A 114,515-nucleotide genomic window follows, 5' to 3' on the forward strand; every position below is an offset into this window, starting at 1 on the left:
CCCGGCGACGGGCACGCGGCGCCGGAGCAGCCGGCTCCTCCGCAACCGGAGCGGCCGGAGCGGCCGGAGCAGCAGCCTCCACGACGACCTCGGCGGCAGCCGGAGCCTCAGGGGCGGCCACGGCGCGGGTGGCCCGGCGACGGGCACGCGGCGCCGGAGCAGCCGGCTCCTCCGCAACCGGAGCGGCCGGAGCGGCCGGAGCAGCAGCCTCCACGACGACCTCGGCGGCGGCCGGGGTCTCCGGAGCAGCCACGGCGCGGGTGGCCCGGCGACGGGCACGCGGCGCCGGAGCAGCCGGCTCCTCGGCAACCGGAGCGGCGGGGGCAGCAGCCTCCACGACGGCCTCGGCGGCAGCCGGAGCCTCAGGAGCAGCCACGGCGCGGGTCGCACGACGGCGGGCACGCGGCGCCGGAGCAGCCGGCTCCTCGGCAACCGGAGCGGCAGGGGCAGCAGCCTCCACGACGGCCTCGGCGGCGGCCGGGGTCTCAGGGGCGGCCACGGCGCGGGTCGCGCGGCGGCGGGTACGGGCCGGGGCGGCGGCCGGAGCGGCCTCCTCGGCGGCGGGGGCGGCCGGAGCGGCCTCGGCCTCGGTCACCGCTGCGGGTGCGACGGCCGTCGCACCGGGCGGTCCGGCGGGTCGCGACGCGGCACGGCGACGCCTGCGCGGAGGCAGGTTGTCGCTCGGGCTGCCGCTGTCGGCGCCACCGGTGGTGTTGTTGGTTTCGTTGTTGAGCATGCGGGCGGTTCTCCCGTCACGCTCCCGGGCGCCGCGGCTGACTTCCGGTCCGGCACGGTTCCGCGCGATCAGCGCGGACCCGGCCTCCGGGGCGCGGTCGCCACACGGGAGCTCTAGTCCATGGCCGCCGGTTCCGTACGTCTTGTCCGTACGGCCTGGCGGAAGTCTTCAGGTCAGTGCGCGGCCCGACCCAGGTGGCTCCGAGTGCCAGGGCTGCGCGACGACGACGTTCCCTACGCGGCGGGACCTTCCGGCGCCTTCGCGTCGGCTGCTACGGCGGCCGTGGGTAGGGCGGCCGTGACAACCTCGCGGTCGGGCGCGAGCGGGTCGGTCACCGTGCCGGACTCCTCGTCGAAGAGCCCCTGCGCCAGCCTGGTCACCGCTGCGGGGACCGGCGGCGCCAGGTCGGCCACAGCTTGGAGACCGGACAGGACGTCGTCGGGTCGAACGGCAGGTGTCAGATGCCGAACAACCAGCCGCAGTATCGCACAGGCATTGTCCGGCGTCCTATCAGCCGGCGCGGGAACCGCTTCGAGGCTGACCACGGCGGACCGGGTGTCGAAGGTGCGGATGCCGTTCTTGGTGCGGCGCTGCACCTCCACCGCCTCGGCGGCGAGGAAGGCCTCGACCGCCCGCTGGGCGTCGGCGCTCTCCACGCCCTCCAGTCGCAGCTCCCACACGGAAGCGGTCAGCCGGTCGGCGAGCCCGGAGGTACGGGCCTCGACCGCCTCGGTGATGTCGAGCCCGGCCGGCATCGACTCGTCGAGCAGCTCGCGGAGCTTCTCCGGGTCTCGGGGCTCCGCGAGGGCGATCTCCAGGTACTCGGCCTCGCTGCCGGTGCCGGTCGGCGCGGCGTTCGCGTACGACACGCGGGGGTGCGGGGTGAAGCCGGCCGAGTACGCCATGGGCACCTCGGCGCGGCGCAGGGCCCGCTCGAACGCGCGCTGGAAGTCTCGGTGGCTGGTGAACCGGAGGCGGCCGCGCTTGGTGTAGCGCAGTCGGATGCGCTGCACCACCGGTGCGGGGGGCGGGCCTTCGGGCTGTCGCTTGCCCAGTGGTTCTTCTCCTTGTGCGGGGCTCCGCGGCTCGCGCGTCGCCCTGAGGTCTGGTGAGCCGGCGGGCCACGCCGTGCCCTCCGGCTCATCCCTGCTTGTGCAGGGAGCGCTCGGGGGCGGGCGGGTTGCTCTCGGCTGTCGTACTACCCAGAGTACGCGCCTGTGACCTCGCCGGTTCCCGGCCGGGCCCCCCGAACAGCGCCCTTCGCACCTCGGCCCGGACCTCGCGGACGGTGCTGCGGACGATGCGCCACACGTCGCGTACGACATGTCCGACAGGTGTCAGCACGTGCCGGTACACCTGCGCCGCGGGCCATCCGACGAGCACCCACCCGGCCAGCCGGACTGCGCGCCACACGGCCCGCACGATCCGCCCGGCGACGTGCCAGGCCCAGACGAGCACCTGCCCGAGCGGCACGAGCACGTACCGCCACAGCCCCAGCCCGACGGGCCGCAGCACGTACCGGTAGGCGACGGCCCCGGTCCACGCCAGTGCCCGCCCGACCGGGGTGAGCACGTACTGGTAGACCACCGCGCCGACCCACGCCAGCCCGCGCCCGGCCCAGGCCAGCGCCTCACCGAGCGGACGCAGGAGGTACGCGTACAGGAACCGCCCGAGGGGAGCGACGAGGTACGCGTACACGGGCTGGACCAGATACCGCCACAACCCGACCCAGGGCCAGACGAACACCAGCTTGAGCAGCACCGTCAGCACCCGGCCGATGCCGCGCAGCACGGGCTGGAGGACGTACACGGAGAAGGGCCCCAGCACATGCCGCTGAGCGGCCCGCCCGAACGCGGCGAGCAGATCCCAAACCACCCGTACGGGCAGTACGACGATCAGCGCCACGATCTTGACGGGCACCCGGATGACGCCCACGAGGCAGCCCTCGCCACCATCCGCGGGTTGCCGCTTGTCGAGTTCCATACCCCTGAGGACACCCAAAACCCCCCGACCGTTGCGGCGGGGGGTCAGGTCGGGCGTGTGTTACTTCACCACCGTCAGGGGGAGGAGCTTCTTGCCCGTGGGGCCGATCTGGATGTGGGTGTCCATCTGCGGGCAGACGCCGCAGTCGAAGCACGGGGTCCAGCGGCAGTCGTCGACCTCGGTCTCGTCGAGGGCGTCCTGCCAGTCCTCCCAGAGCCAGTCCTTGTCGAGACCGGAGTCCAGGTGGTCCCAGGGCAGGACCTCCTCGTACGTGCGCTCGCGCGTGGTGTACCAGGCGACATCCACCCCGTAGGCCGGCAGCGTCTTCTCCGCGGCCTCCATCCAGCGGTCGTACGAGAAGTGCTCGCGCCAGCCGTCGAAACGGCCGCCCGACTCGTACACGGCGCGGATGACGTCGCCGATGCGGCGGTCGCCGCGCGAGAGGAGGCCCTCGACGATGCCCGGCTTGCCGTCGTGGTAGCGGAAGCCGATCGAGCGGCCGTACTTCTTGTCGCCGCGGATCTTGTCGCGCAGCTTCGTCAGGCGCGCGTCCGTCTCCTCGGCCGACAGCTGCGGCGCCCACTGGAAGGGGGTGTGCGGCTTCGGCACGAATCCGCCGATCGACACCGTGCAGCGGATGTCGTTCTGGCCGGAGACCTCGCGGCCCTTGGCGATGACGTTGACCGCCATGTCGCCGATCTGGAGCACGTCCTCGTCGGTCTCGGTCGGCAGGCCGCACATGAAGTACAGCTTCACCTGGCGCCAGCCGTTGCCGTACGCGGTGGCCACCGTCCGGATCAGGTCCTCTTCCGAGACCATCTTGTTGATGACCTTGCGCATGCGCTCGGAGCCGCCCTCGGGGGCGAAGGTCAGACCGGAGCGGCGCCCGTTGCGGGTCAGCTCGTTCGCCAGGTCCACGTTGAACGCGTCCACGCGGGTCGACGGCAGGGACAGGCCCACCTTGTCGTCCGTGTAGCGGTCCGCGAGGCCCTTGGCGATCTCGGCGATCTCGGTGTGGTCCGCGGAGGACAGCGAGAGGAGGCCGACCTCCTCGAAGCCCGTCGCCTTGAGGCCCTTCTCCACCATCTCGCCGATGCCGGTGATGCTTCGCTCCCGCACGGGGCGCGTGATCATGCCGGCCTGGCAGAAACGGCAGCCGCGGGTGCAGCCGCGGAAGATCTCGACGGACATCCGCTCGTGGACGGTCTCGGCGAGCGGGACCAGCGGCTGCTTCGGGTACGGCCACTCGTCGAGGTCCATGACCGTGTGCTTGGACACGCGGTACGGGACGCCCGACTTGTTCGGCGCGACGCGCGCGATGCGCCCGTCGGGCAGGTAGTCGACGTCGTAGAAGCCCGGCACGTAGACCTGGCCGGTCTTGGCCAGGCGGAAGAGGACCTCTTCGCGCCCGCCCGGACGGCCCTCGGCCTTCCACGTGCGGATGATCTCGGTCATGTCGAGGACGGCCTGCTCGCCGTCGCCGATGACCGCGCAGTCGATGAATTCCGCGATCGGCTCGGGGTTGAAGGCCGCGTGGCCGCCCGCGAGGACGATGGGGTGGTCGACCGTACGGTTCCTGGCCTCCAGCGGGATGCCCGCCAGGTCCAGCGCCGTGAGCATGTTCGTGTAGCCCAGCTCCGTGGAGAAGGACAGGCCGAACACGTCGAAGGCGCCCACGGGGCGGTGGCTGTCCACGGTGAACTGCGGCACCTTGTGCTCGCGCATCAGTTCTTCGAGGTCCGGCCACACGCTGTAGGTGCGCTCCGCGAGCACGCCCTCGCGCTCGTTCAGCACCTCGTAGAGGATCATGACGCCCTGGTTGGGCAGCCCGACCTCGTACGCGTCCGGGTACATGAGCGCCCAGCGGACGTCACACGAATCCCACGGCTTGACGGTGGAGTTGAGTTCACCGCCGACGTACTGGATGGGCTTCTGCACATGCGGGAGCAGAGCTTCGAGCTGTGGGAAGACCGACTCGGACATCACGCGACTTTCGTGAAGCTGGCAGGGGGCGACTCTCAAGCGTAACCCGAGGCGCAGCCGCCTCCTGCCGCCATGATCGCCGCCTAGGAGCCGAGCTCCGCCCGGAGCGCGGGGTAAGCGGCTTGCCCCCATACGTCCGGAAGCTCCCGCTCACCCTGTGCGGCCAGGGCTTCCTCACGGGCGTAGAGCACTCCCCAGGTGAAAGCGGACTCCCCGGCTCCGGCCGCCTGGACGCCGATGCCGCGCAGGGCCTCGCGGGCGACGACGCTGTCCTGGTGGTCACCGAGCAGGCTCTGGACCGATTTCATGGCCTTGGCCAGCTGTTTTGCCGGTTTGCCGAGCTCGGGGGTGGCCGCCTCCGCCGCGTAGCGGGCGCGTTTGGCGGCCTTGCGGGCCTCATGGAGGGCCAGGTCGCGGGGTTCGCCCGGATCCAGGTCGAGGGCGCCGGCGACCCGGGTGGCGAGCCGTTCGTAGTCCTTGAGGACGGCCTTGGGCAGGGCCTGGGCGGCCGGCTTGGCCGCGCCGGGGAGCAGGGGCGGGTCTGCCAGCAGCGCGTCGAGGGCGTCGAGCAGGGCCGCGTACCGCTTGGCGTCGAGCGCGGCGAGCGCGTGGCGCCGGGTCGCCGAGCGGCGGGCGTTGTTCCACGTCCGCAGGCGGCCGCGGACGGGCCCGACCACGAGGGTGCGGGGGAGCTCGGTGACGTGGGTCTGGATGCGGTCGAAGAGGACTTCCTGGTCCCGGTCGAGACCGAGCTCGGCGGCCAGCCAGCGGAGCTCCTCGCCGAGCGGGTCGGTGGCGGCGCGGTCGAGGACCTTGCGGTACGTCTTGAAGGCGCTGCGCATCCGGCGGCAGGCGATCCGCATCTGGTGGACGGAGTCGGGCAGGCCGCGCCGGACGGCGGGGTCCTGGGCGACGAGCGCGTCGCGCTGTTCGCCCAGGTACGAGAGGACCAGCGCGCCCGCGGTGCCCTCGGCGGCGGCGGGCCCGGGCCGGGCCGGCGGCTCGGTGCCCGTCTCGGTGAGGGCGCGGGCGAGTTTGGAGGGGGCGTCGGAGACCTTGAGCCCGGCTTTGCGGAACTTCTTCTCGACGGCGTCGAGGAGCGCGGGGTCGACGCCGTCGGCGAGTTCGACCTCGACCTCGGTCCAGGCCGCGGCGGCCTCGTCCCGTTCGGCGCGGACGGCGTCGGTGGAGAGCTCCGCGAGGAGGGCGCCCTCGGCGTCGAGGAGGTGGGTCAAGCGGCGTGAGGAGACCAGCCGGACCTGCGGTTCCAGGGCGAGGTCGCGGACGCGGGAGCGGACGAGGGCGGCGAGGGCGCGCGGGACGGTGTCGCTGAGGGGGGCGGTGACCTCGTCGCGCACGCCCGGGGAGACGGGCAGTTTGAGGTGCCAGCCGGCGTCCGCGCCGCCGGTGCGCCGCCGCAGGGTGAGGCCGTCTGCGGCGAGCCGCTGGTCGGGGGTGTCGTAATAGACCGCGTCGAGGTCGACGGTGCCCTGGTCGGCGACGGCCGCGATCGCGGCCGTGCCGGTCAGGTCCGGGACTCCGCGGCGCGCGGCCTTGCTCGTCGTGAACTCGAATTTGCGCTCGATCTCGCGTTTCGTGTCCGCCATGCATCGAACTTAGTCCTGAACGGATCACCACGGCAGGGTGAACGGGGGAATCGACGGCGGAACCGGCCGAAGATCGGCCCCGCTAGGCCGACATCGGCCGTTGCACCCTGATCGATTGCAGCAGTCCGACCGCCACCCACACCGCGAACATGGAGGAGCCTCCGTAGGAGACGAACGGCAGCGGGAGCCCCGCCACCGGCATGATCCCGAGGGTCATCCCGATGTTCTCGAAGGCCTGGAAGGCGAACCAGGCGATGATCCCGGCGCACACGATCGTCCCGTACAGCTCGGTGGTCTCCCGGGCGATCATGCAGGCTCGCCAGAGGATGATGCCGAGCAGGACCAGGATCAGCCCGGCGCCGAGGAAGCCCAGCTCCTCCCCCGCCACCGTGAAGACGAAGTCGGTCTGCTGCTCGGGCACGAACTGGCCGGTGGTCTGCGAGCCCTTGAAGAGCCCGGAGCCGGTCAGTCCGCCGGAGCCGATCGCGATCCGCGCCTGGTTGGTGTTGTAGCCGACGCCGGCGGGGTCGAGTTCGGGGTTGGCGAACGCCGCGAAGCGGTTGATCTGGTACTCGTCGAGCACGCCGAGCTGCCAGATCAGGATGGCCCCGGCCGCGCCGGAGGCCATCAGCCCCACCACCCAGCGGTTGGAGGCGCCGGAGGCGAGCAGGACGCCGAGCACGATGACGACCATGACCATGACGGAGCCGAGGTCGGGCATCAGCATGACGATGCCCATCGGCGCGGCGGCCAGGCACAGCGCCTTGACCACGGTGCGGTGATCGGGGTGGACGAGGTCGCCCGCGTCCACCCGGGTGGCCAGCAGCATGGCCATGACCAGGATGATCGTGATCTTCACGAACTCCGAGGGCTGGAGCGAGAACCCGCCGCCGATCACGATCCACGCGTGGGCGCCGTTGATGGTGGCGCCGAGCGGGGTGAGCACGGCGAGGATCAGCACCAGGGAGAGCCCGTACAGGACCGGCACGGCGCCGCGCAGGGTGCGGTGGCCGAGCCAGACGGTGCCGATCATCAGCACGAGGCCGATGCCGGTGTTCAGGGCGTGCCGGACCAGGAAGTAGTACGGGTCGCCCTGGTTGAGCTGGGTGCGGTTGCGGGTCGCCGACCACACCAGCAGGGCGCCGATGAAGGACAGGGCGAGCGCCGAGAGGAGAATCGGCCAGTCGAGCCGGCGCAGCACCGAGTCGCGCGAGGTCAGCTTGGCCATCGCGCCGCGCTCGGGCGCGTACCGGGATACGGAGAACTTGTTCGCGGTCTGCATCGGGGTCTCAGTCCTGCCGCGTGGCGGGCGGGGCGGGGGGACCGGCGAGCGCGGGGGGCGCCAGTTCCTCCGGGGACGGGGGCACGTACGGCTTGATGTCGGGGGCGTCGATGGAGCCGTCGGGCCCGATGGTGGGGAGCTTCGCCTCCGGCTTGAGCAGGAAGGCCTTTTCGGTGTCCTGCTTGCCGGCCATGGTCAGACCGTAGATGGCGTTGTAGATGTTGCGGACGGCGGGGCCGGAGGCACCCGAACCGGTACCGCCCTGGGAGATCGTCATCACGATCGTGAAGTCCTCGGTGTACGTGGCGAACCACGAGGTGGTCTGCTTGCCGTAGACCTCGGCGGTGCCGGTCTTGGCGTGCATGGGGATCTGCTTCTGCGGCCAGCCGCCGAAGCGCCAGGCGGCGGTGCCGCGGGTGGCGACGCCCTCCAGGGCGGCGTTGATCTTGCGGCGGGTGGTCTCGGTCATGGGCAGCTTGCCGTGGGACTGCGGCGGGATCGGCTCGACGTGCTTGCCGTCGGCGCTGATGACCGCCTTGCCGATGGTCGGGTTCCACATGGTGCCGCCGTTGGAGATGGCCGCGTAGATGGTCGCCATCTGGATCGGGGTGACCAGGGTGTCGCCCTGTCCGATGGAGTAGTTGATGGCGTCACCGGCGCGCATGAGGTTGCCTTCGAGGCAGTTCTCGTACGAGAGCAGCTCGACGTAGGTGCCGCCCTTCTTCCCGGTCTTGCACCACATGTCCTTGTTGGCCTTCCAGAACCTCTGCTTCCACCCCCGGTCGGGGACCCGGCCCTTCTCCTCGCCCGGCAGGTCCACGTTCGTCTCGGCACCGAGGCCGAACTGGTGGGCGGTCTTGTAGAAGATCTCGGCCGGGGGCTTCTTCGGGTGGAGCCCGCCGTCCTTGATCCACTGCTGGTGGCCGAGGGCGTAGAACACGGTGTCGCAGGAGACTTCGAGGGCCCGGCCCAGCGTGATGGAGCCGTGGCCCTGGGACTCGAAGTTCTTGAAGACCTGGCCGCCGATGGCGTACGAGCTCGGGCAGGGGTACTCCCCGTCGAAGTCGTATCCGGCGTTGACCGCGGCCGCGGTCGGGATGACCTTGAAGATGGAGCCCGGGGCGGCCTGGCCCTGGATCGCCCGGTTCATCAGCGGGACGTTGGCCTCCTTGGCGGTCAGCTTGGCGTAGTCCTTGCCGGAGATCCCGCCCACCCAGACGTTCGGGTCGTACGTGGGCATGGAGGCCATGGCCACGACCCGGCCCGTCTTCGACTCCAGGACGACCACGGCGCCGGCGTCGGCCTTGTACGGGACTCCGGTGTTGCGGTCGATCTGCTTGCGGGCCTCGACCATGGCCGCGTTCAGCTCGAATTCGGCGACGCCCTGGACGCGGGCGTCGATGCTGGTCACGAGGTGGGCGCCGGCCACCGTCGGGTCGTTCTTGGCCTGGCCCATGACCCGGCCGAGGTTGTCGACCTCGTAGCGGGTGACGCCGGACTTGCCGCGCAGGGTCCTGTCGTACGTGCGCTCCAGGCCGAAGCGGCCGACCTGGTCGGAGCGCAGCAGCGGCGAGTTGGTGTTCTTGGCCTTCTGGATCTCGTCGTCGGTGACCGGGGAGAGGTAGCCGAGCACCTGGCCCGTGTTGGCGCCGCCGGGCGCGGGGTAGCGGCGTACGGCGGTGGGCTCGGCGGTGATGCCGGGGTACTCCTCGGGGCGCTCGCGGATCTGCAGGGCCTGCTGGGTGGTGGCCTCGGTGGTGACCGGGATCGGCTGGTAGGGGGAGCCGTTCCAGCAGGGCTTGGGGGTCTGGGAGTCGCAGATGCGGACCTTGTTCATGACGTCCTGCGGCTTCATGTCCAGGACGCCCGAGAGCCGGGTCAGGACGCCCTTGCCCTTGTCCTTCATCTTCATCAGCGCCGTGCGGCTGGCGGAGACGACCAGGCGGGTCTCGTTGTCCGCGATCGGGACCCCGCGGGCGTCCAGGATCGAGCCGCGGACGGCCGGCTGTACGACCTGCTGGACGTGGTTGCTCTTGGCCTCGTGGTAGTACTCGGCGCCGTTGCGGACCTGGAGGTACCACAGGCGCCCGCCGAGGGTGAGGAGGAAGGAGAGGACGAGCACCTGCATGATCACGAGTCTGATCCGCACGCGGGAGGTACGGCCGGTCTCGGGGGCGTTGGTCACGGGAGCTCCTCCCTCACAGCTTCTTGACGCTCTTCACACTCTTGATCGCCTTGACGCCCTTTATCCGGCCGGCCTTGTTGGCGCGGCCGCGCGCGAGCCCGCGCCGCAGGCCGCCGCGCTGGCTGCCGATGCGCAGGCCGGTGCCGCCGGCGAGCCAGCCGGAGGACACGTCGGCGGTCTTGGCCGGGCCGCCGTTCGCCTCGACGGCCATCGGGTCGTTCTCTGCGCGCCGGGCCAGCGCCATGATGAACGGCACGGTGAACGGGGCGAGCAGCAGGTCGTAGAGGGTCGCGGTGAACAGCAGCCCGGTGAGCCCGACGTGGCGGGCGGCCGTGTCGCCGACGAGGGCGCCCACCCCGGCGTAGAGCAGGGTGGAGCCGATCGCGGTGGCGACGACGGTCAGCATCGGGCCCCAGGCGGAGCGGAACCGCCCGGAGTCGGGGCGGGCCAGCCCGGCGGCGTACCCGATGACGCAGAGCACGAGCGCGTACCGCCCGGCGGCGTGGTCGGCGGGCGGGGCCAGGTCGGCGAGGAGTCCGGCGGCGAAGCCGATGAGCGCGCCGCTGAGGTGCCCGTACACGAGGGCGAGGGCGACGACGGTGAGCAGGACGAGGTCGGGTACGGCGCCGGGCAGTTGCAGCCGGCCCAGGACGGAGACCTGGACGACGAGGGCGACCACGACGAGCGTGGCCGAGAGCAGGATCCGGTTGAAGCGCATGACGGTCAGCTCCTACTCGTCGGCCGGCTTGCCGGACACCCCGGCGGACGGGGACGGGGTGACCGTGACCGTGACCGTCGGGGTGGGCTTCACCTCGGGCTTGGGGGGCAGTACGGCGTCGCGCGGGTCCTCGCGCGGCGGCATGACGACGACGCCGACGATGTCCAGGCGCGAGAAGCCGACGAAGGGGCGGACCCAGATGGTGCGGGTCAGGTCGCCGCGCGAGGGGTCGACCTTGACGACCTCGCCGATCGGGACGCCGGGCACGAACGGCTTGTTGCCGCGGGAGCCGAAGGTGACGAGCCGGTCGCCGGGGCCGACCTTGGCCTTGCCGTTGAGCATCTGGACGGACAGGGCGCGGTCGCCCTGTCCGGTGGCGAAGCCGAGCTCGCCGGTCTTCTCCAGGCGGGTGCCCACGGTGAAGTCGGGGTCGTTGGCGAGGACGACCGTGGCGGTGTCGGGGCCCACGGTGGCGACCCGGCCGACGAGTCCCTCCCCGTTGAGCACGGTCATGTCCCGCTCGATACCGTCCTTGCTGCCTGCGTCGATGGTGACGGTCCAGGAGAAGCCCTGGGCCGCTCCTATGGCGATGACCTCGGCGCCCTTGATGCCGTACTGTCCGGCGCCGGCCCGCTTGAGCATCTCGTCGAGCTCGTGGATCCGGCTGCGGGTCTGGTCGTCGCTGCCCAGCTTCGCCTTCAGGGCGGCGTTCTCGCGCTCCAGCGTGGCGATGCGGTTGTGGCGTTCGCCGGAGTCCCGTACGGCCCCTATGGCGTTGGCGACGGGGTCGACCGCGGTCGCGACGCTCTTCTCGACCGGGCCGAAGACCGCTGCGGCGGCCTGCCGGGCGCCGTCGACCGGAGACTCCTCGCCTGCCCTGATGTCCACCGTGATCAATGCGAACGCGATGGCGATCAGGAGCACCAGGAGCAGCCGGCTTTCTCGTGTGTCCCTCACGTGCGGCGGCCGTGCCTTCCTCGTCGGAAACTTCTTGGTCTGTATATCAACGATCCGCCGCACGGGCGCGGCAGCACCCGTACGGCGGATCCTTGTGTTCCGCATGGCCCCCGGAGGGGGGTCTGTATCAGCGCCGGGGCTGGGCGTCCAGAACCTGCTGGAGCGCCTCGAACTCCTCCACGCACTTGCCGGAGCCGAGGGCGACGGAGTCGAGCGGGTCCTCGGCGATGTGGATCGGCATGCCCGTCTCGCGGCGCAGCCGCTCGTCGAGCCCGCGCAGCAGGGCGCCGCCGCCGGTGAGCACGATGCCGCGGTCCATGATGTCGCCGGAGAGCTCGGGCGGGCACTTGTCGAGGGTCGTCTTGACCGCGTCGACAATGGCGTTGACCGGCTCCTCGATGGCCTTGCGGACCTCGGCGGCGGAGATCACGACCGTCTTCGGGAGGCCGGAGACCAGGTCCCGGCCGCGGATCTCGGTGTGCTCGTCCTTGTCGAGGTCGTACGCCGACCCGATGGTGATCTTGATCTGCTCGGCGGTGCGCTCGCCGAGGAGGAGCGAGTACTCCTTCTTGATGTGCTGGATGATCGCGTTGTCGAGCTCGTCGCCGGCCACCCGGATGGACTGCGCCGTGACGATTCCGCCGAGGGAGATGACGGCGACCTCGGTGGTGCCGCCGCCGATGTCCACGACCATGTTGCCGGTGGCCTCGTGGACGGGCAGGCCCGAGCCGATGGCGGCGGCCATGGGCTCCTCGATGATGTGCACCTGGCGGGCGCCGGCCTGCGTGGACGCCTCGATGACGGCGCGGCGCTCCACTCCGGTGATACCGGAGGGGACGCAGACCACGACGCGCGGACGGGCCAGGTAGCGGCGCTTGTGGATCTTGAGGATGAAGTACCGGAGCATACGCTCGGTGATCTCGAAGTCGGCGATCACGCCGTCCTTGAGGGGCCGTACGGCGACGATGTTGCCGGGCGTCCGGCCGATCATCTTCTTCGCCTCGGAGCCGACCGCCAGAATGCCGCCGGTGTTCGTGTTGATGGCGACCACGGACGGCTCGTTCAGGACGATCCCCCGGCCCCTCACGTACACCAGCGTGTTGGCGGTCCCGAGGTCGATCGCCATGTCACGGCCGATGAACGACATGTTGTTCCCCTTGTTCCCCATGAGGAGCGTCTGGCCTTCCAGTTGATAGCGGCTGCTGTCAGGTCGGCGAGGTGGGTGTGTGGGTGGAGGCCCCATCGTAGTGCCGCAAGTATGAACACCGCGCGACGGGACTCCGGCAATCCCGCCGGAACGGAAACCCGCCCCTAGTGGTGACGACGTGTCCTGCACATGCGTTCCCGCTCGCGCACTGTAATACCGAAGGGCGACCGAAATTACTTCGGTCGCCCCAGGTCATGAGCGCTATTCGGCTGATGTTGCGTCAGGAAGGACTCATCAGAGGGTGGGGAAGAACAGCTTCAGCTCGCGCTCGGCGGACTCCTCGGAGTCCGAGGCGTGGATCAGGTTCTCCCGGGTGATGGTGCCGAAATCCCCCCGGATGGAGCCGGGCGCCGCGGCGATCGGGTCAGTGGGTCCGGCCAACTGGCGGACACCCTCGATCACACGTTCCCCTTCCGCCACGAGGACCACGACCGGGCCGCTCGCCATGAAGCCCATGAGGGGCTCGTAGAAGGGCTTGCCCTTGTGCTCGCCGTAGTGCGCCTCAAGGGTCTCCTGGTCCAGCGTGCGCAGCTCCAGTGCGGGAACGGTCCAGCCGGCCTTCCGCTCGATGCGGCCGATGATCTCGCCGATCAGGCCTCGACGGACGGCGTCGGGCTTGAGGATGACGAGCGTGCGCTGGGTCATGTTGCGGCTCCTTGCGGCATACGGGTGCGGTCCGACGAGGCTACAGGGAGTCAGCGGGGCCCTTGCGCGGAGCCCCGGGCCCCGGGCGGCCGGGGCATCCGGGGCCGCGCGGCCTCAGGCCTGGGCCTCGTTCTGGGCCGCCCAGCGGGCCTTGACCGCGTCGATCTTGGCGCCGTAGTGCACCGAGCACCACCACAGACCCGCGAACACCGCGCCGAGGAAGAACATCATCGGGACGACGAATCCGCTCAGGATCAGCCCGATCTGCAGCGCCCAGCCGATCTGGACCGCGCCCGGACGCGACAGCATCCCGCACAGCAGCACCGACAGCAGCATGGCGATCCCGCAGACCGTCCACACCGTGGCCTGGGTCAGATCCGGGTTCTTCATGGCCACCAGCCCCGCGAAACCGATCACGAAGAACTCGCCGATCAGCGTCGAAGCACACAGCGTGCGCATCCCTCAGCCCCTCTTCAGCAGCAGGCGGGCCTCGCCCACCGTGATCACGGAACCGGTCACCAGGACGCCGGCCCCTCCGTACTCGGCCTCTTCCTCCGCAAGGGTGATCGCCGCCTCCAGGGCGTCGTCCAGCCGCGGCTCCACCTGTACCCGGTCCGGCCCGAAGACCTCGACCGCCACGGCCGCCAGAGCGTCCGCGGACAGCGCCCGGTGGCTGGAGTTCTCCGTGACGACGATCTCCGCGAAGATCGGCTCGAAGGCCTCCAGGACCCCCTTGACGTCCTTGCCCTCGCTCGCGGCCATGACCCCGATCAGCCGGCTGAAGCCGAAGGCCTCGGTCACCGCCTCCGCGGTGACCGACGCGCCCGCCGGGTTGTGCGCCGCGTCCAGGACCACCGTCGGGCTGCGCCGTACGACCTCCATCCGGCCCGGCGAGGTCACCGAGGCGAAGGCCCTGCGCACGGTCTCCAGGTCCAGCTCCCGCGACTGCTGCGCGCCGACCCCGAAGAAGGCCTCGACCGCCGCCAGCGCCACCGCCGCGTTGTGCGCCATGTGGGCTCCGTACAGCGGCAGGAAGATGCCGTCGTACTCGCCGCCCACGCCGCGCAGCGTCAGCATCTGCCCGCCGACCGCCACCTCGCGCGAGACGACGCCGAACTCCATGCCCTCGCGGGCCACCGTCGCGTCGACCTCGACGGCCTTCTTCAGCAGCACCTGCGCCGCGTCCACCGGCTGCTGCGCCAGGATCACGGTGGCGTCCTGCTTGATGACGCCGCCCTTCTCCTGGGCGATGTCGCCGGGCGTCGCGCCGAGCCGGTCCGTGTGGTCCAGGCTGATCGGGGTGACCACCGCGACCGCGCCGTCGATCACGTTGGTCGCGTCCCAGGTGCCGCCCATGCCGACCTCGACGACGGCCGCGTCGACCGGGGCGTCCGCGAAGGCCGCGTACGCCATGCCGGTGAGCACCTCGAAGAAGGACAGCCGGAACTCCTCGGAGGAGTCGACCATCTCCACGTACGGCTTGATGTCGTAGTACGTCTCGATGAAGCGCTCGGCGCTGATCGGGGCCCCGTCGAGGCTGATCCGCTCGGTGACCGACTGCACGTGCGGGCTGGTGTAGCGGCCGGTGCGCAGCTCGAAGGCGTTCAGCAGGGCCTCGATCATGCGGGCGGTGCTGGTCTTGCCGTTGGTGCCGGTCACGTGGATGGAGGGGTACGCGTTCTGCGGTTCGCCCAGGACGTCCATCAGCGCGGCGATCCGCGTGACGGACGGCTCCAGCTTGGTCTCGCCCCAGCGGGTGGAGAGCTCCTGCTCCACCTCCTGCAGTGCCCGCGCCACCTCCGGGTCGAGGGGCTTCGACGGTACCGGGTCCCCCTGGGGCGGTCCGGCCTGGGCCCGCAGGGTGCGGCTGCCGGCCTCGATCACCGCCAGGTCGGGGTCGCGGTCGGACTCTTCGGCCACGATCCGTTCGAAGACCTCCGTGGTCTCGTCGCGGTCGTCGGGTCCGTTGCTCTCGGGCTGCTGCTCACTCACGGGCCCAGTCTACGGACGGGGGGCCCGGGGACTTTCGACCCGGCCGTTTCAGGACGTTCGGCGGCCGTTGCGACCGGATCGTTATGCAAGCCTTGCGGGCAGGAGATAGGGGAACAAATGCCGCAGGCCAGCACCAACAAGTCCGCTTCCAGCCGCGACATAGGGATCGACCTGGGGACCGCGAACACCCTGGTCTACGCCCGGGGGCACGGCATCGTCCTCAATGAGCCGTCCGTGGTCGCCGTGAAGGCGGGCACCACCACGGCCCTGGCCGTGGGGACCGAGGCCAAGGAGACCATCGGCCGCACCCCCGGCTCCATCACCGCGATCCGCCCCCTGAAGGACGGGGTCATCTGCGACTACGAGGCCGCCGAGGAAATGATCCGGCACTTCGTCCGCAAGGCCGTGCCGGGGCGCCGGCCGCGCACCCGGATGGTGATCTGCGTGCCCTCCGGGGTGACTCCCGTCGAGCGGCAGGCCATCGTCCACGCCTCGAAGCGGGCCGGGGCAAAGGCCGTCCACCTGATCGAGGAGCCGATGGCGGCGGCGATCGGCGCGGGCCTTCCGGTGGCCGAGCCGCGCGGCTCGATGGTGGTGGACATCGGCGGCGGCACCACCGAGGTCGCCGTCATCTCGCTCGGCGGGATCGTCACCTCCCGGTCGCTGCGGGTCGGCGGGGACCGGCTGGACGGCGCGATCATGGACTACGTGCGCAAGGAGCACGGGCTGCTCATCGGGGAGCGCACCGCCGAGGACGTCAAGGTCGGCATCGGATCGGCCTGGCCGGTGCCGGACCGGCCGGAGCTGGAGACCCGGACCTTCACGGTGCGCGGGCGGGAGCGGGTCGGCGGCATGCCGAAGACGCTCTCGCTGGGGGCGACGGACGTACGGGCCGCCCTCGACGAGCCGGTCGAGGCGATCATCGCCGCGGTGCGCACCACCCTGGAGGAGTGCCCGCCCGAGCTGTCGGGCGATGTGATGGAGCACGGCATCGTGCTGACCGGCGGCGGGGCCCTGCTGCCGGGGCTGGACCTGCGGATGGCCTCCGCGACGGGGATCCCGGTCTTCGTGGCCGACGCCCCGCTGGACTGCGTGGCGCTGGGCTCGGGCAGATGCGTGGAGGACCTGGACACGCTGAACAGCCTGCTGGTCCCGGCGAAGGCCTGAGGCCGGCCGGACCTCGGTCAACCCCGCGGGAGGGTGGCCACGACCGTGTACGAGTCCTCCGTGCGCGTCGCCGTCAGGGATCCGCCCAGGCTGCGCACGCGCTCGGACATGCTCGCCGTGCCCGATCCCGCCGATACGGGGGCCCGCACCGGCGTCCGGACGGGCAGGCCGTTGCGGACCGCGATCCGCAGCTGCGGGCCGTCCGCCTCGATGGACACGTGGATGGTCTCGCCGCAGGCGTGCTTGGCCGCGTTGGTCAGGCATTCCTGCACCACCCGGTAGACCGCTGCCTGCCGCAGCGGCGACAGCCCGTGCACCTGCGGATCCAGGGCCAGCCGTACGGGCGAACCGGCCCGTCCGCTCTCCTCCGCGAGGGCCGGCAGCCCGTCCACCCCCGGGGTCGAGGCCCGCTCCCCGCGCTGCACGATGATCTCGTTGAGCACCAGGTGGGCCCGGCGCGCGGTGTCGGCGAGCTCCTCGAAGTCCTTCGCGTACGCCGTCTCCCGCGACCGCGTCGACAGCACCTCGGAGCGCACCGTCAGCAGGGTCAGCTCGCGGCCGACGAAGTCGTGGACGTCGCGGGCGACCGAGTTGCGCTCCTGCTGGACGGCCTGGAGCACGGCCGACTCGGCGCGCCGGGCGGCCAGCTCGCGCACCAGATCGTGCCGGTAGGCGGCGATGCCGACGGCCGAGGCCAGCACCCCGATCGGCACGACGAGGCCGAGGAACGCGCTGAGCGTCCGGGCGTGCGGTTCCGGCCAGCCCGGCACGCAGAAGACGATCAGCGCGAAGGCGATGTACCCCAGGGTGGCCAGGACGGCGGGCCGCCGCCCCCGGTAGCGGCCGACCGAGTAGAGCGCGAACTGGATCAGCGTCAGCTCGTGCAGCCAGCCGATGAAGAGCAGCGCGATGAGGTACGAGACCCAGGGCGCCCGGCGTCGCACCACCAGGCCGGAGCACCCGGCGGCGAGTACGACGGCGGCCATCGGACCGCTGAGCGAGTTGTCCGCGGCGGCCAGACCGGGCAGGTCCAGCGCCATCAGCGCCAGGCAGCTGACTGCGGTGAGCACGTCAAGCGCCCGGGGTGACCCGGCCCAGCTCGCGGCGAGCCGGCGGCCGGCGGCCGCGGCCCGGTGGAGCGCCGAGGCGACGGGCGGGACGTACATGCCTTCCATCATCCGTGCTCGGCGAGGGCTACCGGATCAGCCAACCCGGCCGAAAACGTGATGTGCGACACTCCGGACAACTCGGGACACATACCCGAACGCGATCCGGAGCGCCGCTCAGGACGTGGCCCGTCAGGGCGCGGGATCAGTGCCCGGGCCCGCGTAGTCCGAGCCGAAGCAGGACCGGATCTCGCGCTCGGTGTCCGGGCGTCCCGCGAAGTTGAGCCGGGACTCCTCCTCCTTGGGGGCGGCCTTGGGATCGGAGTCGAAGTACACCGACCACCAGTAGACGCCGGCCATCTTCCGCTCCTGGACGACCTGACAGACCGCCTTGTACCAGTTGGCCTGCACCGCGGGGTTCACCTTGCGCTTCGTGTAGAAGTCGCCGGGTGCGTGGAAGGCGCCGTCCATGGCGCTGATGCCCGCCTCGGCGAACACGATTCGCGGCAGCGGGCCCTTGGCCTTCTTGTTCAGCCAGGTGTTCCAGCCGTCGACGAGCTGGTCCACGGGTGCGTCGTCGGCGACCTTGACGGGGAAGTACGCGTCGACGCCGAGCCGCTTGACGGGCACGTCGATGTGGCCGCCCACGTAGTTGTCCCAGTTCGCGTCGTAGGACACCTCGCCCTTGAACCGCTTCTCGGCCGCCGCCATCAGGCCCTTCCAGCCCGGGTGGCCCTCCATCGAGTTCAGCTCCGTGCCGATCACGAAGGTCGCCGCCTGCTGCCGCTGGGCCGCGTCGAGGTACGGGCCGAGCAGGGCCTCGTACGAATCGAACCAGGCCTCCTTGTCGGTCGGCTTGATGTTGCCGCGCCAGCCCTCCGGCGGGACGAGCGACGCCTCGTCCAGGGTCGGGCGGACGGTGGTGCGCAGTCCCGCTTCGTGGAAGACGCGCAGAACCGTGTCGAGGTGCTCGGGCGTCGGGGTGCTGCGGCCCGCCGCGAGCTTCGTCGAAGTGCGGCCCTCCGTGTAGAAGGGGAACGAGACCGCGACCGCGTTGGCCTTCAGTCCGACGAGGTAGTCGGCCTGCTCCCGTGCCTTCTTCTCGACGTACGCGTCGCTGTGCTCCTTCTTGTCCTCCCAGAAGACTTGGACGCCCCACTCGGGCATGCCGGTCTTCCAGGGCCTGTCCACCTTCAGCGCGGGCGCGGCGGGCTTGGCCGGCTCGGCCGCGTCGCCTCCCCCGCCGGCGAGGACGGTGCCGTCGCCGCCCTTCGAGGGGGTGGAGTCGTGCAGGACCAGGATCGGCTTGACGGAGCCCGACCTCCAGCGCAGCGGGTGGTCGCCGAGGACGAACGGCAGGCCGAGGACCAGGGAGGTCACGGTCACCGGGAGGATCGCGAGCAGCGGGACCTTGGAGCGCTTCGTCTTCCCGGCCGGGTCCTTCCGGTTCTCGTCGTTCTTCTCGTTCTTCTCGTTCTTCTCGTTCTTCTCGTTCTTCACGAGGGGCTCTCGGTTTCTCATGCGGGCTTGGCGATGACGACGAACTTGTTCTCCTCGCGCTTGATGAACTTGATCAGCCCGCGCAGGCCGCCGAGTCCTTCCAGCACGGAGAACAGCGGGATGAGGCCGAGCACGGCGAACGGCTCCCACCAGCGGCGCTTGCCGTTCGCCGAGACCAGGGCGTTGAGCCGCAGCCCCTCCCAGTACGTCCAGATGACGTACGCGAAGCTGAGCGACCACATGATCACGACGGACTGGGTCACGGGCGAGGTGTTGAAGTCACCGATGAACCAGGCCACGAGGAGCACGGTCGCGACGTGCTGGAGCGGGCCGAGGACCCAGCTGACCATGCACAGCATCAGGAACCAGCGGTACCGGAACGGCACCGTGCGGTTGAAGCAGAGGGCCACCAGCCCCCACGCCCAGCGCTCACGCTGCTTGATGAAGTCCCTGGTGGTGGCCGGGGAGGCGCCGTAGCAGCGGCCGTTGAACCAGTCGCTGCGGCCGGGGTACTTGCGGCAGAACGTCAGCGCCAGCTGGGCGTCCTCGACGATGGCCTTCGGGCCGAAGTCCCAGCCGATCGTCGCCTCGATGGAGGCGCGGAGCAGCAGCAGTTCGCCGTGCACGCCGGCGACGGGGGTGCCGAGACCGGTGAAGGCGCGGAACCGGGCTATGTCGTCGGCGGGGCGGACCGCGTCGGCGAGCCAGGTGAAGCGGTTCACGGCGTTCTCGCGCGGGTACGCGAGGATCCCCTGCGCCATGTGCTTGCCCTCGTCGCCCTCCCGTCGCTGGCGGTTGATGAACTGGGCCATGGACGCGGCGGTGTCGGGGCCGACCCCGGTGTCGTCGTCCATGTGCAGCACCCAGACGTCGTCGAGGGTCTCGCCCTCGTCGATCCGCAGCTCGTGCGCGTAGTGGTTCGCGCGGGCCTTGAACCGCGTCCCGTTCGCCGTCTCGTACACCTTCGGCACGGTGACCACGCGGATCAGGGAGTTCATCGCGGCCAGGTCGTCGATCCGCTCGGCCGCCTCGCAGCCCTCCTCCGTGAGCACGTCGACCCGCATGAGCGGGAAGTACGGGGGAAGGTGTTCCACGTAGCTGAGGACCGAGCGCTCCAGGGCCGGGTACGTGTCGTGGCGGCCGATGGTCGGCACGAGCACGATGAGGAAGTCCTCCTCCACCGGCGCCGGCGGGACCATCTCGTGCGCCTTGCGCAGCCGGCGGCGGATCAGCAGGACGCCCTGGAAGCCCACCATGACGCCGATGGCGGGCAGCGACCAGATGACCGACAGCGTCCAGCCCAGCGGCGTCGGGTTCGGCTCGAACACCCACAGGCCGAAGCTGACGAGGGCCAGGAAGGGCAGCAGGAAGGCCAGCACGCTGGGCTTCCAGTCGGCATGGCGCTGCACCATTTTCGCATCGCGACGGGATGTCGTCACGACCTCTTGTACGGGGGCCAGGGTCATGGGAAGGGTCCTTCGGGGTTCCTACTGCTGTTGTGGCGGCGACTGTTGGGGCTGCTGAGGCTGCTGGGGCCAGGCGGGCTGACCGCCGTACGGGCCGGGCCCGTAGCCGGGCTGAGGCTGCTGGGGCTGTGGCTGGGCGTAGCCCGTCTGCGGCACCTGGGACTGTGGCCCGGGCTGCGCCTGGTAGGACGGCGGCCCGAACCCGTGGGACGGCTGCGGCGGTTGAGGGGCCGGCGAAAACGGCTGCGGCTGCGGCTGCGCCTGCTGGGCGGCCGCCCGCTGGGCCTGCTCGTGCGCCTGCCGGGCCTCGTGCGCCTGCTGGGTCCAGGGGTTCACCGGCGGCTGCCAGGGTTCGTACGCCGCGAAGTCCCGCAGCAGCAGCACGATGAGGGCACCGGTCACGAGGACTCCGACGGCGAAGGTCGCCAGCTTCAACCCGCCCTGGAGGGTCGAGGTGAAGTAGTCGGTCTGCTTCTCGTCGAACAGCGCGCCCGTCAGGCTGCGCATCCGGTTGTAGCCCTCGATGGCGGCGCCGCCGATGATGATGCCCCGGCCGAGGGTGTTGCCGCGGAGCACGAGAAGGCCGCCCGCCACGTAGACGACACCCCAGTTGAGGTTGAACGTCTCGGCGGCTCCCGAGCCGTCGCCTATGCCGTAGTAGACGATGCCCTGCAGGAAGTCGACGACGCCGACCTGCCAGAAACAGTTGTACAGGGCCCAGAGGAGCAGGATCCCGGCCCATCCCATCGCCACGAAGGCGGCCACGCGGTGGGCACGTGGCGTAAGCGCGCTCAACTTCACTCCTCTTCGAAAGTTCCGTCGTGCAAGGAGAGCCATTGCACGCCCGCGGGGCCGGATTCACGGCCGCCGGTGATCGTCTTGGGGTCGTTGTAGGTCTGCTGCACGTCCGCCGGGGGGTTCTTCGCGGTGAGCCCGTCGCCCCACACGGTCCACAGCACCCAGGGGGCCTGGTCGAGCGTCGTGCGCTGCGCCGCGCCCAGCGGCACGTGGAAGGACTCCGCGAGGATCCGCGGCTTTCCGTAGTCCTTGAGGCCGCGGTGCCATGTCGACGTCCAGGCACCGTTGTCGAAGGGCTGGTCCGGCGTTCCGCTGTAGTCGTCGACTCCGACGACGTCCACGTACTCGTCGCCGGGGTAGAAGTCCCACGGATCGCTGCCGTGGATGCCGTCCCAGGCCGTGGGGGCCCAGACGAAGATCAGGTTGTGCAGTCCGCGGGAGCCCACCAGGTAGTGGTAGAGCAACTCCCACAGGGCCGTGTACTGCTGGGGCCTCAGCCCCGCCCACCAGAAGCTCTGCTCCCCGCCGAGCGAGTTCATCTCGTGGTACGGGCGCAGCAGTACGGGGACGTCGTACGCGGCCAGATAGCCGAGGTGGTCCGCGAGGAAGGACAGGTCGAGCAGGAGCGCGGCGTGCTCGGCGGTGCCGGGGGAGAGTACCCGGTCGATCCAGCCGGGGTCCTTCGCGGAGGGCGCGTTGCGGCGCAGCGTCTGGTCGTAGCTCTTGACGGGGCTGCCCGGCCACGGCTGGTGGAACGACATGCCGACCAGGCCGGCGGGCGCTCCCCCATTGGTCGGCAGGACCGTCTTGGTGCCGTTCCAGAGGCGTTCGGTGCCGGTCGGGTTGTACGAGCCGTCGTCCTTGCGGGGCAGCCCGTGCCAGACGCCCATGGCGAGGTCGACGACGTCGTTCGTGTAGGTCCAGAACTCGCGGCGGGCGGGCCAGGCGGCGCGCGAGTAGTCCCGCGCCTCGCCCACGCCCCAGTTCTCCTGCTGGTAGCCCGGGCCCAGGTCCAGTTCGAGGAAGGCCGGCAGCTTCCCGGTGATGTCCTGGGGCTTGCGGTAGTAGTAGCCGGGAGGTTTGGGACCGCTGTGGTCGCCGTACTCCGGGTTGTACCGCTCGTTGTGAACCTCGGCGTGCTGGCCCATGAGGGTGCCGCGGCGCCGGCCGGCGCGGGCGTCCGCCTCCAGCCCGGCCAGTAGCCGGTACACGGCCCTGGCCGCCTTGGAGGCCTTGGGATCCCGCGCCACCAGGTCCTTCTGGAGGCCGGTGGCGGGCGCACGCGAGGTGCTGAAGGCCGCCACTCCGGCGAGGGCGCCGCCCGTGGCCACGGTGGCAGCCGCTCCCAGGAGGAGATTGCGGCGCTTCAGGTCGCGGCTTAACACCTCGCGACCTGGCACGTCACGACCCAACACTCCGAGACCCCCCTCGGTCGACAGCAGGCCGGCAATTGCCCCTGCGCCCCTGCCGGTTGCACGCAACCCTTGGGGCCGGTGTCACCCTACGCGTCGGCCCCCGGGCGATGCGCCCGGGGGCCGATGGTTCACCGTATGTACGTGTGGTTCACCGTTTGTACGTGTTACGCGGCGGGCAGCGTGTCCAGTTGGGCCTGAATCCGGGCGATGTCCGCCTCGGCCTTGGCCAGCCGGCCCTTGATCTTGTCCACGACGTTGTCGGGGGCCTTGGCCAGGAAGGCCTCGTTCCCGAGCTTCGCCTCGGCCTGCTGCTTCTCCTTCTCCGCGGCCGCGAGGTCCTTGGAGAGGCGCTTGCGCTCGGCGGCCACGTCGATCGTGCCCGACAGGTCGAGCGCGACCGTGGCGCCGGCGACCGGCAGGGTGGCGGTGGCGGTGAAGCCCTCGCCCTCCGGCTGGAGGCGGAGCAGCTGGCGCACGGCCGCCTCGTGCGCGGCGAGCGCCGTACCGGTCAGGTCCAGGCGGGCCGGGACCTTCTGGCCGTCCTGGAGTCCCTGCTCCTTGCGGAACCGGCGGACCTCGGTGACGACGGCCTGGACGCTCTCGATCTCGGCCTCGGCGGCCTCGTCGCGGAAGCCGCTGTCCTTGGGCCACTCGGCGATGACCAGCGACTCACGCCCGGTCAGCGTGGTCCACAGGGTCTCGGTGACGAACGGGACCACCGGGTGCAGCAGGCGCAGCATGACGTCGATGACCTCGCCCAGCACCCGGCCGGAGACCTTGGCCTGCTCGCCGCCCGCGAAGAACGTCGTCTTCGACAGCTCGACGTACCAGTCGAAGACCTCGTCCCACGCGAAGTGGTAGAGCGCCTCGCTGAGCTTCGAGAACTGGAAGTCCTCGTAGTACGCGTCGACCTGCGCGACCGTCTTGTTGAGGCGGGACAGGATCCAGCGGTCGGTCGCCGACAGCTGCTCGACCGGGGGCAGGTCGCCCTCGATCGTGGCGCCGTTCATCAGCGCGAAGCGCGTGGCGTTCCAGATCTTGTTGGCGAACTTGCTGGAGGCCTGGACCCAGTCCTCGCCGATCGGCACGTCGGTGCCCGGGTTGGCGCCCTTGGCCAGGGTGAAGCGGACGGCGTCGGAGCCGTACTTGTCCATCCAGTCCAGCGGGTCGACGACGTTGCCGAAGGACTTCGACATCTTCTTGCCGCGCTCGTCGCGGACCAGGCCGGTCAGCGCGATGGTCTTGAACGGCGCCTCGCCGTCCATGGCGTACAGGCCGAACATCATCATCCGGGCGACCCAGAAGAAGATGATGTCGTGGCCGGTGACCAGGACGTCGGTGGAGTAGAACTTCGCCAGGTCCGGGGTCTTCTCAGGCCAGCCGAGCGTGGAGAACGGCCACAGGCCGGAGGAGAACCAGGTGTCGAGGACGTCGGTGTCCTGGTGCCAGCCCTCGCCGGTGGGCGCCTCGTCGTCCGGGCCGACGCAGACGATCTCGCCGTCCGGGCCGTACCAGACCGGGATCCGGTGGCCCCACCACAGCTGGCGCGAGATGCACCAGTCGTTGAGGTTGTCGACCCAGTCGAAGTAGCGCTTCTCCATCTCCTTCGGGTGGATCGTGACCCGGTCGTCGCGGACCGCGTCACCGGCGGCCTTGGCGAGGGTCTCGACCTTGACCCACCACTGCAGCGACAGGCGCGGCTCGACGGTGGTGGAGCAGCGGGAGCAGTGCCCGACGGAGTGCAGGTACGGGCGCTTCTCGGCGACGATCCGGCCCTGCTCGCGCAGCGCCCCGACGACCGCGGACCGGGCCTCGAAACGGTCCAGGCCGAGGAAGGGGCCGTGGACGGTGATGACGCCGCGCTCGTCCATGATCGTCATGTTCGGCAGGCCGTGGCGCTGCCCGATGGCGAAGTCGTTCGGGTCGTGGGCGGGCGTCACCTTGACGCAACCGGTGCCGAACTCGGGGTCGACGTGCGTGTCCGCGACCACCGGGATGGAGCGGTCGGTGAGCGGCAGCTTGATGAGCTTGCCGACGAGGTGCTTGTAGCGCTCGTCGTCCGGGTGGACGGCGATGGCCGTGTCACCGAGCATCGTCTCGGCGCGCGTGGTGGCGACGACGAGGGTGTCCTCGCCCTCGCCGTACTTGATCGAGACGAGCTCGCCCGCGTCCTCCTGGTACTCCACCTCGATGTCGGAGATGGCCGTGAGGCAGCGGGGGCACCAGTTGATGATGCGCTCGGCGCGGTAGATCAGCTCGTCGTCGTAGAGCTTCTTGAAGATCGTCTGGACGGCGCGGGAAAGCCCCTCGTCCATGGTGAAGCGCTCGCGCGACCAGTCGACGCCGTCGCCGAGGCGGCGCATCTGGCCGAGGATCTTGCCGCCGTACTCTTCCTTCCACTGCCAGACGCGCTCGACGAACTCCTCGCGGCCCAGGTCGTGGCGGGACTTGCCCTCCTCGGCGAGCTGCTGCTCGACCTTGTTCTGGGTGGCGATGCCGGCGTGGTCCATGCCGGGCAGCCACAGCGACTCGTAGCCCTGCATCCGCTTGCGGCGGGTCAGGGCGTCCATGAGCGTGTGCTGGAAGGCGTGCCCCAGATGCAGGGAGCCGGTGACGTTCGGCGGCGGGATGACGATGGTGTACGCGGGCTTCTCGCTCGCGGGATCCGCCGTGAAGTACCCACGCTCTACCCAGCGCTCGTAGAGCTTCCCCTCTACCTCGGCCGGAGCATACGCGGTCGGCAGTTCGGAGTTGGGGCTGCTGGGTGTCTGCGTGTTCTCGGTCACGAGACACAGTTTAGAGCCGTAACAGTCCAGTCATGAAACCGGTAATCAGGGGCCCCGGCGCCTTGCCGGAGTTCTGCCTCCGCCAGGATGTCTGAAACGCATAAGGATTCCTGAAGGGGGACGCGGGCATGAGTTACAACCAGCCGGGACCGTACGGGGCCCAGCCGCCGCAGCAGCCGGGACCGTACGGAGGCCAGCCGCCGCAGCCGGGTCCGTACGGGCAGCCCGCCCCGCAGCCCGGCTACGGATACCCGCAGCAGCCCCCGCCGCCGGGCGTCCCCCCGCAGGGCTACCCCCAGCAGCCCCAGCAGCCCCAGCCGGGCTACGGCTACCAGCAGCCGGGCATGCCCCCGCAGCAGCAGCCGTACGGGATGCAGCAGCCCCCGAAGAAGTCCAAGGCCGGCGTGATCATCGCCGTGGTCGTAGCGGTGGCGGTCATCGCCGGCGGCGGCTGGTACTTCACGAAGGGCGGCGGCGCCTCGGGCTCGGTGGCCGCAGACACCAAGGGCTACAAGCTGGCCTACCCGGCCTCGGTCGACAGCTACGTGAAGAACGAACAGGCGGTCGGCACCGCGAACGGCGACGCGCCCCTGACGGGCGAGCAGAAGACCAAGGCCGAGGCCATCGGCATCAAGGACGCCCACCAGGCGACCCAGCAGTACCTGAGCGGTATCAAGGGCAAGGCCAAGCAGATGACCGCGAGCGGCTTCTGGGGCCAGATCGACGATCCGGAGCGGGCCCTCGACGCCTACTTCGGCACGATCGGCGCGCCCAACCCGGAGACCGACAAGCTGGGCCTGAAGTACGAAAAGGTCGGCTCCCCCAAGGCGTTCACGCCGGACGGGTTCAAGGGCGCCGTCATGAAGTGCGTCGAGGTCAAGATGACGACCACGAAGACCACCAAGCCCGGGGAGCCCAGCTCGCTCGTGGTCCCCACCTGTGCCTGGAGCGACCACTCCACCCTGGCCGCGGTCAACCACATGGACCAAACCACAATCCTGACCGGCGGCAGCCAGGGCACCCTGGAGGACGTCTCCAAGCTGGCGGCCAAGCTCTACAACACCTCACGGACCAAGGCCTGATCGGGCTGGCGGCCGGTGCGGGCACTCGTCCCGCACCGGGCCGACCTATACCACTCTCAGCCCGCCAGGCCACACGCCTCCTGCGCGTGATCGCCTCGAACCCCGATGTTCAGCAGCTGCCCCAAACAGCTGCCAAAGGCGATGGCCGAAAACTCGGACCCGGTCTTGCAGGCAGCCTCTATCTTCGGGCCGACGTTGTAGCCTTGCTCGTGCAGGTAGTACTGGCAGTCGCCCTGATCCGCCGAGGCAGGCGTAGCCGCCATGAGCGGGAGGGCCGCTGCGGCGAACGTCGCGGCCATAACGCCGACTGCACGCTTCTTCATCTTCATGTCTCGTTCCCCTTGACTAAGGCTGGTCAGGCAAAGTCGATCAAGAAGTCATCCGCCACACCAGGCCACGCGGGCCGCTTGTCCGATAATCGGTCAAGAGAGTCCTGAAGGCGAGGAGGGGCGCCCCGGATGTCCGGGGCGCCCCTCCTTGTACGTCGTGTCGGCTACGCCGACTTCTCCTGCGGGCCCTGGTCCTTCGGGACGATGCGGGGGACCAGCGTCGGGTTCACGTTCGAGCGGACGACGTCCGCGCTGATGACCACTCGGGCCACGTCCTTGCGGGACGGGACCTCGTACATCACCGACATCAGGACCTCTTCCATGATGGCGCGCAGACCGCGCGCGCCCGTCTGGCGGAGGATCGCCTGGTCCGCGATGGCCTCCAGCGCCTCGCGCTCGAAGTCCAGCTCCACGCCGTCGAGTTCGAACAGCCGCTGGTACTGCTTCACCAGCGCGTTCCGCGGCTCCACCAGGATCTGCAGCAGCGCCTCGCGGTCCAGGTTGTGCACCGAGGTGATGACGGGCAGACGGCCGATGAACTCCGGGATCATCCCGAACTTCACCAGGTCCTCCGGCATGACCTCCTGGAACTGGTCGCTCGCCTCGATCTCGCGCTTCGAGCGGATCGTCGCCCCGAAGCCGATGCCCTTGGCGCCGGCCCGCGACTCGATGATCTTCTCCAGGCCTGCGAAGGCACCGCCCACGATGAACAGCACGTTCGTCGTGTCGATCTGGATGAACTCCTGGTGCGGGTGCTTGCGGCCGCCCTGCGGCGGGACCGACGCCGTCGTGCCCTCCAGGATCTTCAGCAGGGCCTGCTGCACGCCCTCGCCGCTCACGTCGCGCGTGATCGACGGGTTCTCGCTCTTGCGGGCGACCTTGTCGATCTCGTCGATGTAGATGATCCCGGTCTCGGCCTTCTTGACGTCGTAGTCGGCCGCCTGGATCAGCTTGAGCAGGATGTTCTCGACGTCCTCGCCCACGTACCCGGCCTCCGTCAGCGCCGTAGCGTCGGCGATGGCGAACGGGACGTTGAGCATGCGCGCGAGCGTCTGGGCCAGCAGCGTCTTGCCGGAGCCCGTCGGGCCCAGCAGCAGGATGTTGGACTTCGCGAGCTCGATCGCGTCGTCCCGGCCCTGCGCGCCGCCGTTCTCGCCGGCCTGGACGCGCTTGTAGTGGTTGTACACCGCCACCGAGAGGGCCTTCTTCGCCGGCTCCTGGCCGACGACGTAGCTCTCCAGGAACTCGTAGATCTCACGAGGCTTGGGGAGTTCCTCCCACCGGACCTCGGAGGTCTCGGCGAGCTCCTCCTCGATGATCTCGTTGCAGAGGTCGATGCACTCGTCGCAGATGTACACACCGGGTCCTGCGATGAGCTTCTTCACCTGCTTCTGGCTCTTTCCGCAGAACGAGCACTTGAGCAGGTCGCCGCCGTCACCGATGCGTGCCACGAGGTGCTTCCCCTTCGCCTGGGAGACGCTTGGTTCAGCGCTCCTGGTGCCTCATATCCGACGGTACCTTGCCGGGGGCCCCGTACGGGGCCCCCTTGACGTGGTTCACATCGCCGAATGTGACGACGTGCCCACGCCAACTGGCGGCAAGGATCAGTGGGAGTTCTTGCGGGTCGAGACGATCTGGTCGATCAGGCCGTACGCGAGCGCGTCCTCGGCCGTCAGGATCTTGTCGCGCTCGATGTCCTCGCGGATCTTCTCGATCGGCGTGGTCGAGTGCTTGGCCAGCATGGTCTCCAGCTGGTCGCGCATGCGCAGGATCTCCCTGGCCGCGATCTCCAGGTCGGAGAGCTGCTCGCGGCCGGTGCCGCCGGACGGCTGGTGGATCAGCACGCGGGCGTTCGGCAGCGCCATGCGCTTGCCGGGGGTGCCGGCGGCCAGCAGGACGGCCGCGGCGGAGGCCGCCTGGCCCATGCAGACCGTCTGGATGTCCGGCTTCACGAACTGCATCGTGTCGTAGATGGCCGTCAGTGCGGTGAAGGAGCCGCCGGGGCTGTTGATGTAGATCGAGATGTCGCGGTCCGGGTCCATCGACTCCAGGCACAGCAGCTGCGCCATGACGTCATTGGCGGAGGCGTCGTCGATCTGCACGCCGAGGAAGATCACGCGCTCCTCGAAGAGCTTCGCGTACGGGTCGTACTCGCGCACGCCCTGCGAGGTGCGCTCGACGAAGCGCGGGACGACGTAGCGGTTGTCCACCGGCGCGCCGGTGTAGAGGCCGCTCGCGGGAGAGAGGTTGTTCATGTGCATCTGGGTGTTCACCATCCTGGTGGCGTTCTGCGGGCTGGGGCTTGCCGGGTGCGGGCGGGCGTACGGGCCCTCGTACGAGGTCCCGTACGCCGGGGCCGGGATCAGGCCCCGGTGCCGCCGCCGCCCGGGACCAGCGACGCGGCGGAGATGATCTCGTCGATGAGGCCGTACTCCTTGGCCTCCTCCGCGGTGAACCAGCGGTCGCGGTCGCCGTCGCGGATGATCGCCTCCACGGTCTGGCCGGAGTGGTGCGCGGTGATCTCGGCCATGCGCTGCTTCGTGCGCAGCAGGTACTCGGCCTGGATCTTGATGTCCGAGGCGGTGCCACCGATGCCGGCGGAACCCTGGTGCATCAGGATGTCGGTGTTCGGGAGCGCGAAGCGCTTGCCCGTGGCGCCGCCGGTGAGCAGGAACTGGCCCATCGAGGCCGCCATGCCCATGCCGATGGTGACGACGTCGTTCGGGATGTACTGCATGGTGTCGTAGACCGCCATGCCCGCCGTCACCGAGCCGCCCGGGCTGTTGATGTACAGGTAGATGTCCTTCTCCGGCTCCGCGGCCAGGAGGAGGAGCTGCGCCGTGATCTTGTTCGCGATGTCGTCGTCGACCTGCTGGCCGAGGAAGATGATGCGCTCGCCGAGCAGCCGGTTGTAGACATGGTCGCCGAGGCCGCCACCGATGGACGGCTCACCCGCGGCGTAAGGCTTCAGATTCGTCACGTATCCACCTGCTCGTCTCCGACGGCCACTTGCCGTCTCAGCGTCTCGTTCTGGGGCGCGGACCGGTTGGGGCGGCGGTGGCCGCCGGCGTCCAGGTACTCCCGTGCCCTCGTATTCATGGACCCTAACGCGCAGGTCGGACAACGCCATCCCGCTTCCCGAACTGTTCGCTCGGAGCGCAAGGTCCGCGGGTGCTCCGAGACGTGCTCCAAGAGGTGCGGAAAGGCCCGCACACGGCTGTGTACGGGCCTTTCCCGATGCTGCTCAGCGGGTGCCGCGCAGGGCGGCACCCAGGGTGTTACTTGGCCTCGTCGGCGTCACCCTCGACAGCGGCCTCGACAGCGGCCTCGACGGTCTCGGCGGCCGTCTCGACCTCGTCCTCGTCGTCGGAGAGGTCCACGACCTCACCGTTGGTGTCGACGACCTTGGCGGCCTCGACGACGACCGCGAGGGCCTTGCCGCGGGCGACCTCGCCGACGAGCATCGGCACCTGGCCACCCTCGACGACGGCCTGGGCGAACTGGTCGGGGGACATGCCGGAGGAGGCCGCACGGCGCATGAGGTGCTCGGTGAGCTCCTCCTGGTCGACGCCCAGCTTCTCCTTGTTGACCAGCGCGTCCAGGACGAACTGGGTCTTGATGCCCTTGACCGCCTGCTCCTTGGTCTCGGCGTCGAACTCCTCGACCGTCTTGCCCTGGAACTCCAGGTACTTCTCGATGGTGAGGCCCATCTGGCCGAGCTGGTGGTGCTCCAGGTTGTGCTTGCGGGTGTTGACCTCGTCCTCGAGCAGCTTCTCGGGGATCGGCACCTCGACGAGCTCCAGCAGCTTCTCCAGGACGCGCTCCTGGGCCTGCGTGGCCTGGTCGTACTGCTTCATGTTCTCGAGGCGCTTGCGGCTGTCCGCCTTGAGGTCCTCAAGGGTGTCGAACTCGCTCGCCATCTGCGCGAACTCGTCGTCCAGCTCCGGGAGCTCCTTGGCGGAGACCTTGGTGACCTTGACGGTGACCTCGGCGTCCTTGCCCTCGGCGGAGCCGCCCTTCAGCTGGGAGGTGAAGGTGGCCTCGCCACCGGCCTCCAGGCCCTTGACGGCCTCGTCGATGCCTTCGAGGAGCTCGCCCGAGCCGATGGTGTACGCGACGTCGGAGGCGACGCCGTCGGGCAGCACCTCGCCGTCGACCTTGGCCTCCAGGTCGATGGTGACGACGTCACCCTCGGCGGCGGCGCGCTCGACGTCGTTCGTGGACGCGAAGCGGCCGCGCAGCTGCTCGACCGACTTCTCGATGTCCTCGTCGGAGACCTCGACCGCGTCGACCTCGACCTCGATGCCGGAGTAGTCCGGGATCTCGATCTCGGGGCGGACGTCGACCTCGGCGGTGAAGGCCAGCAGCTCGCCGTCCTTCAGCTCCGTGATGTCGACCTCGGGCTGGCCCAGCGGGTTCAGGTCGGCCTCGTTGACCGCCTCGGTGTAGAACTTCGGGAGGGCGTCGTTGACGGCCTCCTCCAGCACCGCACCGCGACCGAAGCGCTGGTCGATGACCCGGGCGGGGATCTTGCCCTTACGGAAGCCCTTCACCGTGACCTGCTGGTTGATCTTCTTGTACGCCGCGTCGAGGCTGTCCTTGAGCTCCTCGAAGGGCACCTCAACAGTGAGCCGAACCCGAGTCGGGTTCAGGGTCTCCACGGCGCTCTTCACGGTTCGGTCTCCTTGTGGCTGACTGCTTGGGGTCTGCGTCCCCGCTGCGATTCAGCGGTTCGGCGGATTCGGCCCGGTACATCAGACACACGGGCACGCAGCTTGCATAGTAACCGCAAGCGGCAATCAGCCCACAACGCGATCTTGTGATGGCGGTGGTGGTGGTCGGGGTGGCCGGATTCGAACCGACGACCTTCCGCTCCCAAAGCGGACGCGCTACCAAGCTGCGCCACACCCCGTCGGTGCGACACGTAGGGTACATGGCCGGAGACCCTCTGATGCGCGGGGTTTTGAGCGAACGTTTCCGGACGCCCCACCGCGCCCCGCCAATGGGGTGTGCACTCCCCCGGCCCGACCCGCTAGGATGCTGTCCGTGCCGCGGCCCCCGGACCTGCGGCGCACGCGTTGCGGGCGTAGCTCAATGGTAGAGCCCTAGTCTTCCAAACTAGCTACGCGGGTTCGATTCCCGTCGCCCGCTCTGAAGCACTAAGGGCCAGGTCAGAGGATGTTTCCTCCGGCCTGGCCCTTTGGCGTTGCGAGCTGGCGGGCTCAGTAGTGGACCGAGGCGCAGGTGACCGTGGTTTTTCCGTCGGCCGTCTTGACTATGTACTTGGCCCCGCTCAGGCCGCCGAGGTCGAACCTTCCCGACTTGTCGATGGGGACCGAGCCCGAGGTGGAGCCGGAGTAGGTCACCGTCGTGCCGGCGGGGAAGCCCTCGCCCCACACGTGGTACTTGCCGGCCGAGTCCACCTCGACGTTGCACTTCGCGGCTGCGGGGGCTGCGGCGTGTGCGGCCACTGCGGGGCCCAGCGCGAGGGCGGGGGCCACCAAGAGAGTGAGTACTGCGAGACGACGTGTTCGGTTCATCATTCAACCTGCCTTGGGCGCTGATGGCGCGGCCGGTGAGGCGTCACGGCTCCGATACGCGGCTTACATCGTATCGTCCGGTTTGTCCCGCGGCATCTCGCGGATGGTCTTGACTGCGGCGGGGGCAGGTTGTGTACTCCCCGCATGTCCGGGGCGGGCGGGGCGCGAGAGTACGTCGAGACGCGACTGAGGGAGTACCAGCAGTGGTACGACCGCAAGGCCGTGCGGAGCAAGGCGGTCCATTTACGGATGCGGACCCTGGCCGTCGTCGGCGGGGCGCTCGTGCCCGTGCTGGTCAACCTCGACGTGCCGTTCGCCCGGGTCACCGCCACCGTGCTCAGCCTGCTCGTGGTCGTTTCCGTGTCCCTCGAGAGCGTGTACCGGTACCGGGAGCAGTGGAAGAACTACCGGTCGACCGAGCAGTTGCTGGGGCACGAGCGGATCTACTTCGAGACCGGGGTCGGCCCGTACGCCGGGCTGACCGAGGGCGATGCGTTCACGCTGCTCGTGTCGCGGGTGGAGAAGGCGATCGCCAACGAGAACTCGGCCACCCTCAACGTCATGACGCTGGGCAGCCAAGTGAACTCGGACCTGGAGTACCGGCGGGCTCCCGGCACTCCTTGAGCGGTCCCGGCTAGAGCTTGATTCCCGCGATCGTGTCCGCGAGGGAGTTGAGGAAGCGGTTGACGTCCGGTGCGATGGAGCTGGACGCCAGGAAGAAGCCGAAGAGGACCGCGACGATCGCGGGGCCGGCCTTCATGTGGTTGCCGCGGATCAGCACCACCAGGATGACCGCCAACAGAACCACCACTGACAGCGAAATGGCCACTACTGATCACACCTTCGGTCGTCCCCTGGTCGGCCTGGGGCACACGGCCACGCGCACCCCCACATGGACCATCCTCCCACCAACGGGCCCCGGCTATCCGTCCCGAGGCGAATCAGCGTCGGCGCTTTCCCGCCAACCGGCCATGCGGCGGGCATATTTCGGACGTGGGGCCCGGGTCATGGCGCGGTGAGACCGAGGAGGGAGCGGACATACGCGTACTTCGCGGACAGCCGTTCCCGGGTGGGGCCGTCCAGTACGGAGAGCCGCACGGGGTCCGCGTTGTGCGCCAGATCCGCCTCCTTGACCAGGAGGGCGCCCGGGGTGGCGAGGATCCGGGCCGCGTACTCCTCCACCGGCTCGCCGGCGCGCTTGGTGACCGCCAGCACCATGTCCTTGACCGACCGGGGCAGGGCGGCGGCATCCAGCCACTCCCGGCTGAGCGCATCGTCCTCGACGGCGTCGTGCAGCCAGGCCGCCGCCTGCTGCTCCGGGCTGCCGCCGCGGGCGCGCACTCCCTCGGCGACGGCCGCGAGGTGCTCGGCGTACGGCCGGCCGGCCTTGTCGGTCTGGCCCTCGTGCGCGGAGCGCGCCAGTGCCTCGACCTCCATCAGGGTCAGCGGTCGCTGCTGCCGTTGCGTCATACCGTCCCCTTCGCCGCCGTACGGAGGGCCTGCGCGGCCCGGCGTACATCCGCCTGCGTCGTACGCCAGTTGGAGAACGCCGCGCGCAGGCCGGGGGTTCCCGCGTAGACGGTCGGGGTGACGAAGACCTCCCCCTGCGCCGCCTCGCGCAGGGCCGCCAGGCGGGCCGGGGTGGGGTCGTCGGCAAGGGTGAAGCAGACGACGTTCAGGCGGACCGGGGCGAGGAGCCGGAAGGCCGGGTCCTGCTCCAGCGCGGCGCCCAGGGCCCGGGCGCAGGCGATGTCGCGCTCGACGATCTCGCGGTGCCCTTCTCGGCCGTACGCGCGGAGGGTGAACCAGGCGGCGAGGGCGCGCAGCCGGTGCGAGTTCTCGGGGGTGAGGTGGACGAGGTCGGGGTGGTCGCCGAGGGGGCCGAGGTAGGCGGCGGCGTTCTGGAAGACGCGGGCCTGGAGGTCTTGGCGGCGGGTGAACTGGACGGCGCTGTCGTAGGGGACGTTCAGCCACTTGTGCAGGTCGACGCAGACGGAGTCGGAGGCGTCGAGGCCGTCGACGAGGTGGGCGTGGTCCGGGGAGAGCGCGGCGAAGGCGCCGAAGGCGGCGTCGGTGTGGAGCCAGAACGCGTGGCGTTCGCGGAGGGCGGCGATGGCGCGGAGGTCGTCGAAGTCCACGGTGTTGACGGTGCCGGCGTTGGCGACGACGACGGCCGGGCCGGGGGTGTCGGCGAGGGCCCGGTCGAGGGCGGCGGGGTCGACGGCCTCACGGCCGGGGAGGGTGGGGACGGGGACGAGGGAGCTCCGGCCGAGGCCGAGGACGGAGAGGGCCTTGGCGATGGAGGAGTGCGGGGCACCGGACAGGACGCGGACCGGGCCGAGCGCTGCCGCGCCGTCCTCGGAGGGGGAGACGCCGAGGCGTTCGCCGAGCCACTCGCGGGCGATGGCGAGGCCGGTGGTGTTGGACATGGTGGCGCCGCTGACGAAGGTTCCGGTGTGGGCGTCGGTGAGGCCGAAGAGGTCGCGGAGCCAGGTGACGGTCTCGCGTTCGAGGTCTTGGCCGGCGCCGTCCATGGCGGAGTTGGAGTTCTGGTCGTGGACGGCGGTCAGCCAGTCGCCCGCGAGGGCGGCGGGGGTGGCGCCGCCGGTGACGAAGCCGAGGTATCGGGGGCCGGCGGAGGCCGACAGCCGGGGCGCCCAGCGCTCCGCGAAGGCGGTGAGGGCCGATTCCGCCCCGGCGGCGTGCGTCGGGAGGGGCTCGGGCGCGCGAGGGGGCCCGGCGGGCGGTACGACGGGACGGGCGTCCAGGGCTTCGAGGGTGTCGGCGGCGGCGCGGCGGGTGGCCTCCAGGAGCTCGGGGAGGCGGGCGAGGCCGGTGGCGAGCGTGTGGTCCATGGGGGCACGGTAGGGACCCGCCGGGCCCGGCGGACCGGCCAATCGGGGGTGATTGGCCGGGGTCGCGGGATGCCGTGGGTGCTGCGCCGCTGCGCGAGCGGCCCCGGTCCGGCTGCGCCGGGGCTCCTGGGGCTCCGCCCCGGATCCCGCGCCTCGAACGCCGGCGGGGCTGGAGTGGGCCGGAGTCGGGTGGGTACTGGTGCGGCGCCGCTGCGCGAGCGCCCCCTGGCTGCGCCCGGGCTTTCGGGGCTCCGCCCCGGATCCCGCGCCTCGAACGCCGGCGGGGCTGGATTCGGCCGGTGCGGGGTGGGGGGTACCGGGCGGTGTGGGGCGGGAGTTGGGCGGCGTAGGGTCTGGGGATGACTCGGTGGGTGGTGGGGGTTGCTGTCGGGGCGGTTGTGGCGGGGGTGCTGGTGGGGTGCGATGTGCCGCCTGCGCCTGCTGCTGCGCCGGGGCCCAGTGGGGTGCGGTCCCCCGTGCCCTCCGTGGTCCCCTCCGCGCCCACGGCGAAGGCTGCCGCGTGTCCTGAGGGTGGGGTACGGCTGCTCGAAGGGGCCGGGGACGCCGCCATGGGGCTGCGCGTCGCCGACATTCAGCTGGTGAACTGCGGGACGCAGCCCTACGTACTCGACGGCTATCCGGAGATCCGGTTGCTGGACAGGAAGCGGGCACCGGTCGAGGTGGCCGTCGTGCACGGAGCGGACGGGATCACCAGCGCCCCGACCGGCGTGGAGGGTGTCCCGCAGAAGGTGGAGCTCCAACCCGGCCAGGCGGCCGCCGTCGCCATGGTGTGGCGGAACCTGGTGACCGACTCCACGGTGCCCGCCGCCGAGGGGTGGGTGCTGGACGTGACCCCGCGCGCCGGTGCGCCCCGGGTGGAGCTGGAGCTGCGCCATTCCGTCGATCTCGGGAACACCGGGAAGCTCGGGATCAGCCCCTGGAAGGCGGCGGCCCGGTGATCATCTGGCTCAACGGGCCCTTCGGGGGCGGGAAGACGCAGACCGCGTACGCACTGCACCGGCGGCTGCCCGGCAGCGTCGTGTGCGATCCGGAGCACGTCGGGTTCGGGCTGCACCGCATGATGCCGCCGGCGCTGCGCGGGGACTTCCAGGACCTGCCGGCGTGGCGGCAGGGCGTGTTCGAGGTGCTGGAGCTGGCCGCGCGGCGGCATGCGGGGCCCGTCCTCGTGCCGATGACCGTGACGAAGCCGCGGTACTTCGCCGAGACGGTGGGGCGGCTGCGCGAAGCGGGGCACGACGTACGGCACTTCGCGCTGCTGGCCGAGCGGGCGACCGTACTGCGCCGGCTCAGTGAGCGCGGGCTCGGGCGCGGGCTGAAGCGGGAGAGCTTCGCGGTGGCCCGGCTCGACGGATGTCTGGAGGCACTGCGCGGACCGGAGTTCGCCGACCACCTGATCACCGACCATCTCACGGTGTCCCAGGTGGCGGGCCGGATCGCGGCCATGACCGGGCTGCGGGCCGCCCCGGACACCGACGGCCCGCTCCGGGCAAGGCTGCGGCGCGCGCTCGTCGGTGTCCGGCACATCCGGTTCGATTAGACACCCCCTAAAGCGAGTACGTCCCCCGGCGGAGGCTCCAGCGGGCCGGGAGGGCGGTGGCCGCCAGGCCCAGGGTCAGGGCCGCCGCCGCGAAGGAGGCGTACAGCATCGGCGGGATGTGCGGGGGCGCCCCCGTGACCGCCTTGGTCAGGGGGAACAGCGTGGCCAGGGCGATCGCGCTGCCCAGGGTGACGCCCGCCCCGCCGATCAGGAGGGCCTCCCAGCGGAGCATCCGCAGCACCTGGCGCCGGGTCGAGCCGACCAGGCGCAGCATCCGCAGCTCGCGGCGGCGGTCGAGGACGGTCATCACCAGGGTGTTGGCGGCGGCGACGGCCGCGAAGCCGCCGAGGACGGCCGCCATGACGGTGTTGGCCCAGGCGTTGACCTCGCGGTCCGTGTTCTGGGCGGTGGTCCACTCCGAGGTGGACATCGCGGACCCCGGGCCCGCCGGGACCGGTCCGCGGATCAGCAGTTCGGTGGCGCGCCCGGCGGTGGTGTGGCCGGTCAGGTCGGCCGCCGGGAGGGTGACCTGGCCGAGGCCGAGACCCCGGGTGTAGACGGCCACGATCTCGGGGTTCGCCGGGACCCCGTCGGGGAGGCGGAGTTCGACGCGGTCGCCGACCCCGAGGCGCGCGGACTGCGCGAGGCTGCGGTCCACGGCGACCGTGCCGGGGCGCAGAGCGGCGAGGCTGCCCTCGCGTACGCCCAGGTCCTGGACGGTGGTGACGTCGCCCGCTACGCCCTGTGCCGAGGCGGACTGGAGCCGCTGCTCGGGGCCCGTGCCGAACATCGCGAGGACGGAGGTGCGGGTGACCGCGACTCCCCCGCGGAGATCGGCGGGCGGGTCGGTGATCACGTGGTCGGCGAGCAGTCCGGCCTCCTGCTGCTGCCGGACGGCCTGTTCCTCACTGGTGTGCAGGAAGACCAGGGTCGAGGAGAAGGCCATGGCGAGCACGATCGGGGTGATCGCGGAGGCGAGCCGGCGGGCGTGGGCCCGGGAGTTGGCGGCGGCGAGCGAGCCGGACGCCCCGCCGGCGCGCAGCGGGAAGCCGAGTACGGCGGCGCAGGCGCGGGCGATCAGTGGGCCGAGCAGGGCCACGGCGAGCATGAAGAGCATGACCACGCCGAGCGCGGCGTTGGCGGCGTCCTCCCCGCCGGAGGTGGCGGCCAGGCCCGCGCAGGCGACCCCGCCGGCCAGGGCGGCGATGCCCAGCGGCGTACGGATCCACCCCGGCCGGAGGCGTTCCACGGCGGCCGCGGCCAGCGCCTGGCCGGGCCGGATCCGGGCGGGCCGGCGGGCGGCGGCCCAGCCCGCGAGCAGGGCGGTGACGAGGCCGGTGCCGGCGGCCGAGACGAGCGGGATCCAGGAGACGGTGAGCTCGACCCCGCCCGGGATCGCGCCCTTGGCCTGGAGCTGCCCGAACCACCAGGCGGCGAGGCCGATGCCGGGTACGCAGCCCAGCACACCCGCGGCGGGCGCGACGAGCAGGGCTTCGGTGGCGACGATGCGGCGGATCTGCCGCGGGGTGGCTCCGACGGCGCGCAGCAGGGCGAACTCGCGGGAGCGCTGCCCGACGGAGAGCGCGACCGTGCCGGCGGCGGTGAAGACGGCGACGAGGGTGGCGGTGCCGCCGAAGGAGCCACCGAGGCCGGTCAGCAGTTCCTTGGCGCCCGCGAGCCGCGGGTCCACGGCGCGGGCGGCGCCGGTCAGCACCTGGGCGCGGCCGTCGACGGCGGCGCGGACGCGCTCCGGGTCGGCGTCGAACAGGACGACGGCGTCGAGTGCGCCGGGGTGCCCGGACAGGGCGCGGGCCTCGGCGTCGGAGAACCAGACTCCGGTGCCTCCGGCCTGTCCCACGACCCGGAATTCGCGCTTCCCGACCGGGGTGTCGAGTGACACCCGATCGCCCTCGATCCCCGTACCCGTGCCCAGTACGACCTCCCCCGGAGCCCCCGGCGCCCGGCCGGCCGCGAGCGCCGCGCCCGTGAAGGCCGACGCGCCCCAGCCCGAGGCCTCCACGGCGGAGCCCGCATCGCCCCGTACCGGGAACACCACGTCGGGGACGGCCCGGCCGAGCGGGGCCAGGCGCTCCAGCAGGGCGGCGTCGACCCTGGCCCGCTCCGGGACCCGTACCGCCTCCTCGTAGGCGCCTTCGCCGCTGCCCACCTGCCGGCGGATCTGCTGGTCGGCGGCCACGACGACGGGGGCTTGGGCGTACCGGGTCGGCGGGAGGCCCGCCCGGGCTCCGCTCTCCAGCAGGATCCCGCAGGCGGAGACGATGGCGACGGTCATGAGCAGGGCGACGAAGGTGCCGGCGAAGGCGGCGGGCCGGAAACGCACCGCCGCCCGGGCCAGGCCGTTGGGACGGAGCAGCATCAGGCGGCCGCTCCCGCGTACGCGGCGGCGGGGGCGGGGGCACGGGCGGTGAGGGCGGTCATCCGGGCGGCGATGGTCGCGGCGGAGCTCTGCGACAGCCGGTCGGCGATCAGGCCGTCGGCGAGGAAGAGCACCTGGTCGGCGGCGGCCGCGGCGGCCGGGTCGTGGGTGACCATGACGATGGTGGCGCCGAGGGAGTCCACGGCGGACCGGAGCAGTCCGAGGACCTCGGCGGCGGTGGTGGTGTCGAGGGCGCCGGTGGGTTCGTCGGCGAAGACGACGTCGGGCCGGGTGACCAGTGCCCGCGCGATGGCGACGCGCTGCTGCTGGCCGCCGGAGAGCTCGGCGGGGCGGCGGCGGCCCTTGCCTTCGAGGCCGACGCGGGCGAGCAGGTCGGCGGCCCGGTCCCGGTCCTGGCGCCCGCCGGCGAGCCGCATCGGTAGCAGCACGTTCTGCTCCACGGTGAGGGAGGGCAGCAGGTTGAAGGCCTGGAAGACGAAGCCGAGGCGGCTGCGGCGCAGTTCGGTGAGCTCGTTCTCGTTCATGCCGGTGATCTCGGTGCCGCCGAGGCGGACGGAGCCCGCGGTGGGGACGTCCAGCCCGGCCGCGCACTGGAGGAAGGTGGACTTGCCGGAGCCGGAGGGCCCCATCACGGCGGTGTAGCTGCCGCGCGGCAGGCTGAGGTCGATCCCGCGCAGCGCGTGCACGGTGGCGGCCCCCCGCCCGTACTCGCGCCGCACGCCGCGCAGCTCTACGGCGGCCGTACCGTCGTACGCCGCCTGCGCGCTCTCGCGCTGCCGCCTGCTCCGCCGGAGCCCCATGGTGTGCCGCCTTCCGTACCCGTCGGTGATCGTGGTCCCGACGCTACGGACGGGGGGACGGGTGCGGACATGGCGGAGCCAGGCGGATCGTTGGTGGGGAAAACCCCCGTACGAAGGTCAGGGCGAGCGGCGGATGAGCAGCAGGGCGCGGTCGTCGTTGACGTCCTTGGCGACCTTTTCGATCAGGTGCCAGGCCGCGCCCTCCCACCCGGCGGCGACGTAGCGGTCGGCCTCGCCGGTGAGGCGGTCGATGCCCTCGCTGATGTCGCGGTCGGCGGTCTCGACCAGCCCGTCCGTGAAGAGCATGAGGACGTCGCCGCGGCGCAGGTTGCCGCGGGCGGGTTCGAACTCGGCGCCGTCGTACACGCCGAGCAGCGGGCCCTCGCCGGACCGCTCCTCCCAGCGGCCGGTGCCCGCGGAGAGCTGGAGGGCGGGCAGGTGGCCGGCGGAGAGGAGCTCGTAGTCGCCGGTCTCCAGGTCCAGGACGAGGTGGATGGAGGTGGCGAAGCCCTCGTCCCAGTCCTGGCGGAGCAGGTAGCCGTTGGCGGCGGGCAGGAAGCCGTGCGGGGGCAGGGCGCCGAGCAGGCCGCCGAACGCACCGGACAGCAGCAGGGCGCGGGAGCCGGCCTCCATGCCCTTGCCGGAGACGTCGGTCAGGACGATCTCCAGGGTCCGGCCGCCGTTCGTACGGGCGGCGACGACGAAGTCGCCGGAGAAGGACTGGCCGCCGGCCGGGCGCAGGGCCATCTCGCGGTGCCAGCCGCGCGGCAGGGCGGGCAGCTTGCTCTGGACCCGGATGCGTTCGCGCAGGTCGAAGAGCATGGTGCCGCCGCGCCGCCAGGGCACGCCGACGCGGCTGCGGAACTGTGCGATGACCAGTCCGAAGAATCCGCAGGCGGCCACGACCAGGACGGTGCCGGGGGTGACCCGGGCGGGGCCCTGGGTGTACGGCCCGAGGACCAGCGCCTCCACGATGAGGGCGGCGGCGGAGGCCGCGTACAGCGCGAGCAGGCTCGCGGGGCGCAGCAGCAGGCCGCCCGCGACGATCGGCAGGACGAGGGCGGCGGGCGAGAACCAGACGGGCAGCATGAGCGTGCCGCAGGCGATGGCGGGCACGGTCAGGAGCAGCCCGGCGAAGGCGAGCCAGTCGGAGGCGTCGCCGCGGAAGTAGTCGACGGCGGATTTGCGCAGGGCGGTGCGGGCCCGGTGCGACAGCATGCGCGTCCGGGCCATGAGCGTTTCCATGCGTGCTCCGGCCATTGCTTCGGGACCCTATCCATCCTGGCTGTGCGCGCGCAGGGGGACCCCCGGACCTGGGGCCCATCGGCAGCCGAAAAGGCTTCGACTGGGACGGAATGCCTTGATAGGGATGGCCGTATGGCTCTTGAGATGCGCGTATTGCAAGCCAATGAGTGGGATGTCTGGTATGACCATCTGGAACTGGCGTTCGGTGGCGTGCCCGACTCCCCCGCGGAGCGGAAACTCTACAAGTCACTGACCGAGACGGATCGTTCGCTCGGGGTCTGGGACGGCGAGACCTGTGTGGGCTCGGCCGGGGCGTTCACCTTCCGCCTCTCGGTGCCGGGCGGTGCGCTGGTTCCGGCCGCCGGGGTCACGACGGTGGGCGTCTCCCCCACCCACCGCCGGCGCGGGGTGCTGACCTCCATGATGCGCCGCCAATTGGACGACATCCGGGCGGGTGGCGAACCGATCGCCGTGCTGACGGCCTCGGATCCGGCGATCTACGGGCGTTTCGGTTACGGCACCGCGACGTACGCAATGGCCGTGGACATCGACACGACGCGGGTACGGCTGTCCGTGCCGCCGGGGACGGACGACGTACGGCTGCGGCTCGTCGACCCGGAGAAGGCGCTCGCCGACTGCGAGCGGGTGTACGCCGGGCTGGTCGCGGGACGCCCCGGGATGCCGGCCCGGCAGCCGGGCTGGGAGCGGCAGGGCCTGCTGGACCCGCCGGCCATGCGGGACGGCGCGTCGCCGCTGAAGTGCGTGGTCGCGGAGGCTCCGGACGGCGAGGTCGTCGGGTACGCGCGCTACCGGGTCAAGCCCGACTGGGACCAGAGCGGTTCGGCCGGCAAGGTCAGCGTCCTGCAGGTGGAGGCGCTGGAGCCGGCGGCGTACGCGGCGCTGTGGCGGTACTTCTTCGGCATCGACCTGACCTGGCGGGTGCAGGCGTACGGGCGGCCCGTGGACGATCCGGTACTGCACCTGGTCAGTGACATCCGACGGGTCCAGGCCCGGCAGCGCGACGCCCTGCACGTACGGCTGGTGGACCTGCCCGCGGCGCTCCGAGCGCGGGCGTACGGGACCGGGCTGGACGTGGTCATGCAGGTCGAGGACGCGTTCTGCCCGTGGAACGAGGGCCGCTGGCGCCTGACGGCCGAGGCCGGGGGCCCGGTCGCCTGTACCCGCTCGGACGCGCCGGCGGACCTGGAGCTGTCGGTACGCGAGCTGGGCTCGGCGTACCTCGGCGGGATCACCCTGACCTCGCTGGCGGCGGCCGGCCGGGTGCGCGAGCTGCGCCCGGGGGCCCTGGCTGCGGCCTCGCGGGCCTTCGGCGCCGATGTGGCGCCCTGGCTCCCGCACGGGTTCTAGGGAGACCCCCCAGGGCGTCACCGGGTCTGACAGGAGGGGCACCAGAAGAGGTTGCGCGCCGCCAGGTCGGCGGTGCGGACCTCGGTCCCGCAGATGTGGCAGGGCATGTTCGCCCTGCGGTAGACGTACACCTCGCCGCCGTGGTCGTCCACGCGCGGCGGGCGGCCCATGGCCTCGGGCAGGTGCTCGTCGCGGACGGTGTCGATCCGGTTGTTCCGTACGCCCTCGCGCATCAGCGCCGCCAGGTCCGCCCACATGGCGTCCCACTCGCCGCGCACGAGGTCCTTGCCGAGCCGGTACGGGTCGATGCCGTGCCGGAAGAGGACCTCGGCGCGGTAGACGTTGCCGACGCCCGCGATCACCTTCTGGTCCATGAGCAGGGCGGCGACGGTGGTGCGGGAGCGGGAGATCCGCTGCCAGGCGCGGTCCGGATCGTCGGCCGGGCGCAGCGGGTCGGGGCCGAGCCGCTCGTGTATCGCCTTCTTCTCGGCTTCGCCGATCAGTGCGCAGGCGGTGGGGCCGCGCAGGTCGGCCCAGTGCTCCGGGTTGAGCAGCCGCAGCCGGACCGTGTCCGTGGCCGGGGGCGCCGGGGCGGGGCCGAAGCCGAGCTTGCCGAACAGGCCCAGGTGGATGTGGATCCAGGCATCGCCGAGTTCCAGGAACAGGTGCTTGCCGTGCGCCTCGGCACTCTCCAGGTCCCGCCCGTCGAGCAGGGCGGCGCTCTCGGCGAAGCGGCCCTGCGGGCTGCTCACCCGGACCGGCTGCCCGGCGAAGCGCTCGGTGTGGTCCTGGGCGAGGCGGTGGATCGTATGCCCCTCGGGCACTGCACTGCTCCTACCTCTGGAAACGGCCGTGCCGCCGGGCCGGAGGCCTCGGCGGCACGGTGAAGCGGAAGATCAGCCCTGCGGGTGGTGGGCCGGGATCGGGGGGAGCTCGCCGGTCTGCTCGTACGCGGAGAGCATGTCGATGCGGCGGGTGTGGCGCTCCTCGCCGGAGTACGGGGTCGCCAGGAAGGCCTCGATGAAGGCGACGGCCTCGTCCTGCGTGTGCATGCGGCCGCCGACGGAGATCACGTTGGCGTTGTTGTGCTCACGGCCGAGCTTCGCGGTCTCGACGCTCCAGGCCAGGATGGCGCGGACGCCCTTGACCTTGTTCGCGGCGATCTGCTCGCCGTTGCCGGAGCCGCCGATGACGATGCCGAGGCCGTCGGCGTCGGCGGCGGTCTTCTCCGCGGCGCGCAGGCAGAACGGCGGGTAGTCGTCCACCGCGTCGTAGATGTGGGGCCCGCAGTCGACGGGCTCGTGGCCGTTGTTCTTGAGCCAGTCCACCAGGTGGTTCTTGAGCTCAAAGCCGGCATGGTCGGATCCGAGGTACACGCGCATGGGACGAGTGTGGCACGAGCGTGCCGGAAGGCCCGCAGAGGGTGTCGCGTAAGTCACTTCTAAAGCTCAAGTAAACCCAAAGAGCGCAGATGGGACAGGGGGGACCAAGGTCCTGGACGTTCGTCCCTAAGCAACGATCCGGATTGGGGTCTTCCGCCCTGCGTTCATCTCAGGTTTGAATGCCGGGGCTCGCAACCCGAGAACCTAAGGATCCGTCCATGAGCTCCACGACGACCCTTCAGAAGGAAGGCAACCCCACCGGAAACAACGGTGACGGTCAGCCCTCCGACGGTCTGAAGGCCGGTCTCAAGAACCGCCACCTGTCCATGATCGCCATTGGCGGCGTCATTGGCGCCGGCCTGTTCGTCGGCTCCGGCGGCGGTATCGCCAAGGCCGGCCCCGCCATCCTGATCTCGTACCTCCTCGTCGGCGCGCTGGTCGTCTTCGTGATGCGGATGCTCGGCGAGATGGCCGCCGCCAGCCCGAACTCGGGCTCCTTCTCCGCGTACGCCGACCGCGCGCTCGGCCGCTGGGCCGGCTTCTCCATCGGCTGGCTGTACTGGTTCTTCTGGGTCGTCGTGCTCGCCGTGGAGGCGACCGCCGGTGCGAAGATCCTCGAGGGCTGGGTCCCGGCCGTCCCGCAGTGGGGCTGGGCCCTGATCGTGATGGTGGTCCTGACGATCACCAACCTCGGCTCCGTCTCCTCCTACGGCGAGTTCGAGTTCTGGTTCGCCGGCATCAAGGTCGTCGCCATCGGCGCCTTCGTGATCGTCGGCATGCTCGCCGTCTTCGGCGTGCTGCCGGGTTCGGACAACCCGGGCGCGGGCTTCGCCCACCTCACCGACGCCGGCGGGTTCATGCCCAACGGCTGGGGCTCCATCCTCACCGGTGTGCTGATGGTCGTCTTCTCCTTCATGGGCAGCGAGATCGTCACCCTGGCCGCCGGCGAGTCCGAGGACCCGCGCCGCGCGGTCACCAAGGCCACCAACTCGGTGATCTGGCGCATCGGCATCTTCTACCTGGGCTCGATCTTCATCGTCCTCACCCTGCTGCCGTGGAACGACAAGTCGATCGTCGACAAGGGCTCGTACGTCGCCGCCCTGGACTCCATCGGCATCGCGCACGCCGGCCAGATCATGAACGTGATCGTCCTGACCGCCGTGCTGTCCTGCCTGAACTCGGGCATGTACACGGCCTCCCGCATGGCGTTCTCGCTGGGCGAGCGCGGTGACGCGCCCAAGATCTTCGCCAAGGTCAACAAGAGGGGCGTGCCCACGGCCGCCATCCTGGGCTCCGTGGTCTTCGGCTTCGCCGCCGTCTACTTCAACTACACCTCTCCGGACACCGTCTTCAGCTTCCTGCTGAACTCCTCGGGTGCGATCGCGCTCTTCGTGTGGCTGGTGATCTGCCTGACGCAGCTGCGGATGCGCAAGATCCTGGTGCGCGAGGCGCCGGACAAGCTGACGGTCAAGATGTGGCTCTTCCCGTACCTGACGTGGGCCACCGCCGCGATGATCACCTTCGTCCTGGGCTACATGGTCTACGACAAGGACAACCGCGAGACGGTCATGCTGTCGCTGCTGGTCGCCGCCGTCGTGCTGGTCATCGGCGTGGTGCGCGACGTGCGCCGCAAGGCCGCCGAGCGCGTCTAGGCACGTATGCGGTTGCACGGCAGCCCCGGACCACCAGGTGTGGTCCGGGGCTGCCGTGTTTGCGCTGCGGCCGGTCGGCTACTTGCGGCCGACCAGCTTCCACGTGGCGGGCAGCAGGCCCATCGCCAGCGCGGCCTTGAGCGCGTCGCCGATCAGGAACGGGGTCAGCCCCGCCGCGACGGCCGCGCCGAAGGACATCCCGGTGGACAGCGCCAGGTACGGCACGCCCACGGCGTAGATCAGGGCCGAGCCCAGCGCCATCGCGCCCGCCGTACGGAGGACCGAGCGGTCGGCGCCGCGGCGGGCCAGCGCGCCCACGACGGTGGCGGCGAGGAGCATGCCGAGCACGTAGCCGAACGAGGCACCGCCCGCGCCGGAGGTGCCGCCCGCGAACCACGGCACGCCCGCCATGCCGACGAGGGCGTACAGGGCGAGCGAGAGGAAGCCGCGGCGGGCGCCGAACGCGGTACCGACCAGCAGGGCCGCGAAGGTCTGGCCGGTGACCGGGACCGGGGAGCCGGGGACGGGCACGGCGATCTGCGCGGCGAGGCCGGTGAGCGCGGCTCCGCCGGCGACGAGCGCGATGTCGCGGACGCGGCTCGCGGGCAGCAGGTCGGCCAGGACGGCGCCGGGGCGGAAGGAGACGGAAGCAGTGCTCATCGGAGGCTCCGCGGGGTGAGGGTGACGGGACGATCACCGACGCTAGTGCGCGGCCGGGCGCCGCCCCACCTCCGGCCGGGACAAAGCCCTGCTCACCGGTTTGGTGGGGAGTGCACAAAGAGGCGGGTTCACACCTGAGGTGGAGTGATCCGCGTCACGAGCCAGATTCAGACACCACGTCCGTTTTGCGCGGATGGGCGCCGTCCGGTGAGACTGTAGGGTCCCGCCAATCCGAATGCGGAGCCCCCACCGCCGCTGCCGAGCACGAGAGTACGAGCATCCACTCATGCGCGACCGCTTGCCCACCACCCCTCCCACAGGACCGACCAGGCCCAACCCTCTCGGCGGGCCCGAGTTTCCCGTGGAACCCCTCAGCCACAGCCTCAAGCAGCGCCACCTGACCATGCTGGGCCTCGGCGGCGTGATCGGCGCCGGGCTGTTCGTCGGCTCCGGCGCCGGCATCGGCATCGCCGGCCCCGCGATCATCTGCTCGTACCTGCTCGCGGGCGCCCTCGCCATGCTGGTGATGCGCGCGCTCGGCGAGATGTCGGCGGCGATGCCCGCCTCCGGCTCGTTCTCCGTGTACGCGGAGAAGGCGCTGGGGCGCTGGGCCGGGTTCTCGGCGGGCTGGCTCTACTGGTTCCTGCTGGTCGTGGTGCTGGCGGTGGAGGCCACCGGCGCGGCGAAGATCGCGAACAGCTGGCTCCCCTCGGTCGACCAGTGGGTCTGGGTGCTGATCTTCATGGTGGTCTTCACCGTGAGCAACCTGGCCGCCGTGAAGAACTTCGGCGAGTTCGAGTTCTGGTTCGCGGCCCTCAAGGTCGGCGCGATCGTCCTCTTCCTGATCCTCGGCACCCTCGCGATCTTCGGCCTGCTGCCCGACACGGATCCCATCGGCATGGCCAACCTGACCGGCCAGGGCGGGTTCTTCCCCGAGGGCTTCGGCGGGGTGGTCGCCGGCATGCTCGCGGTCATCTTCGCCTTCGGCGGCCTGGAGGTCGTCACCATCGCGGCCGCCGAGTCCGACGACCCGGCCAAGTCCGTGGCCCGCGCGGTGCGCAGCGCCGTGTGGCGCATCCTCTTCTTCTACGTCGGCTCGATGGTGGTCATCGTGACCCTGCTGCCGTGGCACTCGCTGGAGCCGGGGCAGAGTCCGTACGTCGCCGTCCTGGACTCCATCGGGATCCCGGGGGCCGGCCAGATCATGAACATCGTGGTGTTCGTGGCGCTGCTGTCGGCGCTCAACGCCAACCTGTACGGCTCCTCGCGCATGGTGTTCTCGCTGGCCGAGCGCGGCGATGCGCCCAAGGCGCTGCTGAAGGTGTCGGGCGGCGGGGTGCCGCGGCGGGCCGTGTTCGCCTCGGTGACCTTCGGGTTCGTGTCGGTGGTGCTGAACCTGCTGTGGCCGGACACGGTCTTCCTCTACATGCTCAACGCGGTCGGCGCGGTGCTGCTGTTCGTGTGGGCGCTGATCGCGGTCTCGGAGCTGAAGCTGCGGCGGATACTGGAGCGGGAGATGCCGGAGCGCCTGACGCTGCGGATGTGGTGCTTCCCGTACCTGACATGGGTGGCGCTGCTCGGCATGGCGGCGGTGCTGGTGCTGATGCTGTTCGACGACTCGGCCCGGCCGCAGCTGCTGTGGTCCTCGGGTGCGGCCGCGGCGGTCCTCGTGGTGGCGTGGGTGCGCGAGCTCAGGGCGCGCCGGGCTGTCTGACGCCTGCACGAACCGGCCCGCTGTCCGGATATTGGACAGAGAATGTTCGATAATCGGACAGTGGGCACTATGACCCCATGAGTCAGAGCACCATCACACCCCCCGAACAGCAGCACGGCACGGCAGCGCCGGCCGACGGCGGATCCCCCCTCGGCAACGGCCTCAAGCAGCGCCACCTTTCGATGATCGCCCTCGGCGGGGTCATCGGCGCCGGCCTCTTCGTGGGCTCCGGCGCCGGCATCGCCGCCGCGGGTCCCTCGATCGTGATCGCGTACGCCGTGTCCGGTCTGCTCGTGATGTTCGTGATGCGGATGCTCGGCGAGATGTCCGCCGCGAACCCCGCCTCCGGCTCGTTCTCCGTGCACGCGGACCGGGCGATCGGCCCGTGGGCCGGGTTCACGGCCGGCTGGATGTTCTGGACCCTGCTGTGCGTGGGCGTGGCCATCGAGGCGATCGGCGCGGCGCACATCATGACCGGCTGGTTCCCCGGCACCCCGTCCTGGATGTGGGTGCTGGCCTTCATGGCGCTGTTCTGCGGCTCCAACCTGGCCGCCGTCTCCAACTTCGGCGAGTTCGAGTTCTGGTTCGCCGCCCTCAAGATCGGTGCGATCGCGCTCTTCCTGGGTCTGGGCGTGCTGGCCGTCCTGGGCCTGCTGCCCGGCACCTCCTCCCCCGGCACCGCCAACCTGCTGCACGACGGCGGGTTCCTGCCCAACGGCATGGACGGCCTGCTGGTCGGACTGCTCGCCTCGGTCGTCGCGTACGGCGGCCTGGAGACGGTGACCATCGCGGCCGCCGAGTCGGAGAACCCCGTCAAGGGCGTGGCCCGGGCCGTGAAGACCACCATGTGGCGGATCGCGATCGTCTACGTCGGCTCCATGCTGGTCATCGTCACTCTGCTGCCGTGGAACGACCCGGCGGTGACCGAGGACGGCCCGTACGCGGCCGCCCTGGACCACCTGGGGATCCCGGCCGCCGGCGAGATCATGAACGCGGTCATCCTGATCGCCCTGCTGTCGGCGATGAACGCCAACATCTACGGTTCCTCGCGCATGGCCTACTCGCTCGTCTCCCGCGGCCAGGGTCCGAAGGCGCTGGGCAAGGTCAGCGGCCGGGTGCCGCGCCGCGCGGTGCTCGCCTCCTGCGGGTTCGGCTTCGTCACCGTGCTGCTGTCGTACTGGTACCCGGACACCCTGTTCGCCTGGCTGCTGAACATGGTCGGCGGGGTCATCCTCGTCGTCTGGGGGTTCATCGCCGTCTCGCAGTTCGCGCTCCGGCGCCGGCTGGAGCGGGAGGCTCCGGACAAGCTGGTCGTGAAGATGTGGGGCTTCCCGTACCTGACCTGGGTGGCGCTGGCCGGTGTGGCCGGGGTCCTGGTCCTGATGGTTCTGGACCAGGACACCCGGGTCCAGGTGGTCTTCACCGGCGGCCTCACCGCCGCCCTGGCGGCGACCGGCTACGTGATGCAGCGCCGGGCGGCGACCGCCCGCTGAGACATGCCCCGTCCCCGGTGGGCCCCGTGCGTTCGCACGGGGCCCACCCGCGTTTTACAGGGGTGACCCTTACGTGATCACTGGAATAGATGCTGCTAGCGTGCAGTTGCGCATTGATTGCAATAAGCAGTTGGCACGCTGAGGGGACCGGATAACACGCATGGCCATCTACACGCTTCCTGAGCTTCCGTACGACTACGCGGCGCTGGAGCCGGTGATCAACCCGCAGATCATCGAGCTGCACCACGACAAGCACCACGCGGCCTACGTCGCCGGCGCCAACACCACGCTGGAACAGCTGGCGGAGGCGCGCGACAAGGAGAACTGGGGCGCGCTCAACGGCCTGGAGAAGAGCCTGGCCTTCCACCTCTCCGGCCACATCCTGCACAGCATCTACTGGCACAACATGGCCAGCCCGAAGACCGGCGAGGGCGGCGGCGAGCCCACCGCCGCGGACGGCGTCGGAGAGCTCGCGGACGCGATCGCCGAGTCCTTCGGCTCCTTCGCGAAGTTCAAGAAGCAGCTGACCTTCGCGTCCTCCGCGACGCAAGGCTCCGGATGGGGCGTGCTCGCGTACGAGCCGATCAGCGGCCGTCTGATCGTCGAGCAGGTCTACGACCACCAGGGCAACGTCGGCCAGGCCTCGGTTCCGATCCTGGTCTTCGACGCCTGGGAGCACGCCTTCTACCTGCAGTACAAGAACCAGAAGGTGGACTTCATCGAGGCCATGTGGAACGTCGTCAACTGGCAGGACGTGGCCGGGCGCTACGCCGACGCCAAGGCCAACACCCCGCTGCTGATCCCCGTCAAGGGCTGATCACAGCTCCACCGAGCCCTCCCCCAGCCTTCGGCCGGGAGGTGCCCCCAGCCTCGTGATCGTCTTCTCAGCCTTCGCGTGTGGGGGTGTTCAACGGAAGACCCCCGCAAGGACGTGACTTGCGGGGGTCTTCCGTGTGTTCGACAGCAGGCCTACTCGAAGGACGGGCCCTTGGTGCGGGTGCGCTTGATCTCGTAGAAGCCGGGGGTGGAGGCGACCAGCAGGGTGCCGTCCCACAGCCGGGCGGCGGACTCGCCGCGCGGGGTCGGGGTGACGACCGGACCGAAGAAGGCCACCTCGTCGCCCTCGGCGCCGGGCACGGAGATCACCGGGGTGCCGACCTCCTGGCCGACGCGCTCGATGCCGTCGTTGTGGGAGTCGCGCAGCACCTGGTCGTACTCGTCGGAGTCGGCGTAGGCGAGCAGCTCGGCCGGCAGGCCGACCTCCTCCAGCGCCTCGGCGATGACCTCGCGGGTCGCGCCCTTGTCCTCGTTGTGGATCCGGGTGCCGAGCGCGGTGTAGAGCTTGCCGGTGATCTCCTCACCGTGCTTCTGCTGGGCCGCGATGACGACGCGGACCGGCGCCCAGCCCTTGGGGCCGAGCAGCTCGCGGTAGCGCTCGGGCAGCTCGTCGAGCTTGTTCTCGTTGAGGACGGCGAGGCTCATCACGTGCCAGCGCACCTCGACGTCGCGGACCTTCTCGACCTCCAGCATCCAGCGGGACGTCATCCAGGCCCAGGGGCAGAGCGGGTCGAACCAGAAGTCGACCGGGGTCTTCTCGCGCACCTGGGTGTCGGCCATGTCTCTCCTAGAGTCGCGTGTGCATCACTGGTCGTGATTCCCCCTCGCCAACCAGGCCGGGCCCGCCCGCATTCCCCCGTGCGAGGATTCCGTCAGGTATCGCGATCACGCACGAAGGAGTGCACGTGCCCGGAGAGAATCTGTCCCGTGACGAGGCCCGCGAGCGGGCCGAGCTGCTGTCCGTCGACGGGTACGAGGTGGTCCTCGACCTGAGGTCCGCCGTGGACGAGGCCGAACCGGCCGACGGTCCCCGGACCTTCCGCTCGGTGACCACGATCCGCTTCCGGGCCGCGGCCCCCGGCTCGGCCACCTTCGCCGACCTCGTCGCCCCGTCGGTGAACTCCGTCACCCTCAACGGGCGGGAGCTGGACCCGGCCGCCGTCTTCGACGGGGCGCGGATCGCGCTGGCCGATCTGGCCGCCGAGAACGTCCTGGTGGTGGACGCGAACTGCGCGTACAGCCGGACGGGCGAGGGAATGCACCGCTTCGTCGACCCGGAGGACGGCGAGGTCTACCTCTACACGCAGTACGAGCCGGCCGACGCCCGCCGCGTGTACGCGAACTTCGAGCAGCCCGACCTGAAGGCCCCGTACCGCTTCGAGGTGACCGCGCCGGAGGGCTGGCACGTCTGGAGCAACGGCGCCGAGGAGTCCCGCGAGGGCCAGACCCGGCGCTTCGCCGAGACCGCGCCGATCTCCACGTACATCACGTGCGTGGTGGCGGGCCCGTACCACTACGTGACGGACACCTACACGCGCGGGGACCTGACGATCCCGCTGGGCGCGATGTGCCGCAAGGGGCTGGCGAAGCACTTCGACGCGGACGACGTCTTCCTCGTCACCAAGCAGGGCTTCGACTTCTTCCACGAGCACTTCGACTACCCGTACCCCTTCGGGAAGTACGACCAGGCCTTCGTGCCCGAGTACAACCTGGGCGCGATGGAGAACCCGGGGATGGTGACCTTCCGCGAGGAGTACATCTTCCGCGGCAAGGTGACGCGGGCCGCCTACGAGCGCCGCTGCAACACGATCCTGCACGAGATGGCCCACATGTGGTTCGGCGACCTCGTCACCATGAAGTGGTGGGACGACCTGTGGCTGAAGGAGTCCTTCGCGGACTTCATGGGCTCCTTCTCGCAGGTGGAGGCGACCCGCTTCGACCAGGCGTGGGTGACCTTCGCCAACAACCGCAAGGCGTGGGCGTACCGGGCCGACCAGCTCCCCTCCACGCACCCGATCACGGCCGACATCCGTGACCTGGAGGACGCGAAGCTCAACTTCGACGGCATCACGTACGCCAAGGGCGCGGCGGTGCTCAAGCAGCTCGTCGCGTACGTGGGCCGGGACGCGTTCCTGGAGGGCGCGCGGCGCTACTTCAAGGCCAACGCGTACGGGAACACCACGCTGGACAATCTGCTGTCGGTGCTCGGCGAGGTCTCCGGGCGGGACATGGCCGAGTGGTCGCGGGCCTGGCTCCAGACGGCCGGCGTGAACGTGCTGACGCCGGTGGTGACGTACGACGCGGGCGGCCGGGTGACCGAGCTGTCGGTGGTCCAGGAGGGCGACGAGCTGCGCCCCCACCGGGTGGCGGTCGGCCTGTACCGGCTGGAGGACGGCGCGCTGGTCCGTTACGCGCAGGCCGAGGCGGACGTGGCCGGCGCCTCGACGGTCGTGGCGAAGCTGGCCGGGCAGGAGCGGCCCGACCTGGTACTGGTCAACGACGACGACCTCACGTACTGCAAGATGCGCTTCGACGAGGGCTCGCTGGCGACGCTGCGCCAGCGGCTCGGGAGCGTGGCGGACCCGCTGGCGCGGGCGCTGTGCTGGTCGGCGCTGTGGAACCTGACGCGTGACGGGCTGATGCCGGCGCGCGACTTCATCTCGATGGTGCTGGCCCACGCCGGCCGCGAGAGCGACGTCGGCGTGCTCCAGATGCTGCACTCGCAGGTGCTGGCCGCGGTCACGCACTACGCGGCGGCCGGCTGGCGCGAACAGGGCGGCCGGGTGCTGTCGGCGGTCGCGCTGCAGGAGCTGCGGCTGGCGGAGCCGGGCTCGGAGCACCAGCTGACCTGGGCCCGCTTCTTCGCGGCGGGCGCGGCGACGGAGGGCGACTTCCAGCTGCTGCTGGGGCTGCTGGAGGGTTCGGCGCGGATCGACGGGCTGGACGTGGACCAGGAGCTGCGGTGGGACTTCCTGCTGCCGCTGGCCGCGCACGGCGCGGTGGACGAGGCCGTGCTGACGGCGGAACTGGCGCGCGACGACACGGCGTCGGGCAAGCGGCACCAGGTGCGGTGCCTCGCGGCGCGGCCGTCCGAGGCGGTCAAGGACCAGGCGTGGGCGGCGGTCGTCGAGTCCGACGCCCTGTCGAACGCGCTGGTGGAGGCGACGATCGCGGGCATGCAGCAGCCTTCGCAGCGGGCCCTGCTGGCGCCCTACGCGGGGCGCTACTTCGAGGTGATCGAGCGGATCTGGGCGGACCGGTCGATCCAGATCGGCATGCACGTGGTGAAGGGGATGTACCCCTCGCTGGAGGACTCGGAGCCGACGCTGGCCGCCACGGACGCCTGGCTCGCCGCGCACGCCGATGCCGCTCCGGCGCTGCGCCGCCTGGTGCTGGAGGCCCGTGACGACCTGGCGCGGGCGCTGCGGGCGCAGGCCTGCGACGCGGCCTCCGCCGCGGGTTCGGCCGCGGGTTCGGCCGCGGGTTCGGCCGCGGTCTAGCGAACGCGTCGGCCGGGCCGGGCCGCCTTGGCGGACCGGCCCGGCCGAGGGATGCGAACGGCGCTATCGGCTTTCGAACGGCCGTACTTTAGTGCGGTCTTGTCCGGTTTTGTCGACGGGTGCGTAACAGGGGTTAGCAGGGCCGGGGCGGGTGGGAATCTCCGCCGCATGAACCACGACGCACCCCTCCCCCTCGCCCACCTCACCGGCAGCCGCCCCCGCATCATGAGCCTCGCCCAGCTCCGCGAGCACGGCGTCAGCGCCTCCGAAGCCGCCGAGCGGCCCTGGCAGGAGATCCTGCCGGGGGTGTTCCTCCTCCACCCCGGCGCCGCGACCAGCGAGGAGCGCCTGCACGCCGCCCTGCTGTACGCGGGCCGCCGCAGCGGCGAGGCCATGGTCACCGGGCTCGCGGCCCTCGCGCTGTACCGGTTCGCCTCCGCGCCCGCGCTGCTCGCCCTCACGCAGATCGACGTGCTGGTGCCCCACACCCGCCGGCTCCGCTCCGTCGGCACCGTCCGGATCGTGCGGACGCACACCCCGCCCCGCCCGCAGCAGGTGACCGGGCTGCCCGTCGCCCCCGTGGCCCGGGCGCTGGCCGACGCGGTCTCCCAGCTCTCCGACGCCGGCACCGTACGCCGCCTGCTCAGCGAGGCCGTCCGCGGCGGGCACTGCGAACCAGCGGCCGTCGTACGGGAGTTGACGGTGGCCCGACTGCTGAATCGCTCCCACGTCGTGGACGCCGTCGAGTCCCTGCTCGCGGAGGGCCGGGCCATCGCCGAGGACCGGCTGTACCAGCTCGTACGGGGCCACGAGCTCCCCGAGCCGGTCTGGAACGTGGACCTGCGCCTGCCCGGCGGCCCGCACCTCGGCGGGGTCGACGCGTACTGGCCCGACCAGGCCGTCGCCGTGGAGATCGACACCCGCGCGCCCCGGCAGGGCGAGGACGAGCAGTTCTCGGAGGCCGTCCGCAAGCGGGAGACCCTGGAGCGGCTCGGGGTGACCGTCCTGCACATCACCCCGCGCAAGCTGCGCGACTGGCCCGAGCAGCAGGCCGCGGTGGTCCGGACCGCGCTGACGGCGTCCGCCGACCGCGAACCGGCCGCATACCTGGTCGTCCTGCCCAGGTGAGGGAGCCGGCCGACGCCGGCCGGTCCCGTACGCCCGTCTGACGGAGCATCACGCGCGCACGCGCGTGCGCTGAGACGCCCGAAGTTGTCACACCCGATCTGAGACCGCACACCGCCTCACCCTCGCGACGAGGTCGGGAAGTCGACAAAGCAACTCTTCAACCCCTGTGATTCGTGTGAGTACGCCCCGGTACGGCCTCGATGGCATATGACCCGACCTGGCGAGAGTCCGCCATGTCAGGTCTCGGTCAATGACAAGCCTCCCCAAAGAGCGGTCGGTTGCGCAAAGCTGACCGGTCATCCGGCACCGAAATCCGGACCGTATCTTTCACTTATCCAGGGATGCTGATGACCCTCGAATCCCCCAGCTCCATATCCGGGGCCAGACGCGTCGCGCGCGTCGCGGCCGCGGCCGGCCTGGTCGCCGCGCTGGCGACCGCGGGCGCGATGCCCGTGTTCGCGGCGAACGGCCCCGCCGGCACCCCGGGCACGAACCCGGCCGTCAAGTCCGCCGACGAGAAGATCGGCTCGGCGGACGCCGAGCTGCTCCAGCAGGCCAAGGCCAAGGGTGACGCGACCGTCACCGTCATGGTGGCCACCGCCCCCGGCCAGACCAAGCAGGTCGCCGACCAGCTCGGTGCGGTCCAGGGCGCCTCGGTCGGGCAGACGAACGACAAGCTCGGCTATGTGCGGGCCACGCTGCCGACCGCCAAGGCCGAAGCCGCGCTGAAGGCGGCCGCGAAGCTGTCCTCGGTGCACGCCCTGGACCTCAAGCACGAGATCCAGCTCTCGGACCCGCGTCCCGACGCGGGCAAGGATTCGGGGACGGTGGGGAAGACCGCCTCCGAGACCTACCCGGGGCCGGACAAGAACACCCCCGCGAAGAACCCGTACAACCCGTCCTTCGAGACGGGCGCGGTGGACTTCGTCGCCAAGAACCCCCAGGCCGACGGCCGCGGCGTGACCATCGGCATCCTGGACTCGGGCGTCGACCTCGGCCACCCGGCGCTCCAGAAGACCACCACCGGTGAGCGCAAGATCGTCGACTGGGTCACCGCGACCGACCCGATCACCGACAACGACGCCACCTGGCGCGCGCAGATCACCCCGGTGACGGCCGCGGGCGGCACCTTCTCCGCGGGCGGCCAGAGCTGGAAGGCTCCGGAGGGCTCGTACCAGTGGAGCCGGTTCAGCGAGTCGATCACCGCCACCGGTGACGCGAAGGGCGACGTCAACCGGGACGGGGACACCACCGACCGGTTCGGCATGCTCTACGACGCCGCCGCCGGCACCGTCCGCGTCGACACCGACCAGGACGGCGACTTCACGAACAACGAGCCGATGAAGCCGTACAAGGACGGCTACCAGATCGGCTACTTCGGCACGGACAACCCGGCGACCGACGTCGCCGAGCGGATCCCGTTCGTGATCCAGATCCGCAAGGACGTCCCGATGGACCCGCTGGGCGGGGACTGGGTCGGCAAGAAGGCCGACTTCGTCAACATCGGCGTCATCGAGTCCGAGCACGGCACGCACGTCGCCGGCATCACCGCCGCCAACAGCCTCTTCGGCGGCAAGATGAACGGCGAGGCGCCCGGCGCGAAGATCGTCTCCTCGCGCGCCTGCTCCTGGTCCGGCGGCTGCACCAACGTCGCGCTGACCGAGGGCATGATCGACCTCGTCGTCAACCGCGGTGTGGACATCGTCAACATGTCCATCGGCGGCCTGCCGGCGCTGAACGACGGCAACAACGCCCGCTCCGAGCTCTACAAGAACCTCATCGACACCTACGGTGTCCAGCTCGTCATCTCGGCGGGCAACGAGGGCCCCGGTGTCAACACCATCGGCGACCCCGGTCTCGCGGACAAGGTCATCTCCGTGGGTGCCGCGGTCTCCAAGGAGACCTGGGCCGCGAACTACGGCTCCGGCGTGACCAAGAAGTACGACATGTTCCCGTTCTCCTCGCGCGGTCCGCGTGAGGACGGCGGCTTCACGCCGACCATCACCGCCCCCGGCGCTGCCATCAACACCACGCAGACCTGGCTGCCCGGCTCCCCGGTGAAGGAGGCCGGCTACAACCTGCCGGCCGGCTACTCGATGCTGCAGGGCACCTCGATGTCCTCGCCGCAGGCCACGGGCGCCAGCGCCCTGCTGCTCTCGGCCGCCAAGCAGCAGCACATGACGGTCACCCCGGCGAGCCTGCGCGTGGCGCTCACCAGCACCGCGAAGAAGATCGACGACGTCCCGGCGCACGCCCAGGGCGCGGGCCTCATCAACATCGTCGACGCGTGGGAGTCCCTCCAGCGCGACGCCAAGGCCAACGAGTTCACCGTCAAGGCTCCGGTCGACACCGCGCTCGACCAGTTCCTGAAGACCCCGGGCTTCGGCACCGGCCTCTACGACCGCGAGGGCGGCCTCAAGGTCGGCCAGAAGAAGGTCTACGACGTCGTCGTCACCCGCACCACGGGCGTCAAGTACGGCACCCGGCACAACCTGAGCTGGCGCAACAACGACGGCACGTTCAAGGTCATCGGCGACTACGACTACGTCACGCTGCCGCTGAACAAGCCGGTCACCATCAAGGTCGAGGCCAAGCCCAAGACGGCCGGCGTGCACAGCGGCATCCTGCAGCTGGACGACGAGACCACCGAGGGCATCGACAAGCAGATCCTGACCACGGTCGTCGCCTCCACCGCGCTGGCGAAGCCGTCGTTCACGATGTCGGACACCTCCTCGGTGCAGCGCAACAGCCACAAGTCGTACTTCGTGACCGTCCCGCAGGGCGCGAAGTCCCTTGAGGTCGCCCTCGGCGGTCTCAAGCCGGGCAGCCAGACGCGCTTCATCTCGATCCACCCGTACGGTGTGGGCGTCGAGGACAGCGCGACCACCCAGTGCTACCCGAACTACGACAACCCGGCGAACGCCTGCCGCCCCGACCTGCGCTCGTACGCGAACCCGCAGCCGGGCGTCTGGGAGATCGAGGTCGAGTCGCGCCGTACGTCGCCGCTGCTCGACAACCCGTTCAAGCTGGACGTCAGCGTCCTGGGCGCGGCCTTCGACCCGGCGGTCAAGGTCCTGCCCGAGGTGAAGCAGGGCACCCCGGCCCCGGTCCAGTGGACCGTCAAGAACGACGCCGCGGCGATCAGCGGCGGCAAGCTCCAGGGCGGCCCGCTCGGCTCCGCGAAGGTCGCCAAGCCGACCATCGCGAACGGCGAGAGCCAGACGAGCACCGTCACCATCGGTGAGGGCGTCTCCCGCCTGGACGTGGCCATCGGCGGTGTCTCCGACACCGGTGCCGACCTCGACCTCACCGTCCTCAAGGACGGCGTGAAGGTCGGCTCCTCCGCCGACGGCGACTCCGACGAGGCCGTGACCCTGCTCAACCCGGCCGCCGGTACCTACACCATCCAGGTGGACGGCTACGCCGTTCCGTCCGGGTCCACCACGTACGACTACCGCGACGTGTACTTCTCGTCCGCCCTGGGCGCCGTCCAGGTCGACGAGGCCGCCGCGGTGAACCTCGCCAACGGCGCCTCGGCGTCCGTCACGGCGAACGTCCTCGCCGCCGCTCCGGCCCCCGAGGGCCGTCAGTTCTTCGGCGAGGTCAAGCTGCTCAACGCCCGCGGCACCGCCGCCGGCACCGGCAGCGTCCAGATCGAGAAGGTCCTCCCGTAACGGGTGACCGGCTGATCGCATGACGGAGGGGCGGGCGCCCGGATCGGGCGCCCGCCCCTTCGCCGTTCCCCCGCGGGACCGCCCGCCGGCTACTTGCCCAGCGAGCTCAGGTCCTGGGCGTACGTGCCGACCGCGTGGGCGATGACGTCCAGGTTGGTGTCGAAGGCCTTCAGGTCCAGGTTCTTCAGGGTGTCGCCCGCCCCGTGGTAGTTCGGGTCGTACGGTGCCCCCGCCGTGCCGCCGTACCGCTTGGCCTGCTCGGCGGTCTTGATGCCCTCGGCGCCGGTGAACGTACCGCCGGCCGGGATGCCGTTCGCGATGAACGGGCCGTAGTCCGAGCGGCCGTCGAAGTCGCTGCCCTCGTGCGGCTTGTGCTTCTTGTCGAGGAAGCCGTTGATGAGCGCCTCGATCTGCGCCGAGCCGGCCGGACCGGCGCCTTCGCCGGTCTTGTCCGAGTCGTCGCCGTCGTAGACGAACTGCACCGGGTTCGGCGAGGCGATCATGTCGAAGTTCAGGTAGAGCGCGATGTCCTTCTTCTGCTTGTCCGACAGCTGCGCCACGTAGTGCTCGGAGCCCAGCAGGCCGAGTTCCTCGGCCGACCACCAGGCGAAGCGGACCTTGTTCGCGGGACCCTTGCCCTTCTTGTTGGCCCCCTCGTCCGCGAGCTTGAGCGCCACCTCCAGCAGGCCGGCCGAGCCGGAGCCGTTGTCGTTGATGCCCGGGCCCTCGGGGACCGAGTCCAGGTGCGAGCCGACGGTGACGACGCGCTCGGAGCGGCCGCCCCTGGTCTCGGCGACCACGTTGCGGGTGGTCTTCTTCACGTGCTCCTGGTCCAGGTCCAGGCGTACGGTCACCTCGCCCCCGGCGGCGGCCGCGGCCAGCGCCTCGCCGTCGGCGAGGGTCAGCCCGGCGCTCGGGATGATCCCCTCGGCGGGCGAGGAGAACCCGCCCCGGACCGGGGTGGTGCCGCTGTGGTTGTAGACGATCACACCGAGGGCGCCGGCCGCGGCGGCGGCCCTCTGCTTCTCCACGAAGGTGCAGGAGCCACGCTTGACCAGGGCGATCTTCCCGGTGAACGTGCCGCTCGCGTAGTCGTCGGCCGTGCAGCCGGGGGTTTCGTCGACCCGGGCGAGGGCGAGCGGGGCGACGAGGCCGCCGGCCGGGGTGGACTTGGTGAAGGTGAAGGCGGCGGTGGCCAGCTCGCGCGGCGCGCCGTCGACGCCGGCGAGGACCGTGGTCTTCTCCGTCTTCGTGTGCGCCTCGTAGATGTCGAAGTCCTGGTAGGAGACGTCGTACCCGGCCTTCTTCAGGGTGTCGTGGACGTAGGCGGCGGAAGCCGCGTGGCCCGGGGTGCCCGCGGCGCGGTTGCCGCCGTTGGCGTCGGCGATCTGCTGGAACCTCGCCAGGTGGCGGTAGGCCCCGCGGGCGGTGACCTCCTCGACCAGTTCCTTGGCCAGCCTGCCCTCGCGCGGGTGGGCGGCCGCCGGGGTGGAGGTCAGCAGGACGGGTGCGGCGACGGCGGCGGCCGCGAGGGCGGCGAGGGCCGGTATGGACCGGCGGCGGTGGCGGATGGCGCGCACGGTGGTTCTCCCCGAGTTCGATATGCGGAATGCCCGTCCGTCGATCGGACGCGACAGACCGGACGGTAACCGGCCTCCACCTGGCAAAACGGGCTCTGGGCGGGGGTGCAACACAGCCGCCACGAACGTGTCACGAGGGTTCACATTCGGGACACCGTCCGTTCCTCGGACAATGGATTGGACAAGCCTCGTGGGGTCGAACGCATGATGGCTTCACGCGCCCGCGTCGTACGCACCAATAAGGAGTCACCGTGAGGGTCGGAATCGTCGGAGCCACCGGACAGGTCGGCGGAGTCATGCGCGGCATCCTCGCCGAGCGCAAGTTCCCGGTGGACGAGCTGCGGCTGTTCGCCTCGGCCCGTTCCGCGGGCTCGACCCTCGAATGGGAGGGCCGGGAGATCACCATCGAGGACGCCTCCACGGCCGACTACTCCGGCCTGGACATCGTCCTGTTCTCCGCGGGCGGCTCGACCTCCAAGGCCCTCGCCGAGAAGGTCGCCTCCCAGGGCGCGGTCGTGATCGACAACTCCTCCGCCTGGCGCCGCGACCCCGACGTGCCGCTCGTCGTCTCCGAGGTCAACCCGCACGCGATCAAGAACCGCCCCAAGGGCATCATCGCCAACCCGAACTGCACCACCATGGCCGCGATGCCGGTGCTGCGCCCGCTGCACGACGAGGCCGGCCTGACGGCGATGGTCGCCACCACCTACCAGGCCGTCTCCGGCTCGGGCCTGGCCGGTGTGGCCGAGCTCAAGGGCCAGGCCTGCGCGGTCTCCGAGACCGCCGACCAGCTGACCTTCGACGGCGGCGCGGTGGACTTCCCCGAGCCCGCCGTCTACAAGCGCCCGATCGCGTACAACGTGGTCCCGCTCGCGGGCAACCTCGTCGACGACGGCTCCTTCGAGACCGACGAGGAGCAGAAGCTCCGCAACGAGTCCCGCAAGATCCTGGAGATCCCGGAGCTCAAGGTCTCCGGCACCTGCGTGCGCGTGCCGGTCTTCTCCGGCCACTCCCTCCAGGTCAACGCCCGCTTCGCGAACCCGATCAGCGTGGAGCGCGCGTACGAGCTGCTGAAGGACGCTCCGGGCGTCGAGCTCTCGGAGATCCCGACCCCCCTGCAGGCGGCGGGCAAGGACGCCTCGTACGTGGGCCGTATCCGCCTCGACGAGACGGCCGAGAACGGCCTCGCGCTGTTCCTCTCGAACGACAACCTCCGCAAGGGCGCGGCCCTGAACGCGGTGCAGATCGCCGAGCTGGTCGCGGAGGAGCTCCGCGGCTGATCCCGCATGCGACCGAGGGGCGGCACCTGTGTCGGTGCCGCCCCTCTGGCGTGCCTAGAGCGCCAACTGCTGGCGCAGCGCCCGGTCGATCTCCTTGAGTGCCTGCGCGGGCACTGCGCCGATCCGCTGCCCGAATCGGGAGAGATCCAGCGCGCGGATCTGCTCGCAGTGGGCCTTCGAGTCCCGGTCCAGACCGCATTCCGCAGCGGACAGGTAGACCTGGAACGAACGGACGTGCGTAATGTTCGAAGTCACCGGCACCACGGCCAGGACACCACGGCCGGCACGGTCCGCCATCCGATTGGCGGCGTCGTTCGTCACCAGAACTGCAGGCCGTGTCTTGTTCGCCTCGCTGCCGACGGCCGGCTCCAGGTCGACCAGGTAGAGGTCACCGCGCCTCATCGACAATCCCGTCCCCCGCCGTGCGGTCCCACAGTGCCGCGTCCTCGCTCTCGTACCACTCGTCCCAGGCGGCGAGGTACTCCTTCTCCAGGGCGGACTCGCGCAACAGCTGGATCGCAGCCTGTATGACAGCGGATCTGGATTCGGCCTCGGTCTCGGCGGCGTACTGATCGACGAAGGTGACATCCTCCTGCGGCAGGCTCACACTGATCTTCATACCCGCGATGCTACCGAGACTGCTACCCGGGCCGCCACCGCTCTGTGTTCGCCCGTGGATTACTCACGGGCGCCTGGTCGGCCCCACGTGGAAGGATGGCCCGGCAACGTCACCATCAAAGGAGATGACCGCGTGCCTGGCACGAATCTCACCCGTGAAGAGGCTCAGCAGCGGGCGAAGCTGCTCACCGTCGACTCGTACGAGGTCGAAGTCGATCTCAGCGGTGCGCAGGAGGGCGGCATGTACTCGTCCGTGACCACCGTGCGGTTCCAGTCGGCCGAGGCCGGCGCCGAGACCTTCATCGACCTGGTCGCCCCGGCCGTGCACGAGGTCGTCCTGAACGGCAAGTCGCTGGACGTGGCCGAGGTCTTCCGGGACTCGCGCATCGCGCTGACGCACCTCGCGGCCGGCGCCAACGAGCTCCGCGTCGTCGCGGACTGCGCCTACACCAACACGGGCGAGGGCCTGCACCGCTTCGTCGACCCGGTCGACCAGCAGGCCTACCTGTACACCCAGTTCGAGGTGCCGGACGCGCGCCGCGTGTTCGCCAGCTTCGAGCAGCCCGACCTGAAGGCGACGTTCCAGTTCACCGTGAAGGCCCCCGAGGGCTGGACGGTCATCTCGAACTCCCCCACGCCGGATGCCGCGGACGTCAAGGACAACGTCTGGCGCTTCGAGCCGACGCCGCGCATCTCGACGTACATCACGGCCCTGATCGCCGGCCCGTACCACTCGGTGCACAGCTCGTACGAGGGCCCCGGCGGCCAGTCGGTGCCGCTCGGCATCTACTGCCGGCCGTCGCTCGCCGAGTTCCTGGACGCCGACGCGATCTTCGACGTCACGCGCCAGGGCTTCGACTGGTTCCAGGAGAAGTTCGCGTACGACTACCCGTTCGCCAAGTACGACCAGCTCTTCGTCCCCGAGTTCAACGCGGGCGCGATGGAGAACGCGGGCGCGGTCACCATCCGCGACCAGTACGTCTTCCGCTCGAAGGTGACGGACGCGGCGTACGAGGGCCGCGCCGAGACGATCCTGCACGAGCTCGCGCACATGTGGTTCGGCGACCTGGTCACCATGGAGTGGTGGAACGACCTGTGGCTGAACGAGTCGTTCGCGACGTACACCTCCGTCGCCTGCCAGGCCTCCGCCGAGGGCACGAAGTGGCCGCAGGCGTGGACGACCTTCGCCAACTCGATGAAGACCTGGGCGTACCGGCAGGACCAGCTGCCGTCCACGCACCCGATCATGGCCGACATCCGTGACCTGGACGACGTCCTGGTCAACTTCGACGGCATCACCTACGCCAAGGGCGCCTCGGTGCTCAAGCAGCTCGTCGCCTACGTGGGCACGGACGCCTTCTTCCAGGGCGTGCAGGCGTACTTCAAGGCGCACGCGTTCGGGAACACGCGCCTGTCCGACCTGCTGGGCGCCCTGGAGAACACCTCGGGCCGCGATCTGACCGCCTGGTCGAAGGCGTGGCTGGAGACGGCCGGCATCAACGTCCTGCGCCCCCGCATCGAGACGGCGGCGGACGGCACCATCACCGCGTTCACGGTCAGCCAGGAGGCTCCGGCACTGCCCGCGGGTGCGAAGGGCGAGCCGACGCTGCGTCCGCACCGCATCGCGATCGGCCTGTACGACCTGGACGGCGGCAAGCTCGTCCGTACGGACCGCATCGAGCTGGACATCGACGGCGGGCTGACCGAGGTTCCGGAGCTGGTCGGCCGGGCCCGGCCGGCCGTCGTGCTGCTGAACGACGACGACCTGTCGTACGCCAAGGTCCGCCTGGACGAGGTCTCGCTGGAGAACGTCACCGCGCACCTCGGCGACTTCACCGAGTCGCTGCCGCGGGCGCTGTGCTGGGCCTCGGCCTGGGACATGACCCGCGACGGCGAGCTGGCGACGCGCGACTACCTCGCCCTGGTCCTGTCGGGCATCGGCAAGGAGTCGGACATCGGCGTCGTCCAGTCGCTGCACCGGCAGGTGAAGCTGGCCGTCGACCTGTACGCCGACCCGGCGTGGCGTGAGCAGGGCCTGGCGGTCTGGACCGAGGCCGCGCTGGAGCACCTGCGCGGCGCCGAGCCGGGCAGCGACCACCAGCTGGCGTGGGCGCGCGCGTTCGCGGCGACGGCCCGCACCGAGGGGCAGCTGACGTACCTGTCCGCGCTGCTGGACGGTGCGGCGGAGATCGAGGGCCTGGTCGTGGACACCGAGCTGCGGTGGGCGTTCCTGGAGCGCCTCGTCGCGACGGGTGTCCTGGACGAGCCGGCCATCGCGGCGGAGCTGGAGCGCGACCGTACGGCGGCGGGCGAGCGCCACGCGGCCACGGCGCGGGCCGCGCGCCCGACGGCGGAGGCCAAGGCCGAGGCGTGGGCCTCGCTGGTGGAGTCCGCCGACCTGCCCAACGCGGTGCAGGACGCGGTGATCGGCGGCTTCGTCCAGACCGACCAGCGCGAGCTGCTGGCCCCGTACACCGAGAAGTTCTTCGCGGTGATCAAGGGGATCTGGGAGAACCGCAGCCACGAGATCGCCCAGCAGATCGCGGTGGGCCTGTACCCGTCGCTCCAGGTCTCCCCGGAGACCCTGGCGGCGACGGACGCCTGGCTGGCCTCGGCGGAGCCGAACGCGGCCCTGCGCCGCCTGGTCTCGGAGTCCCGCTCGGGCGTGGACCGCGCCCTGAAGGCCCAGTCCGCGGACGCGGCGTCGGCTTCCTGAGCCGCCCCGCAGCCCGACCGTCCGGTGCCCCGGTCCCCGCTCCCGCGGGGCCGGGGCACCGGCGTTCGGTCACGGGGTCCGATGTGCGGTGGCGGTCACGGGGTGCGCTGCGCGGCCACGGCGCGCAGGGCGGCCAGGACCCTGGACACGGCCGGTGCGCCCTCGCCGCCGCGGCGGGTGGCCGCCAGGACGTGGCGGGTGGGGCGGTCGCGGGCCAGGACCCGCACCGCCACTCCCGAGGCGCGGCTCGACACCATGCGGGGGACCAGGGCCACGCCCATCCCGGCCTCGACCATGGCCAGGATCGCGGTCCAGCCGGATGCCGAGTGCGCCTGTTCCGGGACGAAGCCGGCCGCCTCGCAGGCGTTGCGGGCGATCTCCTGCCAGGGGCCGCTGCCTCCGTAGATCCACGGATCGCCGGACAGGTCCGCCAGCCGCAGGGCCGGGGCCGCCGCCAGCCGGTGGTCCGGCGGCAGTGCCACGTCGAGGGGGTCCTCCAGCAGCGTGATGCGGGTGAACCGCGGGTCCCGGGCGGTCGGGGCGTGCGCCGCCAGCGAGAGGGCCAGGTCGACGGCGCCGGCCGCCAGCAGCTCGTACGACTGCGCCGCCTCGGTCTCCCGCACCCGTACCTCCACCCCCGGGTGGCTGCGGCGCAGCGCCGCCACCGCCGGGACCACCAGCACGGGCACGGCCGTGGAGAAGGCCCCGATCCGGACCTCCCCCGCGTCCCCGGACAGGTACCCGGCCAGCTCGGCGTCCGCCCGCTCCAGCTGCGCGAACACCGCCTCCGCGTGCCTCAGTACGAGGTGCGCCGCGTCCGTGAGCCGGACCCGGCGCCCCTGTGCCTCCAGCAGCGGCACCCCCAACTGCCGTGCGAGATTGGTCAGCTGCTGCGAAACGGCCGAGGGCGTCATGTGCAGCGCCTCGGCCGTCGCGGTCACGGTCCCCCGGTCGGCCAGGGTCCGCAGGATCCGCAGCTTCTTGATGTCCCACTCGGTCATGGGACCGAACCTACCGGCGGGCCCCCAGGCTCACGCCGCCGAGGATCAGCGCCATGCAGAGCAGCTCCGCCGGGCCCGTCCGCTCGCCCAGGAGCAGGAGGCCGAGGCCGGCGACGCAGACCGGCTGGAGGTAGTAGACGACTCCCGCCCGGGCGGCGCCGATGAGCGAGATGGCCTTGTTCCAGGCGAAGAAGGCGACCGCGGAGGACATGACGCCGACGTAGAGCAGCATGCCGCCGGTGCCCGCGGTGAGCTCGAAGCCGCCCTGGACGGTGACGGACACGGCGTACGCGGGGGCCAGCATCAGCGCGCCGAGCACGAAGGTGGTGATCAGGAAGGCCGGTCCGCCGAGCTCGGCGGGCTTGCGCTTGAGCAGCGCGCTGTACGTGGCGAACGACAGGGCGGCGGCGAGCATCCACAGGTCGCCGGCCCCGAAGTCGAAGCCGAGCGAGCCGTCCCCGACGAGCAGCAGCACCCCGAACGCTGCGAGCAGCAGCCCGAGGGTCCGCCGGACGCCGAGCCGTTCGCCGCCGAGGCGGGCGTACAGCGCCATGACGACCGGCGAGGCGGCCATGATCATGCCCATGTTGGAGGCGGAGGTGGTCAGTCCGGCCTGGTGCACGAGCGTGTTGTACAGGGCGACGCCGAACAGCGAGGCGAGGGCGATGAACCCGAGGTGGCGGCGGATCAGCGCCCGCTGCCGCCAGGCCTGGCGGGCCGCGAAGGGGGCGACGGCGAGGGCGGCGATGATCCAGCGCCAGAACACCGCCTGGACGGGCGGGACGGTGTCGGCCATCCCCCGGGTGGCGACGAAGCTGCCGGACCAGACGACCGTCGCGACCAGGGCGAGGAGGAGGCCGATTCGGGCGGACCCCGTCGCCGCCCGGCCGCCGGGCCCGGCCTCGGGCTGGTGCTGCGTACCGGTACGGACCCTGTCCATGACGGCCACGGTGTGTCTCCCCCTCGGGTGCTGGTCTGATCTGGTCTCGCTTGAAGTGGCTCTACCGTCGCACCGGGCCATCCGTCAGGTCCATCGAAATGTTCCGATCATTCTGTTCAGTAGAACTGAACGGTCCGGCCTTCGTCCCGGCGGCGAACAGCTGGCCCGCGACCGTGGCCCCGAAGGCGATCGCCATGCCCAGCAGCTGTACGGGCGACAGGGCCTGGCCGAGGGCCGCCCAGCCGATGACCGCCGCGGTGAGCGGCGAGAGCGGGCCGAGGAGGGTGACCGAGGTGGCGGTGAGCCGGCCGATCCCGCGGAACCAGAGCCAGTACGCGATACCGGTGTTGATCAGCATCATGTAGCCGTACCCGAGGAAGGCATTGCCGTCGAGCGCGGGCGGGGCCCCCTCGACCAGGGCCGCGACGGGGATGATGACCAGCCCGCCCGCGGTGAGCTGCCAGCCGGTCAGGGCCAGCGGACCGACACCCTCCGGACGCCCCCAGCGCTTGGTCATGACCGTGCCCGCGGCCATGGAGGCGGAGGAGACCACACCGGCGATGATGCCGACGAGGTCCAGCCGGGCCGCGGCGGTCAGGACGACCATGCTCACGCCGAACGCCCCCGCGACGGCGGCGAGTACGGTCCTCAGGCGCGCCCGCTCCCCCAGGACGAGGGCGGCGAGTCCGACGACGAACAGCGGCCCGGCGGAGCCGAGGACGGCCGCCACCCCGCCGGGCAGCCGGTACGCGGAGAGGAACAGCAGTGGGAAGAAGGCGCCGATGTTGAGCGTGCCGAGGACGGCGGACTTCCACCACCACGCGCCGCTCGGGATTCTGCGGGCCAGCGCCGTGAGCAGGAGTCCGGCGGGCAGGGCCCGCATGACCCCGGTGAACAGGGGCCGGTCGGGCGGGAGCAGTTCGGTGGCGACGGCGTAGGTCGAGCCCCAGGAGATCGGGGCGAGGGCGGTCAGGGCGACGGTGGCGAGACGCTTCACGGCAGGTGGCTCCCCCAGTAGGCTGCTTACAGGAAAGTAGCTTACCTCTAAGCTACTTTCTGGCAAGCTACTTTCTTGCGAACGATCGGAGGAAGGCCGGATACTGCGCTTCATGACCGAGGCCAACAAGGACGCCGTCGACAGGGAAGCTGTCCCCGCGGACGCCGTCGACGCGATCATCAACCAGTGGCATGGAGTGCGACCGGAGCTGGACACCGCCCCCATGGCCGTCTTCGGCCGCATCTACCGGATCGCCCGGGCGATGGGGGACGCGGTGGAGCGGGCCTACGCCCCGTACGGGATCTCGCGCGGCGAGTTCGACGTCGTCGCGACGCTGCGTCGCTCCGGCGACCCGTACACGCTCTCGCCGCGCCAGCTGTCGGCCACGCTCATGCTCACGACGGGCGGTATGACCGGGCGCCTGGACAAGCTGGAGAAGGCCGGCCTGCTCGGCCGCAAGCCCGATCCGCACGACCGGCGGGGGCTCCAGGTGACGATCACCGACCGCGGGCGCGCGCTCGTCGACGAGGCCGTCGCCGCCGGGCTGGAGGTGCAGCGCGCCGCGCTCGCGGGGCTCGGCGACGAGGAGGTCGCCGCCCTGACGGGCCTGCTCCGCAAGTTGATGGCCGGGGTCCAGGCCTGATCCGTAAGACACCCCCTAGGTCGTGTCGTCAAAGTCCCGTCTGGTCGGCGGGGTCTGGCACGCACGCTCGCCGCGTTGTCGTCGGTCACCGACGTCCCCCAGCTACCGCTGGGAGGTGCCCCCACCGCGTCGATTCCCTCCTCCGCCTTGCGATCGCACGCACCAGACCCCGCCGACCACCGCCCTTCCGGGCGGCCGACGCTACTTTGACGACACTCCCTAGGGGCCACGGCGGCCCCGGGAACGCACAACGGGGCGCCGAGGGTCCGCACCGAAGCCGAGAAGGCATCGGCCTGCGGACCCCCGGCGCCCCGGAAGCCTGAGAGGGACCGACCCGGTCGGGTCAGTCGGTCAGTCTGTTCAGTTGGTGGGCTGCGGCTTGTCCGACTTGTCGAGGACCATCACCAGGCCCGCGATGATCAGGAACAGCACGATCGGCGTGGCCACGTACAGGCCGAGGGTCTGGGCAATGCTCAGGCCCTGGCCCGGGTCGTCGCCGTCGTCGCGGGTCACCGCGAGCGCGGGAGACGTCATGAGCAGCATCATCAGCGTCGATCCGGCCGTGACGGCGCCGGCGCGCAGAGCGTTCTTCTTGTCCACGGTGCAAACGTAGCGAACACCTAAACGCGGCGCGCGCCCGGGGGTGCCGTACGGGCACCCGCCCCCTCCCGCACCGCGCTCAGCAGGGCGTTCGCCCGGGGCGAGGCGGCCAGCGCCTCCAGGGTCAGCGGCCGTCCCGCCGAGTCCGCGAGCGGCAGCCGCCAATTGGGGTACTGGTCCCAGGTCCCGGGCAGGTTCTGCGGCCGCCGGTCCCCCACCGCGTCGGGCAGCCACACGCCCACCATCCGGGCGGGGGTGCGCAGCAGGAAGCCGTACAGGGCCCGTACGGCGGCCTCCTCGCCCTTGGTGTCCAGGCCGAGCCCCTCCAGTACGTCCAGCCACTGGGCGGTGTCGGCGGCGTCCTGGGCCCGCTCCTCCTCCACCGGGCGGGTCAGCAGGCCGAGCCGGTCGCGCAGTTCCACGTGGCCGCCGGCCAGTTTGGCGGCGGTGGGCGGCAGGTCGTGGGTGGTGGCGGTGGCCAGGCAGTCGGCGCGCCAGGCCTCGGGGGCGAGCGGCTGCCCGTCGCCCGCCCAGTCGCGTTCGAACCAGAGGACCGAGGTGCCGAGCACCCCGCGCCGGGCCAGCGCCTTGCGGACGCGGGGCTCCACCGTCCCGAGGTCCTCGCCGATGACCGGGGCCCCGGCCCGGTGGGCCTCCAGTACCAGGATCGCGAGCATCGCCTCGCCGTCGTACGAGACGTACGTACCGTCGGCGGGCGGGGCGCCCTCCGGGATCCACCAGAGCCGGAACAGGCCCATCACGTGGTCGATGCGCAGGGCGCCGGCGTAGCGGAACACCCCGCGCAGCAGGGCCCGGAACGGCGCGTACCCGGTGGCCGCGAGCCGGTCGGGCCGCCACGGCGGCAGCCCCCAGTCCTGGCCGCGCGCGTTGAAGGCGTCGGGCGGGGCGCCGACGGAGACGCCCTTCGCGTAGAGGGGCGGACCGAGGGTGTCCGAGCCGTGCGGGTGCACCCCGACGGCGAGGTCGTGGACGATGCCGACCGGCATCCCGGCCTCGCGGGCGGCCTGCTGGGCGGCGGCGAGCTGGGTGTCCGTCAGCCAGACCAGCCAGCGGTGGAAGTCGGCCCCGCCTCCGCAATCGCGGCCCGCGCACCAGGCGGCGTGCCGGTCGAGCGCCGCACCCTGCTCGGCGCAGAAGCGTCGGTAGTCGGCCTCGCGTTCAGGGGTGCGCGGGGCGGCGTAGAGCAGTTCGAGGGCCCGGCGCTTCAGCTCCCAGACGGCGTCGCGGTCGATCAGCGCCCCCTTCTCGGTCACCTCGCGGCGCAGCTCGGCGCCCTGGCCGGCGAGTTCGCCGAGGGCCTCCCGATCGGGGCAGTCGGCGTACTCGGGGACGTCCTCGATCCGCAGGTGGACGGGGTCGGGGAAGCGGCGCGAGGAGGGCCGGTACGGGGAGGGGTCGGTCGGCTTCCCGGGCACGGCGGCGTGCAGCGGGTTGACCTGGACGAACCCGACCCCGTGGGCCCGGCCGGCCCACCGGGCCAGCGCGGCGAGATCGCCGAGGTCCCCCATGCCCCAGGACCGCTCGGAGAGCAGGGAGTACAGCTGCACGAGCACCCCGTGCACCCGGCCGCCCCCACCGGGCGCCCGCTCCGGAGCCACGATCAGCGTGGCATCCCCGGTACGCCCGTCCGGAGTCTCGGCGACGAGCCGGTGCACCCCGAACGGCGGCACTCGCCCGGCCTCCCGGCCCGACACCCCGCCCGAGTCGCCGGCGGGCTCCGCGCTCGGCCCGCGGCCCTCGGCCCCGGCGCCCTCGAACTCGTCACCCTCCAGGCGGATCCGCGTACCGGGAGGGAGCGCGGCCAGCTCGGCGGGCGGCTCCGACCCGGCCCACCACACCAGCACGGGCGGCAACAGCCGGTGCGCGGCCTCGCGCTCGGCTTCGGCCAGGTGCCGTCGTACGGCTTCCGGGGTGTCGCAGTCCACGCCCAGCTGCCGCAGCACGGCGGCGACGGTGGCCTCCGGGACCCGGACGGTGACGTCCTCGGCGGGCTGGTAGGTGGTGGCGACGCCGTGCAGCGCCGCGAGCCGGGCGAGGTCGTCCATGTGAGTACCTGTGTCCCTGTGTCTAGTCGCCGGCGGCAGCGGCCGCGGCGGGCGTGGTCGGTTCGCTCGTCAGCGGGGCCTCTTCGGCGAGCGGGGGCTCGCTGGTCAGCGGCGCGTGCGCGGAACCGGCGAGCGGGGGCTCGCTGGTGAGGGGCCCCTCGGCGGGCCCGGCCTGCGCGGGCAGGTGGGCGAGCAGAGGGGTGTGACGGGTGCCGGGTGCGGTGTTCACGGGCGGTTGCTCCTTTGTCCGTACGCGGTGTGAGGGTGGGTCAGGGGCCATGGAACACCGCTGGGGAACATCGCAGCCATACCCCGTGGACAGCACCGCATTCCTGGCGCATCCAGGTCAGAACCCCCGCGGCGGCGCAGACCGGCAGGCACGGGGGTTCTGGGCAGGCGGACGGGCGCACGCGCCGGCTTCGGGGGGCGGGGCAGGACGGGGCTGGGCGGGACGGGGAGACGGCACCGCACGGCGGCAGCCCGCACCCGCCGGGGGACCGCCCCCGGACCCGGGGTCCGGGGGCGGCTCCGTCCTCTACGGCGCCGCTGCTACGACGCCGCCGCGCCGATGCGGTCCAGGGCCGCTTCCGCGCCGTACGGTTCCAGGTACGGCATCCAACGGGGATCCCGGTGGCCCGTGCCGATGATGCGCCAGGCCAGACCAGACGGCGGAGCCGGCTGGTGGCGCAGGCGCCAGCCCAGCTCCAGCAGGTGCCGGTCCGCCTTGACGTGGTTGCACCGCCGGCATGCGGCGACCACGTTGTCCCACACGTGCTGCCCTCCCCGGCTGCGCGGGATCACGTGGTCGACGCTGGTCGCGACCCCGCCGCAGTACATGCAGCGCCCGCCGTCGCGGGCGAACAGCGCGCGGCGGGTGAGTGGAACGGGCCCCCGGTAGGGGACCCGCACGAAGCGCTTGAGCCGGACCACGCTGGGCGCGGGGACGACTCTCGTCGCGCTGTGCAGAAAGGCGCCGGATTCCTCCAGGGAGACAGCTTTGTTCTCCAGGACGAGGACGAGCGCGCGGCGGAGCGGTACGACGCCGAGCGGCTCGTACGACGCATTGAGGACCAGGACGTGCGGCACGGACTGCCTCCTTGTACGCCGGCGGCGCGTGGCTCGCGCCGGGACGATCTGCTCTCCAGTCTCCCCTTACGGCTGGTCGAAGCGCCACCACGCGCCCGTAACGGGTCCGAGGTGTTTTCAACCACACCCGGTTCATCCCCAGGTGAACCCGGTCTCTCCCTCGAACACGGCAACGGGGTCACCCGAATGCCCCGTTAGTGTGGATGGTCTGTCCCGCACACCCCTTTCCGCGGGCAGACCGCTATACCTGGAGGTTCCCGTCGTGCCCTGGCCTGCCGCTCTGCTGCCCCTGGCAGCCGACACCCCGGACCCGGCCGCTTCCGTCAAGGAGGCCCACGAGAGCGTCACGAACGCCGCCAGTTTCATCGAGGAGAACTGGGCCGGATGGCTGTACCTCGGCCTGAAGATCCTGCTGATCCTGGTGATCGCGGCCGCGTTCCGCTCGCTGGTCCGCAAGTCGCTGACCAAGCTCATAATGCGCATGAACCGGGGTGCCGAGGCCGTCGAGGGCATGGCGCTCGGCGGGCTCCTCGTCAACGCGGAGCGCCGACGGCAGCGCTCGGAGGCGATCGGCTCGGTCCTGCGTTCGGTGGCTTCGTTCCTGATCCTCGGCACGGCAGGGCTGATGGTGCTCGGCGCGCTCGGCATCAACCTGGGCCCGCTGCTCGCGAGTGCCGGTGTGGCCGGTGTGGCGATCGGTTTCGGCGCGCGGAACCTGGTGACGGACTTCCTGTCCGGCGTGTTCATGATCCTTGAGGACCAGTACGGCGTCGGCGACAAGATCGACGCGGGGGTGGCCTCCGGCGAGGTCGTCGAGGTCGGCCTGCGCGTCACCAAGCTGCGCGGTGACAACGGCGAGATCTGGTACGTCCGCAACGGCGAGATCAAACGGATCGGCAACCTCAGCCAGGGCTGGGCGACGGCGGGCGTGGACGTCCAGGTCAAGCCGTCGGAGAGCCTCACCCGCATCCGCGAGGTGGTCAAGCACGTCGCGGAGGGCCTGGCCAAGGAGTCCCCGTGGGACGAGCGCCTGTGGGGCCCGGTGGAGGTGCTGGGCCTGGACCAGGTGCTGCTGGCCTCCATGACGGTGAAGGTGTCGGCGAAGACGATGCCGGGCCAGCAGTTCGCCGTGGAGCGCGAGCTGCGCTGGCGGATCAAGGAGGCCTTCGACGAGGCCGGCATCCGGATCATCGGCGGTCTGCCGGCCGCGGAGGACGGGGAGGACGCGGCCCCGGCCGACCCGTCGGCCGGCGTGGCCGCGCCGTCGGCGCTCGCCAACCCGGCCTCCCCGCAGTCCCTGGCCACCACCCCGATCCCGCTGCCGGCCGCCGGCGCCCCGCGGATCACCAAGTAGCCCCTCCCCTCTTTCCCCTCTCCCCTCTCCCGCACCACCCAGCTGTCCCCGCTGCCCCCGCAGGTTCATTTCTGCGGGGGCAGCGGCATTGACACAGCTCAAACACCGATAGGAAACTTACCTAACAGTTTCTGAAGGCCACGGCCCCGCCAGGGCCACGGCCAGGTGAGCGGAGAGCGCCCATGACCGGCACCACCCCGGGTACCCCCAGCCTGCTGCGCGTCATGAACGACCGTGCCGCGCTGGACCTGCTGCTGGAGCACGGACCCCTGTCCCGCACCCGGATCGGCCGGCTCACCGGGCTCTCCAAGCCCACCGCCTCCCAGCTGCTGGCCCGCCTCGAAGCCGCCGGGCTGGTCGTGGCCTCCGGCACCACCGGCGGCCGCCCCGGCCCCAACGCCCAGCTGTACGGGGTCAACCCGCGCGCCGCCCACGTCGCCGGACTGGACGTCACCCCGGGCGGCATCGTCGCGGCCGTCGCCGACCTCACCGGCGAGGTGATCGGCAGCCACGAGCTCCCGTACGCCGAGGGCACCGGGGCCGTCGACCGGGTCACCCTGGCCCTCGGCGGAGCCGTCAAGGACGCCGGGCTCCAGCGCTCCGACATCCACCGGGTCGTCATCGCCACCCCGGGGTCCTTCGACCCGCGGACCGGGGCGCTGCGCTACGCCGACCACCTGCCCGGCTGGCACTCCCCCACCCTGCTGGAGGAGCTGGCGGCGGCCCTGCCGATGCCGGTCGAGTACGAGAACGACGTGAACCTGGCCGCTGTCGCCGAGCAGCGGCTCGGCGCGGCCCGCGGCCACGGGGACTTCGTCCTGCTGTGGAACGAGGAGGGCCTCGGCGCCGCCCTGGTGCTCGGCGGCCGGCTGCACCGCGGGTGGACCGGCGGCGCCGGGGAGGTCGGGTTCCTGCCCGTGCCGGGCCATCCCCTGGTCAGGCAGGTCACCCAGGTCAACTCCGGTGGCTACCAGGAGCTGGCCGGCGTACAGGCGGTGCCCGGGATGGCGGCCGCGCTGGGCATCGGAGAACCGCCCCGGGCCGCCGCCGCGCAGCCCGCAGGACCCGGCGCCGGACCGGCGGTCACACCGGTCTCCACGCCGGTCTCCACACCGGTCGCCCCGCCGGTCGCCACACCGGTCGCCACCGCGGTCGCGCTGCTGGCGCAGGCCGCCGGACACCCGGAGGGGGCGAACCTGCTGCTGCTCCGGCAGTACGCCACCGCCCTGGCCACCGGCATCGCCTCGCTGGTCGCCGTACTGGACCCGGAGATCGTGGTCCTGTCCGGCGCGGTGACCGCCGCCGGCGGGGACGTGCTGCGCGAGCTCGTCGAGGCCGAGCTCGCCGACCTCGCCCCCTCCCGGCCGCGCCTGGTGTCCGGCACCGTACGCGACCGGCCCGTACTGCGCGGCGCGCTGGAGAGCGCCCTCGCCGCCACCCGCGACGAGGTCTTCGACACCTCGCGCCGCTGACCGCCCCACCCCGCAGGACCAGTACCCCCGGCACCACCCTCGGCACCACCCCCGGCACCCCACTCCTCGTCGCATCCCCTGGCCCCGTCCCGGAAGTTCCTCCCGCAGAGAGCGAGCCCCGCCATGCCCAGAACCCGCCGTCTGACCGCCGCGGCCACCGCCGTCGCCGCGCTGTCCGTCCTCGCCACCGCGTGTACGGGCCAGAGCGGCACCGCGGCCTCCGACGATCCGAACAAGGAGGTCACGCTCAACTTCTGGCACGGCTGGTCCGCGCCGAGCGAGGCCAAGGCGATCGAGGAGAACATCGCGCGGTTCGAGAAGGCGCACCCGAACATCAAGGTCAAGGTCACGGGCAACATGACCGACGACAAGATCAACCAGGCGCTGCGCGCGGGCGGGGACAAGGCCCCCGACGTGGTCTCCTCCTTCACCACCGACAGCGTCGGCAAGTTCTGCAACTCCGGCGCCTTCGCCGATCTGAACCCCTTCCTCCAGAAGTCCGGCATGGACAAGGCGAAGGTCTTCCCCAAGACCCTGCTGGAGTACACCCAGTTCAACGGCAACCAGTGCACCCTGCCGCTGCTGAACGACGCCTACGGCCTCGTCTACAACAAGGACGCCTTCAAGGCCGCGGGCATCACCGAGCCGCCGAAGACGTGGAGCCAGTTCGCCGAGGTCGCGCAGAAGCTGACCAAGCCCAGCGGGGACTCGTACGACCAGCTCGGCATCATGCCGACCTACCACGGCTACGAGACCACCCCCGTGCGCCTGGCCGCGCAGTGGAGCCCGAAGTACTTCGACGCCGACGGCAAGTCCAGCCTGGCCAAGGACCCGGCGTTCGCGAGCATGCTGACGGCGCAGAAGGACCTGGTGGCCAAGCTCGGCGGCTACGAGAAGCTGGAGAAGTTCCGCAGCACCTTCGGCGACGAGTGGAGCGCCGAGCACCCCTTCCACAAGGGCCAGGTCGCGATGCAGATCGACGGCGAGTGGCGGGCCGCGATGGCCAAGGAGGCCGGGGTCACCTTCGAGATCGGCACCGCGCCGCTGCCGGTGCCGGACGACCAGGTCGCCGACTACGGCAAGGGCTACCTCTCCGGCACGATCATGGGCATCGCCGCGGGCAGCAAGAAGCAGAACGCCTCCTGGGAGCTGGTGAAGTACATGACCACCGACACCGAGGCGGTCGTGGCGTTCGCCAACGCCATCCACAACGTGCCCTCCACCCTGGCGGCCCTGGAGTCCCCGAACCTCCAGGTCACCCCGGAGTTCAAGACCTTCATCGACATCGCCCGGCACCCGAAGTCGAACACCACCCCGGCCCAGGCCGACGGCGGCACCTACCAGCTGACCTTCCAGGACCTCGCGTACGCGGTCGAGAAGGGCGACGTCGCCGACATCCCGGCCGGTCTCGCCAAGACCGGGCAGCAGATCGACACGGACATCGCGAAGGCGAAGTAGCCCCCGATGACCAGCGCCGGCACCGGCCCCCTCGCACCCCCGCTGCGGGCGAAGCGCCGGCGGTCCGCCCTGCGGACCGCGGCCTTCATGTCGCCCTGGCTGATCGGGTTCGCCGTCTTCTTCGCGTACCCGCTCGTCTCCACCGTGTACTTCTCCTTCACGAAGTACGACGGCTTCCGCCCGCCCGTCTTCAACGGCCTCGACAACTGGACGTACGTCTTCACGGACTATCCGCTGTTCTGGCCGGCCATGCGCAACACCCTGTGGCTGGTCGTGGTGATGGTCGCCTGCCGGGTCGTCTTCGGCCTCGGCGTCGGCCTGCTCATCACCAGGATCAAGACGGCGCCGGGGGTCTTCCGGACCTTGTTCTACCTGCCCTACCTGGCCCCGCCGGTGGCCGCGACCCTGGCCTTCGTCTTCCTGCTCAACCCCGGCACCGGCCCGGTCAACACCCTGCTGGAGGCGGTCGGCCTGCCCGCCCCCGGCTGGTTCACCGACGCCGACTGGTCCAAGCCCGCGCTCACCGTCCTGGCGGTGTGGGGGGTCGGCGACCTGATGGTCATCTTCATGGCCGCGCTGCTCGACGTACCGAAGGAGCAGTACGAGGCCGCCGAGCTGGACGGGGCCGGCGCCTGGGCACGGTTCCGGCACATCACCCTGCCGAACATCTCGCCGATCATCCTGTTCGCGGTGGTCACCGGGGTCATCCAGGCCATGCAGTACTACACGCAGCCCCTGGTGGCGGGGAAGGTAGCCGCGGGTGTCATCGGCGGCTCGGGCCAGCAGTTCGAGCCGGGCTACCCCGACAAGTCCACGCTGACCCTCCCCCAGGTCGTCTACAACGTCGGCTTCCAGCGCTTCGACTACGGCACCGCGTGTGTCGTCGCGCTGGTCCTCTTCGCCCTCTCCATGGCCTTCACCGCACTCCTGATGCGCCGCCGTGGCGGGCTGATCGGAGCAGGTGACTGAGATGGCCCAACTGACCGACACGAAGGCGCCCCGAGCCGCGAGGACGTCCGGGGCGGCCTCACGGACGACCGGACCGCGCCGCAGCGGCGGCGGCGCCGGCCGCAAGGCCCTCCTGCACTGGATCGGTGTCCACGCCCTCGGCGTCGCCGCCGCCCTGTTCTTCGTCCTCCCGTTCGTCTTCCTCTTCCTGACCTCCCTGATGAGCGACCAGCAGGCGCTGACCCGCGACCTGGTGCCCGACACCTGGGAATGGGGCAACTACGCCAAGGTGTGGAACACCCCGGGCTTCCTGACCTGGTGGCGCAACACCCTGCTGTACGCGGGGCTGGGCACACTGCTGACCGTGGTCTCCTCGGTGCCCGTGGCGTACGCGCTCGCCAAGTTCCGCTTCCGCGGGCGGCGGCTGTCACTGCTGCTGGTGATCGCCATGATGATGCTGCCGCCGCAGGTGGTGGTCATCCCGATGTACCTGTTCTGGGCCAAGCAGCTGGACCTGTCCGGCACCCTGTGGCCGCTGATCATCCCGATGGCGTTCGGCGACGCGTTCTCGATCTTCCTGCTCCGCCAGTTCCTGCTGACCATCCCCGACGAGTACCTGGACGCGGCCAAGGTCGACGGCTGCGGCGAGGTCCGCACCCTGCTGCGCGTCGTCCTGCCGATGGCCAGGCCGGGGATCGCCGCGGTCGCGCTGTTCCAGTTCTTCTCCGCCTGGAACGACTACTTCGGCCCGCAGATCTACGCCTCGGACAACCCCGCCGCCTGGACCCTCAGTTACGGACTGGAGTCCTTCAAGGGGGCGCACCACACCAACTGGAACCTCACCATGGCCGCGACCGTGCTGGTCATGGCGCCGGTGATCGTCCTCTTCTTCTTCGCCCAGAAGGCGTTCGTCGAGGGCGTCACCCTGACGGGAGTGAAAGGCTAGTGACCATGAAACTCGCAGTGGTGGGCGGCGGTTCCACCTACACGCCCGAGTTGATCGACGGCTTCGCGCGGCTGCGCGACACCCTGCCGATCAGCGAGCTGGTGCTGATCGACCCCGCCACCGAGCGGCTGGAGCTGATCGGCGCGCTGGCCCGGCGGATCTTCGCCAGGCAGGGGCACCCGGGGCGGGTCACCACCACCGCCGATCTCGACGCGGGCGTCGAGGGCGCCGACGCGGTCCTGCTCCAGCTGCGCATCGGCGGGCAGGCGGCCCGGCTCCAGGACGAGACCTGGCCGCTGGAGTGCGGCTGCGTGGGGCAGGAGACCACCGGCGCCGGCGGGCTCGCCAAGGCGCTGCGGACGGTGCCGGTGGTGCTGGACATCGCCGAGCGGGTCCGGCGGGCCAGCCCGGACGCCTGGATCATCGACTTCACCAACCCGGTCGGGATCGTCACCCGCGCCCTGTTGCGGGCCGGGCACAAGGCCGTCGGACTGTGCAACGTGGCCATCGGCTTCCAGCGGAAGTTCGCGGCGCTGCTGGACCTGGCCCCGGCCGACATCCACCTGGACCACGTGGGCCTCAACCACCTCACCTGGGAGCTGGGGGTGCGCAAGGGCGGCCCCGGCGGCGAGGACCTGCTGCCCGGGCTGCTCGCCGAGCACGGCGCGGCCGTCGCCGAGGACCTGCGGCTGCCGCGCACGGTGCTGGACCGCCTGGGCGTCGTGCCCTCGTACTACCTGCGGTACTTCTACGCGCACGACGCCGTGGTGCGCGAGCTGGGCGGCAAGCCCGCGCGGGCCGCCGAGGTCGCCGCGATGGAGCGGGAGCTGCTCGCCCTGTACGCCGATCCGGCGCTGGACGAGAAGCCCGAGCTGCTGGCCGAGCGGGGCGGGGCCTTCTACTCGGAGGCGGCCGTGGATCTGGCGGCGGCGCTGCTGGGCGACGGCGGGCCGGGCCCGGCCGCCGTGCAGGTGGTCAACACGCTCAACAACGGCACCCTGCCGTTCCTCCCGGACGACGCGGTGATCGAGGTGCAGGCCCGGGTGGACCGGTCCGGCCCGGTGCCGCTGGCCGTGCCCCGGCTGGACCCGCTGTACGCCGGACTGGTCGCGCACGTCACGGCGTACGAGGACCTGGCGCTGGACGCGGCCGTACGGGGTGGTCGCGAGCGGGTCTTCAAAGCGCTGCTGGCGCACCCGCTGGTCGGCCAGTTCGACCTCGCGCAGGGGCTGACCGATCGTCTCCTCGCGCACAACAAGGAGCACCTGGCATGGGCGTGACCCCTACCGCCCCCACCCCCCCGTCGGCCCCCACCCCCCGGTCCGCCCCTCCCGCCCGGCCCGCCGTCCTGGCCATCGACGCGGGCAACAGCAAGACGGACGCGGCCCTGATCGCCGCGGACGGCACGGTCCTCGGCACCGGGCGCTCCGGCGGCTTCCAGCCGCAGCGCACCGGTGTCGAGGAGGCGGTGGACGTACTGGCGCAGGCGGTCGCGGAGGCCGCCGAGGCGGCCGCGCTGCCCCTGCCCGCGCCCGGTGCGCCGTACGCCGAGCAGGTCTCGGCGTGTCTGGCCAATGCCGACCTCCCGGTGGAGGAGCGCCGGCTCGCGGACGCGATCGGCGCGCGCGGCTGGGGCTCGGCCACCCGGGTGTTCAACGACACCTTCGCGATCCTGCGCGCCGGTCTCTCCGGGGGCGAGCCGCCGCGGGGTGTGGCGGTGGTGTGCGGGGCCGGCATCAACTGCGTGGGGATGCGGCCCGACGGGCGCACGGCCCGTTTCCCGGCCCTCGGGCAGATCTCCGGGGACTGGGGCGGCGGGGGCGGCCTGGCCGCGGAGGCCCTGTGGTGGGCGGCGCGGGCGCAGGACGGGCGTGGCGGCCCGACGGAGCTGGCGGCGGCGCTGCCGGGGCACTTCGGGCTCGCTTCGATGGCCGAGCTGATCGAGGCGCTGCACCTGGGGACGCTGGCGCACGGGCGGACCCACGAGCTGGTGCCGGTGCTGTTCTCGGTGGCCGCGGCGGGCGATGCGGTGGCCTCGGCGATCGTGGAGCGGCAGGCGGACGAGGTGGTGGTGCTGGCTGCGGTGGCGCTGGCCCGGCTGGACCTGCTGGAGGAGGAGGCTCCGGTGCTGCTCGGCGGCGGTGTCCTCACCGCCGGCCACGAGCAGCTGGACCGGCGGATCGCGGCCGGGCTGGCCCGGCGGGCACCGCGTGCCCGGGTGTCGGTGGTCTCGGCCCCGCCCGTACTGGGTGCGGGACTGCTGGGGCTGGACGCGCTCGGGGCCCTGCCCGAGGCCCACGGAAAACTCCGTGCCCATTTCGGGTGAACCCGCCCCGGAAGGCCACGCGTCTGGAACCGTGGCGGCCCTGGAGACGTATTCACGGTGAAGGGGTGGGGTCGGCGCACACCGGGGGGATCGCCAAGATCCAGCACCGGGTGCTGTGGTTGACCGCCACTACGGCCATACTGCTGCGGAGCAGGCAGGACCGAGGGGGAGGTCACGGTGGCCATCACATCACGCGCGCCCGCGCCCGGGGGCGCTGTCGCCGTGCCGCCCCAGGGTCCCCCCGGAGGTCCGCCGGAGGCGCCTCCCCGGCCGGGTACGGCCTGGGCCGAGGGCGTGGAGCGGCTGCGCGCGGCCGCCACGACCGAGCCCGGCCGGCTGCGGATCATCGGGGCGGTCCTGGCCGCCCTGGTGCTGCTGTTCGGCATGGTGAGCGTCTGGCAGATCTCCTCCCGGGTCGGCGCCGCGGACGACGTGGTGGGCCGCAGCCAGCCGCTGAGCGCGGACGCGGCGAGCATCTACCGCTCCCTCGCGGATGCCGACACGGCTTCCTCCAGCGGTTTCCTGGCCGGCGGCGACGAGCCGCGCGAGGTCCGCGAGCGGTACGAGAAGGACATCGCCAACGCCTCGAAGCTGCTGGTGAACGCGGCCGCCAACACCGGGGCGGACGAGGACTCGCGCAAGCAGATCGCGCTGCTGAGCGAGCAGCTGCCCCGTTACACGGGCCTGATCGAGCAGGCCCGCGCCACGAACAAGCAGGGCCTGCCGCTGGGCGGCGCCTATCTGCGGTACGCCAACGAGCAGATGAGCACCCAGCTGCTGCCCGCCGCGCAGCGGCTGTACGAGGCGGAGACGGGCCGGCTCTACACGGACTACGACGACGCCCGCTCGCTGCCGCTGGCCTCGATCGGCGCGGGCCTGCTCGCGCTCGCCGCGCTGGCGTGGGCGCAGCGCCGCAACTACCGCCGCACGAACCGGGTCTTCAACCACGGCCTCGTGGCGGCCACGGCCGCTTCTCTGGTGGTGCTGCTGTGGCTGGCCGTGGGGCACACGGTCGCCCGGTCGGAGCTGGCCGAGGCAAGATCGGACGGGCAGGAGTCGCTGAAGGTGCTCAACGACGCGCGGATCGCCTCCCTCCAGGCGCGCGCCAGTGAGAACCTGACCCTGATCGCACGGGGCGCCGTACTGGCCGCGGACAACAAGTCCGACAAGTACGACGTGGACTTCACGGCCGAGATGAAGGAGCTGGACGCGGGTCTGGCGACGGCGCGGAAGCTGGCCGAAGACAGCAGCGGGCGGGAGCCGGTGGCCCGCGCCGAGGACGGCGTCAAGCAGTGGAAGCAGCGGCACGCGGCGGCCCGGGAGACCGACTTGCGCGGCGACTACCAGGCCGCTCTGCCCCAGGTCATCGGGGACAAGGACCACAAGGACAGCAGCGGGGCCTCGTTCGACACCGTGGACGCGTCCCTGGAGCAGGCAGTGGCCCATGAGCAGAAGGAGTTCACCCGGGCGGCCCGGGGCGGGCTCGGTGCGCTGGGCGGTTTGGTGACGGGTTCGGCCGCCCTGGCGGTCATCGGCGCGGCGGCGGCACTGCTCGGCATCGGGCGCCGGCTTTCGGAGTACAGGTGACAGCGATGCGGATACGCGTGAAGTCCCACGACGAGGGCCACGACGAGGGCCACGACGGCGGAGCACCCGGTGCGGCCGGGATGCCCGGCCCGGTGCCCCGCGCCTCCGGGCCGCGGCGCGTGGCGGCACGGCTGCGCGGCTGGGGCGGGGTGAGCGCGATGGCCGCCGCCTGCGCGGTGACGGCCGCGGCCGTCCTGCTGCCGCTGGCCCAGGCGGCCCCGGAGAGCGGCCACCCCGCCCTGGTCCGCGAACCCGCCTCGATGGCGGCCGCCCCGGCCCCCTGGGCGCTCACCGACACCTGCCAGGACCCCGAGGCCAGCCTGCGCCCGAACGGCGTGGACGGGCCGACCATCGAGCGGATCCGCAAGGCGGGCAAACTCGTCGCGGGCGTGGACCAGAACAGCTTCAAGTGGGGCTACCGCAACCCGGTCGACGGCCGCCTCGACGGGTTCGACATCGCCTTGGTCAAGGCCATCGCGAAGGACATCCTGGGCGACGAGAACGCGGTCATCTACCGGGCCATCCCCACCAGCCAGCGCGTCCCCGCGCTCCAGGACGGCCGCGTCGACATCGTCGTACGGACCATGACGATCAACTGCAAGCGGCTGGAGGACGTCGCCTTCTCGACGGCGTACTTCGAGGCCGGGCAGCAGGTCCTGGCCCCCAAGGGCTCGCCGATCACCGGGTACGACGCCTCGCTGAAGGACCGCCGGATCTGCACCGCGGCCGGCTCCACGGCCGAGGCGGCGCTCAAGGCCCAGCCGTACGGCTCGGTGCCGGTCAGCGTGCCCAACCAGCTCGACTGCCTGGTCCGGCTCCAGCTGGGCGAGGTGGACGGCATCATCACGGACAACGCGCTCGCGGCCGGCCAGGCCGCGCAGGACCCGTCGGTGCGCCTCGTCGGCTCCCCGTTCACCAGGGAGTTCTACGGGGTGGCCATGAACAAGGACGCCTCCGACCTGGTGCGCCGGGTCAACAAGGTGCTGGAGAACTACCGCGCCGGCGGTGACGGCAGCCCCTGGATGCAGGCGTACGTGACGCACCTCAAGCCCGTTCTGCCCGGTGTGGCCGGACCGCCCGCGCCGAAGTACCGGGACGGCTGAGACAGGTGGCAGAGTCGGAGCCCGATGTCGGGGAAGCGGAGGCGGGGCTGGTGGAGGCGCAGTCGGCAGTGATGGACCGGGACGACGTCGACCGCGCCCTGGCCCGGCTCGGCGCGGAACACGAGGCCGTCGAGACCTCGCTGCTCGCCCTCCAGGACCACGCCGGGCGCCGGCTGCTGGAAGGGGCCGGGCTGACCGGCGTCACCAAGGAGCGGTGGGCGGCGGCCGACGTCTCCATCACCCGGCTGTGGACGTACTTCGACGCCTACAGCGGGGCGTTGGGCGCCGCCCGGGCGATCCGCGAGCGGCGCCGCTGGCCCGGCCGCGAGGAACTGATCGAGCTGACCGAGCGGCTGCGCGGGCCCGGGGTGCTGATCGCCGGGGCCGGGGCGGAAGGCGTGGCGCTGGCGGAGCGGCTCTCGCTCGCCGAGCTGGTGTCGCGGATGAACGAGCTGTACGCGAGCTCGCTGGACGTGGTGGTGGCAGCCGACTCGGTGTGGTCGGCGCTGCCCGCGCGCATCGACCTGCTCGCGGCGGAGCTGCACCGTACGCGCTCGCTGGCCCACTCGGTGGGGGTCCGTCCGGGTGAACACCCCTCGGGCGACGACCTGGAGGCGATCACCGCCGAGCTGACCGGGCTGCGGGAACAGGTGATCGCGGACCCGCTGGCGTTCTGGCAGCCGGTGGCGGGGAGTTCCGCGCCCGGCGGCGGCCGTCCGGACACCACCCGGTACGACCGGGCCGCGGTCGCGCTGGAGGACGTACGGCGGGAGATCGAGGCGGTCCTGGCCGTACGGCAGGACGCCGAGCAGCGGCTGATCAGCCTGCGGGACGTGCTCTCGCGGGCCGACCGGACCCTGGCGGAGGCGCGGACGGCGCGCGGCGAGGTGCTGGCGAAGATCGCGGCGTCGGAGGTGCCCGTGGTGAGCGGGCCGCCGACGGCGCTCCAGGAGCAGCTGGCGGCGGCGGCCGAGTACCGCCGCCAGGCCCGGTGGCACCGGCTCTCGCCGCTGCTGGAATCGCTGGAAGAGCGGGCCGAGGAGGAACTGCGCCGGGCCCGCGAATCGTTGACTGCGGTGACGGCGCCCTTGGCGGTACGAGCGGAACTGCGCGGGCGACTGGACGCGTACAAGGCGAAGGTGGCCCGGCACGGCATGGCGGAGGACCCGCTCCTGATCGAGCGGTACGACACGGCCCGGCGGATGCTGTGGAGCGCGCCCTGCGATCTGCGGGCCGCCGAGCAGGCCGTGCTGCGCTACCAGCAGGCGACGGCCGAGTCACTGGCACCGCCGCAGCCGCAATACCGGCCCGAGGGGCCGGGGAAGGAGGAGGACGCATGAGTCTGGTCGCAACCGCGTGCGTTCGCCCCGGCTGCCCGGGGTCGTACGAGGACATGGGCGACGGCGAGCTGTACTGCGACACCTGCGGTCTGGCGCCGATCGGCGCCGTCGCGGCGGGCGCGGAGGAGCTGGTCTCGCCGCCGACGGGGATGACGAGCGCGGCCCGGTACCCCGACGCGCACGGGTCGCAGGAGTCTCAGGGGTCACACGGCTCGGCCCGGTCCGGCCGCTCGGGGTCGACGTCGGCCTCGGCACGCTCCTCACGGTCCTCGCGCTCCTCGTCCTCGCGCCGCTCGGTGTCGGGCCGGCTCTCCCGCTCCCTGCCGGGCGCCGCGTCCAGCCGCTCGGTGTCGGTGCGCAGTTCGGGCTCGGCCTCCGGGCCGTCGGGGCGCGGCCGGCTGGGCGCCGGGCTGGTCAACATCCCGGAGGTGCCGCGTCCGGATCCCTCGGCGGCGGTGCTGGAGAACCCGGAGGTGCCCGAGCGCAAGCGGTTCTGCTCCCGCTCGGACTGCGGGGCTCCGGTGGGCCGCTCCCGCGGCGACCGGGCGGGCCGGACCGAGGGTTTCTGCACCAAGTGCGGGCACCCGTACTCCTTCGTGCCCAAGCTGCGCGCGGGGGAGGTCGTCCACGGCCAGTACGAGGTGGCGGGCTGCCTGGCACACGGCGGCCTCGGCTGGGTGTACCTGGCGGTGGACCGGGCCGTCTCGGACCGGTGGGTGGTGCTCAAGGGCCTGCTGGACACCGGGGACCAGGACGCGATGGCCGCGGCGATCTCTGAGCGGCGCTTCCTCGCGGAGATCGAGCACTCCAACATCGTGCGGATCTACAACTTCGTGGAGCACCTGGACCAGCGGACGGGTTCGCTGGACGGGTACATCGTCATGGAGTACGTCGGCGGCAAATCGCTGAAGGAGATAGCGAACGAGCGGCGGCGGCCCGACGGCCGGCGCGATCCGCTGCCGGTGGAGCAGGCCTGCGCGTACGGGATCGAGGCGCTGGAGGCGCTCGGGCACCTGCACAGCAGAAACCTTCTGTACTGCGACTTCAAGGTCGACAACGCGATCCAGCAGCAGGACCAGCTGAAGCTGATCGACATGGGCGCGGTGCGCCGGATGGACGACGAGGAGTCGGCCATCTACGGCACGGTGGGATACCAGGCGCCGGAGGTGGCCGAGCTCGGTCCCTCGGTCGCCTCCGACCTGTACACGGTGGCGCGGACGCTGGCCGTCCTGACCTTCGACTTCCAGGGCTACACGAACGTGTTCGTGGACTCGCTGCCGGACCCGGAGCACATCGAGGTGTTCGGGCGGTACGAGTCCTTCTACCGGCTGCTGGTACGGGCGACGGATCCGGATCCGGGCCGGCGGTTCTCGTCCGCGCAGGAGATGGCGGACCAGCTGACGGGCGTGCTGCGGGAGGTCGTCGCGCTGCAGACGGGCCGGCCGCGCCCGCAGCTCTCCACGCTCTTCGGGCCGGAGCTGCGGGTTCCGGACACCCGGCTGTTCGCCGACGTGGCCGGGGCCGAGGTGTCCCGGCTGGGGGCGCGGGCGGTGCCGGGGCCCGCGGCGGGCGGCCGTCGGCTACGGCGTCGGCCCGGGCTGTCGGCGATCCTGCCGGCTCCGGGTTCGGTTCCGGCTTCGGGCTCGGGCTCGGGCTCGGGTGCGGCGGTGGCCCCGGGGGCGGCGGCCCTCTCGGCGCCGCTCGGGACGACCGCGACGCACCGGGTCGGCGGGCCGGCCGCAGCCGTCCCGGCGGCGCGCCGGGCCCCGGAGCAGGCCGGCCGGCATGCGGCCCCGGTGGCGGCGCCCGTGCCCGCGCCGGGCGTGCGCGCCACCGAACTGGCCGCGCTGGAGGCCCGGGCCATGGCGCTGGCCCTGCCGGTGCCGCTGGTGGACTCGGGCGACCCCAACGCAGGCTTCTTGGCCGGACTCCTGGCCACCGCGCCGGGCGACCTGCTGGGCGCCCTGCGCTCGGCGCCCGCCGACTCGGCCGAGCTGCGGCTGCGCGAGCTGCGGGCCCGTCTGGAGCTCGGCGAGCTCGCCGCGGCCGGAGCCGCCCTGGCCGATCTGGAAGGCCGGCATCCGGATGACTGGCGGGTGGTGTGGGCGCGCGGGATCGCCTCGCTGGCCGCCGGCGAGGACGAGATGGCGGCCCTGTCCTTCGACGCCATCTACGACGCCTTCCCGGGCGAGCCCGCGCCGAAGCTGGCGCTGGGCCTGTGCGCGGAGATCCTGGGGCAGCTGGACAACGCCGCCGAGTACTACCGGCTGGTGTGGAGCACCGACCCGGGGTTCGTGAGCGCCGCCTTCGGGCTGGCCCGCGTCCGGCTCGCCGCGGGCGACCGGTCGGGGGCGGTGCGCACGCTGGAGTCCGTGCCCGAGGCCTCGATCCACTACACCGCCGCACGGGTGGCGGCGGTACGGGCACGCCTGCGCGACCGGTCTCCCGAGGAGGCTCTGCTTCCGGATCTGACGGCGGCTGCCGCGCAGGTGGAGGCCCTGGAGCGGTTCGGCCTGGACGCGGTGCGGCACGAACGGCTGTCGACCGAGGTTCTGGGCTCGGCCCTGGACTGGGTACTGTCGGGTGGCCGGGGTTCCGACCCCGGTCGGACCTCGCTGCTCGGCAGTCAACTGGACGAGCGGGGCCTGCGCTTCGGCCTGGAGCGCTCGTACCGCGTGCTCGCGCGGCTGGCGCAGCGGGGCGAGGACAGGATCGAACTGGTGGAGCGGGCAAACCGTTTCCGTCCCCGGACGTGGGTGTGAGTGATGTCGATGCATCGGCCGTCTGGCTGCCCCAGCTGCGCGGAGCCCCTTGAGGCGGGTGACCGTTTCTGCGGCGTCTGCGGCTCTCCCGTGTCCGCCGCGCCCCCGCCCGTGTCCCGGGACGAGCCGACGCTCCCGATCCCGACGCTCCCGGCCGCGCCGACCGGCCCGACGGGGGGCTACGCCCTCGCGGAGCCCGCGCCCGGGTGGGGCAGTGTCGCCGCCGGCGCGGCCCCGACGCTGGCCGGGGAGACCGCCGGGTGGTCCGCCCCGGCGGAGCCGGCCGCCGCCCCCGCCCCCGTCGCCGCGGCGGCTCCCGTACCGCCGCAGGGCTCCTCGTACGGCGCGCCCGACCCGGCGTACGGCAGCGCGCCCGACCCGGCGCCCGGCGCCGGCGAGATCCGGCACGACCGGCCCGGCAGCACCCCCACCCCGCCCGAAGGGACCCCCTGGGGCGCGCCCGAAGCCCCCTACGGCGGCGCCGGCCCCGGGCACGAGGACCCGTACGCCTCCGACACCCCGCAGGGGACCGCTCCCGCGGGCGGCGACGGCGGGAAGACCTGCGTGGCCTGCCGGGCCGGGCGGGTCGACACCGACGGGTACTGCGAGCACTGCGGGCACGCCCAGCCCCGCGAACGGGACCACCTGGAGGAGGAGCTCGGCAGCGTCGCCGCCGTCAGCGACCGGGGGTTGCGCCACCACCGCAACGAGGACTCGTTCGCGGTCGCGGCCACGGCCCTGCCCGACGGATCGGCCGCCACCGTGGCCATCGTCTGCGACGGCGTCTCCTCCGCCAGCCGCCCCGACGAGGCATCGGCCGCCGCGGCCGGGGCCGCCAACGAGGCCCTGCTCGACGCCCTCCCGCGCGGCGCCCACCCCCAGGAGGCCATGCACGACGCCATCCTGGCCGCGGCCGCCGCCGTGAACGCCCTGGCCCCGGAGGTCCCGGGCGCCCAGAACGCCCCCGCCTGCACCCTGGTCGGCGCCGTCGTCAGCGGCGAGCTGCTGACCGTCGGCTGGGTCGGCGACAGCCGCGCGTACTGGGTCCCGGACGACCGGGACGCGCTGCCGCGCCGCCTCACCGAGGACGACTCCTGGGCGGCCCAGATGGTCGCGGCCGGGCTGATGGGCGAGGCCGAGGCCTACGCCGATGTCCGCGCCCACGCCATCACGGGCTGGCTCGGGGCCGACGCGTACGACCTGGAGCCGCACACCGCCACGTTCAAGCCGGACCACGCGGGCGTGGTGGTCGTCTGCACCGACGGCCTGTGGAACTACGCCGAGTCCGCGCAGGACATGGCCCAGGTGCTGCCCGCGGACGCCGCCGCCCGCCCCCTGCACAGCGCGCAGGTCCTGGTGGGGCACGCCCTCGACGGGGGCGGCCACGACAACGTCACCGTGGCCGTCGTCCCGTTCGCCGCACCGGCCGGCCCGGGAGCGGCAACGGCCACCGCGGCGGCAGCAGTTGCGCGAGCGGAAACGGAAACGGAAGGGCAAGTGGAACCGGAAGCACGCCCTCAGGCCTGATCCACCCGCCCACATCCCCGTCCTCTCCTAGGAGTCCAGCCGATGGCGAACTTCGCCAAGCCGAGCGCCCCGCGCTTCAGCGTGGAGGTGTACCAGAACGAGTTCCTCCCGGAGGGCGGGCGGGACGTCCACGCCATCGTCACGGTCACGTCCACCGGAGGCGCCACGGCCACCCGCGCGGCGGCCGCCCACGGCTCGGCCGCCGTCGTGATCATGGTGGACTGCTCGGGGTCCATGGAGTACCCGCCGGACAAGATGCGCGGCGCCCGCGAGGCCACCGCCGCCGCGATCGACACCCTGCGCGACGGCACCGCGTTCGCCGTCATAGCCGGCACGCACGTGGCCAAGGAGGTCTACCCCGGCCAGGGCCGCCTCGCCTTCGCCGACCCGGCCACCCGCGCCCAGGCCAAGGAGGCCCTGCGCGGCCTGAGCGCCGGCGGCGGCACCGCCATCGGCACCTGGCTGCGCCTCGCCGACGGCCTGCTGCGCCAGTCCCCCGCCGCCATCCGGCACGGCATCCTGCTCACCGACGGCCGCAACGAGCACGAGGAACCGGCCGTGCTCCGCGCCACCCTGGAGGCCTGCGCGGGCCGCTTCACCTGCGACGCCCGCGGGGTGGGGACCGACTGGGAGGTCAAAGAGGTCACCGGCATCGCCGGCGCGCTGCTCGGCTCGGCCGACATCGTGGCCGATCCGGCGCACCTCACCGAGGACTTCACGCTCATGATGGAGAACGTCATGGGCAAGGAGGTCGCGGACGTCGCGCTGCGCCTGTGGACCCCGGTCGGCGTGGAGATCCAGTACGTCAAGCAGGTCGCGCCCACCGTCCAGGACCTCAGCGACCGCCGCTCCGAGGCGGGTCCGCGCGCCGGCGACTACCCGACCGGGTCCTGGGGCGACGAGTCCCGCGAGTACCACGTGTGCGTCCGGGTCCCGGCCGCGTCCGTCGGGCAGGAGATGCTGGCCGCCCGGGCCACGCTCCTGCTCCCCGGCGCGCCGGGCGAGCCGCCCGCCACGCTCGCGCAGGGACTCGTACGGGCGGTGTGGACGGACGATCTGGCCGCTTCCACCGCCATCAATCCGCAGGTCGCCCACTACACGGGGCAGGCAGAGCTCGCGCAGGCTATCCAACAGGGCCTGGAAGCGCGCAAACTGGGCGATGTCGACGGCGCCACGGCCAAGCTCGGCCGTGCCGTGCAACTGGCCAGTGCCTCCGGAAACGCGGACACGGCCAAACTGCTCGCGAAGGTGGTGGATGTCGTCGATGCGGCGGCGGGTACTGTGCGGCTGAAGGCGAAGGTCGCGGATGCCGACGAGATGACCCTCGAAACGCGTTCGATCCAGACCGTCCGTGTGAAGAAGTCCTGAGACCACCTGAGAGACCTGAGAAGACCTGACGCGATGACGCAGGCTGAAGGGGGAAGAGCCGCCATGCCGACCTGCCCGAACGGGCACCAGTCCGCCTCCGACGACTGGTGCGAGGTCTGCGGCCACCGCATGGCTGCCGCCACGGGCGCGCCCGCGGCGCCCTCCTACGGCTACGGCTACCCTCCCACCGCCGGTGAGCCGACCGCCCAGGCGGAGCTCTGCCCGCAGTGCCGGACCCCGCGCGAGGCCATGGCCCCGTTCTGCGAGGAGTGCCGGTACAACTTCCTGACGCGCTCGGCGACCTCGTACACGCCGCTCACGCCGCCGGGCACGGATGCGGGAGCCGCAGGCGGGAACGGCGCCGGGGCCACCCCGCCGCCTCCGCCCCCGCCTCCCGCGCCGCAGGTGCCCGCTTCGGCGCCGTTCTCCCAGGACCACTTCGAGTACCAGGGCTCCCGGCCGTCCCGGGTCAACCGGCCGGCCGAGCCGCTGCAGCGCGAGGACGACTGGCTGCTGCCGCCGCCGTCGCAGGGCCATCAGCAGCCGCAGCAGCCGCAGTACCCGCAGCAGCCCCCGCCGCCGCTCCGGGAGTACCAGCAGCCGGAGTACCAGCAGCAGCCGCACGAGTACCAGCAGGCGCCGCAAGCCCAGCAGCAACAACAGCAGCAGCACCAGCCCCAGCAGCCGTTCCGGCCCCAGAGCACCGGCGCGTGGAGCGCGACGATCGGCCCCGACCGCTCGTACTTCATGGCGATGATGCAACGCAGCGGCCCCGAGGCGGCCGGGCTCAACCTGCCCGCGTACTCCCCGGAGCAGCATCTTCCGCTCTCTGCCGGCCAGATCACCATCGGCCGCCGCCGCGCCTCCACGGGCGAGTCCCCGGACATCGACCTGTCGGTGCCCCCGGAGGACCCGGGCGTCTCCCACCAGCACGCGGTGCTCGTCCAGCAGCCCGACCTCAGCTGGGCCGTCGTGGACCAGAACTCCACCAACGGCACCACCATCAACGGCGGTGAGGAACCGATCCAGCCCTACGTCCCGGTGCCCCTCACCGACGGCGACCGGGTCCACGTGGGCGCCTGGACCACGATCACCATCCGCCGGGGTTAGCCGGAGGTCATACGCCTCACTCCCCCAGAGGCCATACGTACGGGCCCTGGGGGTCGTCGAGCCAGGACCACTGCCCCTCCGCGCTGACCGTCACCCCGAACCGCTCGCGGCCCGGCCGGCCCTCGCCGCGCCACAGGTCCAGGGCCTCGCGCGGGTGCAGCGCGCCCGCCGTCAGTACGAGCATGAACTGGAACCGCTCGTTCTCCACCAGCTCGTACGGGAGCCCGTACGGCATCCCGGGCGCGCTCGGCGAGGCCGTGGCCCCGCGCAGCGGGACGAAGTACGCCGAGGTGTGCTGGAAGCGGCCCTCCGCGAAGTCGGCGTCCCGGACCGTCAGCGCGATCAGCCCGGTCGACAGGGGGGCCAGGATCCGCGCACCGGGCCGGCACTGGCCGAGCCAGGCGTACGGGATCAGCGGCAGCGTGCAGGTCACCAGGATCCGGTCGAAGGGGGCCCGGGAGGGGCAGCCGCGCGCCCCGTCCCCGGTGACCACGGTCGGCCGGAGGCCGAGCAGGGCCAGGTGCGCCCGGGCGGACTCGGTGATCTCCTCGTCCAGGTCGATCGTGGTGACGTGCTCCTCGCCGAGCCGGTGGCTGAGCAGCGCGGCGGTGTAGCCGGTGCCGGTGCCGATCTCCAGCACGTCGTCCCCGTCGCGGACGTCCAGCGACTCCAGCATCTTCGCCATCAGGGACGGCTGGCTGCTGGACGAGACCAGCTCGCCGTCGCGCAGCCGGGTGGCGAGCGGGGCGTCCGTGTAGACCCCGCGCAGCCAGCGGGCCCGGTGGGCCGGGTCCGGGTCCTCGCCCCAGAGCCGCTCGTAGCCGGCCCCGCGGCCGGTGAAGAAGTACGGGACGAAGACGTGCCGGGGCACCGCCGCGAAGGCCGCCCGCCAGGCGGGGTCCTCCAGCACCCCGGCGGCGGTCAGCTCCCGCACCTGCGCGGCGTGGGCGGTGTCCCGCAGGTCCCGCGCCTCGGCGTGCGGGGCCTGCGGGGAGCGTGCGGGACGTGCGGAGTGAGCGGCGTGTGCACCCATGGCTCCACTGTCCTGCGACCGGGCCCGGGAGGCGAACGGTGGTCCTAAGACCTCCGTCCTCCGTCCGGGCGTCTGAGACGATGGTCGGGTGAATGAGATTCCGCGGGGCACGGTTCAGGAGCAGACGTTCTACGAGCAGGTGGGCGGCGAGGAGACGTTCCGCCGTCTGGTGCGGCGCTTCTACCAGGGGGTCGCGCAGGACCCGCTGCTGCGCCCCATGTACCCGGAGGAGGACCTCGGCCCGGCCGAGGAGCGGTTCGCCCTGTTCCTGATGCAGTACTGGGGCGGCCCGAACACGTACAGCGAGAACCGCGGCCACCCCCGCCTGCGGATGCGGCACGCCCCGTTCCAGGTGGACGCGGCGGCGCACGACGCGTGGCTGGGGCACATGCGCGTGGCGGTGGACGAGCTGGGCCTGGCGCCGGAGCTGGAGGCGCAGCTGTGGCGGTACCTGACGTACGCCGCCGCCTCGATGATCAACACCGCGGGGTAGCCCGTACGAGGCTAGACCGGCCGGACCTGGAGGGCGCCCAGGCCCCCGACGCCGCCGGGGCGGCGCATCGCGATCGAACCGTACGGGGTGCGCAGCCGGAGCCAGCCGCCGGAGGCGAGCAGGGCCACCGGGTCGGGGACGGCGCCGGGAGCGCCGCCGCCGCTCGCCACGGCCGACCGGACCGGCCGCAGGAAGCCCAGGGACTGCGCGGCGTGCACGGCGCGCAGCGGGAGCTCGGTGTCGTCCAGCGTCCTGGACCAGATCTCGCGGCCGATGCGGTCCCGCTCGGACCGGGTCCGGTGCTGCGGGGGCAGGGCCTCGTCACGGGCCCGGAACTCGGCGACGGAGGCGCTCACGGCGGCCCGTATCGCCTCGGGGCCGGGCAGCCCGGGCAGCTGCCGCCAGCCGCCGCGGGGCGGGAGCACCCCGGTCCACGGCGGGCCGGTGACCGGCGCGGGGACGGTGGTGCTCGCGGCGGCCTCGTCCACGGATTCCAGCAGCTCGCCGGCGGACACCGTCACGTCCAGCGGGCGGGAGACGGGTACGGAGAGGCGCACCGTGCGGATGGCCAGCACCTCGAAGGAGGCCGGCCGTCCGAAAACGGCGAGCGCGCCGCCGCCCGCCTGCGCCTGCAGGCGGACCGCGGCGGCGCGGTCGTAGTGCACCAGCCGGCCCAGGAAGGCGGCGAGGTCCGCCGCCTCCCCGGAGTCGGCGAAGCGCAACTGCTCGGTCATGCCGCCAGGCGCCCTTCGGCGGCCTTGGCCTTGCCGGCCGGCCGGGCCGGCTCGTCGAGGTACTCCTCGAGGAAGTGCCTCTCCTCCGCCGTGATGCGGCGGGGCCGCCCCTCGGCGAGGTTGTACGGCACGACCACCGTCTCGGCGCGCACGTACACCGTCTCGGGTGCGTCCTCGGTCGCCTCGTCCTTGACCTCGTAGCGGATGGTCAGGGACGCGGCGCCTATCCGGGTCACCCAGGACTCGATGAGGACGGGCTCGTGACGGTGGACGAGGGGCAGCTTGTAGTCGATCTCGTGGCGGGCCACGACGGAGCCGCCCGTGAACGACTCGCTGCCCTCCCCCGGCGCGAGGCGGAACATGAAGTCGATCCGCGCCTCCTCCAGATAGCGGAGGAAGACGACGTTGTTGACGTGCCCGAAGGCATCCATGTCCGCCCAGCGCAGGGGGCACCGGTAGTGGTGTCTGGCCATGGTTCCGGCCTCAGCCTCGCGTGAGCTTCTTGTAGGTGGCACGGTGCGGACGGGCCGCGTCCGCGCCGAGACGCTCGATCTTGTTCTTCTCGTAGGACTCGAAGTTGCCTTCGAACCAGTACCACTTGGACTCGCCCTCGTACGCCAGGATGTGCGTGGCGACTCGGTCGAGGAACCAGCGGTCGTGGGAGATGACCACGGCCGCGCCCGGGAATTCCAGGAGCGCGTTCTCGAGCGAGGACAGGGTCTCGACGTCGAGGTCGTTGGTGGGCTCGTCGAGGAGCAGCAGGTTGCCGCCCTCCTTGAGCGTCAGCGCCAGGTTGAGGCGGTTGCGCTCACCACCGGACAGGACGCCGGCCGGCTTCTGCTGGTCGGGGCCCTTGAAGCCGAAGGCGCTGACGTAGGCGCGCGACGGCATCTCGACCTGGCCGACGTTGATGTAGTCCAGCTCGTCCGACACGACCGCCCAGAGGGTCTTCTTGGGGTCGATGTTGGCGCGGGACTGGTCGACGTAGCTGATCTTGACGGTCTCGCCGACCTTGACGGAGCCGGCGTCCGGCGCCTCCAGGCCCTGGATCATCTTGAAGAGCGTGGTCTTGCCGGCGCCGTTCGGGCCGATGATGCCGACGATGCCGTTGCGCGGCAGCGTGAAGGACAGGTCGTCGATGAGGACCTTGTCGCCGAACGCCTTGGAGAGGTTGTTGACCTCGACCACGATCGAGCCCAGACGCGGGCCCGGCGGGATCTGGATCTCCTCGAAGTCCAGCTTGCGCATCTTGTCCGCCTCGGCCGCCATCTCCTCGTAGCGGGCGAGACGGGCCTTGGACTTGGTCTGGCGGCCCTTGGCGTTGGAGCGGACCCACTCCAGCTCTTCCTTGAGGCGCTTCTGGCGCTTCTCGTCCTTGCGGCCCTCGACCTTGAGGCGCGCCTGCTTCTTCTCCAGGTAGGTGGAGTAGTTGCCCTCGTACGCGATCGCCCGGCCGCGGTCGAGTTCGAGGATCCACTCGGCGACGTTGTTCAGGAAGTACCGGTCGTGGGTGACGGCGATGACGCAGCCCGCGTACTTCGAGAGGTGCTGCTCCAGCCAGTTCACCGACTCGGCGTCGAGGTGGTTGGTGGGCTCGTCGAGGAGGAGCAGGTCCGGGGCCTCGATCAGCAGCTTGCACAGCGCCACGCGGCGCTTCTCGCCACCGGAGAGGTTGGTGACCGGCCAGTCGCCGGGCGGGCAGCCCAGCGCGTCCATGGCCTGCTCCAGCTGGGCGTCCAGGTCCCAGGCGTTGGAGTGGTCGAGGTCCTCCTGGAGCTTGCCCATCTCGTCCATGAGGGCGTCGGTGTACTCGACGCCCATCAGCTCGGCGACCTCGTTGAAGCGCTTGAGCTTCTTCATGGTGTCGGCGGCGCCGTCCTGGACGTTCTCCAGGACCGTCTTGGACTCGTCGAGCTTGGGCTCCTGCATGAGGATGCCGACGGTGTAGCCGGGCGACAGGAAGGCGTCGCCGTTGGACGGCTGCTCCAGGCCCGCCATGATCTTCAGAACGGTGGACTTACCGGCGCCGTTGGGGCCGACCACACCGATCTTCGCGCCGGGCAGGAAGTTCAAGGAGACGTCATCAAGAATCACCTTGTCGCCGTGCGCCTTGCGCGTCTTGCGCATGGTGTAGATGAACTCAGCCAAGAGAAACCGTCCGGCAGATCGATGGTGGGCAGATACACCCCATCTTGCCAGGCGTCCATACCCCGGGGGAAACGCGTATGGTCCGGGGGCCCTGACCTGGGGTCCAGCTTCAGAGGCCCCACGCGATCCTGGTCGTCATTGGCTGTCGGCGGCCGTCCCAGGGTCACCTCTGACGGCCCAGGGACGGCCCAGCTTCGGACTGCACAGCCCACCTTTGCGCAGGTGGGGGCTATGCCCGCCGCTGCACGACGCCCGCCGAAGCGAGCACGTCCGCAACGGCATCCATGCCGACCACGACGACGTCCGCGCCGGCATCGGCAAGGGTGGACTGCTTCCGAGGCTTGTTCGCGAAGCCGATGCTTCGGACGCCTGCGGCCCGGGCTGCCTCGACGTCCGTGGTCGAGTCGCCGATGAGCACCAGGGCGGCAGGCTCGATACCCAAGGTCTCGGCGGCGGTGAGCAACGGGTACGGATCGGGCTTCATGAGATCGGGCCGAAGGACCGGGCGCCCGACCACGGCATCGACCGTTCCTCCGATGCCGTGGATCGCGAGGTACTCACGTACGCACTCGGCCGAGTTGTTGCTCACAACGGCGACCCGCCGGTTCGATTCCTTGGCCGCCGCCAGCGCCTGCACGGCGCCCGTAACCGGGGGCCCGGCAACCTTGACCGCAGCGACCTCGGCGGCGGTCAGCGCCGCCTCTACTTCAGCCAGCAGAGCCGCGCCACCCTCCTGCGAAAGTCGGTGGATCTCCATCGGGTCGTCTGTCGCGCGTGCACGGCTCGCGAGTGCCGGTGCACGGCTCGCAATGATCTCGGCCAGATCGGCAGCGACCGCCGGAGCAGGCATCCCACGGAAGACGTCGCAGATGGGCCCGTCGAAGTCGAAGAGCACCCCGCCTGACGTCCCGACGACGTCCGCCAGAACCTCAGAGGACCTGGGCATCTGCATCCCTCGCGATCGTTTCCCAGATGCTGTCGAACCACATGCGCGCCTGTTCGACCTGCTGCGCGCCACTGGACGAGTCACCGTCGTTCATCGAGTGGTGGAACAAGATCGTGTCCTTGCCGACGAGGTCGAAGATGTCGATGACCTCGCCCTGTGCCACGACCTTGTTCGGCCGGATCGGGTAGTACCCGAAGAACGCGTCCTCATTGTTGATCACGTACAGCTTGAAGAACTGCGTACCGCTGTGGACGCGGACACTGACGCTGCTCTCCTGCACCAGCCCAAGGTGGCTCAGCTCGCTTATCGCGTCCGAGATGCTGCGGGTGTAGCCGACCATGATGTCGTGCATCCGGCTGCGCAGCCGGGCGTCGTCCGCGCAGTCCTCGCGTCGGACCGGGGCAGCCTGCGGCACGTCCATGTCCGGCACGAGGATGCGGATGCGGATGCTGGCCGGAGTGAGTCGCCCGATGCGGATCTTGTCCAGCGGCTCTTGCAGCGCGCCATGCAGGGTCTCGCTGGAGAACCCCGCGAAATCGATCGTGACGTTCCTGCTCGCGAACGCCTGCTCGACGTACGGTCGGAGACCCGCCGGCCGCTCCGTGCGGTTACGAACGAACACGCCGCTCCCCTTCCGGGACACGACAAGCCCTTCGTCCTCCAGATCCCGGAGCGCCCGCTGAATCGTGGCCCGAGCGAAGCCGTAGTGATCCGTCAGCATCTTGTGTGACGGCAGCTTCTCCCCGGGGGCGAGCTTCCTCGTTCTGATCGCGGCCCCCAGGCTGCGCGCCACCTGTTCGTACGGCGGCCGGTCGTCGTCCGGGTCCAGGGGTTCAAGCGCAAAGGTCATGGCCCGATGCTACGGCCAACCTGGCTATTTGGGCAGCTTGGATAGCCAGATGTTGACGTGACTAGCCAGGCTGGCTATGTTGTTCTCGTGCCCACCGGGCTAGCCAAGTAAGTCAGGCTGAACGGGGGAGCCGTGTCGTGAATCGATGCTGCTCACGGGCAAAGAGGCCCGGGGACGGGCCGAGGGCGCCGGCAACCCTTGTCAGCCGGACGGCGAGTCTCTGCCTACCAACGGGAGCGCGCTCCCGAAACGAGACACAAACGCATGTGATCAACCCTTCGCAGTCTTGCCAGGCTGCGGCCGGTTGCCTCCTCCGCCTGTCCGGCGCTTCGGCGTCGTACGGGCGGGGTTGAGGGGAGCCGGAGTTCGCCCCCCCTGCTTCACCCCAACGCAGTGCAGCCCCCGGCGGTAGGACGCCGGGGGCTGCTGTTGGGTCCCGTTCCTCTCTCGAAGGAGCAAGACCCGTGGAATCCATCGTTGCACTTCAGAAGCGTGTTACCCCGTGGTCGGACGGTCTGGAGCCGTCGGACGCGGAGCTGAACGCGATCGAGGCTGAGATGCCGGTCATCTCGGCCGAGGTCGAGTTGCTCGACGTACGGATCGCCCTGCTGGACCGGCCGGTCTCGGAGCTGGACGAGCGGCGGATCCGCCGGGCCCGCCGGCGCCTGCTCGCCGCCCGCCGGGACCTGGCCGCCAAGGTCACCACCTCCTCTCACCCGGAGGTCGGAGCGTGAGGGGCATCCTTCGCCGCCTGGCCAGCCTCTTCCGCCCCGCCCCGCCGCTTCCTCCCCCTCCGGTTGGCCTACTGAGCGACTACGAGGACGACTGGTGGGGGCCGTCGTGGATCTGGGTGGCCGGCGACCTCGACGACGAGCAGGGCGACCGGTGAACCGGTCGGGAAAGATCCTGCTGGTGCTGGCCTTGGTGACCGTGGTCGGCATGGCGTTCCGGGTCTCCTGGAACGCGCTGCGGGACATCGCCACCGCGATCGGCGCGGACGCTACGGCCGCGACGCTGTACCCGTTCGTGGTCGACGGCCTCATGGCCCTCGCCCTGGTGGCCGCGCTCGTGCTGTCGGGTGAGGCCCGCCGGTTCGCGCTGCGGGTCCTCGCGGCGTACACGATCGCCTCCCTCGCCCTGAACTACGTCCACGGACTGGTGCCGGAGCTGCATGGCGGTTCGGTCGACTGGGGTCGACTGGCCGACTGGAACCCGGCGAACTGGGCCCTGGTCCTGCTCGCCACGTCGTTGCCGGTCGGCTCGATCTACTTCGGCTCCGACCTCGTAGCCAAAGTCCTGCACCACCGACCCCCGATCGAACCGATCCAGGATGAATCGGCGCAGATCGATGTAAATCGGTCGATGGCTGAGCAGGGCGAACCCCAGATCGAAGAGCCCACCCCGCCCCCGGCACCGGTCCCCGCGCCGGTCGATGTGGTCGAGGTGGCCGACCCGATTGAGGTTCGCGTGCCGGTGGCCGTTGCGGCTGAAGCGCCGCGTCTGCGCCGGGCGACCGGTCGGGTACCGGAGTCGGCTCGATCGGTCCGACCGGTCCGCACCCCGGAGGAGCTGTTGGCTGAGGCGCGCAGCATCACCGAGGCGTGGCCGGTCGAGGATCTGACCGGTGAGCGGATCCGCAAGGCCCTGCGTACGTCCCCGGCCAAGGCTCGCATCCTGCGGGACACCTTGAAGGGCGAGCGGGCCGCGACTGCTGCGGCTGAGGCGGTGGCCTCATGACCCCGTGCCTCGATCCGGCCGGCACCCAGTACGGGATACCCACCTTCCCGTGGCGCCTGGCCCCGGAAGGACTGGCCACCCGCCGCCAGTTACGGTCCCTGGGCCTGCGGCCCGGTGGCCAGGACATCGCCGGACAGATACTGCGCCCCCGCTACCGGCGCGGACCGCTGACCGCGTTCCTCTACCGCGTCGACCGAGCCAAGCCGGTCCGTCCGATGACCCCGGCCAAACAGGCAGCCCTGGACCGGGCGAACACGGCCCGCCGCACCTGCCCCACCTGCCGGACCGACGCCGGATACGTCATCCCGACCTCGCTCGGCATGTGTGTCCCCTGCGCCTACCCCGAAGCCTCCTGACGGGAGATGACCGTGAACCACCTGCCCGAACCCGTCCGCCCGCCCGGCGTCGTACAGCTCCCGGACGGGACCCACGTCTACTCCGACAGCCTGCCCGCCCCGTACGCCGGCCCGCAGGTCGTCCATCAGCACATCCACCAGGCCCCGCCCGACAAGACCGTCCAGCGCATCGCGCTCGGCTCCGGGGTCGGCGCCGGCGCGGTCGCGGCTGGCGTGTACTTCGGCCCGCTGCTCGTCGGCGCCCTGACCGCCATCGCCGCGAACATCGCGTTCCTGGCGTTCCTCGCCCTGGTCCTCGGCTGGGGCGTCCACACCGTCGTGAAGTCGGTCGGCAGCCCGCAGGGCACGCAGGCCGTGAAGAACGTGCGCAAGGCCCGCCGCAAGCGCGGCTGACCCGTCCCCACCCAGCCTGTTCCACCTGACAAGGAGTTCACCGTGGCGTCCTACGTGACAACGTCGAAGCACTACTCCGCGTGGAAGTTCAAGTGTGACTGCGGAGTCCTCGGCCCCCTCCGTAACAGCCCCGACAAGGCCGAGCAGGACCGCAAGGCCCACATGGCCCGTAAGCACCCCCGTTGGAACCTCTCCGGCTTCTCCCGCTGACGAAAGGAGTCCGGCATGAGCTTCAACGTGGGCGATCACGTGGTCGTGGTCGACGAAGGCAACAACCGGTGGACCAAGGGCAAGACCGGCAAGGTCGTGTTCGTCCAGACCGACGGATCCCTTCTCGTGGACGGCCTGAGCAGCGGATTCATGGACGCCCTCACCGGCTGGCCCGCCTACCGCCCCGAACAGCTGCGGCCTGTCTGACGGCTGCCCGATCCACCCGGCCGCGTGCCGGGTGGTGAGGGGAGCCGGACAGCCCGGTCTCCGGAATGGAGCTGCACGCCATGGCGAAGGACCCGAAGTTCACCGCTCGTGAGGTCGCGCAGATCGGCTGGTACACGGCCCGGATGGCCAAGCGCGGCATCGCCGGAGAGAACGTCCACCTCGGCGACCTGGAACGCAAGGTCGAGCGGGTCATCGACGGCGCCCGCGAACGCGAAGCCCGCGAGATCGCCGATCAGGCGGCCGCCGAGAAGGCCGCTCGCAAGGCCGCCGCGAAGACGAACACGCAGACCAAGTACCGCAAGTAGTTGTGTCCCGGGGCGGCCGTCCTCTCGCCAAAGAACGCCGGCCGCCCCGGGCCCTACCCACCCGCTTGTCAGCGAGAGCAGGAGTTTCCAGCATGACCGACAACGTCGTCCCTCTCTTCAAAGACCCCGCAACCGGCACCTACACCCTCCCCGGCGACACCCCCACCACCCCGGCATCCGCCGCACCGGTGAAGGTGCGTCCGGTGCGGGTGTGGAAGCGGACCGTACGTGGTCTGCGCAGGGCCGTCACCGACGAGCGGACCCGTACGGCGGCGCGGCTGGTGGCCCGGCACGGCATGTACGTGGCCGGTGGCACGCGGATTGTGGCCAAGCGGACGTGGGACGGGCGGACCGCCTCCCGGTACGAGCGGATGATCCGTGCCGCCGAAGCCGCGGGGAACTTCGAGGAGGCCAAGGAATGGGAAGACCGCCTCACCCGCTACCGGGCCGCCCGCCACCACCGCCGCATGGACCTGATCAAAGCCCCCAAGGACATGGCCATGAGCGCCCTCTACGGCGCGGGCCTCACCGTCGGCGGGCTGCTCCTGCTCGGGGTCGTGCTGGCCATAGCGAACAAGGACATCACCTGGGTGATCGGCCCGATCGGCGCGGTGATCGAGGCGATCCGCTGGACCGTCTACGTCGCCACCGTCGTGTGGGGTCCGGCCGTCACGGTCGGACCGTGGCTGGCGTTACTGGCGCTGTGGCAGGTCGGCCGGCAGAAGCAGACGGCCCCCGCGTGGGCGATGCCCGCCGCAGAGCGCGACACGGCTGGTGCCCCGATCACGCCCTCGATCGTGGTCACCGCATTGCGTGACCTCGGTATCGCCCCGCTCCGCAACGCGATCAAGGACATGGGGGACGTCGGTGCGGCGATGCTCGGCCCGATCCGGATCGCCGGATGCGGCGTGGAAGTCGACGTCACCCTCCCCTCCGGCGTCTCCACCGCCGAGGTCCAAGGGCGGCGCCGCAAGCTCGCCGAGAACCTCGCCCGGCACGAACACGAAGTGTTCATCACCCTCCCGACGGCAGCCCGGACGGTGCGGCTGTGGATCGCCGACTCCGGCGCCCTGGATGAGCCGATCGGCCCGTCCCCGCTGGAGACCGACGACACCCTGACCGCGAACTACCGCACCGGTAAGGCGCCCTGGGGTCAGGACCTGCGCGGCGACGGGGCACTGATCAGCCTGTATCAGCGGATGCTGCTGATCACGGGTCTGTCCAACCAGGGCAAGACCGCAGCCCTGCGCGCGCTGGCCCTGTGGCTGGCTCTGGACAAGACGGTCGAGTTCCGGATCGCCGACCTCAAGGGCGTGGGCGACTGGGCCATGTTCGACGGCCTTGCCACCACCCTGATCCAGGGGCCGACTGACGGTCACGTCATCGACGCGACGGAGATGCTGGAGGCCGGGGTCGCGGAGATGGAACGGCGGATCCAGTCCCCGCCCGGGACGGTGTTCCCGCCGCTGGTGCTGGTCGTGGATGAGGCGCAGGTCGCGTTCATGTGCCCGGCAGTCGGCGACGACAAGCGCCCCTACGGCGGATCGAAGGCCACGTCCCGGTACTTCATGGCGGCGCGGAAGATTCACAACCAGGGGCGGGCTGTGGATGTGCTGCTGTGGGAGGGCACGCAGGACCCGACCGACCAGAACCTGCCCAAGCTCGTCCGGGAAGGCGCCCACACCCGCGTCTCCCTCGCCCTCGGTACCGAGTCCCAAGCACGCATGGCCCTCGGGGACAAAGCCGTCGACGGCGGCGCCGCGCCGCACCTGCTCCGTCAGGGGCTGGACAAGGGGACCGTGGTTGTTGCCTCGGACGGCATCACCATCCCGGCCGGACAGGCCTCCATCACGGTGCGGACGCACTACATCGACACCGACACCGCCGCAGCGGTGGCCGACCGGGCCAAGGCCCTGCGGGCCGGCGTTGTCACCGCCCACGGCATCCCGGACGCGGACGCGTCGGACCCGCTCGCGGACATCCTCACCGTGCTCGGCACCGAGGCCCGACTGCCCACCCACGACGTCCTGAAGCGGCTCGCCGCTCTCAACGGCAAGGCGTACGGGTCGTGGTCGTTCATCGACCTCAAGCGCGTGCTGGAGAACACCGGCGCCGAGGCGTACAAGTCCGATGGCCGCATGGTCATCGGCCGGGACCGCGTCGCCCGCGTCCTCGCCTCCCGCCCCGAGGACGGTTCCGCTTCCGCTGCTGAGTAGAGGGAGGCAACCCCCGCATGGTCAGGGAGGCAGGGAGAACTCCCTGACCCCCTCCCTGACCCACCTACCTGGCACTGACCTGCACAAATGATCTGCCAGGGAGGCAGGGAGGCGCCGCAGGTCAGACCCCCGAAGCCCCCTCCACAGCCCTTCCGTCAGGGGATGACCAAACCTCCCTGTCCAACCAGTGGCAGGGATTCTGCTTCGTCACGAGGAGCATCGTGCGACCGCGCATCCGCCGCAGCACCTGGCCGCGTCCGGCCCTGGTCCTGACCGACACCCCCGACCCCGCCTGCCCCGACTGCCGGGGCGAAGGCGGCCACAACCACGACTACGGCGACTACGAGACCGGCGAGTACGCCGGCACCGAGTGGGAGCCCTGCCATTGCTGGGACGAAACCCGCCGCTGGACCCTTCTCCCCCTCCCGCGCACCCCGCAGTGGCCCCGCACCAGCCCCAACCCCGACCCGTGGAGCGACGAACCCCCGTTCTAGAAAACCGAAAGCGGCCCCCTCACGCCAATGACTGGGGCCGCTTTCATCCAGCACGCTCAAGAACTGGAGAGACCAGCATGACCCACCCCACCGACATCCCGCGAGACCTTCGCCGGGCAGCCTTACCTGGACACCTACGCACCGCGCTCTCGCTCGCCGAACACGGCCTGCCCGTGCTGCCCCTGCGGCAGGGGAAGCAGCCGTTCGGGAACTGCCGAGCCTGCACCCGCTCCGCGTGCGGCGACCGGCCGCACATGCTCGCCGCCGGGCCCTGCGCCTGCCCGGCACCGTGCCACGGCTGGGGCGCCGCCACCACCGACCGAGACGTCCTCACCTCCCCGGCGTGGGCGGGCACCTGGCGGCAGGCTGCGGCCGTCGCCTACCACCCCGGCGGCGCCGGGCTCACCGTTCTCGACCTCGACGACTCCGAGGCGGTCGCTTGGGCCCGCCAGACCCTCCCCGCCACGAAGACCGTCGCCACGACGCGCGGAGAGCACTGGATCTATCGGGGCGCCATGCGCTCGGTCAACGGGGTCCGCAAGGGCGTCGACATCAAGTCCACGCTGGCCTACACCCAGTGGCGCGGCCCTGGCACCGGCACCATGACCGCGCTGCCGGACGCCGTGCGCACGCTCGCCGTGAAGCAGCCGACCCCGGTGCGGCCGGCACCCTGCCCCGCCACCGTGGCCCCGGCGGCTACGGGCGGGCAGTGTCCGCATCGCTCGCCCGCCTACCTGGAGCGGGGCATCGCCATGGCTGAGCAGCGCATCAAGGTCGCGTCTGACGGGATCCACCGGGCCGTGTATCGGCTGTTCCTCGCGGTGCTGTCCGCGCACGGCCGGTGCGGCTGCCTCACGCAGGCCCACATCGACCGGCTGTTCACGGCCGCGCAGGAGAAGGGCGAGTCCCTGCGGCACTGCGAGACCGCCTGGTCCAACGCCCGCACGACGCTGGGGATGTAGCGATGCCCGAGGACGAGAAGAACCCTGCCCGCAAAGTCATCACCGAGTACGCGCAGGACCATTTCCGGTACTTCCGTACCGGCGACGGCACCGTCTACGCCCAGCGCAACGGCCACCCCGTGGCCCGCCCGATCCGCTCCCAGGGCACGACCGGCAGCCACCGCCAGGAACTCATGGTCGGTCTCTTCAACGACGGACACGGCGTATTCAACGGCAGCGCACTCAAGGAGGCATTGGACTTGATCGAAGCACTCGCACTCCACCAGGACGTACAGCCCACCTACATCCGCGTAGCCCCCGGCTACGACGGCGCCACCTGGCTCGACCTCGGCCGCGACGACGGCCAGTCCGTCCGCATCCACCCCACCGGCTGGGACATCCTCACCCCCGACCCCCGCGAGGTGTCCTGGCGGCGCACCCAGCTCACTGGCGAACTCCCGCTTCCCGAGAAGGACACCGACGGTAAGGGCCTCGATGCGCTGCTGCGGCTGTGCAACTTCGCCAACGCCGAGAGCGAGTGCCTCGCCGTGGCGTGGCTGATCGGCTGCCTGGAGCCGTCCGTGCCCGTCCCCGCGCCGTTCCTCACCGGCCCCCAGGGCGCCGGCAAGTCCACCGGCGGGCGGATGCTGGTGCGGATCATCGAGGGCATGAGCGGTGACCTGCGCCGGGCGCCGAAGGATGAGGAGAACCTGATCACGGCCGTGGCCGCCGGGTGGGTCACGGCCCTGGACAACCTCTCGCACCTGCCGCCGGATCTGTCCGACCTGATGTGCTGCATCGTGACCGGTGCTGAGAGCATCAAGCGGGCGCTGTTCACCGACGGGGACGTGGTCCGCTCCCGGTACCGCCGACCCCTGCTCCTCACCGGCATCGACGTGGGCGTGGTCCGCCCCGACCTTGCCGAACGCCTCCTGCCCCTGCGGCTGGAACGGCCCCGGGTGCGGCGGACCGAGGCGGAGCTGTGGACGGAGTTCGCCCATGAGCTGCCCGTCATCCTCGGCTCGCTCCTGGATCTCACGGTGAAGGTGCGGGCCACCGAGTCGGACATCCCCAGCGACTTGCGCATGGCGGACTTCGCTCACCTGTGCGCCCAGTTCGACGCCGCCACGGGGCTGGGGGCGCTGGCCGCGTACCGGGCCAGCCTCGACGACCTCAACGACGACGTCATCGAGGGCGACCTCCTCGCCCAGACCGTCCTCAAGCACGCCGCCACCCTCGACCCCGGTGCCGAGGTCCAGATGACCTCCACCGAGTGGCTACATGCCCTCACCCAGCTCTACACCGGCGACGACTTCCGCGCTCTGCCCAAGGGCTGGCCTACGACGGGGAAGGTCTTCTCCGACCGTCTCAAGCGGCTGCAGCCCACCCTGGCCGCCCGCGGCGTGCTCGTCGACTGGGGCCGCACCAAGACCGCCCGCTACATCGAGATCGCCCGCCCGGCAGCCGCGACGCCCGCCCAGCAGCAGGCCGCGTTCTAACCGGCGCCACCGCGACCGGTCCTGGTACAGACAAGAGGAGCACCCGCCACCGGGCGAGGCGTGCTCCTCTTGCTGTTCCGGCGGCTTGCCGCCGCTGCAAGGGTCGTGCCGCGCAGCGGCTCCCCATTCACGCTCGAAGGCGCACCGCACAACCAACAGAAATCACCCTTCTCTTTTCCTAAGAAGAGAGACGCTGCGTCACCCGAGTCACCGGCGCACCCAAAACGCGCACTGACCTGCGACGACACCGGTGACGCAGACGGCCCACGGCTGCGTCATTGAGCGTCGCCCACGTCACCAAGCCGCGTCACAGCGGTGACGGTGACGCAGGCCGGTGACGCACGACCGCCCTCCCGCGTCGCCTAAAACCGCAGGTCAGACCGGTGAATGACACAGACAACGCGGTGACGCAGAAATCCGCACCTCGGACACATACGGGCCCCACCCGATCCCGCCGGAGGAGCAATGCCCGCCCCAAGCGACCCCCGCGCCATCCTGCGCGGCGGACTCCCCGATCGCTATCTCACCCCCGAGGACGTCTCCGGACTCCTCGACGTCCCCGTGGAGACCCTCTACCAGTGGCGCAAGAAGCGGACCGGCCCGCCCGGATTCCGCGTCGGCAAGCACACCCGCTACGACCCCGCAGACCTCTACGACTGGATCGCCGAGCAGAAGCGCTTGGACATCAGCCAAGCCGCCTGACCAATTACACCACCGCTGAGGGCGGGCCCACTTGGGCCCGCCCTCAGCACTTCCCCAGAAGGGCCCTCACGTGGCAGGCCACATCCAAGACCGCTGGTACAAGACCGAGATCGGGCCCGACGGGAAGTCCCGCCGGGTGAAGAGCGAGCGCCACGGCACCGGGCTTCGCTACCGCGCCCGGTACGTCGGCCCCGACGGGACCGAGCAGTCACAGAGCTTCCCGGACCGCGAGAAGGGTCGCGCCGAGAAGTGGCTCACCCGGATCAAGGCCGACATGGACTCCGGGCAGTTCTTCGACCCGAAGGCCGGGCGCATCACGTTCCGCGAGTACGCCGAGAAGTGGCTTGGCGGCCTGACGACCGACGTGGTGAGCCAAGAGGCGGTGAAGAGGCGGATCCGCCTGCACGCCGTTCCCCACCTGGGCACCCGCCCGATGGGGTCGTTCAAGCCGGAGCACGTGCGCACCTGGTTGAGCGCCCTTACGGCGACACTTCCCAACGCGACGTACCGACGCGCCATCTACGACTCGGTGTCGTCTCTCTTCAACGCGGCCAAGGACGATGGGGTGATCAGGGCCAACCCTTGTCACGCCCAGTCCGTCAAAGCGCCGGAGCCTGCCCCGCGACTGGTTCAGCCTTGGTCCGAGAAGCGCGTGTTGGCAGTCCGCGCCGGCCTGCCCGACCGCTTCACGGCGATGGTGGACGTGGGGGGCGGCTGCGGCCTTCGGCAGGGCGAGATCTTCGGTCTGGATCGGGAGAACATCGACACCGCGAACGGGTGGCTCTACGTCCGGCAGCAGGTCAAGCGCGTGGGCGGAAAGCTCGTGTTCGCGCCGCCGAAGCGGGGCAAGCTCCGCGACGTGCCCTTGAGCCCGGTGACTGCTGCGGCCCTGAGCGCCCATATGAAGCGCTTCCCTCCGGTCGAGGTGAAGTTGCCTTGGAAGACTCCTGAAGGGCCGCTGGTGGCCCGTCAGCTCGTCTTCACGAGCGCTGTGGGTCATGCGATCTGGCGCAGCTACTTCGACGACCGCGTCTGGAAGGCCGCCCTGTCGTCCGCCGGCGTCATCCCGCCCCGGGAGCGGGGCGAGCGGTACGCTGCCGCTCCGGATGACGGCATGCACGCCCTGAGGCACTTCTACGCGTCGGTGCTCCTGGACAGCGGCGAGAGCATCAAGGCGCTGAGCGTGTACCTCGGTCACTCGGATCCCGGCTTCACGCTGCGGATCTACACGCACCTGATGCCGAGCAGCGAGCAGCGGACGCGCGCGGCCGTGTCCGCAGTCTTCGGCGGCCCCCGGAGCGCCCCTGAGGCGGCCTGACGGCCCACAGACGGCCCACGGCCCCGCGACGGCCCCTGATTAGCGGTTCCGCCGCAGGTCAGGGGCCCTTGGGGGCTCCACTTTCGCCAGAAACACCCCATCTTGCCAGTCGTCCACACCTACGGGCGAATGGGTAGCTCAGCCCCCGCACGGCCGGACGGTTCCCGAGGGGCCTTCGGGCGGCTCCCGCCAGGGCTCCGTGACGGCCGGGTCACCGTCGGCCACGCGACCGGCCTGATCCACAGGACACCCCTGGCGGTGTGACCGCGTCAGCGCAGGCGGAGGGTGCCCGGGGCCCGGTTCTCGATGATCTCCGTGAGGATGCCGAACAGGGTCGGGCCCTGGCCTCTGCGCGCCTGCGCGAGCTCCTCGGCGACTCGGGCCCGGTTCGTGGGATGGCAGCGCGCCAGCACGCCCTCCAGGTGGCGGGCGGTCTCCGGGTGGCCAAGGGCCCGGCGGGACAGGTCGTGGTCCCGCCACTCGATCACGAAGCCAGCGTCGTCAGGGGTCCCGAAGCCGCCCCGGAGGCAGTCGACGAAGCTGTCGAGATTCCGGCCGAAGTAGCCCCCGGGGCCGTTGACGGCTTCGCCCATCAGCGTCCAGAAGTCGTCCAGCGTTCCGATCCGGCCGCCGTCCAGCACGTAGGTCGTCATGCTGCCCGACCCTAGGTCGTGCCGTCGGGGGCGTAGGTCAACGGGGGCGGTAGACCGTCAGGGCGTCCGGGAGGGTGTCGAGGACGAGGGCGGGCGGGGCGGGGGTGTATTCGCCGTCGTACGCGAGCGGGGTGCCTGGCGGGATGTCGCCGATGCGGAGACTGCGCAGGCGGGTGGCCGTGTGGACGGGGGAACGGCTCAGCGGACCCGTGAACGCGGCGGCGAGCAGGCGCGGGCCGGGGCGGCCGCCGCCGTGGACGAGACGGACGTCCAGCAGGCCCTCGCCGAGGCTGTCGCGGCGACGGGGGGTCGGTCCGGTGCCGTGGTAGGTGCCGTTGCCGGCGAAGAGGAGCCAGACGCTCCGGGGCCGCCCGGCCAGCCGGAGCCGTACGGGGCGCTCCGCGCGCAGGACCCTCCACGCGGCCAGCAGCGCGGCGGGGCCGCCGCCGATCCGCGGCGCCCAGTGCAGGCGGTGGCGCAGCAGCTCGGGGTAGGCGCCGATGCTGAAGGTGTTCAGGAAGTACCCGGAGCTGCCGTCCTCGGGGTCCGGGCCGGGGGTGAAGCGGCCCGCGCTGACCCGGACCGCGCTGCCGGCGGCGACGGCGCGGCAGGTGTCCTCGGCTCCGCCCAGGCCGAGGTCCAGCGCGAAGTGGTTGAGCGTGCCGCCGGGGAACACGGCCAGCGGCACCCCGGCCCGCAGCGCGGCGGTGGCGGCCGCGTTGACCGTGCCGTCGCCGCCGCACACCCCGAGCACGGTGGACCGGGCGGCCGCCGCCGCCAGCTGCGCGGGCAGCTCCGGGCCCTCGCACTCCGCCACCTCGGCCTTGGGCAGCCGGGCGCGCAGTACGTCGAGCCCCGCGGCGGCGGCCGTGCCGGACCCGGTGTTGACCACGACGGTGAGCCCGGCCCCGTCCGGCAGCGCGGGCGCCTCGGTGGCCGTCCGCTCGTCGCCGGGAACGACCCGCGCTTCCTCCACGCCGCGTGCGAGGCGGCGTACGACGAGGCCCGCGGCCACGCCCAGCGCCGCCCCGGCAGCCACGTCGGACGGGTAGTGGACCCCCGTGTACACGCGGGAGAACGCCACCGACGCCGCCACCGGGGCCAGTACCGTCCCCCAGCCCGGGGCTCCCAGCGCCAGGCCGGTGGTGAACGCGAACGCGGACGCCGAGTGACCGGACGGGAACGAGGTGGTCGACGGCTGCGTCACGAGCCGCCGCACCTCGGGCACCCCCTCCAGCAGCGGCCGGGGCCTGCGTACGGACCATTTGCCGACGGTGTTCACGGTCGCCGAGGCCAGCGCCAGCGACGCGGCTCCGCACAGCGCCGCCCTACGGGCCCGGGTCGAGCCGAGAACCGCGATCGCCGCGGCGGCCCCGCCCCACAGCACCCCGTGGTTGGCGGCCCGCCCCAGCCTCGGCAGCACCCGGTCGGCCGCCGGCCAGTGCCGACGGGCGACCCCGTCGAACAGCGCCCGGTCCCACCGTGCGGCGGCGCCCCGCCAGGTCAATTCCTGATCAGCCATCTCCGTGGTCTACCCATGCCTCCGCTTCGGAATCAGCGCGGACCGCCGAGCGAGCTCATGGCCGACATGCCGCTCCCCATGGGCCCCGTCCCCAAGGGGATGCGGACGCCCCTACGCCTCGTCCTCCTCGTCGAGCGGGCGCTTGCGGAGGAGCAGGACCACCAGCCCGCCCAGGACCACCAGGCCCACCGCCAGCGAGGCGATGATCGGGGTCGCGGCCGAGCTGCCGCTGGTGGCCAGGCGCTCCTCGTCCGGGCTGGACTCCGACGAAGCCGCGGCGGCTGCGGCCGCCGCCGAGGCCGAGGCCTGCGTGACGGCCGGCCCGTCGCCCGTGGTGCCGGTCTGCGCGACGACCGCCGGCTGCGGCCAGACCGCGCTCGCCGTGGCCGCCAGGGCTGACTCGCTGGAGCCGGCCACGATCTGGGTCTGGCTCGGCACCTCACCGGTGAAGACCCGCCCGACCGGCACCTTCGTGGAGCCCTGGACGGTGACCGACGCCGAGCCGTCCGGGGTGCCGGCGGGCACCTCGAAGTACAGCCGGCTCCCGTTCGCCGCGGTGCTGACCGGTCGCCCCTCGGCGTCCACCACCCGCACCCCCATCGCCACGGCCGCCGCGTCCGGGGTGACCGTCACGCTGTGCGCGCCCGTCCGCACGGTGACCGGCCCGAGGCGGGTGCCCACCGGCCCCGACACGCTCCCGGGATCCAGTCCCAGCGAGGCCGGCGGCTCCGGCAGCTTTCCCGCCGAGCGCTGGAGGTAGTCGGCCAGCTTCTCCGCCGCCGGGTCGGCGGCCTCCACCTGCGCCCCGTCCGCCAGCCGCCAGATCGCGACCTGCGTCCCGGCCGCCGCGCTCTCCGCGGTCAGGGCCCCGGCCCCGGCCGCCTTCGCCAGTCCGGCGAGATCGTTCAGCTGCGGATACGAGTGCTCCAGGACCCAGCGGATCCGGCCCGCCTCCCCGTTCCCGGCGAGCAGGCTGCCGCTCCACCCGCTTTCCGCGTACCGGGCCTGCGGCTGGGCGTTGCCCGCCACTCCGACCCCGTAGGTCTGGAGCATCCCGCCGCCGTCGACCCGCATCTCGTACAGCCCGGCCGGAATCTGCCGGACCGACCCGTCCTTGGCGTGCAGGACCGCCTGCCCGTACGTCTTCAGCCCGTCCAGCACGGCGCTCGCGCCCTCCGGTGTCCGGGGCGCGGGCGTCCCGGAGTCGGCGGCCGCCCGCGCGCCCGGGGCTGCGGCCAATGCCGCGGCCAGCAGCGCCGCCGCCAACGGCCGCCGCGCAGAGCCCCGTACGGAAGCCGCCCCCGCCACAGGCGCGGCAGGCGTAACGGCAGCGGCAGGTGGTGCGGAAGCGACGGAAGGCCTAACGCAAGGCGTATCGGAAGGAGTAGCGGAAGAACCAAGCGAAGAAGGAGCGGAATCAGGAGCGGAGGATGCGGGAACGGCAATCGACACAGTCTTCCCCTTCGGGCCAATGACCCAGGTGCCCGTGAGTACCGGGGAATCCTAACCGCCTCGAACACTCAGACCACCGCCGCCTTCTGAGTGACCATCAGTGGCGGGTCCGCCTTGACGACCCGGCGGAATGCCGCCGTCCCCCGGTTCAGGTCGTGCCCGATGGCGGTCGCGTCGATATCCGCGGAGAACCACCGGTTGCCCTCCCCGTCGGGCGGATCGTCCCGAACCCGCAGCCGCCCGTGCACCACCAGCGGCTCTCCCACCGCGACGGAACCGGCCAGGTTCACCGCGAGCGCGCGCCGCGCCCACACCGTGTAGAAGCTGGTCGGCCCGTCCGCCCACACGTCCTTGCGCCGGTCGAAGTACCGCGGCGTCACGGCGAACCGGAACCGCGCCGACGGCCCGGTCACCGTCTCCTTGTAGTCGATCTGCGTGGCCACATAACCGACCAGCGTCACCAGGGTGTCGTTCATCCCGGCGGCCCTCCCCCACATCCGTACCCGCACGGACCATCCGCACGAGGTACGACCCATGCTGGCGCGACCCCCCGAATCCCGCTCCGGCCTGTGGATTACTCGCGGGTTGTGGACAACTTCGTCCCCCCTGCGGCCACGGTCGCGTACTGCTCGCGCACCTCCCGGTAGCGCAGCAGCTCCGCCGCCACCGGCTCCAGCACCCGGGCCCGCCCGCAGCCGGCCGCAGCCTGCCGCAGCCGCCGCTCCGCGTCCTGCCCGTACCGCCTCGCCGGGCCCCGGGCGGCGATCGAGCAGGCCCACTCCACCAGCGGCCCGCCGACGATGCCCGCCACCATCAGCAGCACCGGCGGCATCAGACGCGGCTGAAGGACCCCGACGATCTGCCCGACCAGCCACAGGCCGCCGTAGATCTGCAGCAGCGTCATCGCCGCCTGCGCCAGCACCGCCGCCGGCCACCACGTCGGCCGCGGCGGCCTGGCGCTGGGCACCGTGACCGCCGACCCCAGCGTCACCGCGATCTCGTCCAGCGCCTCCGGGAGCTGCTCGGCTCCGCGCACCGCGGTCTCCCGTACCGCCTGCTCCCAGGCGTCGGGCAGCCCGTCGGCCGCCGCGTCGGCCACCGCCCGTACGGCCTGCTCCACCCGCTGGCGCGCGGTCACCTCCTCCTCGGCCGGCGCCTCCGCGCCCACCTGGCCCCGGCTGCCGCCGATCACCGCGAGGCCGGCCAGCCCGGCCAGCGTGCGCGGGGCGCGCCGGCCCTCGTACCACCGCCACAGCCGCAGCCACGGCGTGCCGCAGGCCTTCCCGGCATTGCGCCGCCAGGCCCGTTCGGCGGCGAGCCCGGCCGCGTACGCCCCGACCGCCTCCGCGAGCCGGTCCTCGAACTCGGCGCGCGCCGCCTCCCCGATCTCCGGCGACGGATGGCCGTCGGCCACGTACAGCGGGCGCAGGCGCCCGGCGGCCCGGTCGACATCGGCGGAGATCCTGCGGGTCGCGGCGCCCTTCTCCTGGGTGAATTGTGCGAGGAGATCGCGGAGTTCCCCGACGCCCTCGCCGGTCAGCGCGGACAGCCCGAGGACGGTGGCGCCGGGCTCGTCGTGCTCGCCGAGCGCGATGCCGTCGTCGTCGAGCAGCCGCCGCAGGTCGTCCAGTACGAGGTCGGCCGACTCGCCGGGCAGCCGGTCCACCTGGTTCAGCACGACGAACGTCACCTCGGCGTGCCCGGCCAGCGGCCGCAGGTACCGCTCGTGCAGCACGGCGTCGGCGTACTTCTCCGGGTCGACCACCCACACCACCGCGTCGACCAGGGCGAGCACCCGGTCCACGTGGTCGCGGTGGGCGCCGACCGCGGAGTCCAGGTCCGGGAGGTCCACCAGGACCATCCCGCGCAGCGCCCCGGCCTCGGAGGTCTCGCGCGGCCGGCGGCGCAGCCGGCCCGGGATCTCCAGGCGGTCGAGCAGCCCGGCGGCGCCGTCGGACCAGCTGCACGCGATGGGCGCGGCGGTCGTCGGCCTGCGTAGCCCCGTCTCGGAAATCTGCACTCCGGCGAGTGAATTGAAGAGCGTGGACTTGCCGCTTCCGGTGGCTCCGGCGATCGCGACGACCGTGTGCTGCGGCGACAGCCCGCGCCGCGCCGCCGCCTCGTCGAGCACCCGGCCGGCCTCGGCGAGGGTCTTGCCGTCGAGCCGGGTCCGTGAGAGCCCGACCAGCTGGCGCAGCGCTTCGAGGCGGGTGCGCAGTGCCTGTCCTTCGGGGCTGAGCGGCGGCGAGGGCGCCTTGCCGCCGTCGTTTCCGGCGCCGGAGACGGCGCGGATGAGCGCGTCGTCGCTCCCGTCGCCTCCGTCGTCCCCCTCGCCGCGGTCCTCGACGTCGACGCCAACGCCGGCGCCCGCGCCCGGTCGGCGCGAACGTGCGATGAATCCGTCGTCCCAGCGGTCTTCGGTGCGGTCGCGGTCGGTCAAGGCGGTCACCGCGTCACCTCTCCTTCTGCAGTAGGGACAGCGCGGCGATCAGCTCGGCCTGCGGTTCCGGCGTCACTTCGAGCGCCTCCAGCGGGGCCAGCCGGCGGTCCCGTTCGGCGCGCAGCACCTGCTCCAGGTGTTCGGCGACCAGTTCGCCGCCCCGGTCGCGCAGTCGTACGGCGGCCTGTACGCCGATCCGCTCGGCGAGCTTCTCCCCGGCGGGCCGGGCCCGTTTGCCGCCGAGGAGGGCCGCGACGAGGAGGGCGGCG

101 protein-coding genes, 2 tRNA genes and 1 pseudogene (1 of these 104 only partly in view) are annotated in these 114,515 nt (G+C 71.6%); 46 read left to right on the forward strand and 58 right to left on the reverse strand.

The window, feature by feature from the left end:
• From ACIQU4_RS16945 to ACIQU4_RS17005, 13 genes and pseudogenes are all read right to left on the reverse strand, one after another.
• Positions 1-736: pseudogene (locus ACIQU4_RS16945) on the reverse strand (ribonuclease E/G); the annotation flags it as partial.
• 233 nt (positions 737-969) lie between these two features.
• The gene (locus ACIQU4_RS16950) at positions 970-1,749 is read right to left on the reverse strand and encodes a TIGR03936 family radical SAM-associated protein (protein ID WP_403730968.1); all 780 of its coding nucleotides are present in this window, start codon (positions 1,747-1,749) and stop codon (positions 970-972) included.
• Between the two features lie 127 nt (positions 1,750-1,876).
• Positions 1,877-2,719 carry a hypothetical protein gene (locus ACIQU4_RS16955; RefSeq protein ID WP_403730650.1) on the reverse strand — a complete coding sequence of 281 codons (843 nt, stop codon included), beginning with the start codon at positions 2,717-2,719 and terminating at the stop codon, positions 1,877-1,879.
• A gap of 60 nt (positions 2,720-2,779) precedes the next feature.
• On the reverse strand, positions 2,780-4,705 hold the full coding sequence (locus ACIQU4_RS16960; RefSeq protein WP_327132048.1) for a TIGR03960 family B12-binding radical SAM protein: 1,926 nt from the start codon (positions 4,703-4,705) through the stop codon (positions 2,780-2,782).
• Positions 4,706-4,785: 80 nt separating this feature from the next.
• Positions 4,786-6,309, reverse strand: a complete 1,524-nt coding sequence (locus tag ACIQU4_RS16965) for a CHAD domain-containing protein (protein ID WP_403730653.1) — start codon at positions 6,307-6,309, stop codon at positions 4,786-4,788.
• An 82-nt stretch (positions 6,310-6,391) separates the two neighbouring features.
• Positions 6,392-7,591: a rod shape-determining protein RodA gene (gene rodA, locus ACIQU4_RS16970; RefSeq protein ID WP_403730655.1), complete on the reverse strand. Its 1,200-nt coding sequence runs from the start codon at positions 7,589-7,591 to the stop codon at positions 6,392-6,394.
• Between the two features lie 7 nt (positions 7,592-7,598).
• On the reverse strand, positions 7,599-9,776 hold the full coding sequence (gene mrdA, locus ACIQU4_RS16975) for a penicillin-binding protein 2 (protein ID WP_403730657.1): 2,178 nt from the start codon (positions 9,774-9,776) through the stop codon (positions 7,599-7,601).
• A gap of 13 nt (positions 9,777-9,789) precedes the next feature.
• Positions 9,790-10,494 carry a rod shape-determining protein MreD gene (gene mreD, locus ACIQU4_RS16980; protein WP_229339741.1) on the reverse strand — a complete coding sequence of 235 codons (705 nt, stop codon included), beginning with the start codon at positions 10,492-10,494 and terminating at the stop codon, positions 9,790-9,792.
• A 12-nt stretch (positions 10,495-10,506) separates the two neighbouring features.
• Positions 10,507-11,451, reverse strand: coding sequence for a rod shape-determining protein MreC (mreC, locus tag ACIQU4_RS16985; protein WP_403730660.1), 945 nt, complete (start codon positions 11,449-11,451; stop codon positions 10,507-10,509).
• A 127-nt stretch (positions 11,452-11,578) separates the two neighbouring features.
• On the reverse strand, positions 11,579-12,598 hold the full coding sequence (locus tag ACIQU4_RS16990; RefSeq protein WP_008738981.1) for a rod shape-determining protein: 1,020 nt from the start codon (positions 12,596-12,598) through the stop codon (positions 11,579-11,581).
• A 294-nt stretch (positions 12,599-12,892) separates the two neighbouring features.
• Entirely contained in the window at positions 12,893-13,303 is a 411-nt protein-coding gene (gene ndk / locus ACIQU4_RS16995; protein ID WP_403730663.1) for a nucleoside-diphosphate kinase, read from the reverse strand.
• Between the two features lie 114 nt (positions 13,304-13,417).
• Positions 13,418-13,762 carry a DUF4233 domain-containing protein gene (locus tag ACIQU4_RS17000; RefSeq protein ID WP_385583330.1) on the reverse strand — a complete coding sequence of 115 codons (345 nt, stop codon included), beginning with the start codon at positions 13,760-13,762 and terminating at the stop codon, positions 13,418-13,420.
• Between the two features lie 3 nt (positions 13,763-13,765).
• On the reverse strand, positions 13,766-15,295 hold the full coding sequence (locus tag ACIQU4_RS17005) for a bifunctional folylpolyglutamate synthase/dihydrofolate synthase (RefSeq protein WP_403730666.1): 1,530 nt from the start codon (positions 15,293-15,295) through the stop codon (positions 13,766-13,768).
• 117 nt (positions 15,296-15,412) lie between these two features.
• Between ACIQU4_RS17005 and ACIQU4_RS17010 the strand changes: the two genes are divergently transcribed.
• On the forward strand, positions 15,413-16,462 hold the full coding sequence (locus ACIQU4_RS17010) for a rod shape-determining protein (RefSeq protein ID WP_403730669.1): 1,050 nt from the start codon (positions 15,413-15,415) through the stop codon (positions 16,460-16,462).
• 17 nt (positions 16,463-16,479) lie between these two features.
• Here the strand turns inward: ACIQU4_RS17010 and ACIQU4_RS17015 are convergent, their stop codons facing one another.
• The 6 genes from ACIQU4_RS17015 to ACIQU4_RS17040 all read right to left on the reverse strand — a co-directional run bounded on the left by ACIQU4_RS17015 (position 16,480) and on the right by ACIQU4_RS17040 (position 25,533).
• A complete protein-coding gene (locus tag ACIQU4_RS17015) occupies positions 16,480-17,628 on the reverse strand; it encodes a sensor histidine kinase (RefSeq protein WP_403730672.1) in 1,149 nt (382 codons plus the stop codon).
• A gap of 132 nt (positions 17,629-17,760) precedes the next feature.
• A complete protein-coding gene (locus ACIQU4_RS17020; protein WP_403730675.1) occupies positions 17,761-19,068 on the reverse strand; it encodes a glycoside hydrolase family 113 in 1,308 nt (435 codons plus the stop codon).
• A 17-nt stretch (positions 19,069-19,085) separates the two neighbouring features.
• Positions 19,086-20,534: a glycosyltransferase family 2 protein gene (locus ACIQU4_RS17025; protein ID WP_403730677.1), complete on the reverse strand. Its 1,449-nt coding sequence runs from the start codon at positions 20,532-20,534 to the stop codon at positions 19,086-19,088.
• A gap of 21 nt (positions 20,535-20,555) precedes the next feature.
• Entirely contained in the window at positions 20,556-21,329 is a 774-nt protein-coding gene (locus tag ACIQU4_RS17030; protein ID WP_403730679.1) for a hypothetical protein, read from the reverse strand.
• A 2-nt stretch (positions 21,330-21,331) separates the two neighbouring features.
• Positions 21,332-22,717 (reverse strand): glycoside hydrolase family 26 protein, encoded by a 1,386-nt coding sequence (locus ACIQU4_RS17035; protein WP_403730682.1) that lies wholly within the window; start codon positions 22,715-22,717, stop codon positions 21,332-21,334.
• A gap of 194 nt (positions 22,718-22,911) precedes the next feature.
• Positions 22,912-25,533 (reverse strand): valine--tRNA ligase, encoded by a 2,622-nt coding sequence (locus ACIQU4_RS17040; RefSeq protein ID WP_403730685.1) that lies wholly within the window; start codon positions 25,531-25,533, stop codon positions 22,912-22,914.
• A gap of 128 nt (positions 25,534-25,661) precedes the next feature.
• Here ACIQU4_RS17040 and ACIQU4_RS17045 point away from each other — a divergent pair, with 128 nt between their 5' ends.
• Complete coding sequence (locus tag ACIQU4_RS17045) at positions 25,662-26,615, forward strand: hypothetical protein (RefSeq protein ID WP_403730688.1); 954 nt, start codon at positions 25,662-25,664, stop codon at positions 26,613-26,615.
• A 56-nt stretch (positions 26,616-26,671) separates the two neighbouring features.
• On the opposite strand, the gene ACIQU4_RS17050 is transcribed toward ACIQU4_RS17045, so the two are convergent.
• The 6 genes from ACIQU4_RS17050 to ACIQU4_RS17075 all read right to left on the reverse strand — a co-directional run bounded on the left by ACIQU4_RS17050 (position 26,672) and on the right by ACIQU4_RS17075 (position 31,856).
• Positions 26,672-26,944, reverse strand: a complete 273-nt coding sequence (locus tag ACIQU4_RS17050; protein ID WP_403730690.1) for a hypothetical protein — start codon at positions 26,942-26,944, stop codon at positions 26,672-26,674.
• 164 nt (positions 26,945-27,108) lie between these two features.
• Complete coding sequence (gene clpX / locus ACIQU4_RS17055; RefSeq protein WP_134075487.1) at positions 27,109-28,395, reverse strand: ATP-dependent Clp protease ATP-binding subunit ClpX; 1,287 nt, start codon at positions 28,393-28,395, stop codon at positions 27,109-27,111.
• Positions 28,396-28,548: 153 nt separating this feature from the next.
• Positions 28,549-29,220, reverse strand: coding sequence for an ATP-dependent Clp protease proteolytic subunit (locus ACIQU4_RS17060; RefSeq protein ID WP_323179072.1), 672 nt, complete (start codon positions 29,218-29,220; stop codon positions 28,549-28,551).
• Between the two features lie 86 nt (positions 29,221-29,306).
• On the reverse strand, positions 29,307-29,924 hold the full coding sequence (locus ACIQU4_RS17065) for an ATP-dependent Clp protease proteolytic subunit (protein WP_385583302.1): 618 nt from the start codon (positions 29,922-29,924) through the stop codon (positions 29,307-29,309).
• 298 nt (positions 29,925-30,222) lie between these two features.
• Complete coding sequence (tig, locus tag ACIQU4_RS17070) at positions 30,223-31,617, reverse strand: trigger factor (RefSeq protein ID WP_403730694.1); 1,395 nt, start codon at positions 31,615-31,617, stop codon at positions 30,223-30,225.
• Positions 31,618-31,779: 162 nt separating this feature from the next.
• Positions 31,780-31,856, reverse strand: a tRNA-Pro gene (locus ACIQU4_RS17075).
• A gap of 168 nt (positions 31,857-32,024) precedes the next feature.
• On the opposite strand from ACIQU4_RS17075, the gene ACIQU4_RS17080 reads away from it, so the two are divergent.
• Positions 32,025-32,095, forward strand: a tRNA-Gly gene (locus tag ACIQU4_RS17080).
• Between the two features lie 71 nt (positions 32,096-32,166).
• Here ACIQU4_RS17080 and ACIQU4_RS17085 read toward each other — a convergent pair.
• Positions 32,167-32,445 carry a hypothetical protein gene (locus tag ACIQU4_RS17085; RefSeq protein ID WP_403730697.1) on the reverse strand — a complete coding sequence of 93 codons (279 nt, stop codon included), beginning with the start codon at positions 32,443-32,445 and terminating at the stop codon, positions 32,167-32,169.
• A 183-nt stretch (positions 32,446-32,628) separates the two neighbouring features.
• Between ACIQU4_RS17085 and ACIQU4_RS17090 the strand changes: the two genes are divergently transcribed.
• On the forward strand, positions 32,629-33,108 hold the full coding sequence (locus ACIQU4_RS17090; RefSeq protein ID WP_403730700.1) for a DUF4231 domain-containing protein: 480 nt from the start codon (positions 32,629-32,631) through the stop codon (positions 33,106-33,108).
• Positions 33,109-33,118: 10 nt separating this feature from the next.
• On the opposite strand, the gene ACIQU4_RS17095 is transcribed toward ACIQU4_RS17090, so the two are convergent.
• The 3 genes from ACIQU4_RS17095 to ACIQU4_RS17105 all read right to left on the reverse strand — a co-directional run bounded on the left by ACIQU4_RS17095 (position 33,119) and on the right by ACIQU4_RS17105 (position 35,339).
• Positions 33,119-33,313, reverse strand: a complete 195-nt coding sequence (locus ACIQU4_RS17095; RefSeq protein WP_402584104.1) for a hypothetical protein — start codon at positions 33,311-33,313, stop codon at positions 33,119-33,121.
• Between the two features lie 176 nt (positions 33,314-33,489).
• Positions 33,490-33,954, reverse strand: a complete 465-nt coding sequence (locus tag ACIQU4_RS17100) for an HD domain-containing protein (RefSeq protein WP_403730702.1) — start codon at positions 33,952-33,954, stop codon at positions 33,490-33,492.
• Positions 33,951-35,339: a pyridoxal phosphate-dependent decarboxylase family protein gene (locus ACIQU4_RS17105; protein WP_403730705.1), complete on the reverse strand. Its 1,389-nt coding sequence runs from the start codon at positions 35,337-35,339 to the stop codon at positions 33,951-33,953. The genes ACIQU4_RS17100 and ACIQU4_RS17105 overlap by 4 nt, the downstream gene beginning before the upstream one ends.
• Before the next feature lie 476 nt (positions 35,340-35,815).
• On the opposite strand from ACIQU4_RS17105, the gene ACIQU4_RS17110 reads away from it, so the two are divergent.
• Both ACIQU4_RS17110 and ACIQU4_RS17115 read left to right on the forward strand, forming a co-directional pair.
• Positions 35,816-36,298 carry a DUF4232 domain-containing protein gene (locus ACIQU4_RS17110; RefSeq protein ID WP_403730708.1) on the forward strand — a complete coding sequence of 161 codons (483 nt, stop codon included), beginning with the start codon at positions 35,816-35,818 and terminating at the stop codon, positions 36,296-36,298.
• Positions 36,295-36,897 carry an AAA family ATPase gene (locus ACIQU4_RS17115; protein WP_403730710.1) on the forward strand — a complete coding sequence of 201 codons (603 nt, stop codon included), beginning with the start codon at positions 36,295-36,297 and terminating at the stop codon, positions 36,895-36,897. Before ACIQU4_RS17110 ends, ACIQU4_RS17115 begins: the two co-directional genes overlap by 4 nt.
• A gap of 7 nt (positions 36,898-36,904) precedes the next feature.
• On the opposite strand, the gene ACIQU4_RS17120 is transcribed toward ACIQU4_RS17115, so the two are convergent.
• From ACIQU4_RS17120 to ACIQU4_RS17130, 3 genes are all read right to left on the reverse strand, one after another.
• Positions 36,905-39,274, reverse strand: coding sequence for an FtsX-like permease family protein (locus ACIQU4_RS17120; RefSeq protein WP_403730713.1), 2,370 nt, complete (start codon positions 39,272-39,274; stop codon positions 36,905-36,907).
• On the reverse strand, positions 39,274-40,095 hold the full coding sequence (locus ACIQU4_RS17125) for an ABC transporter ATP-binding protein (RefSeq protein WP_403730716.1): 822 nt from the start codon (positions 40,093-40,095) through the stop codon (positions 39,274-39,276). Before ACIQU4_RS17125 ends, ACIQU4_RS17120 begins: the two co-directional genes overlap by 1 nt.
• Before the next feature lie 117 nt (positions 40,096-40,212).
• Positions 40,213-41,340, reverse strand: a complete 1,128-nt coding sequence (locus ACIQU4_RS17130) for a PP2C family protein-serine/threonine phosphatase (RefSeq protein ID WP_403730719.1) — start codon at positions 41,338-41,340, stop codon at positions 40,213-40,215.
• Positions 41,341-41,472: 132 nt separating this feature from the next.
• Between ACIQU4_RS17130 and ACIQU4_RS17135 the strand changes: the two genes are divergently transcribed.
• Positions 41,473-42,708: a GNAT family N-acetyltransferase gene (locus tag ACIQU4_RS17135; protein WP_403730722.1), complete on the forward strand. Its 1,236-nt coding sequence runs from the start codon at positions 41,473-41,475 to the stop codon at positions 42,706-42,708.
• Between the two features lie 17 nt (positions 42,709-42,725).
• On the opposite strand, the gene ACIQU4_RS17140 is transcribed toward ACIQU4_RS17135, so the two are convergent.
• Both ACIQU4_RS17140 and ACIQU4_RS17145 read right to left on the reverse strand, forming a co-directional pair.
• Positions 42,726-43,532, reverse strand: coding sequence for an Fpg/Nei family DNA glycosylase (locus ACIQU4_RS17140; protein WP_403730725.1), 807 nt, complete (start codon positions 43,530-43,532; stop codon positions 42,726-42,728).
• 72 nt (positions 43,533-43,604) lie between these two features.
• Positions 43,605-44,090 carry a ribose-5-phosphate isomerase gene (locus ACIQU4_RS17145; protein ID WP_403730727.1) on the reverse strand — a complete coding sequence of 162 codons (486 nt, stop codon included), beginning with the start codon at positions 44,088-44,090 and terminating at the stop codon, positions 43,605-43,607.
• A 218-nt stretch (positions 44,091-44,308) separates the two neighbouring features.
• Here ACIQU4_RS17145 and ACIQU4_RS17150 point away from each other — a divergent pair, with 218 nt between their 5' ends.
• Complete coding sequence (locus ACIQU4_RS17150) at positions 44,309-45,742, forward strand: amino acid permease (protein WP_403730730.1); 1,434 nt, start codon at positions 44,309-44,311, stop codon at positions 45,740-45,742.
• A gap of 78 nt (positions 45,743-45,820) precedes the next feature.
• Here the strand turns inward: ACIQU4_RS17150 and ACIQU4_RS17155 are convergent, their stop codons facing one another.
• Positions 45,821-46,402 carry a biotin transporter BioY gene (locus ACIQU4_RS17155; RefSeq protein WP_403730733.1) on the reverse strand — a complete coding sequence of 194 codons (582 nt, stop codon included), beginning with the start codon at positions 46,400-46,402 and terminating at the stop codon, positions 45,821-45,823.
• 286 nt (positions 46,403-46,688) lie between these two features.
• Between ACIQU4_RS17155 and ACIQU4_RS17160 the strand changes: the two genes are divergently transcribed.
• From ACIQU4_RS17160 to ACIQU4_RS17170, 3 genes are all read left to right on the forward strand, one after another.
• Positions 46,689-48,116 carry an amino acid permease gene (locus tag ACIQU4_RS17160; protein WP_403730736.1) on the forward strand — a complete coding sequence of 476 codons (1,428 nt, stop codon included), beginning with the start codon at positions 46,689-46,691 and terminating at the stop codon, positions 48,114-48,116.
• Positions 48,117-48,193: 77 nt separating this feature from the next.
• Positions 48,194-49,609, forward strand: a complete 1,416-nt coding sequence (locus ACIQU4_RS17165; RefSeq protein ID WP_403730739.1) for an amino acid permease — start codon at positions 48,194-48,196, stop codon at positions 49,607-49,609.
• Positions 49,610-49,769: 160 nt separating this feature from the next.
• Positions 49,770-50,426 carry a superoxide dismutase gene (locus tag ACIQU4_RS17170; RefSeq protein ID WP_403730742.1) on the forward strand — a complete coding sequence of 219 codons (657 nt, stop codon included), beginning with the start codon at positions 49,770-49,772 and terminating at the stop codon, positions 50,424-50,426.
• Positions 50,427-50,578: 152 nt separating this feature from the next.
• Here ACIQU4_RS17170 and ACIQU4_RS17175 read toward each other — a convergent pair whose 3' ends face one another.
• Positions 50,579-51,226: a DsbA family protein gene (locus ACIQU4_RS17175; RefSeq protein WP_403730745.1), complete on the reverse strand. Its 648-nt coding sequence runs from the start codon at positions 51,224-51,226 to the stop codon at positions 50,579-50,581.
• Between the two features lie 125 nt (positions 51,227-51,351).
• Between ACIQU4_RS17175 and pepN (ACIQU4_RS17180) the strand changes: the two genes are divergently transcribed.
• From pepN (ACIQU4_RS17180) to ACIQU4_RS17190, 3 genes are all read left to right on the forward strand, one after another.
• Positions 51,352-53,946: an aminopeptidase N gene (gene pepN, locus ACIQU4_RS17180; RefSeq protein WP_403730748.1), complete on the forward strand. Its 2,595-nt coding sequence runs from the start codon at positions 51,352-51,354 to the stop codon at positions 53,944-53,946.
• A 168-nt stretch (positions 53,947-54,114) separates the two neighbouring features.
• A complete protein-coding gene (locus ACIQU4_RS17185) occupies positions 54,115-55,074 on the forward strand; it encodes a hypothetical protein (protein ID WP_403730751.1) in 960 nt (319 codons plus the stop codon).
• A gap of 347 nt (positions 55,075-55,421) precedes the next feature.
• Complete coding sequence (locus ACIQU4_RS17190) at positions 55,422-58,748, forward strand: S8 family serine peptidase (protein ID WP_403730754.1); 3,327 nt, start codon at positions 55,422-55,424, stop codon at positions 58,746-58,748.
• An 89-nt stretch (positions 58,749-58,837) separates the two neighbouring features.
• On the opposite strand, the gene ACIQU4_RS17195 is transcribed toward ACIQU4_RS17190, so the two are convergent.
• A complete protein-coding gene (locus tag ACIQU4_RS17195; protein WP_403730756.1) occupies positions 58,838-60,328 on the reverse strand; it encodes a M28 family metallopeptidase in 1,491 nt (496 codons plus the stop codon).
• A gap of 251 nt (positions 60,329-60,579) precedes the next feature.
• Between ACIQU4_RS17195 and ACIQU4_RS17200 the strand changes: the two genes are divergently transcribed.
• Entirely contained in the window at positions 60,580-61,608 is a 1,029-nt protein-coding gene (locus tag ACIQU4_RS17200) for an aspartate-semialdehyde dehydrogenase (protein WP_403730758.1), read from the forward strand.
• 54 nt (positions 61,609-61,662) lie between these two features.
• Here the strand turns inward: ACIQU4_RS17200 and ACIQU4_RS17205 are convergent, their stop codons facing one another.
• Together ACIQU4_RS17205 and ACIQU4_RS17210 are read right to left on the reverse strand one after the other, a co-directional pair.
• The gene (locus ACIQU4_RS17205) at positions 61,663-62,010 is read right to left on the reverse strand and encodes a type II toxin-antitoxin system PemK/MazF family toxin (RefSeq protein WP_403730761.1); all 348 of its coding nucleotides are present in this window, start codon (positions 62,008-62,010) and stop codon (positions 61,663-61,665) included.
• The gene (locus tag ACIQU4_RS17210) at positions 61,997-62,227 is read right to left on the reverse strand and encodes a ribbon-helix-helix domain-containing protein (RefSeq protein WP_403730764.1); all 231 of its coding nucleotides are present in this window, start codon (positions 62,225-62,227) and stop codon (positions 61,997-61,999) included. Before ACIQU4_RS17210 ends, ACIQU4_RS17205 begins: the two co-directional genes overlap by 14 nt.
• A gap of 132 nt (positions 62,228-62,359) precedes the next feature.
• On the opposite strand from ACIQU4_RS17210, the gene pepN (ACIQU4_RS17215) reads away from it, so the two are divergent.
• Positions 62,360-64,942, forward strand: coding sequence for an aminopeptidase N (pepN, locus tag ACIQU4_RS17215; protein ID WP_403730767.1), 2,583 nt, complete (start codon positions 62,360-62,362; stop codon positions 64,940-64,942).
• Positions 64,943-65,037: 95 nt separating this feature from the next.
• On the opposite strand, the gene ACIQU4_RS17220 is transcribed toward pepN (ACIQU4_RS17215), so the two are convergent.
• The 3 genes from ACIQU4_RS17220 to ACIQU4_RS17230 form a co-directional block, all read right to left on the reverse strand.
• Positions 65,038-65,943: a LysR family transcriptional regulator gene (locus ACIQU4_RS17220; RefSeq protein ID WP_403730769.1), complete on the reverse strand. Its 906-nt coding sequence runs from the start codon at positions 65,941-65,943 to the stop codon at positions 65,038-65,040.
• A gap of 10 nt (positions 65,944-65,953) precedes the next feature.
• Complete coding sequence (locus ACIQU4_RS17225; RefSeq protein WP_403730771.1) at positions 65,954-66,883, reverse strand: DMT family transporter; 930 nt, start codon at positions 66,881-66,883, stop codon at positions 65,954-65,956.
• Positions 66,884-66,944: 61 nt separating this feature from the next.
• Complete coding sequence (locus ACIQU4_RS17230) at positions 66,945-67,880, reverse strand: EamA family transporter (protein WP_403730774.1); 936 nt, start codon at positions 67,878-67,880, stop codon at positions 66,945-66,947.
• Positions 67,881-67,992: 112 nt separating this feature from the next.
• On the opposite strand from ACIQU4_RS17230, the gene ACIQU4_RS17235 reads away from it, so the two are divergent.
• Positions 67,993-68,523: a MarR family winged helix-turn-helix transcriptional regulator gene (locus tag ACIQU4_RS17235; protein ID WP_403730777.1), complete on the forward strand. Its 531-nt coding sequence runs from the start codon at positions 67,993-67,995 to the stop codon at positions 68,521-68,523.
• 360 nt (positions 68,524-68,883) lie between these two features.
• Here the strand turns inward: ACIQU4_RS17235 and ACIQU4_RS17240 are convergent, their stop codons facing one another.
• The 4 genes from ACIQU4_RS17240 to ACIQU4_RS17255 all read right to left on the reverse strand — a co-directional run bounded on the left by ACIQU4_RS17240 (position 68,884) and on the right by ACIQU4_RS17255 (position 72,275).
• On the reverse strand, positions 68,884-69,123 hold the full coding sequence (locus tag ACIQU4_RS17240; protein ID WP_403730780.1) for a hypothetical protein: 240 nt from the start codon (positions 69,121-69,123) through the stop codon (positions 68,884-68,886).
• Positions 69,124-69,143: 20 nt separating this feature from the next.
• The gene (locus ACIQU4_RS17245) at positions 69,144-71,189 is read right to left on the reverse strand and encodes a 4-alpha-glucanotransferase (RefSeq protein WP_403730783.1); all 2,046 of its coding nucleotides are present in this window, start codon (positions 71,187-71,189) and stop codon (positions 69,144-69,146) included.
• 22 nt (positions 71,190-71,211) lie between these two features.
• Complete coding sequence (locus ACIQU4_RS17250; protein WP_403730786.1) at positions 71,212-71,469, reverse strand: hypothetical protein; 258 nt, start codon at positions 71,467-71,469, stop codon at positions 71,212-71,214.
• A 269-nt stretch (positions 71,470-71,738) separates the two neighbouring features.
• Positions 71,739-72,275: an HNH endonuclease gene (locus ACIQU4_RS17255; RefSeq protein ID WP_030159431.1), complete on the reverse strand. Its 537-nt coding sequence runs from the start codon at positions 72,273-72,275 to the stop codon at positions 71,739-71,741.
• Between the two features lie 262 nt (positions 72,276-72,537).
• Between ACIQU4_RS17255 and ACIQU4_RS17260 the strand changes: the two genes are divergently transcribed.
• The 14 genes from ACIQU4_RS17260 to ACIQU4_RS17325 all read left to right on the forward strand — a co-directional run bounded on the left by ACIQU4_RS17260 (position 72,538) and on the right by ACIQU4_RS17325 (position 91,576).
• Entirely contained in the window at positions 72,538-73,629 is a 1,092-nt protein-coding gene (locus ACIQU4_RS17260) for a mechanosensitive ion channel family protein (protein WP_403730789.1), read from the forward strand.
• 182 nt (positions 73,630-73,811) lie between these two features.
• A complete protein-coding gene (locus tag ACIQU4_RS17265) occupies positions 73,812-75,101 on the forward strand; it encodes an ROK family protein (RefSeq protein WP_403730792.1) in 1,290 nt (429 codons plus the stop codon).
• A 123-nt stretch (positions 75,102-75,224) separates the two neighbouring features.
• The gene (locus ACIQU4_RS17270; protein WP_403730794.1) at positions 75,225-76,559 is read left to right on the forward strand and encodes an ABC transporter substrate-binding protein; all 1,335 of its coding nucleotides are present in this window, start codon (positions 75,225-75,227) and stop codon (positions 76,557-76,559) included.
• 6 nt (positions 76,560-76,565) lie between these two features.
• Positions 76,566-77,528, forward strand: a complete 963-nt coding sequence (locus tag ACIQU4_RS17275) for a carbohydrate ABC transporter permease (RefSeq protein WP_403730797.1) — start codon at positions 76,566-76,568, stop codon at positions 77,526-77,528.
• 1 nt (position 77,529) lies between these two features.
• Positions 77,530-78,453 carry a carbohydrate ABC transporter permease gene (locus ACIQU4_RS17280; protein WP_403730799.1) on the forward strand — a complete coding sequence of 308 codons (924 nt, stop codon included), beginning with the start codon at positions 77,530-77,532 and terminating at the stop codon, positions 78,451-78,453.
• 5 nt (positions 78,454-78,458) lie between these two features.
• Positions 78,459-79,733, forward strand: coding sequence for a 6-phospho-beta-glucosidase (locus tag ACIQU4_RS17285; protein ID WP_403730802.1), 1,275 nt, complete (start codon positions 78,459-78,461; stop codon positions 79,731-79,733).
• A complete protein-coding gene (locus ACIQU4_RS17290; RefSeq protein WP_403730805.1) occupies positions 79,724-80,779 on the forward strand; it encodes a BadF/BadG/BcrA/BcrD ATPase family protein in 1,056 nt (351 codons plus the stop codon). Before ACIQU4_RS17285 ends, ACIQU4_RS17290 begins: the two co-directional genes overlap by 10 nt.
• Before the next feature lie 177 nt (positions 80,780-80,956).
• Entirely contained in the window at positions 80,957-82,366 is a 1,410-nt protein-coding gene (locus tag ACIQU4_RS17295; protein ID WP_403730808.1) for a hypothetical protein, read from the forward strand.
• 80 nt (positions 82,367-82,446) lie between these two features.
• Positions 82,447-83,469 (forward strand): glutamate ABC transporter substrate-binding protein, encoded by a 1,023-nt coding sequence (locus ACIQU4_RS17300; protein ID WP_403730971.1) that lies wholly within the window; start codon positions 82,447-82,449, stop codon positions 83,467-83,469.
• Between the two features lie 71 nt (positions 83,470-83,540).
• Positions 83,541-84,809, forward strand: coding sequence for a hypothetical protein (locus ACIQU4_RS17305; protein ID WP_403730974.1), 1,269 nt, complete (start codon positions 83,541-83,543; stop codon positions 84,807-84,809).
• Positions 84,806-87,571 (forward strand): tetratricopeptide repeat protein, encoded by a 2,766-nt coding sequence (locus ACIQU4_RS17310; RefSeq protein ID WP_403730811.1) that lies wholly within the window; start codon positions 84,806-84,808, stop codon positions 87,569-87,571. The genes ACIQU4_RS17305 and ACIQU4_RS17310 overlap by 4 nt, the downstream gene beginning before the upstream one ends.
• Positions 87,572-87,661: 90 nt before the next feature.
• On the forward strand, positions 87,662-89,098 hold the full coding sequence (locus tag ACIQU4_RS17315; protein ID WP_403730814.1) for a protein phosphatase 2C domain-containing protein: 1,437 nt from the start codon (positions 87,662-87,664) through the stop codon (positions 89,096-89,098).
• Positions 89,099-89,140: 42 nt separating this feature from the next.
• Entirely contained in the window at positions 89,141-90,466 is a 1,326-nt protein-coding gene (locus ACIQU4_RS17320) for a VWA domain-containing protein (protein ID WP_403730816.1), read from the forward strand.
• A gap of 63 nt (positions 90,467-90,529) precedes the next feature.
• A complete protein-coding gene (locus tag ACIQU4_RS17325) occupies positions 90,530-91,576 on the forward strand; it encodes an FHA domain-containing protein (RefSeq protein ID WP_403730819.1) in 1,047 nt (348 codons plus the stop codon).
• Between the two features lie 16 nt (positions 91,577-91,592).
• Here ACIQU4_RS17325 and ACIQU4_RS17330 read toward each other — a convergent pair whose 3' ends face one another.
• Entirely contained in the window at positions 91,593-92,609 is a 1,017-nt protein-coding gene (locus tag ACIQU4_RS17330) for a methyltransferase domain-containing protein (RefSeq protein WP_403730822.1), read from the reverse strand.
• Positions 92,610-92,697: 88 nt separating this feature from the next.
• On the opposite strand from ACIQU4_RS17330, the gene ACIQU4_RS17335 reads away from it, so the two are divergent.
• Positions 92,698-93,102: a globin gene (locus ACIQU4_RS17335; protein WP_385577597.1), complete on the forward strand. Its 405-nt coding sequence runs from the start codon at positions 92,698-92,700 to the stop codon at positions 93,100-93,102.
• Positions 93,103-93,113: 11 nt separating this feature from the next.
• Here ACIQU4_RS17335 and ACIQU4_RS17340 read toward each other — a convergent pair whose 3' ends face one another.
• The 5 genes from ACIQU4_RS17340 to ACIQU4_RS17360 all read right to left on the reverse strand — a co-directional run bounded on the left by ACIQU4_RS17340 (position 93,114) and on the right by ACIQU4_RS17360 (position 97,780).
• A complete protein-coding gene (locus tag ACIQU4_RS17340) occupies positions 93,114-93,836 on the reverse strand; it encodes a hypothetical protein (protein WP_403730825.1) in 723 nt (240 codons plus the stop codon).
• Entirely contained in the window at positions 93,833-94,309 is a 477-nt protein-coding gene (locus ACIQU4_RS17345; protein WP_403730828.1) for an acyl-CoA thioesterase, read from the reverse strand. Before ACIQU4_RS17345 ends, ACIQU4_RS17340 begins: the two co-directional genes overlap by 4 nt.
• Positions 94,310-94,319: 10 nt before the next feature.
• The gene (ettA, locus tag ACIQU4_RS17350) at positions 94,320-95,984 is read right to left on the reverse strand and encodes an energy-dependent translational throttle protein EttA (protein ID WP_403730831.1); all 1,665 of its coding nucleotides are present in this window, start codon (positions 95,982-95,984) and stop codon (positions 94,320-94,322) included.
• 229 nt (positions 95,985-96,213) lie between these two features.
• Positions 96,214-96,879, reverse strand: a complete 666-nt coding sequence (locus tag ACIQU4_RS17355; RefSeq protein WP_403730834.1) for an HAD family hydrolase — start codon at positions 96,877-96,879, stop codon at positions 96,214-96,216.
• A gap of 34 nt (positions 96,880-96,913) precedes the next feature.
• Complete coding sequence (locus ACIQU4_RS17360) at positions 96,914-97,780, reverse strand: GntR family transcriptional regulator (RefSeq protein WP_403730837.1); 867 nt, start codon at positions 97,778-97,780, stop codon at positions 96,914-96,916.
• Positions 97,781-98,244: 464 nt separating this feature from the next.
• Between ACIQU4_RS17360 and ACIQU4_RS17365 the strand changes: the two genes are divergently transcribed.
• The 14 genes from ACIQU4_RS17365 (at position 98,245) to ACIQU4_RS17430 (ending at position 108,179) form a co-directional block, all read left to right on the forward strand.
• Positions 98,245-98,514, forward strand: a complete 270-nt coding sequence (locus tag ACIQU4_RS17365) for a DUF6284 family protein (protein WP_403730840.1) — start codon at positions 98,245-98,247, stop codon at positions 98,512-98,514.
• Entirely contained in the window at positions 98,511-98,669 is a 159-nt protein-coding gene (locus tag ACIQU4_RS17370; RefSeq protein WP_403730843.1) for a hypothetical protein, read from the forward strand. Before ACIQU4_RS17365 ends, ACIQU4_RS17370 begins: the two co-directional genes overlap by 4 nt.
• Complete coding sequence (locus ACIQU4_RS17375) at positions 98,666-99,517, forward strand: DUF2637 domain-containing protein (protein ID WP_403730846.1); 852 nt, start codon at positions 98,666-98,668, stop codon at positions 99,515-99,517. The genes ACIQU4_RS17370 and ACIQU4_RS17375 overlap by 4 nt, the downstream gene beginning before the upstream one ends.
• Positions 99,514-99,873, forward strand: coding sequence for an RRQRL motif-containing zinc-binding protein (locus ACIQU4_RS17380; RefSeq protein WP_403730849.1), 360 nt, complete (start codon positions 99,514-99,516; stop codon positions 99,871-99,873). Before ACIQU4_RS17375 ends, ACIQU4_RS17380 begins: the two co-directional genes overlap by 4 nt.
• 6 nt (positions 99,874-99,879) lie before the next feature.
• Complete coding sequence (locus ACIQU4_RS17385) at positions 99,880-100,266, forward strand: DUF6251 family protein (RefSeq protein ID WP_403730852.1); 387 nt, start codon at positions 99,880-99,882, stop codon at positions 100,264-100,266.
• A 42-nt stretch (positions 100,267-100,308) separates the two neighbouring features.
• Complete coding sequence (locus tag ACIQU4_RS17390) at positions 100,309-100,476, forward strand: hypothetical protein (RefSeq protein WP_403730854.1); 168 nt, start codon at positions 100,309-100,311, stop codon at positions 100,474-100,476.
• Between the two features lie 15 nt (positions 100,477-100,491).
• Complete coding sequence (locus ACIQU4_RS17395) at positions 100,492-100,683, forward strand: hypothetical protein (RefSeq protein WP_403730857.1); 192 nt, start codon at positions 100,492-100,494, stop codon at positions 100,681-100,683.
• An 80-nt stretch (positions 100,684-100,763) separates the two neighbouring features.
• The gene (locus tag ACIQU4_RS17400; RefSeq protein WP_403730859.1) at positions 100,764-101,009 is read left to right on the forward strand and encodes a DUF6257 family protein; all 246 of its coding nucleotides are present in this window, start codon (positions 100,764-100,766) and stop codon (positions 101,007-101,009) included.
• Positions 101,010-101,101: 92 nt separating this feature from the next.
• Entirely contained in the window at positions 101,102-103,225 is a 2,124-nt protein-coding gene (locus tag ACIQU4_RS17405) for an ATP-binding protein (protein ID WP_403730862.1), read from the forward strand.
• A 218-nt stretch (positions 103,226-103,443) separates the two neighbouring features.
• Complete coding sequence (locus tag ACIQU4_RS17410; protein WP_403730976.1) at positions 103,444-103,719, forward strand: hypothetical protein; 276 nt, start codon at positions 103,444-103,446, stop codon at positions 103,717-103,719.
• 77 nt (positions 103,720-103,796) lie between these two features.
• Positions 103,797-104,681: a bifunctional DNA primase/polymerase gene (locus tag ACIQU4_RS17415; protein WP_403730865.1), complete on the forward strand. Its 885-nt coding sequence runs from the start codon at positions 103,797-103,799 to the stop codon at positions 104,679-104,681.
• 2 nt (positions 104,682-104,683) lie between these two features.
• Entirely contained in the window at positions 104,684-106,159 is a 1,476-nt protein-coding gene (locus ACIQU4_RS17420; protein WP_403730868.1) for an ATP-binding protein, read from the forward strand.
• A 465-nt stretch (positions 106,160-106,624) separates the two neighbouring features.
• Positions 106,625-106,861, forward strand: coding sequence for a helix-turn-helix transcriptional regulator (locus ACIQU4_RS17425; RefSeq protein ID WP_403730870.1), 237 nt, complete (start codon positions 106,625-106,627; stop codon positions 106,859-106,861).
• A gap of 70 nt (positions 106,862-106,931) precedes the next feature.
• Positions 106,932-108,179 carry a tyrosine-type recombinase/integrase gene (locus ACIQU4_RS17430; protein WP_403730873.1) on the forward strand — a complete coding sequence of 416 codons (1,248 nt, stop codon included), beginning with the start codon at positions 106,932-106,934 and terminating at the stop codon, positions 108,177-108,179.
• 269 nt (positions 108,180-108,448) lie between these two features.
• Here ACIQU4_RS17430 and ACIQU4_RS17435 read toward each other — a convergent pair whose 3' ends face one another.
• The 6 genes from ACIQU4_RS17435 to ACIQU4_RS17460 all read right to left on the reverse strand — a co-directional run.
• Positions 108,449-108,832 carry a barstar family protein gene (locus ACIQU4_RS17435; protein ID WP_403730876.1) on the reverse strand — a complete coding sequence of 128 codons (384 nt, stop codon included), beginning with the start codon at positions 108,830-108,832 and terminating at the stop codon, positions 108,449-108,451.
• A gap of 37 nt (positions 108,833-108,869) precedes the next feature.
• Entirely contained in the window at positions 108,870-110,354 is a 1,485-nt protein-coding gene (locus ACIQU4_RS17440; RefSeq protein ID WP_403730879.1) for a bifunctional phosphatase PAP2/diacylglycerol kinase family protein, read from the reverse strand.
• A gap of 111 nt (positions 110,355-110,465) precedes the next feature.
• Complete coding sequence (locus tag ACIQU4_RS17445; protein WP_403730882.1) at positions 110,466-111,662, reverse strand: thioester domain-containing protein; 1,197 nt, start codon at positions 111,660-111,662, stop codon at positions 110,466-110,468.
• A gap of 212 nt (positions 111,663-111,874) precedes the next feature.
• Entirely contained in the window at positions 111,875-112,282 is a 408-nt protein-coding gene (locus ACIQU4_RS17450; protein WP_403730884.1) for a single-stranded DNA-binding protein, read from the reverse strand.
• A 98-nt stretch (positions 112,283-112,380) separates the two neighbouring features.
• Positions 112,381-114,255 carry a GTPase gene (locus tag ACIQU4_RS17455; protein WP_403730887.1) on the reverse strand — a complete coding sequence of 625 codons (1,875 nt, stop codon included), beginning with the start codon at positions 114,253-114,255 and terminating at the stop codon, positions 112,381-112,383.
• Between the two features lie 4 nt (positions 114,256-114,259).
• On the reverse strand, positions 114,260-114,515 hold the 3' end of the coding sequence (locus ACIQU4_RS17460) for an ATP-binding protein (protein WP_403730979.1). It continues 1,358 nt past the right edge of the window; only the last 256 of its 1,614 coding nucleotides appear in the window; its start codon lies beyond the right edge, outside the window; the stop codon is at positions 114,260-114,262.

Source organism: Streptomyces sp. NPDC090741, assembly GCF_044769045.1.
Classification (GTDB): domain Bacteria; phylum Actinomycetota; class Actinomycetes; order Streptomycetales; family Streptomycetaceae; genus Streptomyces.

Coding starts and splice junctions, on each gene's coding strand:
- ACIQU4_RS16955 (WP_403730650.1), bottom strand. CDS start 2,719: ATGGAACTCGACAAGCGGCAACCCGCGGATGGTGGCGAGGGCTGCCTC.
- ACIQU4_RS16965 (WP_403730653.1), bottom strand. CDS start 6,309: ATGGCGGACACGAAACGCGAGATCGAGCGCAAATTCGAGTTCACGACG.
- rodA (WP_403730655.1), bottom strand. CDS start 7,591: ATGCAGACCGCGAACAAGTTCTCCGTATCCCGGTACGCGCCCGAGCGC.
- mreD (WP_229339741.1), bottom strand. CDS start 10,494: ATGCGCTTCAACCGGATCCTGCTCTCGGCCACGCTCGTCGTGGTCGCC.
- ACIQU4_RS16990 (WP_008738981.1), bottom strand. CDS start 12,598: ATGTCGTTCATCGGCCGTGACATGGCGATCGACCTCGGGACCGCCAAC.
- ndk (WP_403730663.1), bottom strand. CDS start 13,303: ATGACCCAGCGCACGCTCGTCATCCTCAAGCCCGACGCCGTCCGTCGA.
- ACIQU4_RS17000 (WP_385583330.1), bottom strand. CDS start 13,762: ATGCGCACGCTGTGTGCTTCGACGCTGATCGGCGAGTTCTTCGTGATC.
- ACIQU4_RS17010 (WP_403730669.1), top strand. CDS start 15,413: ATGCCGCAGGCCAGCACCAACAAGTCCGCTTCCAGCCGCGACATAGGG.
- ACIQU4_RS17015 (WP_403730672.1), bottom strand. CDS start 17,628: ATGTACGTCCCGCCCGTCGCCTCGGCGCTCCACCGGGCCGCGGCCGCC.
- ACIQU4_RS17025 (WP_403730677.1), bottom strand. CDS start 20,534: ATGACCCTGGCCCCCGTACAAGAGGTCGTGACGACATCCCGTCGCGAT.
- ACIQU4_RS17045 (WP_403730688.1), top strand. CDS start 25,662: ATGAGTTACAACCAGCCGGGACCGTACGGGGCCCAGCCGCCGCAGCAG.
- ACIQU4_RS17050 (WP_403730690.1), bottom strand. CDS start 26,944: ATGAAGATGAAGAAGCGTGCAGTCGGCGTTATGGCCGCGACGTTCGCC.
- ACIQU4_RS17060 (WP_323179072.1), bottom strand. CDS start 29,220: ATGGTGAACACCCAGATGCACATGAACAACCTCTCTCCCGCGAGCGGC.
- ACIQU4_RS17090 (WP_403730700.1), top strand. CDS start 32,629: ATGTCCGGGGCGGGCGGGGCGCGAGAGTACGTCGAGACGCGACTGAGG.
- ACIQU4_RS17100 (WP_403730702.1), bottom strand. CDS start 33,954: ATGACGCAACGGCAGCAGCGACCGCTGACCCTGATGGAGGTCGAGGCA.
- ACIQU4_RS17105 (WP_403730705.1), bottom strand. CDS start 35,339: ATGGACCACACGCTCGCCACCGGCCTCGCCCGCCTCCCCGAGCTCCTG.
- ACIQU4_RS17120 (WP_403730713.1), bottom strand. CDS start 39,274: ATGCTGCTCCGTCCCAACGGCCTGGCCCGGGCGGCGGTGCGTTTCCGG.
- ACIQU4_RS17125 (WP_403730716.1), bottom strand. CDS start 40,095: ATGGGGCTCCGGCGGAGCAGGCGGCAGCGCGAGAGCGCGCAGGCGGCG.
- ACIQU4_RS17130 (WP_403730719.1), bottom strand. CDS start 41,340: ATGGAAACGCTCATGGCCCGGACGCGCATGCTGTCGCACCGGGCCCGC.
- ACIQU4_RS17135 (WP_403730722.1), top strand. CDS start 41,473: ATGGCTCTTGAGATGCGCGTATTGCAAGCCAATGAGTGGGATGTCTGG.
- ACIQU4_RS17145 (WP_403730727.1), bottom strand. CDS start 44,090: ATGCGCGTGTACCTCGGATCCGACCATGCCGGCTTTGAGCTCAAGAAC.
- ACIQU4_RS17150 (WP_403730730.1), top strand. CDS start 44,309: ATGAGCTCCACGACGACCCTTCAGAAGGAAGGCAACCCCACCGGAAAC.
- ACIQU4_RS17155 (WP_403730733.1), bottom strand. CDS start 46,402: ATGAGCACTGCTTCCGTCTCCTTCCGCCCCGGCGCCGTCCTGGCCGAC.
- ACIQU4_RS17160 (WP_403730736.1), top strand. CDS start 46,689: ATGCGCGACCGCTTGCCCACCACCCCTCCCACAGGACCGACCAGGCCC.
- ACIQU4_RS17165 (WP_403730739.1), top strand. CDS start 48,194: ATGAGTCAGAGCACCATCACACCCCCCGAACAGCAGCACGGCACGGCA.
- ACIQU4_RS17170 (WP_403730742.1), top strand. CDS start 49,770: ATGGCCATCTACACGCTTCCTGAGCTTCCGTACGACTACGCGGCGCTG.
- ACIQU4_RS17175 (WP_403730745.1), bottom strand. CDS start 51,226: ATGGCCGACACCCAGGTGCGCGAGAAGACCCCGGTCGACTTCTGGTTC.
- ACIQU4_RS17185 (WP_403730751.1), top strand. CDS start 54,115: ATGAACCACGACGCACCCCTCCCCCTCGCCCACCTCACCGGCAGCCGC.
- ACIQU4_RS17190 (WP_403730754.1), top strand. CDS start 55,422: ATGACCCTCGAATCCCCCAGCTCCATATCCGGGGCCAGACGCGTCGCG.
- ACIQU4_RS17205 (WP_403730761.1), bottom strand. CDS start 62,010: ATGAGGCGCGGTGACCTCTACCTGGTCGACCTGGAGCCGGCCGTCGGC.
- ACIQU4_RS17210 (WP_403730764.1), bottom strand. CDS start 62,227: ATGAAGATCAGTGTGAGCCTGCCGCAGGAGGATGTCACCTTCGTCGAT.
- ACIQU4_RS17220 (WP_403730769.1), bottom strand. CDS start 65,943: ATGACCGAGTGGGACATCAAGAAGCTGCGGATCCTGCGGACCCTGGCC.
- ACIQU4_RS17225 (WP_403730771.1), bottom strand. CDS start 66,883: ATGGACAGGGTCCGTACCGGTACGCAGCACCAGCCCGAGGCCGGGCCC.
- ACIQU4_RS17235 (WP_403730777.1), top strand. CDS start 67,993: ATGACCGAGGCCAACAAGGACGCCGTCGACAGGGAAGCTGTCCCCGCG.
- ACIQU4_RS17245 (WP_403730783.1), bottom strand. CDS start 71,189: ATGGACGACCTCGCCCGGCTCGCGGCGCTGCACGGCGTCGCCACCACC.
- ACIQU4_RS17250 (WP_403730786.1), bottom strand. CDS start 71,469: ATGGCCCCTGACCCACCCTCACACCGCGTACGGACAAAGGAGCAACCG.
- ACIQU4_RS17265 (WP_403730792.1), top strand. CDS start 73,812: ATGACCGGCACCACCCCGGGTACCCCCAGCCTGCTGCGCGTCATGAAC.
- ACIQU4_RS17270 (WP_403730794.1), top strand. CDS start 75,225: ATGCCCAGAACCCGCCGTCTGACCGCCGCGGCCACCGCCGTCGCCGCG.
- ACIQU4_RS17275 (WP_403730797.1), top strand. CDS start 76,566: ATGACCAGCGCCGGCACCGGCCCCCTCGCACCCCCGCTGCGGGCGAAG.
- ACIQU4_RS17280 (WP_403730799.1), top strand. CDS start 77,530: ATGGCCCAACTGACCGACACGAAGGCGCCCCGAGCCGCGAGGACGTCC.
- ACIQU4_RS17285 (WP_403730802.1), top strand. CDS start 78,459: ATGAAACTCGCAGTGGTGGGCGGCGGTTCCACCTACACGCCCGAGTTG.
- ACIQU4_RS17290 (WP_403730805.1), top strand. CDS start 79,724: ATGGGCGTGACCCCTACCGCCCCCACCCCCCCGTCGGCCCCCACCCCC.
- ACIQU4_RS17300 (WP_403730971.1), top strand. CDS start 82,447: ATGCCCGGCCCGGTGCCCCGCGCCTCCGGGCCGCGGCGCGTGGCGGCA.
- ACIQU4_RS17305 (WP_403730974.1), top strand. CDS start 83,541: ATGGACCGGGACGACGTCGACCGCGCCCTGGCCCGGCTCGGCGCGGAA.
- ACIQU4_RS17310 (WP_403730811.1), top strand. CDS start 84,806: ATGAGTCTGGTCGCAACCGCGTGCGTTCGCCCCGGCTGCCCGGGGTCG.
- ACIQU4_RS17320 (WP_403730816.1), top strand. CDS start 89,141: ATGGCGAACTTCGCCAAGCCGAGCGCCCCGCGCTTCAGCGTGGAGGTG.
- ACIQU4_RS17325 (WP_403730819.1), top strand. CDS start 90,530: ATGCCGACCTGCCCGAACGGGCACCAGTCCGCCTCCGACGACTGGTGC.
- ACIQU4_RS17330 (WP_403730822.1), bottom strand. CDS start 92,609: ATGGGTGCACACGCCGCTCACTCCGCACGTCCCGCACGCTCCCCGCAG.
- ACIQU4_RS17340 (WP_403730825.1), bottom strand. CDS start 93,836: ATGACCGAGCAGTTGCGCTTCGCCGACTCCGGGGAGGCGGCGGACCTC.
- ACIQU4_RS17345 (WP_403730828.1), bottom strand. CDS start 94,309: ATGGCCAGACACCACTACCGGTGCCCCCTGCGCTGGGCGGACATGGAT.
- ACIQU4_RS17360 (WP_403730837.1), bottom strand. CDS start 97,780: ATGACCTTTGCGCTTGAACCCCTGGACCCGGACGACGACCGGCCGCCG.
- ACIQU4_RS17380 (WP_403730849.1), top strand. CDS start 99,514: ATGACCCCGTGCCTCGATCCGGCCGGCACCCAGTACGGGATACCCACC.
- ACIQU4_RS17385 (WP_403730852.1), top strand. CDS start 99,880: ATGACCGTGAACCACCTGCCCGAACCCGTCCGCCCGCCCGGCGTCGTA.
- ACIQU4_RS17395 (WP_403730857.1), top strand. CDS start 100,492: ATGAGCTTCAACGTGGGCGATCACGTGGTCGTGGTCGACGAAGGCAAC.
- ACIQU4_RS17400 (WP_403730859.1), top strand. CDS start 100,764: ATGGCGAAGGACCCGAAGTTCACCGCTCGTGAGGTCGCGCAGATCGGC.
- ACIQU4_RS17405 (WP_403730862.1), top strand. CDS start 101,102: ATGACCGACAACGTCGTCCCTCTCTTCAAAGACCCCGCAACCGGCACC.
- ACIQU4_RS17415 (WP_403730865.1), top strand. CDS start 103,797: ATGACCCACCCCACCGACATCCCGCGAGACCTTCGCCGGGCAGCCTTA.
- ACIQU4_RS17420 (WP_403730868.1), top strand. CDS start 104,684: ATGCCCGAGGACGAGAAGAACCCTGCCCGCAAAGTCATCACCGAGTAC.
- ACIQU4_RS17425 (WP_403730870.1), top strand. CDS start 106,625: ATGCCCGCCCCAAGCGACCCCCGCGCCATCCTGCGCGGCGGACTCCCC.
- ACIQU4_RS17435 (WP_403730876.1), bottom strand. CDS start 108,832: ATGACGACCTACGTGCTGGACGGCGGCCGGATCGGAACGCTGGACGAC.
- ACIQU4_RS17440 (WP_403730879.1), bottom strand. CDS start 110,354: ATGGCTGATCAGGAATTGACCTGGCGGGGCGCCGCCGCACGGTGGGAC.
- ACIQU4_RS17450 (WP_403730884.1), bottom strand. CDS start 112,282: ATGAACGACACCCTGGTGACGCTGGTCGGTTATGTGGCCACGCAGATC.